Source organism: Stenotrophomonas oahuensis, from assembly GCF_031834595.1.
In the GTDB taxonomy this organism is placed as follows: domain Bacteria; phylum Pseudomonadota; class Gammaproteobacteria; order Xanthomonadales; family Xanthomonadaceae; genus Stenotrophomonas; species Stenotrophomonas oahuensis.
Genome location: NZ_CP115541.1, coordinates 2,443,029 through 2,556,593 on the forward strand (window position 1 = coordinate 2,443,029; position 113,565 = coordinate 2,556,593).

General features: G+C 65.8%; 101 protein-coding genes, 1 other RNA gene, 1 pseudogene and 1 riboswitch (2 of these 104 running past the window's edge). Of the genes and pseudogenes, 54 read left to right on the forward strand and 49 right to left on the reverse strand.

What is annotated here, in order from left to right; genetic code table 11:
• The 4 genes from PDM29_RS10685 to PDM29_RS10700 all read right to left on the reverse strand — a co-directional run.
• On the reverse strand, positions 1–1,405 hold the 5' portion of the coding sequence (locus tag PDM29_RS10685) for an autotransporter family protein (RefSeq protein WP_311190160.1). It extends 1,046 nt beyond the left edge of the window; 1,405 of the gene's 2,451 nt are visible here — the first part of the coding sequence; it begins with the start codon at positions 1,403–1,405; its stop codon lies off the left edge, out of view.
• A 92-nt stretch (positions 1,406–1,497) separates the two neighbouring features.
• Positions 1,498–2,883, reverse strand: a complete 1,386-nt coding sequence (locus PDM29_RS10690) for an FAD-binding oxidoreductase (RefSeq protein WP_311190161.1) — start codon at positions 2,881–2,883, stop codon at positions 1,498–1,500.
• Complete coding sequence (locus PDM29_RS10695) at positions 2,883–3,260, reverse strand: YraN family protein (RefSeq protein WP_311190162.1); 378 nt, start codon at positions 3,258–3,260, stop codon at positions 2,883–2,885. The genes PDM29_RS10690 and PDM29_RS10695 overlap by 1 nt, the downstream gene beginning before the upstream one ends.
• Positions 3,261–3,267: 7 nt before the next feature.
• The gene (locus PDM29_RS10700; RefSeq protein ID WP_311190163.1) at positions 3,268–4,983 is read right to left on the reverse strand and encodes a penicillin-binding protein activator; all 1,716 of its coding nucleotides are present in this window, start codon (positions 4,981–4,983) and stop codon (positions 3,268–3,270) included.
• Positions 4,984–5,059: 76 nt separating this feature from the next.
• Between PDM29_RS10700 and rsmI the strand changes: the two genes are divergently transcribed.
• The gene (rsmI, locus tag PDM29_RS10705) at positions 5,060–5,881 is read left to right on the forward strand and encodes a 16S rRNA (cytidine(1402)-2'-O)-methyltransferase (protein WP_311190164.1); all 822 of its coding nucleotides are present in this window, start codon (positions 5,060–5,062) and stop codon (positions 5,879–5,881) included.
• Here the strand turns inward: rsmI and PDM29_RS10710 are convergent.
• Positions 5,869–6,735 (reverse strand): hypothetical protein, encoded by an 867-nt coding sequence (locus tag PDM29_RS10710; protein WP_311190165.1) that lies wholly within the window; start codon positions 6,733–6,735, stop codon positions 5,869–5,871. The genes rsmI and PDM29_RS10710 overlap by 13 nt on opposite strands.
• Positions 6,736–6,747: 12 nt before the next feature.
• Entirely contained in the window at positions 6,748–7,551 is an 804-nt protein-coding gene (locus tag PDM29_RS10715; RefSeq protein ID WP_311190166.1) for a hypothetical protein, read from the reverse strand.
• A gap of 204 nt (positions 7,552–7,755) precedes the next feature.
• Here PDM29_RS10715 and rnpB point away from each other — a divergent pair.
• An RNA gene (rnpB, locus tag PDM29_RS10720) (RNase P RNA component class A) lies at positions 7,756–8,106 on the forward strand.
• Positions 8,107–8,176: 70 nt separating this feature from the next.
• On the opposite strand, the gene PDM29_RS10725 is transcribed toward rnpB, so the two are convergent.
• Positions 8,177–8,692, reverse strand: a complete 516-nt coding sequence (locus tag PDM29_RS10725; protein WP_311190167.1) for a hypothetical protein — start codon at positions 8,690–8,692, stop codon at positions 8,177–8,179.
• 102 nt (positions 8,693–8,794) lie between these two features.
• Entirely contained in the window at positions 8,795–9,559 is a 765-nt protein-coding gene (locus PDM29_RS10730) for an NRDE family protein (RefSeq protein WP_311190168.1), read from the reverse strand.
• 325 nt (positions 9,560–9,884) lie between these two features.
• On the opposite strand from PDM29_RS10730, the gene mraZ reads away from it, so the two are divergent.
• From mraZ to lpxC, 15 genes and pseudogenes are all read left to right on the forward strand, one after another.
• Positions 9,885–10,331, forward strand: coding sequence for a division/cell wall cluster transcriptional repressor MraZ (gene mraZ, locus PDM29_RS10735; RefSeq protein ID WP_311193763.1), 447 nt, complete (start codon positions 9,885–9,887; stop codon positions 10,329–10,331).
• 14 nt (positions 10,332–10,345) lie between these two features.
• A complete protein-coding gene (rsmH, locus tag PDM29_RS10740; RefSeq protein ID WP_311193764.1) occupies positions 10,346–11,311 on the forward strand; it encodes a 16S rRNA (cytosine(1402)-N(4))-methyltransferase RsmH in 966 nt (321 codons plus the stop codon).
• Positions 11,308–11,571: a cell division protein FtsL gene (gene ftsL / locus PDM29_RS10745; RefSeq protein ID WP_125361894.1), complete on the forward strand. Its 264-nt coding sequence runs from the start codon at positions 11,308–11,310 to the stop codon at positions 11,569–11,571. The genes rsmH and ftsL overlap by 4 nt, the downstream gene beginning before the upstream one ends.
• A complete protein-coding gene (locus PDM29_RS10750) occupies positions 11,568–13,412 on the forward strand; it encodes a peptidoglycan D,D-transpeptidase FtsI family protein (protein ID WP_311190169.1) in 1,845 nt (614 codons plus the stop codon). The genes ftsL and PDM29_RS10750 overlap by 4 nt, the downstream gene beginning before the upstream one ends.
• Positions 13,409–14,911: a UDP-N-acetylmuramoyl-L-alanyl-D-glutamate--2,6-diaminopimelate ligase gene (locus PDM29_RS10755; RefSeq protein WP_311190170.1), complete on the forward strand. Its 1,503-nt coding sequence runs from the start codon at positions 13,409–13,411 to the stop codon at positions 14,909–14,911. Before PDM29_RS10750 ends, PDM29_RS10755 begins: the two co-directional genes overlap by 4 nt.
• Entirely contained in the window at positions 14,908–16,302 is a 1,395-nt protein-coding gene (locus PDM29_RS10760) for a UDP-N-acetylmuramoyl-tripeptide--D-alanyl-D-alanine ligase (protein WP_311190171.1), read from the forward strand. The genes PDM29_RS10755 and PDM29_RS10760 overlap by 4 nt, the downstream gene beginning before the upstream one ends.
• The gene (mraY, locus tag PDM29_RS10765; RefSeq protein ID WP_125361898.1) at positions 16,292–17,377 is read left to right on the forward strand and encodes a phospho-N-acetylmuramoyl-pentapeptide-transferase; all 1,086 of its coding nucleotides are present in this window, start codon (positions 16,292–16,294) and stop codon (positions 17,375–17,377) included. Before PDM29_RS10760 ends, mraY begins: the two co-directional genes overlap by 11 nt.
• Entirely contained in the window at positions 17,377–18,720 is a 1,344-nt protein-coding gene (ftsW, locus tag PDM29_RS10770) for a putative lipid II flippase FtsW (protein WP_311190172.1), read from the forward strand. The genes mraY and ftsW overlap by 1 nt, the downstream gene beginning before the upstream one ends.
• Positions 18,717–19,796, forward strand: coding sequence for an undecaprenyldiphospho-muramoylpentapeptide beta-N-acetylglucosaminyltransferase (gene murG / locus PDM29_RS10775; protein WP_311190173.1), 1,080 nt, complete (start codon positions 18,717–18,719; stop codon positions 19,794–19,796). Before ftsW ends, murG begins: the two co-directional genes overlap by 4 nt.
• 34 nt (positions 19,797–19,830) lie before the next feature.
• Positions 19,831–21,267 (forward strand): UDP-N-acetylmuramate--L-alanine ligase, encoded by a 1,437-nt coding sequence (gene murC, locus PDM29_RS10780; protein ID WP_311190174.1) that lies wholly within the window; start codon positions 19,831–19,833, stop codon positions 21,265–21,267.
• Entirely contained in the window at positions 21,264–22,241 is a 978-nt protein-coding gene (locus tag PDM29_RS10785) for a D-alanine--D-alanine ligase (RefSeq protein ID WP_311190175.1), read from the forward strand. Before murC ends, PDM29_RS10785 begins: the two co-directional genes overlap by 4 nt.
• Positions 22,238–22,915: pseudogene (locus tag PDM29_RS10790) on the forward strand (cell division protein FtsQ/DivIB); the annotation flags it as partial. The gene PDM29_RS10785 and the pseudogene PDM29_RS10790, both read left to right, overlap by 4 nt.
• A gap of 62 nt (positions 22,916–22,977) precedes the next feature.
• Complete coding sequence (gene ftsA, locus PDM29_RS10795) at positions 22,978–24,213, forward strand: cell division protein FtsA (protein WP_125360211.1); 1,236 nt, start codon at positions 22,978–22,980, stop codon at positions 24,211–24,213.
• Between the two features lie 178 nt (positions 24,214–24,391).
• Positions 24,392–25,615 carry a cell division protein FtsZ gene (ftsZ, locus tag PDM29_RS10800; RefSeq protein WP_311190176.1) on the forward strand — a complete coding sequence of 408 codons (1,224 nt, stop codon included), beginning with the start codon at positions 24,392–24,394 and terminating at the stop codon, positions 25,613–25,615.
• Positions 25,616–25,815: 200 nt separating this feature from the next.
• Complete coding sequence (gene lpxC, locus PDM29_RS10805; protein ID WP_311190177.1) at positions 25,816–26,721, forward strand: UDP-3-O-acyl-N-acetylglucosamine deacetylase; 906 nt, start codon at positions 25,816–25,818, stop codon at positions 26,719–26,721.
• Positions 26,722–26,997: 276 nt separating this feature from the next.
• On the opposite strand, the gene PDM29_RS10810 is transcribed toward lpxC, so the two are convergent.
• Complete coding sequence (locus tag PDM29_RS10810) at positions 26,998–27,438, reverse strand: DciA family protein (RefSeq protein WP_311190178.1); 441 nt, start codon at positions 27,436–27,438, stop codon at positions 26,998–27,000.
• A gap of 12 nt (positions 27,439–27,450) precedes the next feature.
• Here PDM29_RS10810 and PDM29_RS10815 point away from each other — a divergent pair, with 12 nt between their 5' ends.
• From PDM29_RS10815 to PDM29_RS10835, 5 genes are all read left to right on the forward strand, one after another.
• A complete protein-coding gene (locus PDM29_RS10815; RefSeq protein WP_311190179.1) occupies positions 27,451–28,401 on the forward strand; it encodes a peptidoglycan DD-metalloendopeptidase family protein in 951 nt (316 codons plus the stop codon).
• Between the two features lie 161 nt (positions 28,402–28,562).
• Positions 28,563–31,292 (forward strand): preprotein translocase subunit SecA, encoded by a 2,730-nt coding sequence (secA, locus tag PDM29_RS10820; protein ID WP_311190180.1) that lies wholly within the window; start codon positions 28,563–28,565, stop codon positions 31,290–31,292.
• 583 nt (positions 31,293–31,875) lie between these two features.
• Positions 31,876–35,484 carry an autotransporter domain-containing protein gene (locus PDM29_RS10825; RefSeq protein ID WP_311190181.1) on the forward strand — a complete coding sequence of 1,203 codons (3,609 nt, stop codon included), beginning with the start codon at positions 31,876–31,878 and terminating at the stop codon, positions 35,482–35,484.
• Positions 35,485–35,744: 260 nt separating this feature from the next.
• Positions 35,745–38,816, forward strand: coding sequence for an autotransporter outer membrane beta-barrel domain-containing protein (locus PDM29_RS10830; RefSeq protein WP_311190182.1), 3,072 nt, complete (start codon positions 35,745–35,747; stop codon positions 38,814–38,816).
• A 125-nt stretch (positions 38,817–38,941) separates the two neighbouring features.
• Positions 38,942–39,901 carry a Nudix family hydrolase gene (locus PDM29_RS10835; protein ID WP_311190183.1) on the forward strand — a complete coding sequence of 320 codons (960 nt, stop codon included), beginning with the start codon at positions 38,942–38,944 and terminating at the stop codon, positions 39,899–39,901.
• Positions 39,902–39,951: 50 nt separating this feature from the next.
• Here PDM29_RS10835 and PDM29_RS10840 read toward each other — a convergent pair whose 3' ends face one another.
• Positions 39,952–40,557: a DUF4124 domain-containing protein gene (locus tag PDM29_RS10840; RefSeq protein WP_311190184.1), complete on the reverse strand. Its 606-nt coding sequence runs from the start codon at positions 40,555–40,557 to the stop codon at positions 39,952–39,954.
• A 54-nt stretch (positions 40,558–40,611) separates the two neighbouring features.
• Positions 40,612–41,439 carry a methylenetetrahydrofolate reductase [NAD(P)H] gene (gene metF, locus PDM29_RS10845; protein ID WP_311190185.1) on the reverse strand — a complete coding sequence of 276 codons (828 nt, stop codon included), beginning with the start codon at positions 41,437–41,439 and terminating at the stop codon, positions 40,612–40,614.
• Between the two features lie 85 nt (positions 41,440–41,524).
• Here metF and PDM29_RS10850 point away from each other — a divergent pair, with 85 nt between their 5' ends.
• A complete protein-coding gene (locus PDM29_RS10850) occupies positions 41,525–42,082 on the forward strand; it encodes a DUF3228 family protein (RefSeq protein WP_311190186.1) in 558 nt (185 codons plus the stop codon).
• Between the two features lie 121 nt (positions 42,083–42,203).
• On the opposite strand, the gene PDM29_RS10855 is transcribed toward PDM29_RS10850, so the two are convergent.
• From PDM29_RS10855 to ahcY, 5 genes are all read right to left on the reverse strand, one after another.
• Positions 42,204–42,482 (reverse strand): hypothetical protein, encoded by a 279-nt coding sequence (locus tag PDM29_RS10855; protein WP_311190187.1) that lies wholly within the window; start codon positions 42,480–42,482, stop codon positions 42,204–42,206.
• A gap of 142 nt (positions 42,483–42,624) precedes the next feature.
• Positions 42,625–43,101, reverse strand: coding sequence for a Cys-tRNA(Pro) deacylase (ybaK, locus tag PDM29_RS10860; RefSeq protein ID WP_311190188.1), 477 nt, complete (start codon positions 43,099–43,101; stop codon positions 42,625–42,627).
• A 395-nt stretch (positions 43,102–43,496) separates the two neighbouring features.
• The gene (locus PDM29_RS10865; RefSeq protein ID WP_311190189.1) at positions 43,497–43,826 is read right to left on the reverse strand and encodes a hypothetical protein; all 330 of its coding nucleotides are present in this window, start codon (positions 43,824–43,826) and stop codon (positions 43,497–43,499) included.
• Positions 43,827–43,994: 168 nt separating this feature from the next.
• The gene (locus tag PDM29_RS10870) at positions 43,995–44,564 is read right to left on the reverse strand and encodes a hypothetical protein (protein ID WP_311190190.1); all 570 of its coding nucleotides are present in this window, start codon (positions 44,562–44,564) and stop codon (positions 43,995–43,997) included.
• Positions 44,565–44,741: 177 nt separating this feature from the next.
• The gene (ahcY, locus tag PDM29_RS10875; RefSeq protein WP_311190191.1) at positions 44,742–46,187 is read right to left on the reverse strand and encodes an adenosylhomocysteinase; all 1,446 of its coding nucleotides are present in this window, start codon (positions 46,185–46,187) and stop codon (positions 44,742–44,744) included.
• Between the two features lie 30 nt (positions 46,188–46,217).
• Positions 46,218–46,303: riboswitch (S-adenosyl-L-homocysteine riboswitch) on the reverse strand.
• 124 nt (positions 46,304–46,427) lie between these two features.
• Between ahcY and PDM29_RS10880 the strand changes: the two genes are divergently transcribed.
• Both PDM29_RS10880 and ppc read left to right on the forward strand, forming a co-directional pair.
• The gene (locus PDM29_RS10880) at positions 46,428–48,950 is read left to right on the forward strand and encodes an alpha/beta hydrolase family protein (RefSeq protein WP_311190192.1); all 2,523 of its coding nucleotides are present in this window, start codon (positions 46,428–46,430) and stop codon (positions 48,948–48,950) included.
• A gap of 135 nt (positions 48,951–49,085) precedes the next feature.
• Complete coding sequence (gene ppc, locus PDM29_RS10885; protein WP_311190193.1) at positions 49,086–51,797, forward strand: phosphoenolpyruvate carboxylase; 2,712 nt, start codon at positions 49,086–49,088, stop codon at positions 51,795–51,797.
• A 110-nt stretch (positions 51,798–51,907) separates the two neighbouring features.
• Here ppc and PDM29_RS10890 read toward each other — a convergent pair whose 3' ends face one another.
• From PDM29_RS10890 to metK, 3 genes are all read right to left on the reverse strand, one after another.
• Positions 51,908–52,414 carry an acyl-CoA thioesterase gene (locus PDM29_RS10890; protein WP_311190194.1) on the reverse strand — a complete coding sequence of 169 codons (507 nt, stop codon included), beginning with the start codon at positions 52,412–52,414 and terminating at the stop codon, positions 51,908–51,910.
• Positions 52,411–53,622 (reverse strand): DUF1444 domain-containing protein, encoded by a 1,212-nt coding sequence (locus tag PDM29_RS10895; protein WP_311190195.1) that lies wholly within the window; start codon positions 53,620–53,622, stop codon positions 52,411–52,413. Before PDM29_RS10895 ends, PDM29_RS10890 begins: the two co-directional genes overlap by 4 nt.
• Before the next feature lie 146 nt (positions 53,623–53,768).
• The gene (metK, locus tag PDM29_RS10900; RefSeq protein WP_282298512.1) at positions 53,769–54,980 is read right to left on the reverse strand and encodes a methionine adenosyltransferase; all 1,212 of its coding nucleotides are present in this window, start codon (positions 54,978–54,980) and stop codon (positions 53,769–53,771) included.
• A gap of 280 nt (positions 54,981–55,260) precedes the next feature.
• Here metK and olsF point away from each other — a divergent pair, with 280 nt between their 5' ends.
• Genes olsF through PDM29_RS10915 form a run of 3 tightly spaced genes read left to right on the forward strand, consistent with a single transcriptional unit; the run spans position 55,261 to position 58,907 of the window.
• Positions 55,261–56,976: a bifunctional ornithine lipid synthase OlsF gene (gene olsF / locus PDM29_RS10905; protein WP_311190196.1), complete on the forward strand. Its 1,716-nt coding sequence runs from the start codon at positions 55,261–55,263 to the stop codon at positions 56,974–56,976.
• Entirely contained in the window at positions 56,973–57,824 is an 852-nt protein-coding gene (locus PDM29_RS10910) for a UDP-2,3-diacylglucosamine diphosphatase (RefSeq protein WP_311190197.1), read from the forward strand. The genes olsF and PDM29_RS10910 overlap by 4 nt, the downstream gene beginning before the upstream one ends.
• A 33-nt stretch (positions 57,825–57,857) precedes the next feature.
• On the forward strand, positions 57,858–58,907 hold the full coding sequence (locus PDM29_RS10915; RefSeq protein ID WP_311190198.1) for a metal-dependent hydrolase: 1,050 nt from the start codon (positions 57,858–57,860) through the stop codon (positions 58,905–58,907).
• A gap of 27 nt (positions 58,908–58,934) precedes the next feature.
• On the opposite strand, the gene PDM29_RS10920 is transcribed toward PDM29_RS10915, so the two are convergent.
• From PDM29_RS10920 to PDM29_RS10935, 4 genes are all read right to left on the reverse strand, one after another.
• Positions 58,935–59,762: a methyltransferase domain-containing protein gene (locus tag PDM29_RS10920; RefSeq protein WP_311190199.1), complete on the reverse strand. Its 828-nt coding sequence runs from the start codon at positions 59,760–59,762 to the stop codon at positions 58,935–58,937.
• Between the two features lie 68 nt (positions 59,763–59,830).
• Positions 59,831–60,823, reverse strand: coding sequence for a tRNA dihydrouridine synthase DusB (dusB, locus tag PDM29_RS10925; protein ID WP_311193765.1), 993 nt, complete (start codon positions 60,821–60,823; stop codon positions 59,831–59,833).
• Between the two features lie 156 nt (positions 60,824–60,979).
• The gene (locus PDM29_RS10930; RefSeq protein ID WP_311190200.1) at positions 60,980–61,936 is read right to left on the reverse strand and encodes a ribokinase; all 957 of its coding nucleotides are present in this window, start codon (positions 61,934–61,936) and stop codon (positions 60,980–60,982) included.
• Between the two features lie 25 nt (positions 61,937–61,961).
• Positions 61,962–63,260 (reverse strand): NupC/NupG family nucleoside CNT transporter, encoded by a 1,299-nt coding sequence (locus tag PDM29_RS10935; protein ID WP_311190201.1) that lies wholly within the window; start codon positions 63,258–63,260, stop codon positions 61,962–61,964.
• 203 nt (positions 63,261–63,463) lie between these two features.
• Between PDM29_RS10935 and PDM29_RS10940 the strand changes: the two genes are divergently transcribed.
• The 7 genes from PDM29_RS10940 to PDM29_RS10970 all read left to right on the forward strand — a co-directional run bounded on the left by PDM29_RS10940 (position 63,464) and on the right by PDM29_RS10970 (position 71,190).
• Complete coding sequence (locus tag PDM29_RS10940) at positions 63,464–64,429, forward strand: aldo/keto reductase (RefSeq protein WP_311190202.1); 966 nt, start codon at positions 63,464–63,466, stop codon at positions 64,427–64,429.
• Between the two features lie 284 nt (positions 64,430–64,713).
• Positions 64,714–64,911, forward strand: a complete 198-nt coding sequence (hemP, locus tag PDM29_RS10945) for a hemin uptake protein HemP (RefSeq protein WP_311190203.1) — start codon at positions 64,714–64,716, stop codon at positions 64,909–64,911.
• 149 nt (positions 64,912–65,060) lie between these two features.
• Positions 65,061–67,298: a TonB-dependent hemoglobin/transferrin/lactoferrin family receptor gene (locus tag PDM29_RS10950; protein WP_311190204.1), complete on the forward strand. Its 2,238-nt coding sequence runs from the start codon at positions 65,061–65,063 to the stop codon at positions 67,296–67,298.
• 5 nt (positions 67,299–67,303) lie between these two features.
• Positions 67,304–67,885, forward strand: a complete 582-nt coding sequence (locus tag PDM29_RS10955) for a Hemin transport protein (RefSeq protein ID WP_311190205.1) — start codon at positions 67,304–67,306, stop codon at positions 67,883–67,885.
• Positions 67,886–68,017: 132 nt separating this feature from the next.
• Entirely contained in the window at positions 68,018–68,911 is an 894-nt protein-coding gene (locus PDM29_RS10960; RefSeq protein ID WP_311193766.1) for a DUF6607 family protein, read from the forward strand.
• Between the two features lie 841 nt (positions 68,912–69,752).
• Complete coding sequence (locus PDM29_RS10965; protein WP_311190206.1) at positions 69,753–70,064, forward strand: hypothetical protein; 312 nt, start codon at positions 69,753–69,755, stop codon at positions 70,062–70,064.
• A gap of 319 nt (positions 70,065–70,383) precedes the next feature.
• The gene (locus tag PDM29_RS10970) at positions 70,384–71,190 is read left to right on the forward strand and encodes a hypothetical protein (RefSeq protein ID WP_311190207.1); all 807 of its coding nucleotides are present in this window, start codon (positions 70,384–70,386) and stop codon (positions 71,188–71,190) included.
• A 91-nt stretch (positions 71,191–71,281) separates the two neighbouring features.
• On the opposite strand, the gene PDM29_RS10975 is transcribed toward PDM29_RS10970, so the two are convergent.
• The 3 genes from PDM29_RS10975 to PDM29_RS10985 all read right to left on the reverse strand — a co-directional run bounded on the left by PDM29_RS10975 (position 71,282) and on the right by PDM29_RS10985 (position 74,880).
• The gene (locus PDM29_RS10975; protein WP_125361891.1) at positions 71,282–71,635 is read right to left on the reverse strand and encodes a DMT family protein; all 354 of its coding nucleotides are present in this window, start codon (positions 71,633–71,635) and stop codon (positions 71,282–71,284) included.
• Between the two features lie 165 nt (positions 71,636–71,800).
• On the reverse strand, positions 71,801–74,284 hold the full coding sequence (locus tag PDM29_RS10980; protein ID WP_311190208.1) for an ABC transporter permease: 2,484 nt from the start codon (positions 74,282–74,284) through the stop codon (positions 71,801–71,803).
• Positions 74,281–74,880 (reverse strand): ABC transporter ATP-binding protein, encoded by a 600-nt coding sequence (locus PDM29_RS10985; protein WP_311190209.1) that lies wholly within the window; start codon positions 74,878–74,880, stop codon positions 74,281–74,283. Before PDM29_RS10985 ends, PDM29_RS10980 begins: the two co-directional genes overlap by 4 nt.
• Before the next feature lie 120 nt (positions 74,881–75,000).
• On the opposite strand from PDM29_RS10985, the gene PDM29_RS10990 reads away from it, so the two are divergent.
• The 3 genes from PDM29_RS10990 to PDM29_RS11000 all read left to right on the forward strand — a co-directional run bounded on the left by PDM29_RS10990 (position 75,001) and on the right by PDM29_RS11000 (position 77,881).
• Entirely contained in the window at positions 75,001–75,651 is a 651-nt protein-coding gene (locus tag PDM29_RS10990) for an arylesterase (protein WP_311190210.1), read from the forward strand.
• 88 nt (positions 75,652–75,739) lie between these two features.
• Positions 75,740–76,453: a response regulator transcription factor gene (locus tag PDM29_RS10995; protein ID WP_311190211.1), complete on the forward strand. Its 714-nt coding sequence runs from the start codon at positions 75,740–75,742 to the stop codon at positions 76,451–76,453.
• A gap of 156 nt (positions 76,454–76,609) precedes the next feature.
• Positions 76,610–77,881: a sensor histidine kinase gene (locus PDM29_RS11000; protein ID WP_311190212.1), complete on the forward strand. Its 1,272-nt coding sequence runs from the start codon at positions 76,610–76,612 to the stop codon at positions 77,879–77,881.
• On the opposite strand, the gene PDM29_RS11005 is transcribed toward PDM29_RS11000, so the two are convergent.
• From PDM29_RS11005 to PDM29_RS11025, 5 genes are all read right to left on the reverse strand, one after another.
• Entirely contained in the window at positions 77,872–78,756 is an 885-nt protein-coding gene (locus tag PDM29_RS11005) for a hypothetical protein (RefSeq protein WP_311190213.1), read from the reverse strand. The genes PDM29_RS11000 and PDM29_RS11005 overlap by 10 nt on opposite strands.
• Positions 78,757–78,768: 12 nt before the next feature.
• Positions 78,769–80,085 (reverse strand): hypothetical protein, encoded by a 1,317-nt coding sequence (locus PDM29_RS11010; protein WP_311190214.1) that lies wholly within the window; start codon positions 80,083–80,085, stop codon positions 78,769–78,771.
• Positions 80,086–80,297: 212 nt separating this feature from the next.
• Positions 80,298–81,941 (reverse strand): hypothetical protein, encoded by a 1,644-nt coding sequence (locus tag PDM29_RS11015; protein WP_311190215.1) that lies wholly within the window; start codon positions 81,939–81,941, stop codon positions 80,298–80,300.
• Positions 81,942–81,988: 47 nt separating this feature from the next.
• Entirely contained in the window at positions 81,989–83,737 is a 1,749-nt protein-coding gene (locus PDM29_RS11020; RefSeq protein ID WP_311190216.1) for a hypothetical protein, read from the reverse strand.
• A gap of 181 nt (positions 83,738–83,918) precedes the next feature.
• Entirely contained in the window at positions 83,919–84,629 is a 711-nt protein-coding gene (locus PDM29_RS11025; protein WP_311190217.1) for an SGNH/GDSL hydrolase family protein, read from the reverse strand.
• 140 nt (positions 84,630–84,769) lie between these two features.
• Between PDM29_RS11025 and PDM29_RS11030 the strand changes: the two genes are divergently transcribed.
• The 9 genes from PDM29_RS11030 (at position 84,770) to PDM29_RS11070 (ending at position 91,084) form a co-directional block, all read left to right on the forward strand.
• The gene (locus PDM29_RS11030; protein WP_311190218.1) at positions 84,770–85,150 is read left to right on the forward strand and encodes a diacylglycerol kinase; all 381 of its coding nucleotides are present in this window, start codon (positions 84,770–84,772) and stop codon (positions 85,148–85,150) included.
• 42 nt (positions 85,151–85,192) lie between these two features.
• On the forward strand, positions 85,193–85,942 hold the full coding sequence (locus PDM29_RS11035) for a TerC family protein (protein ID WP_311190219.1): 750 nt from the start codon (positions 85,193–85,195) through the stop codon (positions 85,940–85,942).
• Positions 85,943–86,150: 208 nt separating this feature from the next.
• Entirely contained in the window at positions 86,151–86,798 is a 648-nt protein-coding gene (locus PDM29_RS11040) for a LemA family protein (protein WP_311190220.1), read from the forward strand.
• Positions 86,799–86,805: 7 nt separating this feature from the next.
• Positions 86,806–87,711, forward strand: a complete 906-nt coding sequence (locus PDM29_RS11045; protein ID WP_311193767.1) for a TPM domain-containing protein — start codon at positions 86,806–86,808, stop codon at positions 87,709–87,711.
• Positions 87,711–88,196 (forward strand): TPM domain-containing protein, encoded by a 486-nt coding sequence (locus tag PDM29_RS11050; protein WP_311190221.1) that lies wholly within the window; start codon positions 87,711–87,713, stop codon positions 88,194–88,196. Before PDM29_RS11045 ends, PDM29_RS11050 begins: the two co-directional genes overlap by 1 nt.
• Positions 88,197–88,261: 65 nt before the next feature.
• Positions 88,262–89,155, forward strand: a complete 894-nt coding sequence (gene lgt, locus PDM29_RS11055; RefSeq protein WP_311190222.1) for a prolipoprotein diacylglyceryl transferase — start codon at positions 88,262–88,264, stop codon at positions 89,153–89,155.
• Complete coding sequence (locus PDM29_RS11060) at positions 89,152–89,946, forward strand: thymidylate synthase (RefSeq protein ID WP_311190223.1); 795 nt, start codon at positions 89,152–89,154, stop codon at positions 89,944–89,946. Before lgt ends, PDM29_RS11060 begins: the two co-directional genes overlap by 4 nt.
• A complete protein-coding gene (locus tag PDM29_RS11065; protein WP_311190225.1) occupies positions 89,943–90,437 on the forward strand; it encodes a dihydrofolate reductase in 495 nt (164 codons plus the stop codon). The genes PDM29_RS11060 and PDM29_RS11065 overlap by 4 nt, the downstream gene beginning before the upstream one ends.
• A gap of 359 nt (positions 90,438–90,796) precedes the next feature.
• Positions 90,797–91,084, forward strand: coding sequence for a hypothetical protein (locus PDM29_RS11070; RefSeq protein WP_311190226.1), 288 nt, complete (start codon positions 90,797–90,799; stop codon positions 91,082–91,084).
• Between the two features lie 59 nt (positions 91,085–91,143).
• Here PDM29_RS11070 and PDM29_RS11075 read toward each other — a convergent pair whose 3' ends face one another.
• The 13 genes from PDM29_RS11075 to PDM29_RS11135 form a co-directional block, all read right to left on the reverse strand.
• The gene (locus PDM29_RS11075) at positions 91,144–92,016 is read right to left on the reverse strand and encodes a nucleotidyl transferase AbiEii/AbiGii toxin family protein (RefSeq protein WP_311190227.1); all 873 of its coding nucleotides are present in this window, start codon (positions 92,014–92,016) and stop codon (positions 91,144–91,146) included.
• Positions 92,004–93,152 (reverse strand): hypothetical protein, encoded by a 1,149-nt coding sequence (locus PDM29_RS11080; protein WP_311190228.1) that lies wholly within the window; start codon positions 93,150–93,152, stop codon positions 92,004–92,006. The genes PDM29_RS11075 and PDM29_RS11080 overlap by 13 nt, the downstream gene beginning before the upstream one ends.
• 63 nt (positions 93,153–93,215) lie before the next feature.
• A complete protein-coding gene (locus tag PDM29_RS11085; RefSeq protein ID WP_311190229.1) occupies positions 93,216–93,506 on the reverse strand; it encodes a hypothetical protein in 291 nt (96 codons plus the stop codon).
• Between the two features lie 754 nt (positions 93,507–94,260).
• Positions 94,261–94,920 carry a DUF1287 domain-containing protein gene (locus tag PDM29_RS11090; protein ID WP_311190230.1) on the reverse strand — a complete coding sequence of 220 codons (660 nt, stop codon included), beginning with the start codon at positions 94,918–94,920 and terminating at the stop codon, positions 94,261–94,263.
• Between the two features lie 18 nt (positions 94,921–94,938).
• Positions 94,939–95,949, reverse strand: coding sequence for a symmetrical bis(5'-nucleosyl)-tetraphosphatase (locus PDM29_RS11095; protein ID WP_311190231.1), 1,011 nt, complete (start codon positions 95,947–95,949; stop codon positions 94,939–94,941).
• Between the two features lie 13 nt (positions 95,950–95,962).
• Positions 95,963–96,349 carry a Co2+/Mg2+ efflux protein ApaG gene (gene apaG / locus PDM29_RS11100; RefSeq protein ID WP_311190232.1) on the reverse strand — a complete coding sequence of 129 codons (387 nt, stop codon included), beginning with the start codon at positions 96,347–96,349 and terminating at the stop codon, positions 95,963–95,965.
• 21 nt (positions 96,350–96,370) lie between these two features.
• Positions 96,371–97,186, reverse strand: a complete 816-nt coding sequence (gene rsmA, locus PDM29_RS11105) for a 16S rRNA (adenine(1518)-N(6)/adenine(1519)-N(6))-dimethyltransferase RsmA (protein ID WP_311190233.1) — start codon at positions 97,184–97,186, stop codon at positions 96,371–96,373.
• Positions 97,183–98,163: a 4-hydroxythreonine-4-phosphate dehydrogenase PdxA gene (gene pdxA / locus PDM29_RS11110; protein ID WP_311190234.1), complete on the reverse strand. Its 981-nt coding sequence runs from the start codon at positions 98,161–98,163 to the stop codon at positions 97,183–97,185. The genes rsmA and pdxA overlap by 4 nt, the downstream gene beginning before the upstream one ends.
• A 10-nt stretch (positions 98,164–98,173) precedes the next feature.
• Positions 98,174–99,517, reverse strand: coding sequence for a peptidylprolyl isomerase (locus PDM29_RS11115; RefSeq protein WP_311190235.1), 1,344 nt, complete (start codon positions 99,515–99,517; stop codon positions 98,174–98,176).
• Complete coding sequence (gene lptD, locus PDM29_RS11120; RefSeq protein WP_311190236.1) at positions 99,514–101,970, reverse strand: LPS-assembly protein LptD; 2,457 nt, start codon at positions 101,968–101,970, stop codon at positions 99,514–99,516. The genes PDM29_RS11115 and lptD overlap by 4 nt, the downstream gene beginning before the upstream one ends.
• 107 nt (positions 101,971–102,077) lie before the next feature.
• Positions 102,078–102,989 carry a histone deacetylase family protein gene (locus PDM29_RS11125; protein ID WP_311190237.1) on the reverse strand — a complete coding sequence of 304 codons (912 nt, stop codon included), beginning with the start codon at positions 102,987–102,989 and terminating at the stop codon, positions 102,078–102,080.
• A 15-nt stretch (positions 102,990–103,004) separates the two neighbouring features.
• Positions 103,005–103,559: a cob(I)yrinic acid a,c-diamide adenosyltransferase gene (locus tag PDM29_RS11130; RefSeq protein ID WP_311190238.1), complete on the reverse strand. Its 555-nt coding sequence runs from the start codon at positions 103,557–103,559 to the stop codon at positions 103,005–103,007.
• A gap of 13 nt (positions 103,560–103,572) precedes the next feature.
• The gene (locus PDM29_RS11135; protein ID WP_311190239.1) at positions 103,573–104,178 is read right to left on the reverse strand and encodes a hypothetical protein; all 606 of its coding nucleotides are present in this window, start codon (positions 104,176–104,178) and stop codon (positions 103,573–103,575) included.
• Positions 104,179–104,232: 54 nt separating this feature from the next.
• Between PDM29_RS11135 and ubiH the strand changes: the two genes are divergently transcribed.
• The 5 genes from ubiH to PDM29_RS11160 all read left to right on the forward strand — a co-directional run bounded on the left by ubiH (position 104,233) and on the right by PDM29_RS11160 (position 108,221).
• The gene (gene ubiH, locus PDM29_RS11140) at positions 104,233–105,438 is read left to right on the forward strand and encodes a 2-octaprenyl-6-methoxyphenyl hydroxylase (RefSeq protein ID WP_311190240.1); all 1,206 of its coding nucleotides are present in this window, start codon (positions 104,233–104,235) and stop codon (positions 105,436–105,438) included.
• Positions 105,435–106,613 (forward strand): UbiH/UbiF family hydroxylase, encoded by a 1,179-nt coding sequence (locus PDM29_RS11145; protein ID WP_311190241.1) that lies wholly within the window; start codon positions 105,435–105,437, stop codon positions 106,611–106,613. Before ubiH ends, PDM29_RS11145 begins: the two co-directional genes overlap by 4 nt.
• Positions 106,614–106,841: 228 nt before the next feature.
• A complete protein-coding gene (locus PDM29_RS11150) occupies positions 106,842–107,288 on the forward strand; it encodes a hypothetical protein (protein WP_311190242.1) in 447 nt (148 codons plus the stop codon).
• Positions 107,289–107,372: 84 nt separating this feature from the next.
• Positions 107,373–107,627: a hypothetical protein gene (locus PDM29_RS11155; protein WP_311190243.1), complete on the forward strand. Its 255-nt coding sequence runs from the start codon at positions 107,373–107,375 to the stop codon at positions 107,625–107,627.
• Positions 107,628–107,813: 186 nt separating this feature from the next.
• The gene (locus PDM29_RS11160; RefSeq protein ID WP_311190244.1) at positions 107,814–108,221 is read left to right on the forward strand and encodes a hypothetical protein; all 408 of its coding nucleotides are present in this window, start codon (positions 107,814–107,816) and stop codon (positions 108,219–108,221) included.
• 89 nt (positions 108,222–108,310) lie between these two features.
• On the opposite strand, the gene PDM29_RS11165 is transcribed toward PDM29_RS11160, so the two are convergent.
• Genes PDM29_RS11165 through PDM29_RS11180 form a run of 4 tightly spaced genes read right to left on the reverse strand, consistent with a single transcriptional unit; the run spans position 108,311 to position 112,093 of the window.
• Positions 108,311–108,685, reverse strand: coding sequence for an EF-hand domain-containing protein (locus PDM29_RS11165; RefSeq protein WP_425508753.1), 375 nt, complete (start codon positions 108,683–108,685; stop codon positions 108,311–108,313).
• Between the two features lie 26 nt (positions 108,686–108,711).
• Positions 108,712–109,749 (reverse strand): 23S rRNA (cytidine(2498)-2'-O)-methyltransferase RlmM, encoded by a 1,038-nt coding sequence (gene rlmM / locus PDM29_RS11170; protein ID WP_311190246.1) that lies wholly within the window; start codon positions 109,747–109,749, stop codon positions 108,712–108,714.
• Between the two features lie 24 nt (positions 109,750–109,773).
• Complete coding sequence (locus tag PDM29_RS11175; protein WP_311190247.1) at positions 109,774–110,334, reverse strand: nucleoside deaminase; 561 nt, start codon at positions 110,332–110,334, stop codon at positions 109,774–109,776.
• A gap of 10 nt (positions 110,335–110,344) precedes the next feature.
• A complete protein-coding gene (locus PDM29_RS11180; RefSeq protein WP_311190248.1) occupies positions 110,345–112,093 on the reverse strand; it encodes a glutamine--tRNA ligase/YqeY domain fusion protein in 1,749 nt (582 codons plus the stop codon).
• A 161-nt stretch (positions 112,094–112,254) separates the two neighbouring features.
• On the opposite strand from PDM29_RS11180, the gene PDM29_RS11185 reads away from it, so the two are divergent.
• Positions 112,255–112,521 carry a putative signal transducing protein gene (locus PDM29_RS11185; RefSeq protein ID WP_311190249.1) on the forward strand — a complete coding sequence of 89 codons (267 nt, stop codon included), beginning with the start codon at positions 112,255–112,257 and terminating at the stop codon, positions 112,519–112,521.
• 27 nt (positions 112,522–112,548) lie between these two features.
• Entirely contained in the window at positions 112,549–113,199 is a 651-nt protein-coding gene (gene msrA, locus PDM29_RS11190) for a peptide-methionine (S)-S-oxide reductase MsrA (RefSeq protein ID WP_311193768.1), read from the forward strand.
• A gap of 316 nt (positions 113,200–113,515) precedes the next feature.
• Here the strand turns inward: msrA and PDM29_RS11195 are convergent, their stop codons facing one another.
• Positions 113,516–113,565, reverse strand: partial view of a transaldolase gene (locus PDM29_RS11195; RefSeq protein WP_311190250.1) — the 3' portion only. Its footprint extends 913 nt past the window's final position; 50 of the gene's 963 nt are visible here — the last part of the coding sequence; its start codon lies beyond the right edge, outside the window; its stop codon occupies positions 113,516–113,518.

Consider the following 113,565-nt stretch of genomic DNA (forward strand, 5'->3'; position numbering starts at 1 on the left):
GCAGATACCAGTTGCCGTCATCGCCCTTGATCAGGAAGTACTCGTATTGCCCGCCGACGGCGCGGCCCAGCAGGTCGAACTGCGCGTTGGACGCACCATCGATGGTGATCAGCTCGATGCCGTTCGCTGTTTGTGCGCCCTGTCCGCCGGCATTGAGTACAACCACGCCGGCGTGACCTTCAGCATCGCCGGTGATGTGCAACTTGTCCGTGGCTGAGCTGTCATCGTCCAGCACGGTCCTGAACATGAAGGTGCCGCCTGCTCCGTGGAAATTCTCCAGCGTCAGCGTGGTCAACTGTGCGGCGTCAACGCGGTCCGACAACCTCACCACTGCGGAGCCATCCAGTGTCAGGTCGCCCACCGTGCTGTCGCCCGTGAGCGTCCAGATGCTGTTGGAGCCAATGCGCGCTGAAGTGACGTTGTCGAACACACCCCTCAATCGTGTCCCTTTTTCAAGAACAACGTTGACACGACCGTTCATCTGGCTGTCGTCGAAGACCACGTTGCCTTGCAGCGAACTGTTCGACACGGTGAAGTTCACCTGGTTGTCGCCATAGGCGACACTGTCTTTGTAGTGGCGGACAAGCAGCAGGTTGCCGTCGGCGGCCTTGATGGTGGAACCATTGGCGGCGATCACGTTGAAGATCGCGTTGGCGTTCCCCGATCCGGCGAACTCGATCCCGGAAGCGCGTCCCGCCTGGATGTGTGAACCATCCAGCTCCAGGTTGATGGGGTGATCCCGCCCCGCCCCGACCACGACAACACCCACATTGGCAGCATCCATCACGGAGTCATTGCGCAAGGTCAGCGTACCGGCCGTGATATAGGCACCGACACCGGAGCTGTAATGGTTCTGGTCGGCGCGGTCGGCCACTGTGATCCGCGAGTTGTCCAGCACTACGCTCGGGTTTGCAATTGCGCCTGTGCCGCCGTCATTGATACTCAGGCCCCAAGCAGGGCGGGCGTTGGTGTCAAACCCCGGGGCGCTGCCGCGCACCTCGATGTGGCTGTCGGTCAGGGTGGCGCTCGAGCGCCCCGCCACCCAGACGCCGCCATCCACAAATCGGCTGTTGGTCGCGATGGCGGTGCCGTTTCCCAGCACCTGTAATGCATACGCCTGCGTTGTCGGGGGGCCGTCATTGCGGATGACCGTGGCACCGGACAGCATCAGCGCGCTGGTGTCGTTGACGCTGATCGTATGCGTGGTGGCACCGCGGACCTGCAGGCTCGCGCCATTGATCAGCCGCCAAGCTTCAACGGCGTGTCCCTCATCGATACTGACGTGTTGGTTGTCCAGTTCGCGTGCGTGTAACGCGCCGAGGGGCGCTGCGACGAGGGCGAACAGAACTCCGCAGGCCAGCGGCCGCAGGGCAGGGCGGTGTGGGGCACCGGAAGAGATAAGCATGGTGGGTTCTTTGCGGACGTCGGAAACGGCCGCCACCATCCCCGACTGACACGCCGGGCACCATGCAACAAATTGCAACGATTCCGAGGCGCTCAGCCCGGCGGCAGCACCTTGCCCGGGTTCAGGATGCCGTCCGGGTCCAGCGCCTGCTTGATCGCCCGCATCGTGGCCAACGTAGCCGGAGTGAACGCCTGCGCCATGAAGTCGCGCTTGGCCAGGCCGATGCCGTGCTCGCCGGACAAGGTGCCACCCAGCGCCAGGGTGAGTTCGAAGATCTTCGGCAGCGCGGCATGCGCGCGTGCGTTTTCGTCGGCGTCATCCGGGTGATACAGGATGTTGACGTGCAGGTTGCCGTTGCCGGCGTGGCCGAAGGTGACGATGACCAGGTGGTACTCGCGCGCCAATGCCTGCACGCCGGCCACCAGGTCGGGAATGCGCGACACCGGCACCACCACGTCCTCGTTGACCTTGCCGGGGGCGATGCTCTTCAGCGCCGGTGACAGCGCCTTGCGTGCCGCCCACAGCGCTTCACGTGCACTGCCTTCCATCGCCACGTCCAGCGCCAGCATGCCGTCGCCCTCGGCGGCATCGGCCAGCGCCTGCAGCAGATAGGGCAGGGTGTCGTGGTCGCCATCGGCCTCGACCAGCAGCATCGCACCGGCCTCGGGCACCTCGGCCCCGTTACGGCGCAGCAGTTCCAGGCTGCGCGCATCCATGAATTCCAGCCGGGCGGGCACCACCGGTTGCGCCATCAGTCGCGAAACCGCGGCCGCGGCGGCATCGGCATCGCGGTACAACACGCGCAGGCCGGCCTGGGTCACTGGCCGCGGCGTGAGCTTCAGGGTGGCTTCCACGATCACCGCCAGCGTGCCTTCGCTGCCTACCAGCAGATGGGTGAGGTCGTAGCCGGTGGCGTCCTTGGTGTAGGCCCCGCCGCATTGAATCAGCTCGCCGGCCCCGGTCACCGCGACCAGACCGAGCACGTTGTCGCGGCTGGTGCCGTACTTCACTGCGCGCGGGCCGCCGGCATTGCAGGCCAGGTTGCCGCCGATGCTGCAGATGTCGGCACTGGACGGATCCGGGGCCCAGAACAGGCCGTGCGGGGCCAGTGCATGCTGCAGGTCGCCGTTCAGCACGCCCGGCTCGACCACCGCGCAGCGGTTGCCCGGCTGGATGTCCAGAATGCGGTTCATGCGTGCCAGCGACAGCACGATGCTGCCGTTCACCGGCACGGCAGCGCCGGTCGTGCCGGTGCCGGCACCGCGTGCCACGATCGGTACACCATGCGCACGGCAGGCGCGCACGATGGCCACCACCTGTTCGCGGTCGGTGGGCAGCGCCACGCCCGCCGGCAAGGCATGCCGCCACGAGTTGTCCTGCGCGTTCGCTTCCAGCGCCGCCGCATCGGTACGCCAGCCGTCCGCGCCCAGCAGCGCACCCAGTTCAACAGAAAAAGCAGCAGGCAAAGAAGCGTTCATCAGGCAAATCCACAATCTTCCAATCGGAACGCTCCGCGCAGCCAGGTCAGCTGCACCGGCATCCCACTTGCATCGACCACATCAAACCGGCACGGTTGTTTCGCCAGCGCCGGATGCCGCTGCAGATACAACTGTGCCGCCAGCACCACTTTGCGTCGCTTGCGCAGATCCACCGAAGCCGCGCCGCCACCAAACCGCGCATCGGCGCGATAGCGCACTTCCACGAACACCGTGGTGTCGCCGTCGCGCATCACCAGATCCAGCTCGCCGCCTTTGAAGCGCACGTTGCGCGCCAGCAGCGTCAGCCCCGCCTCACGCAGGTGCACCAGCGCGGCCGCTTCCACCGCCGCGCCGCGCTGCGCCCGTGCGCTGGTCACGCGCGGCTCAGTTGGCGACCGGCATCGGGCGACCACCGCTGAAGGTGGACCATGCCGGCACGCGCAGCACGTTGCCGTTGCTGTCCAGGAACAGCGTGCCGGTGGCACCGGCCAGACCGCCTTCGTTGGCGACATTGTCCAGATACGCGCTGATCTTCCAGGCGTCGAAGCCGAACGCGAACAGACGGCCGGCCGCGCCACGCGCGGTGGGCAGGATCTGACCGGCGGTGCTGGCCGAGGGCAGCCCGGGCACGCCACGCACGTTCCAGGCTTCGTTCGGATAGACGATGCCGTCCAGCGCCATGTCTTCTTCCGGCTTGCCGGTACCCAGGGTCAGCTGCGAGGTACCGACGCGGCTGGCACCGCCGGCACCCGCCAGGGCCAGCTGCGGAGCCAGCTGACGGGCCTGCGGGGCCTTCACTGCCAGCAGCACGCCGTCGACCGCGCCGGCGGCACGGATCTGCGCGCCGATGTCCCCGACGGTTTCGTTGATGCCGATGGTCGCCACGACCTGCCCGCCGCGTTGGCTGAAGCGTTCGCGGAAGGCGGCAGCGGTACGCCGGCCGTTGTCGTCATTGCTGTGCAGCACCAGCACCTTGCTGCGTTCGCGGCCGCGCAGGTACTCGGCGGCGATGATGCCGTCGTCTTCCGGGGCCAGCGAGAAGCCGGCGCTGCCGGCCGGCGGGCTGCTCTTGCCGCGGTTCAGCGCCAGCACCGGCACCGGCAGTTCGGTGCGCCCGAACACCGCGTCCACTTCGTCGCGGCCCAGTGGCCCGACCACGAAGTCGACACCGGCCACGATGGCTTTGTCATAGGCGGCGATCGCGCCGGCCGGGGTGCCGGCGGTGTCGATGAACTGGATGTCGGGGCGGCGGCGGGTTTCACCGTAGTAGCCGCTGAGCAGGCCGTCACGGACCGGCTGCGCGGCCGTGGCGAGGCGGCCGCTGAGTGGCAGCAGCACCGCCATCTTCACCGGCGGGCGGTAGCCGTCGCTGAGTGCGGGCGGGCGCTTGCTGGTGTCGAACTGGGCCACGCCGTCGCGGTCGAACGGGCGCGGCAGCGGCAGGCCACGGGCAATCAGCGCACGCCCGGCAAAGTTGTACAGCGGCTCGTTGGCCGGCAGCGCCGCAGCGCGGGCGCGCAGGGTGGCGTCGTCCAGCTGGCCGAGCAGGCCGGCAATGGCCTGCTGGTTTTCAGCGCGCGCTGCGCCGCTGAGGGATGCATGCGCGCGGGCGCGTTCGGTCGCCGCACCGATCACGTCGCCGCTGGCCTGCAGGGCATTGGCGCGGGCCAGCTGCCAGCGCGTGCGCAGCGTCGGGGCCACGGTGTCCGACGACTCCTTCAGGGCGGCCAGTGCCTGCACCGGCTGGTTGTCGAGCAGGGCCAGCTCGGCGGTGGTCAGGTGGTAGCGCTGCAGGCTGGCACCGCTCAGGCCACGCGGGGTGACCTGGGCCAGCAGGCTGCGGGCGCGGGCGTTGTCGCCAGCCTCATGCCAGGCGAAAGCGGCGTCGGCCAGCGCCGCGCTGCGGGCGTTGCCGCGCAGGGTGTTGGCCAGGGCCTCCAGCTGCACCGCGGCATCGCGCGGCTTGCCCTGTTCGATCAAGGCCAGGGCCTGGCTCTGCGCCGGCGATTCCGGGGCGCTGGTCACGCTGGTGGTGGCGCAGCCGGCCATCAGCAGCAAAGCAAGCGACAGGGCAGAGATCCGGGCGGCGGGCGTGTTCATGATCAGGTCCATTCGATGGGGCAGCCGTAGGCGGGTACCTGTACGATTCTACCCTTGACCTGTGAGTGCCGTTGCGATGAGTGCTGTCCCTACGCTGTATGTCGTTGCCACCCCGATCGGAAACCTCGCCGACCTGACGCCGCGGGCGCAGGAGGTGCTGCGCTCGGTGGCCGCGATCTGCGCCGAGGACACCCGCCGCAGCGGCCAGCTGCTGGCCCATTTCGGCATCCAGCAACCGCTGGTGGCGCTGCACGACCACAACGAGGACGCGCTGGCCCAGCGCATCGTCGGCCGCCTGCTGGCCGGCGAATCGCTGGCCCTGGTCAGCGACGCCGGCACCCCGCTGGTCAGCGACCCGGGTTACCGGCTGGTCCGCGCCGCGCGCGAAGCCGGCGTCCGGGTCAGCCCGGTTCCCGGAGCCTGCGCGGCGATTGCCGCTCTGAGCGTGGCCGGCCTGCCCAGCGACCGCTTCACCTTTGAAGGCTTCCTGCCGGCCAAGGCCTCGGGTCGCCGGGAACGGCTGCAGGCGCTGGCGGGGGAAACCCGGACCCTGGTGTTCTACGAATCCTCACACCGCATTGCGGAATCGCTGGCCGACATGGCCGACGCGTTCGGCCCGCAGCGCCCGGCGGTGCTGGCCCGCGAGCTGACCAAGCTGTTCGAGACCGTGCTGGATGGCGACCTCGCCAGCCTGCGCGCCCAGGTCGAAGCGGACGAGAACCAGCGCAAGGGCGAGTTCGTGGTGATGGTGCAGGGCGCGGCGGATGACGCCGAAGCCCAGCTGCAGCACGGGCGGCGCGTGTACGCCAAGCTCAGCGAGCACCTGCCGCCGTCCACCGCGGCCAAGCTGGCCGCTGAGCTGACCGGTGCCCCGCGCAAGGCGCTCTACGGCAGCTGAACCTTGATCCCCTCGCGCTGGGCTTCCGGAGCGTTGGCCAGATTCTGGAGCTGTCGCACGCGGCGGTTGCGGCGCGGTACCGACGGATCGAGTGCCGCGAGCTGATTGTCACGATGGCCGAAGCGTCGGTTCACCATGGCAACCCACTGCCAGACATGTGCCCGTTGCTCGCGCATGGCGACGCTGCACGGGCGTTCGAATCCCAGTGAACCCTGCTCCTCGCGCGGCAGCATCAGGTTGAGCAATGCAGTGCTGTAGTCGCCTTGCAGGTCGTCCTCGTTCAAGCCCAGCCAGCCCTGCAGGGCAGCGGGGTTCCCGCCCGCTTCATGCAGCACTTCGCCGATACGCAGGCGCTGCGCATGGGGCATCTCACTGAGCGGCAGCCGGCGCAGCACGTGCGCTAGCCCCGCATACAGCACCTGATATTTCAGCAGTTCGGGGTTGAGGGTGAAGGGTGTGGTCGTCTCCTTCAGCCACGTCTGCAGGTCCTCGGCGACGCGCCTGCCCAGTTGCTCGCGCAGCGGTTCCAGTACGGTAATCAGTGCGCGCGCGTTGCCGGTGCGTTCGGGCACATTGCAGTCCAGGGCGTGCACGAGCTCCTGTACCGGCGTGGCGGGCAGTTCCGAGCCGGGGCAGGGCAGCACGGTGCCAAGCGGAAACGCCATGTGCCGGCGCAATGCGGCATCGCCTTCTTCAATGGCCTCCATGAGCCCGCGAGAACCGTCATCGGCTTCACGTGGTGAGGGTGCATTGAACAGGTCCACCGGAACAGGGCGTGTCCCGGCGCGCTCTGGCTGCAGTACCGGGGAGGGCGCGCGCGGCACGGCAGGGGCGGCGTGAGTGATGGCGTACATGCGGGGCCTCGGTCAGGGCAGCAGCAGGGTGATGCCACGGCGCTTCGCTTCCGGCGTCTTGCTGAGAAGTTCCAGCTGCCCGGCCCGGACCTTGTTCTCCCGGGTCAGGTGCATGTAGTTCCAAGCCGGGTGCGCAACGGTGTAGCCGAAGCGCCGGTTGATCATCGCGGCGCGCTGGTAGGCGAGCGCGCGTTCGGTGCGAAGGGCCCGCCTCTGCGGATCGGTGACTTCACGCGATGCGGTCATCGGGTTGGGTCTAAACGCATCCAGTTGCAATGCAGCCGCCCGTTCCGCGGGGATCAGGCGGTCCAGCAGCGCTTCGGCGCGAACCAGTTCGAGTTCGGGATGGGTCAGGCATAGACCGTCACGCACCGACGCGGTGCGTGCCCCGGCATCGCGCAGGGATTCGCCGATGCGCAGGCGTTGCGCGGGTAGCAACAGGGTGCGCTGAAGTTCGATCAGGATCTGGTCGAGTCCGGCGCACTCGATGCGGTCCTGCAGGTGCTGGCCGAACGGCGGTGCATCGACACTGTCCGACCAGCGCCGCAGGTCCTCGGCGGTTGTCCGCGCCAGCAGCACCCGTCGTCCCGACAGCCCGTCGATGAGCGTCTGCGCGTCTGCGGTCCTGGCCGGGGTCTGCGCATCTCGTCCGTGCGCCATCATCTGGCACAGGGTCAGGTCGTCCGTCTTGATCCGGACCATCAAGGCCCGAGGTGACTCCGGTGCGGCGGTGGCAATGTTTTCAACGGGCAGATTGACCAGATTGCGCAGCGCCAGGGGCGACGGCGTCGGGGCAGTTGCAGGGGCGGCGCGCACTGGCTGGGTGGGCGCGTCGTTGACGGGCGGGTGCGTGGAAACGGGCCTGGGCATGCGGGAACCTCGGTTCGGCAGTCCAGCCGACGCTAGCCTGTCAGCAGGGTGCCGACTTTTGAGAAACGCGCATTCCAGATGAACGCGCCGTGCCACATGCGACAGCCGGGGCTGTCGGTTCGTGCCCGGGTGTGTGAAAATGCACGCGGCGGAGTCGGCTAGACAGTCGCGTCATTCCTTCGGGAATGCCGAGGAAAGTCCGGGCTCCACAGGGCAAGGTGCCAGGTAACGCCTGGGCGGCGCAAGCCGACGGAAAGTGCAACAGAAAGATACCGCCTACGTTCTCCTCGGAGAGCCGGCAAGGGTGAAATGGTGCGGTAAGAGCGCACCGCGAGTCTGGTAACAGACCGGCACGGCAAACCCCACCTGGAGCAAGACCAAATAGGGTCCTATGACGTGGCCCGCGTCGGGACCGGGTAGGTTGCTTGAGCGCCACGGAGACGTGTCGCCTAGAGGAATGACTGTCCACGACAGAACCCGGCTTATCGGCCGGCTCCGCCTTTTTCCTCTACGTGGTTGACGCGCATGGCGCGTCACTACGCCGCCTGTAGTGACGCGCCATGCGCGTCAATCAATCTTCCATCGGTTCGTCATCCCAGGCGGTGCGGTACTGCGTGCTGGAGATCAGATGCTGGTCGGTGTGCGACCACAGCACCACGGTGGTGAATTCGTCCACGTCGATGTCGTGAGGGACATCCAGCAGGAACCGCGATTGCGGGGTGATCTGGCCGACCCGGCGCGCGCGCGGCTGGCTGCGCAGGAAGTCGTCGCGATTGGCGATGCGGTCGCTGGTCAGATAGACGGTGCTGCTGCGGCGGGCAGATGCCGGCACCGACATGCGGCCATCAAAGGCAATCCGGCCATGGCTGACGCCCACCCGCCCGTCCGCCCAGTACAGACGGCTGCTGCCGGGGTGGTCGCGACGGAAATGCACCTGGTAGGGCGCGTCGGTCAATGCGCCCTCCACCTGGGCACCGGGGGCCGCGCCGGCCACACCCTGACCGGCACACAGCAGCAATCCGGCTCCCAACCCGAGGCCCAGGGCCAGGGAATGGGTCAGTACGACACGCTGGGTAACGGAACGCATGCGATCTCACCGGGCAGGGCGCGCCAGTATGTGTACCTGGGGCTGTCGCAGGTGCCCCATCTACAATGATGCACCTCGTTCAGTGCCATTGCCGACAGTCTGTCAGGGCCCATCAATCTGCAGCGCGCTCTCGCCCACACAGGTGCCGGCCGGGTCGAAACGGCGCTCGCGGATGAAGCCGCGCCCCTGCGCATCCAACGCAATGATCGTGCTGGCCCGTGTGCCGTAATCGGCACTGCGGATGAATGCCGACGACAGCCAGCGCTCCCGTTCCAGGCCGATGCCGGTGTCCGGCAACTGCGCGTCGTCGGCCCGTGTGGTGTCCGCCAGCGCCTGCCACAACGGCTCCAGCGACTCGCTGCCACTGTCCAGCCAGGCCTGCATGGCCGCATTGAGGCGCAGGGTCTTGGGCCAGGGGGCGTCGAGCGGTCCGTTGGACAGCCCGTGAATGCCGGGGGTCAGGGTCTGACGGTGCGCGGGGTGATTGCCCAGGAACTCGCAGCTTGCGGTGTCGGCTAGCAGCAGGTTGAACGGCGCGTAGGCCGCCGCTTCCGACGCCAACCAGTCGGCATAGCGCCCTGCCGGTGCGGCATCGCGCAGGTAGTGGGCCACCAGCGCGCCGCGCGAAGGCCCGGTCTGGGCCGCCAGCGGATCGCGCACGTTGGTGACCACCGCCATGCGGCCGGTGCCGGTGATGCCGGCCCAGGTGCCGCCGGAGCGCAGGTCGCGACCGGCGCGCAATGCGCCTTCGGCCGCCGGCCACATCGCCAACGGGGCGGTGGGGCGGGCGTGGAACTCGTCGCGGTTGCCGGCCATCAACAGCTGCCAGCGGGGGTGGACCTTCCAGGCCAGGGTGAGCAGACACATGACCGGAATTGTGGCCGGTTTTGCGCAACCGCGCGCGGGTTGCGTCTGCCTGCGGCATGAATACGAGCGCAGGTTTCACAAGGCCTGCACAGGACTGAACTTCTGTTCAATCTCAAAATTTGAGACGAAACAGCAACTTGTGGATAAGCCTTGAACAAGTCTCTAAACATTGCTGCAAGCCCTTGATGTCCAAGGCGATTTGCCGCTCGCAAAGATGTTGACAACCCGAACGGCACTGCTAAGGTGGGCAACAGAGGGAAAACCGGGTTTTTTGTGGTTTTTCGTGGTTCAATGTTTCACCGGGCGAAGGAAAGGTGCAGGCGTCGTGTTTCAGGGCGAGACGGCCATCACAGTTGACGACAAAGGGCGCATGGCGGTTCCGACCGCGCATCGCGACCTGGTCGCGCGCGTGAGCAACAACCGGCTGGTCCTCACCTACAACCCGTTCGAGTCCGGCTGCCTGTGGCTGTATGCCGAGGAAGAGTGGGAACGGGTGCGCGACGACGTCATGGCCAAGCCCAACACGCAGCGCGTCGTGCGCCTTCTGCAACAGAAGCTGGTCGGTTCGGCCGCGCATCTGGAGCTGGATGGCAACGGCCGCATCAGTATTCCGGCCAGCCACCGTGGTGCCGTTGGCATTGAAAAGAAGGCGGTGTTGCTCGGCATGGGCGACAAGTTCGAATTGTGGAGCGAGCAGGCTCATCGCGCGTTGATCCAGCAGACGTTGTCTGACGAGGATCTGGGCGATGGGCTGCTCGACCTGAAGTTGTGAGCCGGGGTGCCCGGATGCGCGGCGGCGCGCAGGCCGGTCACCCGGTGTCGCAGTCGCCGGCAGGACACCTGCCGGTTCTGTACACCCAGGTCCTGGATGGCCTGAGGGTGATCGAAAACGGACGGTATCTCGATGGCACGTTTGGTCGTGGCGGTCACGCCCGCGGCGTGCTCGAGCAGCTCGGTCCGGGAGGCGCGCTGCTGGTCATGGACAAGGATCCGGAGGCAATTGCGGTAGCCGAGCGCGACTTCGCGCCGGACCCGCGCGTCTCGATCTTCCGTGGCAGCTTCGCTGACCTGCTGCACTGGCCGGCCACCGCCGAGGGACTGGACGGGGTGTTGTTCGACCTGGGCGTGTCGTCGCCGCAGCTGGACGTGGCCGAGCGTGGCTTCAGCTTCGGCAAGGACGGCCCGCTGGACATGCGCATGGATCCGGACAGTGGCCAGAGCGCCGCCGAATGGCTGGGCAGCGCCGAAGAGCGCGAGATCGCCGATGTGCTGTGGACCTACGGCGAAGAACGCCAGAGCCGGCGCATCGCCCGCGCCATCGTGGCCAAGCGCGCCAGCCAGCCGCTCACCCGCACCGCCCAGCTGGCCGAACTGATCGCGTCGGTGATGCCGCGCGGCAAGGACAAGATCCACCCGGCCACGCGCAGCTTCCAGGCGATCCGTATCCATATCAACCGCGAACTGGCCGACCTCGAAGCCGGCCTGGACGCGGCGATGGCCCGGCTCAAGCCCGGTGGTCGGCTGGCGGTGATCAGCTTCCACTCGCTGGAAGACCGTATCGTCAAGCAGTTCATGAACCGCCATGCCAAGGCACCGCCGGCCAACCGCCGGCTGCCCGAGCAGCAGACGTTCGTGCCCACGCTGGACCTGATCGGCGGGGCCATCAAGGCTGAAGACGACGAACTGGCGGTCAACCCGCGTTCGCGCAGCGCCGTGCTGCGCGTGGCCGAAAAGCGCGGGGAGGCTGCATGAGCCGCCTTCTGCTGGTGATTTTGCTGGCCGCCACCATCGCCTCGGCGATCGGTGTCGTGTTCATGCGCCACCGTCACCGGCAGACCTTCGTCGAGCTTTCGCGCGCCGAGCGCGCCCGCGACGAACTGAACATCGAATTCGGCCGCCTGCAGCTGGAACAGGCCACCCTGGCCGAAGCCACCCGCGTCGACCGGGTGGCACGTGAGCGCCTGGGCATGAAGTTCCCGGAAGCCAATGATGTCGTGGTGGTGCGCCCATGAACGGCTCCGGTCGCAACCGCGCACGCAACAGCTTCAACCTGCGCCGCCGCCTGCAGTGGGTGGGCCTGGCGCTGGGGCTGTGCTCGGTGTCGCTGGTCGGCCGCGCCGCCTACGTGCAGATCATCAACAGCGATTTCTACCAGCGCCAGGGCGAAGCCCGTTACCTGCGCGAGCTGCCGATCAACACCTCGCGCGGCATGATCACCGACCGCAACGGCGAGCCGGTGGCGGTGTCGACGCCGGTGGCCTCGATCTGGGTCAACCCGCAGGAACTGCTGCGCGCCCCCGACCGCATTCCGGAACTGGCCACCGCGCTGGGCATGCCGCTGGACGAGCTGAGCTCGAAGCTGTCGCAGAAGTCGGACAAGGAATTCATGTTCCTGCGCCGCCGGATCAACCCCGACGATGCGGAAAAAGTGGTCGCCCTGAAAATTCCGGGCGTGGCCTCGCAGCGCGAGTTCCGTCGCTTCTACCCGCAGGGTGAGGCGATGGCGCACGTGCTCGGCTTCACCAACATCGATGACCGCGGCCAGGAAGGGCTGGAGCTGGCCTTCGACGAGTGGCTGCGCGGCAAGCCTGGTGCCAAGCGGGTGATCCGCAACCGCAAGGGCGAAACGGTGGAAAGCGACCTGCTGCGCGCTGCCGAGCCGGGCAAGGACCTCACCCTCAGCATCGACCGCCGCATCCAGTTCCTGGCGTTCAAGGAGCTGCGTAACGCGCTGATCGAAAACAAGGCCGCCGGCGGCTCGATGGTGATCATGGATGTGGCCACCGGCGAGATTCTGGCCATGGTCAACCTGCCGACCTACAACCCGAACTCGGTCGGAGGCACCGCACCGGATACGCGCCGCAATCGCGCGGTCACCGACCTGGTCGAGCCCGGCTCGACCATGAAGCCGATCACCATCGCCTCGGCGTTGCAGACCGGTGCGGTCACCAAGGACACCATCATCGACACCAACCCGGGCTACATGGCCCTGGGTCGCTACACCATCAAGGACGTGCCGCGTAACAACGGCGTGCTCAACGTGACCGGCGTGATCACCCGCAGCTCGAACATCGGCGCGGCCAAGATCGCCGCGAAGATGCCCGACCAGGCGTTCTACGACTCGGTGCACAGCTTCGGCTATGGCTCGTCGCCCAACAGCGGGTTCCCCGGGGAATCCGCTGGCGTGTTTCCGCGCCCGGCGCGCTGGAGCGGTCCGTCCAAGACCACCATGTCCTATGGGTATGGTCTGAACGTGACTCCGCTGCAGATCGCCACCGCGTACTCGGCGCTGGGCAACGGCGGCAAGCTGATCGCGCCGACCTTCGTCAAGGGCCAGCACAACGAAGGCAAGCAGATCATTGATGAGAAGGTCGCCAAGGAAGTCGTGGCGATGATGGAAACCGTGGTCACCCAGGGCGGTGCCAAGGGCGCTGCCGTGCTCGGCTACCACGTGGCCGGCAAGACTGGCACCGCGCGCAAGGCCGGCCCGGGCGGCTACGAGCCGGGCCACTACAACTCCCTGTTCGCAGGCGTGGTGCCGGCCAGCAATCCGCGCTTTGCCACGGTGATCGTGATCAACGACCCGCAGGCCGGCAAGTACTACGGCGGCCTGGTGTCGGCACCGGTATTCCACAACGTCATGCAGGGCGCACTGCGCCTGATGGATGTGCAGCCGGACGATATCGATGCATGGCTGGCTGCCCAACAGTCCGGAAAGCTGGGGCATGCAGCGTCGTCGCTGCCGACCCCGCCGGCTGAGGCCGTCAACGCGCTCGACGCCGCCGCTGAAATCGATGCCGCGCTGCCCAGCGCGCATGCCACGTTGCCGCCCGCGCAGGGAGGCACGCAATGAGCCAGACGATGTTGCTTTCGCAGTTGATTCCCGACGTGGCGCTGCGCCACGACCCCGCCATTACCGGCCTGGTGCTGGACAGCCGCGCCGTGCGCCCGGGCAATGCCTTCGTGGCCATTGCCGGCTTTGGCGCGCATGGGCTGGGTTTTGTCGAACAGGCCAAGGCCGCTGGCGCGGCTGCCATTCTGTTTGATCCGCCGGCCCCGGCCGAACTGCCGGCTCCGGCCGATGCCATTGCCGTGCCCGGCCTGCGTGGCCGCATGGGCGCGATGGCCGACCAGTTCCACGGTCACCCGTCGCGGGCGATGACCATGGTCGGGGTGACCGGCACCAATGGCAAAACCTCCACCGTGCAGCTGCTGGCCCAGGCCTGGCATCTGCTCGGCACCCGCAGCGGCAGCATCGGCACGCTCGGCGTCGGCCTGTACGGGAATGTGGTGCCGACCGGCTTCACTACCCCGCTGGTGCTGCAGATGCACGAAGTGCTGGCCCAGCTGCGCGACGAAGGCGCGCAGGCCATCGCCATGGAAGTAAGCTCGCACGCGCTGGACCAGGGCCGTGTGGACGCGGTGCACTACGACGTGGCGGTGTTCACCAACCTCACCCGCGACCATCTGGATTACCACGGCGACATGGCCCAGTACGGCGCGGCCAAGGCCAAGCTGTTCCACCGCGCCGGCCTCAAGGCGGCGGTGGTCAATCTGGACGACAGCTTCGGCAGCGAACTGCTGCGCACGGTGGATCCGGGCATTGCCCAGATCGGGCTGAGCTCGCGCGGCGCGCAGCAGGCCACGCTGCGCGCGGACTCGATCACCCTGGATGGCCGCGGCATCGCGTTTGACCTGGTCGTCGACGGCGCGCGCCACCCGGTGCAGTCGCCGCTGCTGGGCCGCTTCAATGTGGACAATCTGCTCGGCGTGGCCGGCGCGCTGTACGCGCTGGGGCATGCCCCGGCCGACATTGCCGCGCTGCTGTCGCAGCTGCAGCCCATCGCCGGGCGCATGAACCGTCTCGGCGGCGAACACGGCCTGCCCACCGTGGTGGTCGACTACGCGCACACCCCGGATGCGCTGGGACAGGCGCTGCAGAGCCTGCACGGACACCTGCAGGGACGGCTGTTCTGCGTGTTCGGCTGCGGTGGCGAGCGCGACACCGGCAAGCGCCCGCAGATGGCCGCCATTGCCGAGCGTCTGGCCCAGCAGGTGATCGTCACCGACGACAACCCGCGTGGCGAAGACGGCGATGTGATCGTGGCTGACATCCTCACCGGATTCACCGCACCCGACACCGTGACCGTGCAGCGCAACCGCGCACGCGCCATCGGTCTGGCGGTGAAGCTGGCCGGTGCCGGCGACATCGTGCTGATTGCAGGAAAGGGCCATGAGCCCTATCAGGAAGTGCGTGGTGTGAAGCATGACTTCGACGACACGCTGGTTGCCGCAGCTGCCCTGAGCGCGAAGGAAGGCCTGTTGAAGCAGAACGCGGAGCAGGCCGAATGAAGCGCACGCCTCTCTCCTTGATCGCACACTGGGCCGGCGGCGAGATCTACGGCGATGACACCGTGATTGATGCGGTGAGCAACGACACCCGTACCCTGGCCCCGGGCAGCCTGTATGTGGCGCTGCGCGGCGAACGCTTCGACGGCCACGATTTCGCCGCAGATGCCTTGGCCCGTGGGGCCAGTGCCATGCTGGTCGAGCGCCTGCTCGACGTGGCCGTGCCGCAGGTGCTGGTGGCCAACACCGAACTGGCGCTGGCGCGCATTGCCGCCGGCATGCAGCGCGACCGCGCCACCCAGGTGTTCGCCATCACCGGCAGCAACGGCAAGACCAGCGTCAAGACGCTGCTGCTGGCGATTCTGCAGCAGGTGGCGCGCGAGGACCGCAAGGTGGTCTACGCCAATCCGGGCAACCGCAACAATGAAATCGGCCTGCCGCTGGCTGTGCTGGATGCGCCGGAAGACGCCGACTTCGCCATCTATGAGATGGGCGCGGGCAAGCCGGGCGACATCGCCTACCTGACCGACATTGCCCGGCCGCAGTACGCGCTGGTCAACAACATCGCGCCGGCGCACCTGGAACGCATGGGCAGCCTGCTTGGCGTGGCCACCACCAAGGGTGCGATCTACGCGGCGCTGCCGGCCGACGGGGTGGCCGTCATCAATGCCGACGATGCCTACGGCGCGTGGTTCGAGCAGCACGTGGTCGGTCATCCGCCGCGCAGCCGTGTGCTGCGCTACGGCCTGGACCACAGCGCGGATATCACCGCGCGCGACATCCGGATGACCGCCACCGGCAGCCAGGTCACCCTCCACACCCCGGTTGGCACCGCCGCGATCACGTTGGCGCTGCCGGGCCGGCACAACATCAGCAACGCACTGGCCGCCGCGAGCCTGGCTTTGGCGGCGGACATTCCGCTGGCCCAGGTGGCGACCGGGCTGGGCAATGCCGAGCCGGTGCCGGGCCGGCAGATCGCGCACACGCTGCCGGGTGGCGCGGTGCTGATCGACGACAGTTACAACGCCAACCCGGGCTCGCTGGCCGCCGCGATTGATGCGCTGGCCGCCGGCAAGGACGAAGGCTGGCTGGTGCTGGGCGACATGCGCGAGCTGGGGCCGGACGGTCCGGCACTGCACGCGCAGGCCGGCCAGCGTGCCCGCGCCGCCGGGCTCAAGCGTCTGTACACGCTGGGCCCGCTCAGTGAAGCAGCATCCACCGCCTTCGGCGAAGGCGGTCGGCATTTTTCCACCCATGACGCCCTGGCTGCTGCACTGGCCGGGGAACTGCACGCCGGCGTGCGCTGCCTGGTGAAAGGTTCGCGCGGCAGCGCGATGGACAAGATCGTAAAAGCGCTGCTGGCGCGAGGAGAGGAAAGCCCCCATGTTGCTTGAACTGGCCCGATGGTTGCAGCAGTTGGAGAGCCTGTTCGGGCTGTTCGGCTACCTGACGTTCCGTGGCATCCTCGCCGCGCTCACCTCGCTGTTCCTGTCGCTGTGGCTGGGCCCGGCGGTGATCCGCAAGCTGGCCCAGTTCAAGGGCGGCCAGCCGATCCGCAAGGACGGCCCGCAGACCCACTTCTCCAAGGCCGGCACGCCGACCATGGGCGGTTCGCTGATCCTGCTCACCGTCACCCTGTCGACCCTGCTGTGGGGCGACCTGCGCAACCACTATGTGTGGCTGGTGCTGGCGGTGATGCTCAGCTTCGGCGTCATCGGCTGGTACGACGACTGGATCAAGATCGTGCGCCGCGACCCGAACGGGCTGGCCTCGCGCTGGAAGTACCTGCTGCAGTCGATCTTCGGCCTGGCCGCGGGCCTGTTCCTGTACTACACCGCGGACGTGCCGGCGCAGCTGACCTTCTATATCCCGATGTTCAAGTCGGTGGCCCTGCCGCTGGCCGGGATCAGCTTCGTGGCCATCGCCTATTTCTGGATTGTCGGCTTCTCCAACGCGGTGAACCTCACCGACGGCCTGGACGGCCTGGCGATCATGCCCACCGTGCTGGTGGCCTGTGGCCTGGGTGTGTTCGCCTATGCCTCGGGCAACGTGGTGTTCGCCAACTACCTGCAGATTCCGCAGATTCCCGGTGCAGGCGAGCTGATCATCATCTGTGCCGCCATTGCCGGTGCCGGCCTCGGCTTCCTGTGGTTCAACACCTATCCGGCCATGGTGTTCATGGGCGACATCGGCGCGCTGGCGCTGGGCGCGGTGCTGGGCACCATCGCGGTGATCACCCGCCAGGAACTGGTGCTGGTGATCATGGGCGGCGTGTTCGTGATTGAAACGCTGTCGGTGATGATCCAGGTCGCCTCGTTCAAGCTGACCGGCAAGCGCGTGTTCAAGATGGCCCCGATCCACCACCACTTCGAACTGAAGGGCTGGCCGGAGCCGCGCGTGATCGTGCGCTTCTGGATCATCTCGGTGGTGCTGGTGCTCATCGGTCTGGCGACGTTGAAGGTCCGCTGATGAATGACCTGTCGCGCCAGGCAACCCGTCTTGAAGCCATCGGAGGCCGCTTCGATCCGTGGCTGCTGGGCGCGATCATCGCGCTGACGGGTGTGGGCGTGGTGATGGTCGCGTCGAGCTCGATCGCGCTGATGAGCAGCCCGTTCTACTACCTCAACCGCCATCTGATCTTCCTGGCGGTGGGCGTCGCTCTGGCCCTGCTGGCCATGCGCACCGAGCTGAAGAGCATCGAGCAGTACAACCAAATGCTGCTGCTGGGCTGCTTCGCGCTGCTGGTGGTGGTGTTCATTCCGGGCCTGGGCAGCAGCGTCAACGGCGCGCGGCGCTGGATCAACCTGGGCATTTCCAAGTTCCAGACCGTGGAAGCGGTCAAGGTGCTCTACATCGTCTGGCTGTCCAGCTACCTGGTCCGCTTCCGCGATGAGGTCAACGCGACCTGGCCGGCGATGTTGAAGCCGCAGGGCGTGGCTGGTGCGCTGGTGGTGCTGTTGCTGCTGCAGCCGGACTTCGGCTCGTCCACCCTGCTGCTTGGCATCACCGCCGGCATGCTGGTGCTGGGCGGGGTGAACATGCTGCGCATGTCGATGCCGGCGGTGATCGGCCTGGCCGCGATGAGCGCGCTGGCCATCTTCGAACCGTACCGCCTGCGCCGCATCACCTCGTTCATGGACCCGTGGGCGGACCAGCAGGGCGACGGCTACCAGCTGACCAACGCGCTGATGGCGGTGGGCCGGGGCGAGTGGACCGGTGTCGGCCTGGGCAATTCGGTGCAGAAGCTGTACTACCTGCCCGAAGCGCATACCGACTTCATCTTCTCGGTGACCGCCGAGGAGTTCGGCTTCCTCGGCACCTGCGTCATCATCGCGCTGTATGCCGTGCTGGTCGGCCGTGCGTTCTGGATTGGCATGCGCTGCGTGGAAATGAAGCGCCACTTCTCCGGCTACATCGCCTTCGGCATCGCGCTGTGGATCAGCATGCAGAGCTTTGTCTCGATCGGCGTGAACCTGGGCATCCTGCCGACCAAGGGACTGACCCTGCCGCTGATCTCGTCGGGCGGCTCCAGCGTGTTGATGACCTGCGTGGCGATGGGCCTGCTGCTGCGGGTGTCGTACGAACTGGAGCGCGCCGAGCGCCGCCAGGCGGTGCGCATGGGCGCGGCCGAAGGTGACGAGCCCGTGCACACCGGACCGAGCGCCAGCGAAGTGGCGGCAGCCGTGCAGGGCAGCCGCCCGGCCAATGCCTACACCGACACCGCGCCGGACAGCAGTGCGCGCAACAGCAGCGCACGCGGCACCAGCCGCATGCAGCAGCGCATTGAACCGACCTTCGGGAGGATGGGATGAGCGCCTCTGAACGTCCGGTCCTGATCATGGCCGGTGGCACCGGCGGTCATATCTTCCCCGGCCTGGCCGTGGCCCGGGTGCTGCGCGCGCGTGGCATTCCGGTGACTTGGCTGGGCAGCGACGGGGGCATGGAAACCCGTCTGGTGCCGCAGCACGACATCCACATCGACACGCTGGCAATCAGTGGCCTGCGTGGCAAGGGCAAGCTGGCGCTGTTGTCCGCGCCGGGCCGCCTGCTGCGCGCCATCCGACGCGCCGGCTTCCTGATCCGCGACCGCCAGCCGCGCGCGGTGATCGCCTTCGGCGGCTTTGCCTCCGGCCCGGGCGGTCTGGCCGCGCGCCTGCATGGCCTGCCGCTGCTGGTGCACGAACAGAACCGTGCGCCGGGGCTGACCAACCGCATTCTGTCGCGCTTCGCGCGGCGCGTGCTGACCGGCTTCCCGGGCAGCTTCGCCACCCGCGAAGAGCCGGTCGGCAACCCGGTGCGTGCCGAAATCGCCGCCATCGCGCCGCCGCAGGAACGTCTGGCCGGTCGCAGTGGTCCGCTGCGCCTGCTGGTGCTGGGCGGCAGCCAGGGTGCGCGCGCATTGAACAACGCCGTGCCCAAGGCGCTGGCCGCGCTCGGCAGCGAGGTCGCCGTGCAGGTCCGCCACCAGAGTGGCGAGAGGCTGCACGCCGAAGCCCTGCAGGCCTACGCCGACAACGGGGTCAGCGCCGACGTGCAGCCGTTCATCGCCGACATGGCCGACGCCTTCAGCTGGGCCGACCTGGTGGTGTGCCGTTCCGGTGCCTCCACCCTGGCCGAGCTGTGTGCGGTGGGCGTGGGCAGCGTGCTGGTGCCGTTCGCCGCCGCCGTCGATGACCACCAGACCCGTAACGCCGAATACCTGGTCGAGCGCGACGCCGCCGTGCTGCTGAAGCAGGACGACACCCTGGCCGCGCGCCTGCCGGACGTCCTGCGTGACCTGTCAGCCGATTCCGGCCGCCGCATGCAGATGGCGCAAGCCGCGCGTGCGCTGGCCAAGGTCGATGCCGCTGAGCGCATCGCCGACATCATTCTTGAGGAAGCCAAATGAACACCGTTACCCGCATGTGCCCGCGAGGCCGCGCATGATCCGTCGCCTGCACGACACCAATGACCTGGTCCGCGCGTTCCCGCGCGTGCACTTCGTCGGCATCGGCGGCACCGGCATGAGCGGTATCGCCGAGGTGATGCTGACCCTGGGCTATGAAGTGTCCGGCTCCGACAACGCCGACAACGCGGCCACCCGCCGTCTGGCCGGGCTGGGCGCGCGCGTCATGCGCGGCCATTCGGCCGCCAACGTCCTCGGCACCGACTGCGTGGTGGTCTCAAGCGCGATCCGTGAAGACAACCCCGAGCTGATGGAAGCGCGCAGCCAGCGCATTCCGATCATGCCGCGCGCGGCCATGCTTGCCGAGCTGATGCGCTTCCGCCGCGGCATCGCCGTGGCCGGCACCCATGGCAAGACCACCACCACCAGCCTGACCGCAGCGGTGCTGAGCGAAGGTGGGTTGGACCCGACCTTCGTGATCGGTGGCCAGTTGCTGGCTGCCGGTGCCAACGCCAAGCTCGGCGGTGGCCAGTGGCTGGTGGCCGAAGCCGATGAAAGCGACGGCAGCTTCCTGCGCCTGAACCCGCTGGTCTCGGTGATCACCAACATCGATGCCGATCACCTGGAAAACTACGGCAACGACTTCGCGCGAGTGCAGGCGGCGTTTGCGGAATTCCTGCAGCGCCTGCCGTTCTACGGCTTGGCGGTGCTGTGCATCGACGACCCGGAAGTGGCCGCGCTGGCCGCGCAGACCCCGCGCCACGTGATGAGCTACGGCATGAGCCCGCAGGCGGACGTGCGCGCTGAAAACGTGGTGCAGGAAGGTTCGCGCATGCGCTTCACCCTGCGCCTGCCGCAGGGCACCAGCCAGGAAGTGGTGCTGGCGCTGCCGGGCAAGCACAACGTGCTCAATGCGCTGGCCGCCGCTGCGGTGGGCTGGCAGCTGGGCGTGGCCCCGGATGCGATCGCGCGCGCGCTGGCCGGCTTCGCCGGTGTCGGCCGCCGCTTCAATGATCTCGGCGAAGTCACCACTGACGCCGGTGCCAAGGTCCGCATCATCGACGACTACGGCCACCACCCCAGCGAACTGGAAGCGGTGTTCGCCGCGGCCCGTGGCGGCTGGCCGGACCAGCGCCTGGTGGTGGCGTTCCAGCCGCACCGTTACAGCCGCACCCGCGACCAGTTCGACAAGTTCGCCGCAGTGCTGTCCAGCGTCGACGCGCTGGTGCTGTGCCAGGTCTACCCGGCCGGCGAGGACCCGATTGCCGGGGCCGACTCGCATGCGCTGGCACGTGCGATCCGCGCGCGTGGCCGCAGCGAACCGGTGGTGGTGGGCAAGCCCGCCGAGCTGGCCAGCGTGCTGCCCGACGTGCTGCAGGACGGCGACCTGCTGCTGATGATGGGCGCGGGCGACATCGGCGCGATGGCCACCCATCTGGCGGTGGAAGGCTTCAAGAGCGAGGGCCAGGCATGAGCATCTTCGACTTCCCCGCGCTGCGCACCCGCAACCCGGCCGACTTCGGTCGCGTGGCCGTGCTGCTCGGTGGCACCTCCAGCGAACGCGAGGTGTCGCTGGACTCCGGCCGCAATGTGATCGAAGCGCTGCGCGCGCGGGGCGTCGACGCCACCGCCGTGGACGGCATTCCGGCGCTGGCCCGGGCGCTGGTGGAAAAGCGCTTCGACCGCGTCTTCAACATCCTGCACGGCCACAACGGTGGTGGTGAGGACGGCATCGTGCAGGGCCTGATGGAAGCCTTCGGCGTGCCGTACACCGGCTCGGACGTGCTCGGCTCGGCGCTGGGCATGGACAAGATCCGCACCAAGCAGGTATGGCTGTCGGTCGGTTTACCCACCCCGCAGTACCGGAAGGTCACTGCTGAAACCGTGCATGCGCAGGCGCGCGAGCTCGGTCTGCCGGTGGTGGTGAAGCCCGCCAACGAAGGCTCCAGCGTCGGCATCAGCCGGGTCATGGACGAGGCCGGTCTGGACGAAGCCGTGGCGCTGGCCTCGCGCTACGACGGCCAGCTGCTGATGGAGCAGATGGTGGTCGGCGACGAACTCACCGTGGGCATCCTCGGTGACGTCGCGCTGCCGTCGATCCGCATCGTGCCCAAGGGCCAGTGGTACGACTACAACGCCAAGTATGTGGCCGACGACACCCAGTACCTGTGCCCGGGCCTGGAAGGCGAGGACGAAGCCGAGATCCGCCGGCTCGCGCTGGCCGCATTCCAGGCCGCCGGTTGCCGTGGCTGGGGCCGCGTGGACGTGATGCGCGACCGCGCAAGCGGCCGCCTGTACCTGCTGGAAGTGAACACCGCGCCGGGCATGACCAGCCATTCGCTGGTGCCCAAGGCGGCGGGGCAGGTCGGCATCGGTTTCGAGGAACTGGTCTGGCGCGTGCTGGAACAGACCCTGCCGCAGCACAACCAGGAGAGCCGCCACGCATGAACGCGGTGCTGCGCATCTTCGTCTGGTTGCTGGCCCTTTCGCTGGTGGCGCTGCCCGTGGTGGCGGTGCTCAACGGCTGGGTCGCGGCCGAGCGTTGGCCGCTGGCCAAGCTGCGCGTGCACGGTGAGTTCAAGCGGGTGCCAGCCGAAAAGCTGCAACAGGTGGTGCTGCCGTATGCGCAGGCCGGGTTCTTCGCGGTCAAGCTGCAGGACGCGCAGGACGCGATCGAGCAGCTGCCGTGGGTGGAAAGCGCGCAGGTGCGCAAGCAGTGGCCTGATGTGCTGGAAATCACCCTGGTCGAGCACAAGCCGTTTGCCCGCTGGGGCAAGGACCGGCTGCTGTCCGAGCAGGGCAAGCTGTTTGCCACGCCCAAGCAGCTGCAGGACCTGAAGCTGCCCAACCTTGACGGTCCGGATACCCAGACCCAGGAAGTGGTGGCGCTGTACAACGAGTCGCGTGCGCTGTTTGCGCCGACCGGGCTGGATGTCACCCGGGTCAGCATGGACGCACGTGGCAGCTGGTCGCTGCAGCTGAGCAACGGCACTGAAGTGGTGGTCGGCCGCGACGACGCCCGCTCGCGCCTGCAGCGCTTCGTGCGCGTGCTGCCGCAGCTGGCCAACCAGAGCGCGCCGATCGAGCGCGCCGACCTTCGCTATACCAATGGTTTCACGCTGAGCTGGGGTACCCCGGTTCCGGCCGCGCCGGCCAATGCGGCGCAGAACACGCAGGACAGGACATGAATCGCAAGGGTGACAAATCGCTGATCGTCGGGCTCGATATCGGCACCTCCAAGGTGGTGGCGCTGGTGGGCGAGTATTCGCCCGGCAATCCCATCGAGGTGATCGGCATCGGCTCGCACGAGTCGCGCGGACTCAAGCGCGGTGTGGTGGTGGACATCGAATCGACCGTGCAGTCGATCCAGCGCGCGGTCGAAGAGGCCGAGCTGATGGCCGGCTGCGAGATCCGCTCGGTGTACGCATCCATCTCCGGCAACCACGTGCAGTGCAAGAACTCGCCGGGGATCGTGCCGATCCGCGACGGCGAAGTGACCTGGGGCGACCTCGATCGCGTACTGGACGCAGCCAAGGCCGTGGCCATCCCGGCAGACCAGAAAATCCTGCATGCCATCCCGCGCGAATATGTGCTGGATGACTCGCAGGAAGGCATCCGCAACCCGGTCGGCATGACCGGCGTGCGCCTGGAAGTGCACGCCCACCTGGTGGTGTGCGCGCAGTCGGCCGCGGCCAACATCAGCAAGTGCGTGCAGCGCTGCGGCCTGCAGGTGGACGACCTGGTGCTGTCCTCGCTGGCCTCCAGCGTGGCTGTGCTGACCGCCGACGAGCGCGAGCTGGGCGTGGTGCTGGTCGACATGGGCGCGGGCACCACCGACCTGGCGGTGTTCGTGCAGGGCGCGATCTGCCACACGGCGTCGCTGCCGATCGCCGGTGACCACGTCACCAACGACATCGCGCACATGCTGCGCACGCCGACCCCGGAAGCCGAGCAGATCAAGGTGCGCTACGCCTGCGCCCTGGCCCAGCTGGCCACCGCCGAGGAAAGCATCCAGGTGCCCAGCGTCGGCGACCGTCCGCCGCGCCGCATGCCGCGCCATTCGCTGGCGCAGGCGGTGCAGGGGCGCTACGAGGAAATTTTTGAAATGGTCCAGGCCGAGCTGCGTCGCTCCGGCTTCGAGGAACTGGTGCGTGCAGGCATGGTGCTCACCGGCGGTGCCTCGAAGATGGAAGGCGTGGTCGAGCTGGCCGAGGAAATGCTGCAGATGCCGGTTCGCGTCGGTATTCCGCAGCACGTCACCGGACTGGGTGAAGTGGTCGGTAACCCGGTTCATGCCACGGGCGTGGGGCTGCTGCTGATGGGCAGCCAGATTGAACATCCGCGTCGCCCATCGCTGCCGACCGGTCGTGCCGGCAGTCTCTTCAACAAAGTCAAAACCTGGTTCCGCGGCGAATTCTGATTCCAGCTGACAGCCGCATCACTGCAACACCGGCAACATCGCTTCATCGCAACTCACCTGATGAGCCCCCGCTCTGAAGGACATACCTAAAACTACCGCCGCAATGGCGGCGTGGCACGAAGGGCAGGACGCCCATGAAGACCACGCCAATAGAAGCGGTTACAACGAGGACACGGACATGGCGCACTTCGAATTGATTGAAAAGATGGCACCCAATGCGGTGATCAAGGTGATCGGCGTGGGCGGCGGCGGCGGCAACGCCGTGGCGCACATGGTCAGCACCAGCGTGGACGGCGTGGAATTCATCACCGCCAACACCGACTCGCAGGCCATCAAGAATTGCGGTGCCAAGCTGCAGCTGCAGCTGGGTACCAACGTCACCAAGGGCCTGGGCGCAGGCGCGAACCCGGAAGTGGGTCGCCAGGCCGCCCTGGAAGACCGTGAGCGCATCATGGACGCCCTGCAGGGTGCGGACATGGTGTTCATCACCGCCGGCATGGGCGGCGGCACCGGCACCGGCGCGGCTCCGGTGGTGGCACAGCTGGCCAAGGAAATGGGCATCCTGACCGTGGCCGTGGTCACCAAGCCGTTCCCGTTCGAAGGCCGTCGCCGCATGCAGGTGGCGCTGAAGGGCATCGAGGAACTGAGCCAGCACTGCGACTCGCTGATCACCATTCCGAACGAAAAGCTGATCACCGTACTGGGCCGCAACGCCACCATGATCCAGGCCTTCCGTGCTGCCAACGACGTGCTGCAGGGCGCCGTGCAGGGCATCGCCGACCTGATCGTGCGTCCGGGCCTGATCAACGTCGACTTCGCCGACGTGCGCACCGTCATGTCCGAAATGGGCCTGGCAATGATGGGTACCGGCACCGCCCGCGGCGATGACCGCGCCCAGGCCGCCGCCGAAGCCGCCATCCAGAACCCGCTGCTGGACGACGTGAACCTGGCCGGTGCCAACGGCATCCTGGTCAACATCACCGCCGGTGCCGACTTCACCATGGCCGAGTTCGACGAGATCGGCCGCACCATCGACGGCTTCGCTTCGGAAGACGCCACCGTGGTGGTGGGTACCGTGCTCGACCCGGACATGCAGGACGAAGTGCGCGTGACCGTGGTGGCCACCGGCCTGAACCGTGCCGTTGCCTCCAAGACCCAGCGTCCGGGCGAGCGCGCCCCGATCAAGCTGGTCCGCAACGCCACCACCGGCCAGCCGGAGTTCGGCGACTTCGACAACGGCGGCGACGCCGTGTCCAAGGCCGTCGGCGGCATGGGCCTGGGCCTGCGCCGTCCGAGCGCCGACACCGTGGCTCCGTCGGCTCCGGCCGCCGGCCCGGCCGCGGCCGAGCTGCCCAACGATTACCTGGATATCCCGGCGTTCCTGCGCCGCCAGGCGGACTAAGCGTTGCACGCCGGGGACTTGTCCGCCCCGGTAAGCATCGCCATGTCCCTGACTGCCGGGCCTGGATGGGCCCGGCAGTTCGCAGTTCCGTCGTTCTGACCCCGGGTCGGAGCGCACCCCGTTCAGAAAGGGGTGGCGGTACTGCGTGTTATTCTTGTTTGTCATTGTCGCGCTGACAGCGCGCTACCCGGTCGACCCCCATGATTCCGCAACGCACTCTCAAGAACACGATCCGCGCCACCGGCGTTGGCCTGCACAGCGGTGACAAGGTCTACATGACCCTGCGCCCGGCTCCGGTCAACCATGGCATCGTGTTCCGTCGCGTGGACCTGGACCCGGTCGTCGAAGTCCCGGCCCGTGCCGACCTGGTCACCGAAGTGACCCTGTGCACCGGCCTGACCTGCAACAACGCCAAGATCCAGACCGTGGAACACCTGATGTCGGCGCTGGCCGGCCTGGGTGTCGACAACATCATCGTGGAGCTGTCCTCGGCCGAACTGCCGATCATGGACGGTTCCTCCGGTCCGTTCGTGTTCCTGCTGCAGTCCGCCGGCATCGCCGAGCAGGATGCGCCCAAGCGCTTCATCCGCGTGCTCAAGCCGGTGGAAGTCACCGAAGGCGACAAGGTCGCCCGCTTCACCCCGTATGAAGGCTACAAGCTGGGCTTCACCATCCAGTTTGACCACCCGATGATTCCGGCCAAGCAGTCGCGCGCGGAGATCGATTTCTCCACCGCCGCCTATACCAAGGAAATCTCGCGCGCCCGTACCTTCGGTTTCATGCGCGACCTGGAATACATGCGCGAGCGCAATCTGGGCCTGGGCGGTTCGATGGACAACGCCATCGTGCTGGACGAGTTCCGCGTGCTCAACGAAGACGGCCTGCGTTACGCCGACGAATTCGTGCGCCACAAGATTCTTGATGCGATCGGCGATCTTTACCTCGCCGGTGCGCAGGTGCTGGGTGCGTATGAGGGCTTCAAGTCCGGCCATGCGCTCAACAACAAGCTGGTGCGTGCCCTGCTGGCCGACGTCACCGCCTGGGAGTGGGTCAACGCCGCGGCCGATCCGGCCCCGGTGGTGTACGGTGTTCCGGCCTACGCCTGACGCCAAACCATTGATTTGACAGGTAAACGAACGGCGCTCACTGCGCCGTTCCGCGTTTCTGGGCCGCGCGCGCCGTGAAGCTCACGTCAATGAACCGTGACCGGACCGTCGTCACTTTTTTGTGAACCCGATCCAGTTGCGGGGTAAAAATAACGCAAATTTAATAAAAGACTAACGACTGGGCAGCCAAGCGCGGCTACGATGGCCGCCGGCTCCTCGAAATGTTTCACGGCTTCGTGACACGGATCGGGGAAGGAGCGGGATGCTCCGATGCAGTCAGGACTTCGATCCCTTGGGGTCCTGGAAGCAAGCCAAAGCGTCGCGTAGCCCTTGGTGCGTGGCGGCTGAAACTGCGTGGGGGCCATTCCTGTTGTCGATCGCTGGGGAGCGTGGAGGAGGGGCAAGCGCAGTCTTGATGGTCACCTTGGTGACTTTCAGCCCGATGGAACGGGCCGCGTCGATCAACTCGCGTTCGGCAAGCCGCAGCTTGGCATGCCAGACCGGGGACTCGACGAGAAAAACGAGGTGCTCGCCGTTCACATTCGCCAGCCGGCAACGGGTGGCCAGGGTGGGCGGCAAATGGGGGCGCAACTGACGGTCCAGCGCGTCGAGCCAGAGGGCACGACGCAGCGGGTTGCCGGTTTTGTCTTCCATGACCGCTTCCAGCGCCGGTTTGGGCGCAGAAGGGGAACGGGCACTGGATTTCGGCTCAGACATGAAAACTCACTGATGGCATTCAAAAAGATCGTAATCAAAACGCGTGAAGGACAGGCCAAAACGCCCATCGCGCGTCTGCGGTTCTACTTCGAGGACCGCCCCCGTGCCCTGCTTGGCAGCGTGCTCGGGCTGGGCTGCCTGATCGGCTTCGGTGCCGGTCTGGGCGGCAGCATGTTCAATGATTCGCGCCTGCACGCCAAGGTGGCGCAGCAGGAGCTGGAACTGGCACAGGCCCGCAAGGACGCCCAGACCCAGGTCAATGCGCTGGCCGCCCGCATGGGCGAGCTGCAGGCGCAGGCCACCCGGCTCAATGCGCTCGGCGAACGCCTCACCCAGATGGGCAAGCTGGAAGACGGCGAATTCGACTTCAACGAGACCCCCGGCCTCGGTGAAGGTGAACCCGGTCCGACCCAGGACATCCCGGCCAGCGCGGTCAACAGCGACTTACAGGTGCTGGAGCAGCGTTTCGCTGCTTCAGGCCGCCAGTTGTCGGTGATGGAATCGCTGATGTTCGACCACCAGGTGCAGCAGGATGCCGTGCCGGGCCGCATGCCGATCCGCAACAGCTACATCACCTCCGGCTTCGGCGGCCGCAACGACCCGTTCGGTCGCGGTCGCGGCAACCATAAGGGCATCGACTTCCATGCCAAGGTCGGCGACCCGGTCATGGCCGTGGCCGATGGCGTGGTCAGCTTCTCCGGGGTCAAGGGCGGCTACGGCAACGTGGTCGACGTCGACCACGGCAACGGCTATGTGACCCGCTACGCGCACAACTCGCGTCTGGTGGTGAAGGCCGGTGACCTGGTCCGTGCCGGCCAGGAAGTGGCCAAGGCCGGTTCCACCGGTCGTTCCACCGGTGCCCACGTCCACTTTGAAGTGTGGGAGCGTGGCAACGTGGTCAATCCGCGCAAGTTCCTGGGTGATGGCGGCAACACCCCGGTCGGCCGGGTGTCGCGCGGCTGAGTGCGACGAACGGGCCGGGGGAGGTTGAAACGCGACACCCCCGTCCCAAGCTACAATAAGTGTTGCCATAGACAGGGCGCAGTGCGCCCTGTTTCGTTTGCGGTGTGCAGCTTCTGCGGAAGCGCCGCCGTTGGGGCGTCTCATTCCAACCGGTTCCTTCAATGATCAACAGCCTGCTTACCCGCGTTTTCGGCAGTCGTAATGAACGACAGCTGCGCCAGCTCAACCGCATCGTCGCCAAGATCAACGCCCTGGAACCGGAGATCGAAAAGCTCTCCGACGAGCAGCTCAAGGCCAAGACCCGCGAGTTCAAGCAGCGCATCGCCGACGGCGAAGCCCTGGACAAGGTCCTGCCGGAGGCCTTCGCGGTCTGCCGCGAAGCCAGCCGCCGCGTGCTGGGCATGCGCCACTATGACGTGCAGCTGATCGGCGGCATGGTGCTGCACCTGGGCAAGATCGCGGAAATGCGCACCGGTGAAGGCAAGACCCTGGTGGCGACCCTGCCGGTGTACCTGAACGCGCTGGAAGGCAAGGGCGTGCACGTGGTCACCGTGAACGACTACCTGGCCCGCCGCGACGCCGGCCAGATGGGCAAGCTGTACAACTGGCTGGGCCTGAGCGTGGGCGTGGTGTACCCGGGCATGCCGCACGGCGACAAGCGCGAGGCCTACAACAGCGACATCACCTACGGCACCAACAACGAATTCGGTTTCGACTACCTGCGCGACAACATGGCGCTGTCGCGTGCCGACCGCTACCAGCGCGGCCTGCACTACGCCATCGTCGACGAAGTCGACTCGATCCTGATCGACGAAGCGCGTACCCCGCTGATCATCTCCGGCCCGGCCGACGATTCCCCGGAGCTGTACATCCGCGTCAACCGCGTGGTGCCCAGCCTGATCCGCCAGGAAAACGAAGAAGCCGAAGGCGATTTCTGGGTCGACGAGAAGGGCAAGCAGGTTCACCTGTCCGAAGCGGGCATGGAGCACGCCGAGCAGCTGCTGGTCGACGCCGGCATCCTCAGCGCGGAAACCGAAGGCCTGTACGCCGCGCAGAACCTGACCGTGGTGCATCACCTCAATGCCGCGCTGCGCGCGCATGCCATCTACCAGCGCGACGTGGACTACATCGTCCGCGACGGTGAGGTGGTGATCGTGGACGAATTCACCGGCCGTACCCTGGCCGGCCGCCGCTGGTCCGATGGCCTGCACCAGGCGGTGGAAGCAAAGGAAGGCGTGCCGGTCCAGCGCGAGAACCAGACCCTGGCCAGCATCACCTTCCAGAACCTGTTCCGCATGTACAAGAAGCTGTCCGGCATGACCGGTACGGCCGACACCGAAGCCTACGAATTCCAGAGCATCTATGGCCTGGAAGTGGTTGTCATTCCGACCAACCGCCCGACCGTCCGCAAGGACTCCCCGGACCAGGTGTTCCTCAACCGCAACGGCAAGTTCAATGCGGTGCTGGCGGACATCCAGGAATGCAACAAGAACGGCCAGCCGGTGCTGGTCGGTACCACTTCGATCGAAACCTCGGAAATGCTGTCCGAGCACCTGCGCAAGGCCGGCGTGCACCACGAAGTGCTGAACGCCAAGCAGCATGATCGCGAAGCGACCATCATCGCCAACGCCGGCATGCCGGGTGCCGTGACCATCGCCACCAACATGGCCGGTCGCGGTACCGACATCGTGCTGGGCGGTTCGCTGGAAGCACAGCTGCACGCGCTGGGCGAAGACGCCAGTGCCGACGACAAGTTCAAGGTCAAGAACGAATGGCAGCGCCGCCACGACCAGGTCAAGGCGGCCGGCGGCCTGCACATCGTGGGCACCGAGCGCCACGAATCGCGCCGTATCGACAACCAGTTGCGCGGCCGTTCGGGCCGTCAGGGTGACCCGGGTTCGTCCCGCTTCTACCTGTCGCTGGAAGACAACCTGATGCGCATCTTTGCCTCGGACTGGGTGCAGAAGGCGATGCGTCTGATGGGCATGAAGGAAGACGATGTGATCGAAGATCGCATGGTCAGCCGTCAGATCGAGAAGGCGCAGCGCAAGGTGGAAGCGCACAACTTCGACATCCGCAAGAACCTGCTGGACTTCGACGACGTCAACAACGACCAGCGCAAGGTGATCTACGCCCAGCGCGACGAACTGCTGGACGCCGAGTCGGTGAAGGACAACGTCGACGGTATCCGCGGCGACGTGATCTTCGACGTGGTGGCGCGTTTCGTGCCGCCGAACTCGATCGACGAACAGTGGGACCTGCCCGGTCTGCAGGCCACTCTGGCGTCTGACCTTGGCGTGGAGATGGACGTGGTTGGCCTGGTGCATCAGCACGAGGAACTGGACGCCGAAGCCATTGCCAACAAGGTGCAGGAACAGGTGGACGCGCACTTCGCGGCGAAGGAAACCGGCGTCGGCGAAGAAACCATGCGCGCGCTGGAGAAGCACGTGATGCTGACCGTGCTGGACCAGAGTTGGAAGGAGCATCTGGCGCGCATGGATTACCTGCGCCAGGGCATCTACCTGCGTGGTTACGCGCAGAAGCAGCCGAAGCAGGAATACAAGAAGGAAGCGTTCGAGCTGTTCTCGGAGATGCTGGAGAACGTGAAGCGCGAAGTGGTCACTCTGCTGTCGCGCGTGCGCATCCGCAGCGAAGAAGAAGTGGCGGCGCTGGAAGCAGCGGAGCGCCAGCAGGCCGAAGCGCGCATGCTGGCCTCGCAGTTCCAGCACCAGAACGCCGGCGGCTACGGTGCCGACGAGGAAGTGGCGGAAATGCAGGCGGCGCAGGGCGTTGGCCAGGTCACCCGCGACGAACCCAAGGTCGGCCGCAACGACCCGTGCCCGTGCGGCAGCGGCAAGAAATACAAGCACTGCCACGGTCAGCTGACCTGATCAAAAAAACCCCGCTTCGGCGGGGTTTTTTGTGCGCTGGTGTTGGATTCATGCGAACAGCCCTCGGTTTACGGCCTTCGTGGTTTGGCGGGTCGGGGTGGGTTTGCGGGACACGCCGTAAACCCATCCATGGGGGCTCGTAGAAAACATCCATGTTTTCTACGGTCCCGCAAACCCACCCCGACCCACCTTCGACAGGTGGTCGGTGGCCACGGAAAAATCAACATCAAGATGGCCACGCTCGAAATGGTGGCGCTGGTAGCGTCGGTCGACAGACGACGGCCGTGAACGGCTCAACGTTCCATAACGCATGGAACCCAAATCGCAGCCGCTTCTCCAATCTGCACTGAAATGTGACCGGCAGCACATTTCAGCGCCCCTCACCCTTTCCCCACACCCAATCCAGAATTTCCCGACCCCGATCACACATCGCATCACCACCCCCAAGGTGGCAGCATCGCCACCGAGGCGGTACGCTTGCATTCCCTGCACCCGGACCGGGGGTCCGTTGCGGGTGTTGCCGCGCCGGAGGCACCACGGGGAGTGGGCACCGCGCCTTTCGAGTCGCAAAACAAGGAGTTTCATGAACAGGATTTATCGCCTGGTGTTCAACCACGCCACCGGCCAAACGCAAGTCGCCTCCGAGCTCACGTCCAACCATGTTTCGTGCGCAGGTGTTTCCGGCAGCCCACGCCGGCGTACAGCGCTCAGCGTTGCGCTGCTGGCTGCTCTGGCATCCACTGCGGCGGTGCCTTCTGCATTCGCGCAGGTGGTCAACTACGACGTTGATGAAACCATCCCCGTCAGCATCAACCATACGAGCGGCTTCACCGTCGGTCGCTTGACCAACGCGACTGTAGTGGTTGGTCCGGGCATTGTCCTCGGATCGCAGATCGGTGCCACGCTTGGAGAGAACGCAGGCGGCAACGGCATCCTGCAGGTGAATGGCGCGGGCGCGCAGTTGAACATCAATGGCAACCTGGGCGTTGGCGTTCGCGGCACCGGCAAGCTTGAGCTTGGGAACGGCAGCGAGACCAGCATCGGTGGAACGCTTGTGGTGGGCGACGTGGCCGGTAGTAACGGCACGGTCGTGGCCACGGGCAACACCACGAAGTTGACGGCAGGCGCTATCGACGTCGGGCGGGCGGGTACGGGCACGCTGAACATCAGCGCCGGTGCCGAGGTGGTGACCACCGGCAACGGCGGCTATGGCGTGCGCGCCGGCGGCGTGTCGTCCGGTCAGGATCAGGCAACCGGCACGATCAACGTCAGCAACAGCGGCAAGTTGACCATCAACAACAACAGTCTGCTGCTGGGCGATCAAGGGCGCGCAGTGGTGACCGTGGCCGACGCGGGCGAGATCAACGTCATTGGCGGCAATGTGGTGATGGGCGGTAGTGCCGCGGGCACCGCTGAAGCTACCGTCTCCGCAGGCGGCAAGCTCACGGTGGGGGGAAGTCTGGTGCTGGGTTCCGCTCAGAACTCCGCCGGCCAGCTCACCATTACCGGCGCCGGTGCTGTAGTGACCGCGAGCAACGTCGAGGTCGGTGCCGCAGGCACGGGCGTGCTGCTGGTGCAGAACGGCGGCGCGCTCAACGTCAGCGGCACGCTCGCCAACGAGACCGTGGCGGGTCAGCCCAATCGCATGGGCTCCATCAACGTGACCGGTGCGAATTCGAAGATCACCGCGGGGACCCTGAACGCCTCCGGTGTGCGCGTCGATACCGGTGCCTCCATCGTCACCGGCACGGCCACCATCAAGGATTCGGAAAGCCCGTTCGCGCTGGCATCCAGTGTCCAGGGCGCTGGCACCCTGTGGGACAACACCGGCGCAATGACCGTGCGGGGCAGCTTCGACGTCAGCGGCGCAGGCCGTCTGCAGAGCGCCAGCCTGGCCGTCAGCGGTGGTGTCAACTCGGCGACCGGCAGCCCGACCCCGGTCGATGACCGCGTGCGCGTCGCCGGTGCCAACTCGGTGATCGCCGTCAGCGGCGACATTACCGTCGGTGCAGACGGGACCGAACCCTACGGCGTGCTCACCGCCGCCAACGAAGGCCGCATCGAAGCCGCCACCTTCAAGCTGGCCAAGAATGGCTTCCTGGTGCTGGGCGGCGACGCGCTGTCGTGGACCTCGGCCACGCAGGACTTCTCCTGGAAGGCCGCCGAAACCGCCGGCGCGCTCTCCGGCTCGGCGATTGAAATGCAAAGCGATTCAGGCGGCGTGGTGTTCAACCACACCGGCAGCATCACCTTGGCCAACACCTTCACCAGCGTGCAGAACGGTACCGACTGGACCGGCGGCCGCCTGCGCAACGTGGCGGGAAATACCACGCTCACCGGTGACCTCAGCGCCTTTGGTGGCGACATCGACGTGCGTTCCGGCACCTTGGTGATCAACTCCAACCTGTATACCGGCCAGGGTTACACCGACAGCTCGCAGGCCCTGCCGCAGGTGATCGACATCTCCGGCGGCAAGCTGGTGCTCAATGGCAGCTCCGGCTTCCAGCAGACCATTGGCGGCACCACCACGCGCAGCTCGATCGTCACCGTGCGCAACGGGGGCATCCTTGCCGGCAATGCCACCGTGGGCCAGACCACGGTAAGCAACGGCGGTGTGCTGTCGCCGGGTAACAGCCCCGGCACCCTCACCATCGACGGCGACCTGTTCTTCAACGCCGGTGCGTCCTCGGCGGCCGAGGTGGCGTCGGCTGCGTATTACGACGTCGAGCTGCTCGGCAACGGCCAGTCCGACCTGGTGCAGGTGAGCGGCCGCGCCATCATTGGCCGCAGTTCCAACTTCGGCTGGACCGGCGACGCCGCCATGCGCATCACCGGCCTGGACCCGGCCACCAGCTACCAGAACGGCCGCACCTACAATGTGCTCAGCGCCGGTGGCGGTGTGGTCGGTGGGTTCGACAGCGTGACCTCGAACTCAGCTTTCATCACCCCCACACTGACGCAGAACGGCGACCAGCTGGTGCTGACCATCGCGGTCAACGGCGGCGGTACCAATCCCGGCGATCCGGGTACCCCGGGCAACCCCGGTACGCCGGGTACGCCAGGCAATCCGGGCACGCCCGGCAACCCCGGCACCACCCCGCCGCCGCCGGAAGTGTTCAACCCGGTCGCCACCAATCCGAACCAGGAAAACGTGGCCAACGGGCTCAACAGCCTCCAGCAGTCCGGCGACTCGCTGGCCTTGTACAACGCGCTGCTGATGCTGGATGCGGAACAGGCGCAGCAGGCGTTCAACGAACTGTCCGGTGAAAGCCATGCCAGCAACCGCGCCATGCTGCTGGATGACCGCTTCCTGCGCGACGGCATTGCCCAGCGCCTGCGTCCGGATCCGACAATGGCCGAGTATGGCCCGTCGCTGTGGCTGGCCGGCAGCAGCACCTCGCGCCGGCAGGACGCCAGCGAGATGGCCGCGCGCACCCGCGACGAGCGCCACGGCGCGATCGTGGGCATGGACTGGAGCTTCGGTGAAGGCTGGAAGTGGGGCGTGGCCGTGGGTCCGGAAAAGCTGCGCCAGCGCGTCAGCGACCGCAACAGCACCACCGATGTCGACGCCATCCACGGCGGTCTGTACCTGGGCTGGCAGGGCGCCGAGTTCTCGTTCCATGCCGGTACCAGCTACGCCGACTATGACGTGGATACCGAACGCAGTGTCGGTGCCGGTTACAGCTGGGCCCAGCGCCTGGACAGCAGCTACAGCGCCAACGCGGTATCGGCGTTCGCCGAGGGTGGCTGGAACATCGATCTGGACCCGCTGATCCTGACCCCGTACCTCGGCCTGTCCTACACCCGCCTGGATACCGACGCGGTGCAGGAAACCGGCGGTGCCGCTGCGCTGGTCGTGGAAGCACGCAAGGATGATGCGTGGACCGCTACGGCCGGCGTGCGCGCCGGTTGGCAGCTGGGTGACGACCGTGGCATTGCCACCCGTCTGGAAGCCGGGCTGGCGTGGCAGCACAGTGGTGGCGATCTGCCGGAAACGCGCGGCCGCTTTGTGGCCGGCACCAGCAGCTTCAACGTGCAGGGCCTGCCGCTGGCGCGCAATGTGGGCGTGGCCGAGCTGGGTGTTTCGATCAAGCCGACCGACAACAGTCGCCTGGCGCTGATGGCGCAGGGGCGTAGCGGTGATGGCCAGAGCGAGTTCGGCGGGCAGCTGAGCTTCAATCTGATGTTCTGATTGCCGTTACTGCCACACGATGCATCGAAGGGCCCCGCAAGGGGCCCTTCTTTTTTGTGCCTGTGTAGGGAAGTTCCGGCGATTACGTAGCAACGCGGGCATTCCCTACGCGGCGTTCGTAATAGTTTCAAAGGCCAACGTTCACTGGAAATTTAACGTTTGCACTCTGCCCTGCACGTCGTGCAGCGAAGGCAGATGCCACGCGCAGCACCGGTTGCAGATCACGGACGCGCTGCGCTTCAACGTTACCAGGGAGCACCATGAACCACCGCCATCACCCCCGTTCCATCACGCCGCTGTGTGCGGCCGTGCTGGTCGCACTCGGCCTCACCACCACACCGCACACGGTGAGTGCTGCTTCGCACAAGTACACCGCCGATGAGACCATTACCGAAGAGCGTAACCACCAGCAGGGCTTCGATGCGGGCATCGACACCGCGGTGGTGCTGGACATCACCGGCAGCGGTCATCTAACAAACGGTGGATCGGTCAATCTGGGCGTCAACCAGGACGGCCACGGCACGGTGCGTGTCATCGGCCCCGATGCGCGATTCACCGGCCCAGGCTCCTACAGCACCGATGTGGGCGTGTCCGGCAAGGGCACCTTCGTCGTGCAGGAGGGGGGCGGGGCATGGGCAAACACATTGCGCGTAGGCGTCAACAAAGGGTCATTCGGCAGCGTTCACGTCACCGGTGCGGGTTCCCGCCTGAAGGCGCGCTATCTGTATCTGGGCCACGATGGTGAAGGGCTGCTGCGCATTGATGGCGGCGCGAAGGTCGATGTAGAGGCCGACGTACTTGGGGATGGTCGGTCGCCGGGCTCGTTCTCCACGCATCGGCGCAGCACCCGGATCGAGATCTCCGGCAAGGACTCGCAACTGAAGGCCAACAATGTACGGATCGGGGGGCAACTGCTGATCGAGGACGGCGCGCAGCTGCACTCCAACAAGGGTGGGGTCTACACCGCGAGCAGCGGCGCGGGCGCTGCGGTGATCACCGGTACCGGCAGCCGCTGGGTCAATGAAACAGAGCTGGACGTGCACACCGGTCTGGATATCCGCAACGGTGCCGCCCTGGAGACTGAAACACTGGAGATCAAGGGCACCCGCACCATCAACAGCACCACCACCGACCTCACCCGCGAGCAGCTGCGGGTCACAGGCACCGGCTCAAAGATCAAGGCGGCCAACGGCATACGAATCGGTGAACTGAGCACGAGCGGCGGTACTCTCACAATCAGCGAAGGCGGCCGCGTCGAGGCGGGCGGCAAACTGCACATCGGCGGGGGCAGCTACCTGGTGCTTGGCGGTGCCATTGGCGGTACGTTCACCGAACCGACCTGGCAACCTGCCGTGGCCGCCGGTGAGCTCGACGACTCGGTCATTACCTTTCACACGGTGTCCTTGGGTCTGGCGTTCAATCACACGGGTGCCATCACGCTCGACAACACGCTGCGCAGCGAGAATGACGCGCTGCATCGCAACGGCGGTGCCCTGATCAACGTGGCCGGCACCACCGCGCTGACCGGTGACCTGAGCAAGTTCGGCGGTCGCGTGAACGTACACGGCGGCACGCTGGTGATCGACACGGACACCTACACCGATGCCAAGGGCTACGACACCATCGGTGACGCAAAGCCCAGGCAGTACATGTTCGTGGACGGCGGCACGCTGGTGCTCAACGGCGAGTCGGGCTTCCGCTGGGAAGAGCGCGAAGGCGACGCCATCACCTCGTTCCGCACCGCCTGGGCCACCGCCAGTGGCAGCGGCGTGCTGGCAGGCACCGGCACCGTGGGTGACACGCGCATCCACGACGGCGGCACGCTCTCGCCCGGCCACAACAGCGTCGGCACGTTCAACGTGGATGGCGACCTGTACTTCAACGCCGGTGGCGTAGGCCGCGAACACGTCGACACCAAGTCCTGGCTGGCCGTGGACCTGCGTGCGGACGGCGAAGCGGACAAGGTCAAGGTCAGCGGCGCGGCCTTCATCGGTCATGGTGCCTCCACAGAAGGCGAGCAGGGCGACACCGGCGTACGCGTGAACACGCTGGACCCGCACACCAGCTACCAGATCGGGCAGCGCTACACGGTGCTGGAAGCCGAAGGTGGCATCACCGGTGGCTTCAACGACGTGGAGTCGAACTCGGCGTTCATCACCGGCGCGCTGGTGCAGACCGACAACGCGGTGCATCTGGATATCGCGTTGATCGAGGAAGAATCCGCCGAGGCGGAAGGAGCAGAGAACAATGCGCCGCCGATCGTGTTCGGTCGCGTTGCGCGCTCCTCCAACCAGCGCGCCGTGGCAGCCGCACTGGACTCTCTGCCGCAGTCCGGCGACGCGCTGGTGCTGTACAACCAGTTGCTGATGCAGGACGAAGAAAGTGCTGTCCGGGCCTTTGACGAACTCTCCGGCGAACTGCACGCCAGCACCCGCGCCATGCTGCTGCGTGACGACTTCCTGCGTGCGGGCGTGCTGAGCCATCTCCGCACGGGTCCGGCAGATGAAGGCTATGGGTCCCGTGCATGGATCACCGGCAACGGGCAATCGCGCTCGCAGCGCAGTGATGGCAATGCTGCCACGCGTCGTGATCACAGCGAAGGGCTGCTGCTGGGCTACGACTTCAGCTTCGGTGAGGGCTGGACCGTCGGCGCGGCGGGCGGTCGCCAGTCGCTGCGGCAGAACGTGCGCGACCGCACTTCACGCAGCGAGGTCGATGCGTTGCACGGCGGCATGTACGCGGCCTTCCGCCGCGACGCGCTGTGGCTGCGCGGTGGTGTCAGCTACACCGACTACGACGTAGACACCGAGCGCACCCTGGGTGAAGGCCAGCCGTGGGAGCAGACCCTGACCGCCCGCTACAAGGCGCATGCAGTGTCGACCTTCACCGAGGCAGGCTTCGACCTGGAGTTGCAGTCGCTGACGCTCACTCCCTATCTGGGAATTGCGCAGACCACGCTGTCCACTGGGCAGGCCACCGAGGCCGCCGGCAGCGCGGCGCTGGCGCTGCTGCCCACTCGCGACCAGGTCTGGACCACCACCGCCGGCGTGCGGTCGGCGTGGGACCTGCGTGACCGTGCGCGCGTGGAGGGCGGGCTGGCCTGGCAGAACACCTCCGGTGATCGCCGCACCTCAACCACGCAGATCTTCGCGACAGGCAGTGACCTGTTCACCGTGCATGCGGTGCCGTTGGCGCGCAACGTGGCACTGGCCGAACTGGGCGTGGTGCTGAGTCCCACCACCAACAGCCGCGTCAACCTGTTCATGCAGGGGCATCGCGGTGGTGGAGAACGCGGGTTTGCCGCACAAGCCAGCTGGAATGTGATGTTCTAGCTGTATACGTAGTGCCGGGCCATGCCCGGCAACGAAGGGCCCCGCAAGGGGCCCTTCGCCTTTCCCGGGGCCCATTCATCCCCCCGCCATTGCGCTTGTCACAACCGATTGGGCATGCTGGGACCATGTCATCCCCCACACGTTCCATCCATGTGGTCGCGGCCGTCATCACCGACGCCCGTGGCCGTGTTCTGCTCAACCGTCGCACCGAGAACCGCGACATGGCCGGGCTCTGGGAGTTTCCCGGCGGCAAGCGCGAGGCCGGCGAGACCTCCGAGCAGGCGCTGGTGCGTGAACTGCGCGAAGAACTGGGCATCGAGGCCCAGGTTGGCGACTGGTTGATGGACGTGCCGCAGCTGTACCCGGACAAGCACCTGCGCCTGGAAGTGCGCCACGTGCGCAGCTGGAAGGGCACCCCGCGTGGCCGCGAGGGCCAGGCCATCACCTGGGTGGCCCCGGACAAGCTGCCGCGCTATTCCATGCCACCGGCCGACCTGCCCGTGGTGGCCGCGCTGCGCCACCCGGACCGCTACCTCATCACCCCGGAGCCGGAGGCCGACGACGAGGCCGCGCACCAGCTCTGGTACACGCGGCTGGTGCAGGCGCTGGAGGCCGGGGCACGTCGTGTGCAGCTACGCACCCCGGCCAGTGCCGCGCGGGTCGCCTTGGCCGAGCAGGCCATCGGCCAGCATCGGAACGGCGTGCAATGGCTGTTGAACCGCGACATAGAACTGGCCCTGCGGCTGGGCGTGGGCGTGCACCTCGGCGGCGAGCAGCTGGCGCAGTTGCAGGAACGCCCATTGCCGGAAGGCCGGCTGGTGGCCGCGTCCTGCCACGACCTGGCCCAGCTGCAGGCCGCGCAGCGGCTTGGCTGTGACTTCGCGGTGCTGGGCCCGGTACAGGCCACCGCCAGCCACCCGCAGGCCACCCCGCTGGGCTGGGAGGCCTTCGAGGCCCTACGCGCGCAGGTGTCGTTACCGATCTATGCGCTGGGTGGATTGGGCGCGGACGACATCGTCCAGGCGCGCCGGCATGGGGCGCAGGGCATTGCTGCGATCCGGGGATTCTGGCCTGACGTCTCGTAGAGCGGGGCTTGCCCCGCTTGCCGGGCATGGCCCGGCACTACGGTGCGGCGTTACAACGTGATCCAGAAACACCCATACTGCCGCCGCAGCCCGAACACCGTGCGCGAGGGCGTAGCGCCGTTCCCGAGCGTCTGCTCCAGCCGCAGCCCTACCGGTCGCGGCCGGCTCGGTGCAACCGGCACCTGCTGCGGCAGGGCAACTCCCGTCCCCGCCAGCGCATCCGGATCCGGCGGCAGCATCACCGGCTCCACCGGCTCGGCCACTGTGGGATACACCGGCGCGATATCCACCAGCGGCCGCCGCACCACCGACTCCAGCTGTCCGATGATGCGGTTGGCACTGGCATTGGACACATTGCCCCACAGGTAGATCGACGACAGCCGATTGACGTCCTGCAGGCTCACCGCCTGCCGGATCTGCTCGGTCAGTTCACTCAGGCGACGGGCGCAACCGGCCCGGTAGATGCCGGTATTGCCCACTGATGGTTCCCCGCGTGGCGTGCGGGCAGTAGCCCCCATCGCGTCGCAACTGCGGTCAGTGAACACGGTCTGCCCCTGTGCATTGGTACAGCGGTTCACGCGCTGCGCCTGGGCGTCGGCCACGAGGGGCACGCTCGACAGGGCAACGGACAGCAGCAACAGGGCAGGCACTTTCATCGCAGCAGGGTAGCGGTGATCGTGTGATCTGCAAGCTTTTGCGGCACGCCGTGTTCAGCGACCCAGCAGTTTCAGTACCTGCTGGGTCGGGCGGGCCAGGTTGAGCGTGTAGAAATGCAGCCCCGGCGCGCCGCCGTCGACCAGCCGCTGGCAAAGCTGCGCCACCACCTCGGCCCCGAACGCGCGCACGGCATCGGCGTCATCGCCATAGGCCTGCATCTTCTTGCCGATCCAGCGCGGAATCTCCGCGCCGCACTGCTCGGAGAAGCGGCGCAGCTGGCTGAAGTTCGAGATGGGCATGATGCCCGGCACGATCGGCACCTGTACCCCCAGCTTCTGCACGGCGTCCACGAAGTGGAAATAGGCGTCGGCGTTGAAGAAGTACTGGGTGATGGCCGCATCGGCCCCTGCCTCGACCTTTTCCTTGAAGTAGCGCAGGTCGCGCAGGGCATTGTCGGACTGCGGGTGGGTTTCCGGGTAAGCCCCCACTTCGATATGGAAGTGATCGCCGTGTTCGGCGCGGATGAAGGCGATCAGCTCGGACGCGTAGCGCAGGTCGCCCGGGTGGCCCATGCCGGAAGGCAGGTCGCCGCGCAGCGCCACGATGCGGCGGCAGCCAATGGCCCGGTACAGCTTGAGCAGTTCGCGGATCTCCTCGCGGGTACCGCCCACGCACGACAGGTGCGGAGCCGCATCAAAGCCGTGGTGCTGCTTGAGGTGGCGTACCGTCTCGGAGGTATAGCTGAGGGTCGAGCCGCCCGCACCGAAGGTGCAGGACACATACTGCGGGTCGTAGGCCTTCAGCTTGGCCGCGGTGCGGTCCAGCTGCGCGCGCTGGTCATCGGTCTTGGGCGGATAGAACTCGAAGCTGATGGCGGTCATGGGCGGCAGCGATGACGGGTGTATGGGTAGTATATCGCTTCATCGCGATGAATGTTTATTGAGATCGCTCGGTTACCCTGTGCGGATGTCTATTGTCCTCACCGAATTCGCCCGCCCCCGCCTGTTCCCGCGCGTGCCGCGCGGCAACACCATCCAGGATTGCACTGCCGAACAGTTCCAGGCCCATCTCAACGCGCACCCGCCGTTCAAGGTACTGGATGGCTACGCGCCGTTCTGCAAGCTGTACGTGTATGAGAACTGGACCAGCACCCGCTGCCTGACCGTGCCCATTACTGATGCCAACCGTCATCAGCTGCGCAGCGCCTACGAGGCCCGCAACCGCGAGGAGCTGCCGGTGCTGGTGCGCTGGTTCGAAGGCGTGGAGAGTCCGCGTGCGAACTACCTCGTGGTGATTCTGTACAGCGCCGAGCAGCTGGCCAAGGAAGGTTCGCCGATTGACGCCGACTGGGGCATCGTCGGCTGCATCTACACCGCCGAGCCGGAAGAAGTGCCGATGGCCCCGATCACCATGATGCGCAACGCGCTGGGCGTGGAGGAGGGCGGCTCCGGCGTGCCGCTGGACCGCGCCGCCTACCAGCGCGCCGTGCAGTTCTGGGACAACAACGCCAACTGGCGCCCCTGACCCGCCGATGTGTGCTTGGGCACACCGGTAGCGCCGGCCGTTGGCCGGCCCTCGCTGATGCATGGGCCGGCCCACCGCCGACGCTACTGGAATACGCGCTGGATCTGCCCTGCTGCCTTAGCTAAAACTTCTTGAGCGTGAACTCCGATGAGCCGCCTGCACACTCCGCTGACGCCGCGCGGCCTCCATGCTGCTTGTTGGCAGCCGCCAGAGCTTTGACTTCGGCATCGGCTTGATTCGTTGCAGAAACTTCGTACCGCTGTGAAGTTCCATTCATCAGGACGACGTCCTCCTTGTCATAAACGGTGCAGAAGTATTTGCTTTCGCCCGTTTGCGCTTGGGTCTGTGGCGTCACCATGCACAGGTACAGCATAGGAACTGCGAACCATTTGACGTTCATGGGAATCACTCCGGAAACATCCAGAAATTCCCCCGCCCGCGCATCATCCGCCTCGCATTGTTATTCCCCCGTAGAGCCACGCCCCGCGTGGCTTCGACCATGCCAGGCCACCGCAATGACTACAGCCACGCAGGGCGTGGCTCTACGGCTTCGGGCGTCCGATCGGTGCGTAAGTCGCGTTGGTCAGCGCCACCAGATCCACCGGAGCCAGCGCCACCTCCAGCCCCCGCCGTCCGGCGCTGACATGCACGTCCGCCAGCGCCCGCGCGCTGTCATCCACAAAGGTACGGTGCTTTTTCTTCTGCCCCAGCGGACTGATGCCACCCACCAGATACCCGGTGGCCCTCTGCGCCGCCGCCGGGTCGGCCATCTCGCACTTCCGGCACCCCGCGGCTTCGGCTAGTGCTTTAAGGTCCAACGATCCGCTCACCGGCACGATCCCTACCAGCAGTTCGTGCTTTTCCGTGGAGGCCACCAAGGTCTTGAATACCTGGGTCGGATCAAGCCCAAGCGCTGCCGCTGCCTCGCCGCCGTACGAATCGACATCAGCGGAGTGGGTATAGGACAACACGCGATGAGCAATGCCGCGTTGCTTGAGCAGGTTGATGGCAGGGGTCATGCCTGCATGGTATCTGCGCTGGAGTCTTGATGCATCGAGCGGGCACCGGGGTGCCCGCTCTCGTCCAGCACTGCGTAATGTCGCCGACTCTGACATTTGTGGACAGGAACCTCCCGGCACTTTGCGCTGGTGGCGAACGGATACTCAGCCTTTATGCCGGTCATGACCTTGGCCTTTGCCCCGTCGACGATGGTTGAGAAAATCGGGATCGCAACAGGAATCTGTCAACCGGTGCCAACATCATAAGTAATGGGTTTCCCTTCTTTGTCCAGAGGAGCGCATTGATAAGGCATCTCTGCCTCAGCTGCGGGCATGTCTAGGCAGCGAAATGACGCGCCCGCTGCCTCACCATCGAGTGTTCGGATGTGCGCAGCTACGCAGTCCAGCGTGACACGTCAGTAATCTGCATCACTTTTCAGAGTCCTGCTTTTGAGTATCTGCAAGGACACCGGAGACAGTTCGACAGCTCTACATTTCGCACTGCTTGCTGGTACGGAGTCGATTTTCGCGCTCTTCATTGCTTCCGTAACCGCCTCCGCTTCACTGCTTACCTCAATGTAATAAACAGTCGGTATGACCAAACCAGGTCCAATGTCCTTGTCAATTGGCTTGCCATCTGTGCCATGAATGATGCATTCGTAGTATTGGGCCGCGGCAGAAGCGGTCAGCGTGTTTGAGGCTGCCCAGATCGCCAGCAACGTCATCAGCAGGTTCTTGAGGTTCATTTTTGATTTCTCCAATAAAGAGCCATTCGCTCAGTCGCACGCCGTAGAGCCACGCCCTGCGTGGCTTCGACCCTGCCTGGGCAGCGCGATGACGCGCATGGCGCGTCACTACGGGGGCGTCCGACATCGCGCAGCCACGCAGGGCGTGGCTCTACGGTGGGAATGCCATCAGCCTTCGTCGATGCCCAGCAGGATCTTGATGCTGCTTTCGCAGACGGCGCTGGTCGGATTCTCATTGGTCAGGGACTTGGCAAAGGCCATGGCTTTGTCCTCGAGCTCCATCGGCGTGGTGTCCAGTTGAATCTTCCAGATGCTCTGCCCGGCATCATGCGCTGCCGTGGGTTCGACAGATTCATTGCCGTTCTTGTAGATATTGCAGTAGTAGGTCTTGCCCCCGGTCGTGGTGGTAGACGGCGCGGGTGTCGGCGCAGCTGCCGGTATAGGTGCTGTTGCCGTCGCGGGAGCTGTGGGTGGATTGGCCAACGCAGCCTGGCTGGTTTCACAGCGCGCACGGGTCAGCGTTACGGTTTTCTTGATTCCCGTAACCTTCTTCAGCACCGCCTGCTCGGCCTCGGCCACATTGGCACCGGTGGACTTGTAATGACCGTCTTTGGCGGTCGACGGTTGCAGGGTGTCGCCAGAATGCACATGGCAGAAGTAGTCAGCCGCCTGGGCCGAGGACGCGAAGCTGGCACCGCACAGCGCCAGCAGCACGGGCACGATGAGCTTGATGATCATGGAAATTCTCCGGATGAGATCCAGGTATTTCCCCCGCGCGCCGATCATCCGGGCGCTGGTGTAATCGCGGCGTGCAGGTCCGGTAGCCGGTTTTTCACCCCGGACAAATGAAAACGGGCACCCGAAGGTGCCCGTTGCGTTACCCGGTTGCCGGCCAGCGGCCGGCACTACCGCGGATCAGTAGCGGTAATGATCCGGCTTGAACGGACCTTCCACCGGCACGCCGATGTAGTCGGCCTGTTCCTGGGTCAGGGTGGTCAGCTTCACGCCGATCTTCTCCAGGTGCAGTCGGGCCACTTCTTCGTCCAGCTTCTTCGGCAGCAGGTACACCGACTTTTCGTAGGTGTCCTTGTTCGCCCACAGGTCGATCTGGGCCAGGGTCTGGTTGGCAAAGCTGTTGGACATCACGAAGCTCGGGTGGCCGGTGGCGCAGCCGAGGTTGACCAGGCGGCCTTCGGCCAGCAGGAAGATCGCGTTGCCGTTCGGGAACACGTACTTGTCCACCTGCGGCTTGATGTTGATCTGCTGCACGCCCGGGTAGGCGACCAGCGCATCGACCTGGATTTCATTGTCGAAGTGGCCGATGTTGCAGACGATGGCCTGGTCCTTCATCGCGCTCAGGTGCTCGATGCGGATGATGTCCTTGTTGCCGGTGGTGGTGACGTACAGGTCGGCACGGCCCAGGGTCGATTCGATGGTGTTGACTTCAAAGCCTTCCATCGCCGCCTGCAGTGCGCAGATCGGATCGATTTCGGTGACTACTACGCGCGCGCCATAGGCACGCAGCGAAGCAGCGCAGCCCTTGCCCACATCGCCGTAACCGCAGACCACGGCCAGCTTGCCGGCCAGCATCACGTCCATCGCGCGCTTCAGGCCGTCGGCCAGCGACTCGCGGCAGCCGTACAGGTTGTCGAACTTGCTCTTGGTGACCGAGTCGTTGACGTTGATCGCCGGAATCAGCAGGGTGCCGGCCTGGGCCAGCTGGTACAGGCGGTGCACGCCGGTGGTGGTTTCCTCGGAAACGCCCTTCCAGTCCTTGACCACGCGACCCCAGTAACCCGGGCGTTCAACTGCCACGCGCTTGAGCAGGTTCTTGATCACCTGTTCTTCGTGCGAACCCGACGGGGTGTTGACCCAGTCGCTGCCGTTTTCCAGCTCATAGCCCTTGTGGATCAGCAGGGTGACGTCGCCGCCGTCGTCGACCACCAGCTCCGGACCGGTCAGGGTGCCGTCGGCCAGGGTGAAGGTCAGCGCGTCCAGGGTGCAGTCCCAGTACTCTTCCAGGGTTTCGCCCTTCCACGCGAACACAGGGGTGCCGGTGGCAGCGATGGCCGCAGCGGCGTGGTCCTGGGTCGAGAAGATGTTGCACGAGGCCCAGCGCACGTCGGCACCGATGTCCTTCAGGGTTTCAATCAGGACGGCGGTCTGGATGGTCATGTGCAGCGAGCCGGTCACGCGCACGCCCTTCAGCGGCAGGCTGGCGGCGTGCTTGCGGCGGATCGACATCAGGCCCGGCATTTCGTGCTCGGCGATGTCCAGCTCCTTGCGGCCCCAGTCGGCCAGGGAGATGTCGGCAATCTTGTAATCACCTTCGGTGGAGAAGGTCTTGGCAACAGCGTTCATGTAAAGCTCCGGTAAGTGACGTGGGTACGTCTTCGCCGGGCGCCGTTGGAACCATCCAGGCCACCGAGCCTGGCCGTCCAGGCAGAGCCGGTCCGGTCGCAGCGCCCCTCGGTGAAGGAGGCGGCCATTATATCCCGCCACGCTGCAATGGCATGAAACACCGCGTTCCCCAACCATCGGCAGGGGGCCGGGCGGCGGCCCCCTGTTAAGGTCCAAGGTTTACCGGAACAGGAATGCACGATGGCACGCAGTGAACGTGGGCGCAGAGCGCGCTGGAACCGCCTGATCATGGGCGCGGCGCTGCTGGCGGTGGCACCGCTGGGGCTGGCCGCCGGCGCGGGCAAGGCGAGCGCCCCGCAGACCACCGCCAGCGCGCCGCTGGCCGGTTACCAGCTGCCGTCGGCGCGCCTGCAGGCGGTGGTGGATGCCCCGCGTGCGCCTACCCTGAGCCTGTCGCCGCGTCGCGACCTGGCCGCACTGCTGCAGACACCGTCGCTGGCCGCAATTGGCTACGTGGCCCAGCCTGAGCTGAAGCTTGCCGGCGTGCGCATCCATCCGGCCACGCGTTCAGCCAGTCGTTTCAGCTTCGGCAACAAGCTGTGGCTGATGAACATCGCCGACGGCAAGGAGCGCCAGATCAGCGGCCTGCCGCAGCCGCTGTCGATTGCGTCGATGGCATGGTCGCCCGACCAGAAGTACCTGGCCTTCAACCAGGTGCAGCCGGCCACAGGCACCAATGAGCTGTGGCTGGTGGATATCGCAAGCAACAGCGCACGCAAGCTCGTTGGGCAGCTCAACACCGTATTCGGTGATGGGTATCAATGGCTGCCGGACAGCCGCGGCCTGCTCGCCACCGTACAGCCGGGCGGGCAGGGCAGTGCACCTGCCGCCGATGGCGTTCCGACCGGGCCGGCCATCCAGCAGACCGAGCCCGCCGCCGGCGTGCGCTCGCTGCGCACCTACCAGGATCTGCTGAAGAACGAAGCCGACGCGCGTCAGTTCGACTATTACGCCAGCGCCCAGCCGGTGCGTGTTGCGCTCAACGGCAACACCACCGCGCTGTCCAGCGTTGGCATCTACCTGGACCTGGACGTGTCGCCGGACGGAAGCTACCTGCTGGCCGAGCGCGTGCTGCGTCCGTATTCCTACCAGGTGCCGGCCGACGATTTCCCGCGCCGCATCGAAGTGCTGTCTGCCGCCGACGGCTCGCTGCAGCACACCCTGGCCGAACTGCCGCTGGTGGAGGGGTTGCCCACCGGCAACGATGCCGTACCCACCGGCGTGCGCCGGGTCAGCTGGCGCGCCGATGTCCCGGCGACGCTGGTCTGGGCTGAAGCCCAGGACGGCGGCGACCCCGCCCGTGAGACGCAGGTGCGTGATGCCGTGCTGACCCAGGCCGCGCCGTTCGACCGCCCGCCGCAGACCCTGGCCCAGCTGGGCAGCCGCTACGCCGGCATCCAGTGGGGGCGCGGCGACCTCGCCCTGCTCAACGAATCGTGGTGGAAGAGCCGCACGGTGAAGCAGTGGCGCATCGCCCCGGATCACCCGGAGACCGAGCCGCAGCTGCTGGTGGAGCGTTCCTCGCAGGACCGCTACAACGACCCCGGTCGTCCGGGCATGGTCCGCGACGTCAACGGCCGCAGCCGCCTGCAGACCAGCGCCGACGGCCGCAGCATCTTCCTGTACGGCCAGGGAGCCTCGCCGGAAGGCGACCGTCCGTTCGTGGACCGCTTCGACCTGGACAGCCGCCAGACCACCCGCCTGTTCCATTCGCAGGCTCCGAGCTATGCGGCACCCCAGGCGCTGCTGGACCAGGAAGGCACCTCGCTGCTGCTGACCCGCGAGTCGCCGGACGAGCCGGCCAACTACTACGTACAGTCCCTGACCGACGCTACGGCCGCACCGCGCGCGTTGACCGCGTTCACCCACCCGCTGCCGCAGTTGCGTGGGGTGAGCAAGGAGCAGATCCGCTACAAGCGCAACGACGGCGTGGACCTCACCGCCACGCTGATGCTGCCGCCGGGCTACAACGCGAAGAAGGACGGCCCGCTGCCGCTGCTGATGTGGGCGTATCCGGGTGAGTTCAAAACCGCTGCCGCCGCCAGCCAGGTCACCGACTCGCCGTACCGCTTCAACGCAGTGGGCTACTGGGGCCCGCAGGCGTTCCTGGCCACGGGTTATGCGGTGCTGGTCAGCCCGTCGATGCCGATCATCGGTGAAGGCGACAAGGAGCCCAACGACACCTACCTGCCGCAGCTGATCGCCAATGCCGAAGCGGCCGTGGACGAAGTGGTGCGCCGGGGCGTGACCGACCGCGAGCACATCGCCATTGGCGGGCATTCCTACGGTGCGTTCATGACCGCCAACCTGCTGGCGCACACGCGCCTGTTCAAGGCCGGCATCGCGCGCAGCGGCGCGTATAACCGGTCGCTGACCCCGTTTGGTTTCCAGGCCGAGGAGCGCAGTTACTGGCAGGCGCAGGACGTGTACCAGAAGATGTCTCCGTTCAACTACGCCGGCGATATCAAGGATCCGATCCTCTTCATCCATGGTCTGGACGACAACAACTCCGGCACCTTCCCGATGCAGAGCGAGCGCATGTTCTCGGCGGTGAAGGGGCTGGGCGGTACGTCGCGTCTGGTGATGCTGCCCAACGAATCGCACCACTACCGCGCCCGTGAGTCGATCATGACCATGCTGGCTGAAAGCGAACGTTGGCTCGAGAACACCATCGGCCCCGGCCAGCCGATCAAGAAGAAATGATCCATGCGCCGGTCACCCCGTACGGGGTGACCGGCATGGAACACATGCAAATGAAACTTTTTGCATGCCGATATGCGGCCCACAATCTGCGTTACGCTTGACCGGATTCCGTTCCTTCAGGCCCATGCGTCGCAGATGAACGAATACCGCAGCAGCATCGTGTTTGCCACCCCGGACATTCCCCTGCGTGACGACGTGCGCCGGCTCGGCGCGCTGGTCGGCGACCTGCTGGTCGAGCAGGTATCCGAAGACTTCTTCGAGCACATTGAACAGATCCGCACCCGCGCCATCGCACGGCGTGAGAGTGGTGCGCCGCTGAGCGACCTCAGCGCGGCATTGCATGACCTGGCACCGGCCGAAGCAGAAGCCACCGTGCGCGCCTTCAGTACCTATTTCCAGGTGGTCAACATCGCCGAGCGCGTGCACCGCATCCGCCGTCGTCGTGACTACCAGCGCGCCGGCACCGCCGCGCCGCAGCCGGACAGCCTGCAGGACGCCCTGCAGCATCTGAAAAACCAGGGCGTCACCCTCGACGAACTGGCGCAGTGGCTGCCACGCATCGACATCGAACCGGTGTTCACCGCGCACCCCACCGAAGCGGTGCGCCGCGCGCTGCTGGAAAAAGAGCAGCTGATGGTGGCCAGCCTGGTGGATGCACTGGACGGTCAGCGCACCCCGGGTGAAGCGGCGGCCGATGCCGCCCGCTTCCGCATGGCGCTTACCGCTTCCTGGCAGACCACCGACTCCTCGCCGGTGCGGCCGACCGTGGATGACGAACGCGAACACGTCGGCTTCTACCTGGTGCAGGTGCTGTACCGGGTGATGCCGGTGCTGTACGAATCGCTGCAACAGGCGCTGCTCGATACCTATGGTGAGACGCTGCCGCTACCGCGCCTGCTGCGCTTCGGCACCTGGGTCGGCGGTGACATGGATGGCAACCCGAATGTCGATGCCCGCACCATTCGCAACACGCTGGATGCGCAGCGCCAGGCGGTGTTGGGGCGCTATCAGAAAGACCTGCTGCAGCTGGCCAGCCTGCTCAGCCAGAGCACCGAGCGGGTCGGGGTCAGTGATGCGCTGCAGGCGCAGGTCGCGCACTACCAGCAGCTGCTGCCGAACGTGACCTCGCGCCCGCGCCACGCTGACATGCCGTACCGCCTGCTCAACGACCGCATGCGCGCGCGCGTGCAGGCGACACTGGATGACGCCGACGGTGCCTACGCCGGCCCGCACGAGCTGGAACACGACCTGCAGCTGATCCTGGACAGCCTGCACGCCAACAAGGGTGATCACGCCGGCGGCTTTGCCGTGCGTCGCCTGCTGTGGCGCGTGCGCACGTTCGGCTTCCATCTGGCGCGGCTGGACGTGCGCCAGGAATCCAGCGTGCACGGTCGCGCGCTGGCCAGCGTGCTGGACGGACAGGAGGTCTGGGACAACGCCGACGCGCTGGCTCGTGCCGAACGTCTGGCCCCGTTCGCCAGTGGCGAGCAGACGCTGCCGCCCAGCACGGAAGAAGGTGGGCAGCGCCTGGACGCGGTGTTCGCCGCGCTGGCCGATGCGCGCCAGCGCCACGGCACCGACGCGCTGGGCAGCTACATCATTTCCATGGCCCACGACCGCAGCGACGTGCTGGCAGTGTTGGCGTTGGCACGGCGTGGCGGGCTGGTCAACGACGAAGGTGCTGTCCCGCTGGATATCGCGCCATTGTTCGAAACCGTTGACGACCTCAAGCGCGGCACCGACACGCTGCGCGACCTGCTCGCCGACCCGGTATACCGCGCCCACCTGCGCGCGCGCGACGACGTGCAGATGGTGATGCTGGGCTATTCGGACAGCGGCAAGGATGGCGGCATCGCCGCTTCGCGCTGGGGCCTGCAGCGGGCACAGGTGGAACTGCTGGAGGTCGCGGCAGAAACCGGCATCCGGTTGACCTTCTTCCACGGTCGCGGCGGTTCGATCAGCCGCGGTGGCGGCAAGACCACCCACGCGGTGGACGCCTCGCCGCGTGGCAGCATCGACGGACGCCTGCGCGTCACCGAGCAGGGCGAGGTGATCCACCGCAAGTACGGCATCCGCGCACTGGCGCTGCGTTCGCTGGAGCAGGCCACCGGGGCGGTGCTGCGCTCCAGCCTGCGCCCGCGTGCGCCCGAGCCGCGCGAAGACCAATGGCGTCCGGTGATGGACCTGATCGCCGAGCGCAGCGCGGCGGCCTATCGCGCCTTTGTCGGCCAACCGGATTTCATGCAGTACTTCCGTTTGGCCACGCCGATTGATGTAATCGAGCGCATGACCCTGGGCTCGCGCCCGTCGCGACGGCTCGGCCAGGATGCGGCGCTGGGCAACCTACGTGCGATTCCGTGGGTGTTCGCCTGGAGCCAGGCGCGCGCGGTGATCCCCGGCTGGTACGGGGTGGGCAGTGGCCTGCAGGCGGCGCTCGATGCGGGCCATGAAGAAACCCTGCACGAGATGGCGCGTGACTGGCCGTTCTTCAGCACCTTCCTGGACGACATCGCGATGGTGCTGTCCAAGGGCGACATCACCATTGCCGAGCAGTTCTCGCAGTTGTCTGGTCCGCTGCATAAGCGTTTCTTCCCGCAGATCGAGCAGGAACTGGCACTGACCGGGAAGCTGATCCTGGCGCTGACCGGGCAGAGCTCCCTGCTGCAGCACGATCAGCGACTGGCGTTGTCGATCCGGCTGCGGAATCCGTACGTGGACCCGATCAGTGTGCTGCAGGTGGACCTGCTCAAGCGCTGGCGTGAAAGCGGTGGTGAAGATGACGAGGTGCTGCGTGCGTTGGTGGCCTGCGTGAATGGCGTGTCGCAGGGTGTGCAGAATACGGGTTGAGTCCGGTCACGACCAACGGTCGTGACCTACCGATCGTCACTCCATCCGATACATCGATCATCGCCGCCGTCGGATACACCCGGTAGATCACGACCGTTGGTCGTGATCGCTCACCCCTCGGCCGACGGCGGATTCGACGCCAGCAACTCCCGCTGGCGCTGCTCCATTTCCGCCCGCAGCTGCCGGCGGATCAGCGCGGCCGCATGCCGGCGGCGCTGGTTGCTGCTGTCCAGTTCCAGCGGCGGCACCGGCGTGGGCTTGCCGTCGTCATCCACGGCGACCATCGTGAAGAAGCAGCTGTTGGCGTGGCGCACGCTGCGCTTCATGATGTCCTCGGCGACCACCTTCACCCCGATCTCCATCGACGAGGTGCCGGTGTAGTTCACCGAGGCCAGGAAGGTCACCAGTTCGCCCACGTGGATCGGCTCGCGGAAGGTGACCTGGTCGACCGACAGGGTCACCACGTAACGGCCGGCATAGCGGCTGGCGCAGGCGTAGGCGACCTGGTCGAGCAGGCGCAGCACCGCGCCGCCGTGGACCTTGCCGGAGAAGTTGGCCATGTCCGGCGTCATCAGCACGGTCATGGACAGCTGGTGGGATTTGAGTTCAGTGGTCATGCGCTCAACAGTGCCAGTTGCGCTTCCGATGGGAAACCCCGGGTCAGGTAGCGTGGCGGGTGCAGGTGGCGCGGGTCGCGCTCCAGCAGATCTCCCACAATCGCCATCGCCTTGTTCCAAGGCACCCGGATGATGGGGGGCTCGTCCTCCGCCGGGATCACCAGCGCCAGGTAGTCCGTCTGCGGAATCGAGGCATCCACGCCCTCGGTCCAGCTGGCAATCGAGATCCACTCTTCGCCAGCGGCAAACGCCATGTACGTCGCTACAAAGATGTCCACGCCATGGGCCTCATGCACGCGCTCAAGCAACTGCTTCTGCACGTGGTAAGCATCCTGGTTCAACGTCACGCGAAGCTGGCTCTGCTTCTGTCGCAGCGCCTCGGTGCTGGGTTCCTTTACGACAATGCGGCCGTCGTCATCGTGGCGCAGAAGTTCCCACGAGATCGCGCGGCCGGCCTTCACCTCTTCCAGTGCGATGTCGAACATCGCGAGCTGTGCGGCCTCGTCGTTCTCACCGGCGACCATCATCAGGTCGCGGGTCGCGAGCAGGACGACCGGTCGTCCTGAAACGGGGACCCGGTTCACCAGTTCGGGCAGCAGGGCACGGCTGCTGTCATAGCAGTCCTGCCAGTTGGCGCGGAACAGGCCGGGGGCGATGGGCTCGAAGGGTTCCTGCTCCTGCTCGCGCAGATTGCCACGCGCGATGTCGAGGGCTTCGTGCAGCGAGACGCCCCAGTCCGCAACCGGGCCGTCCGTCTTGGTCATCATGTGCTCGGGGTGATCGATGGCGATCAGCTCCACGCACTCTTCGGTGAGCTGGCGGTACTGAAGGGTGTTGGGTACGTCCCAGCCCTTCTGCACAATTTCTCCCAGCCGGACCTGCTCCAACTGCGAGGCGCTGCGGATGATGGGACGCAGCAATGGCCGGATCTCGTCCCAGGCCAGCTCGGTGTCATTGCTGGCGTGCATGGCGCGCACAAACTGGTCCAGCGCCTGCTGCTGCTTGCCGCGCTTGGCGCTGAGGTAGGCGTGATGGGCGTTGTGCAGGTTGAAATAAGCACCCTTGCCGACCTGCACGCGGAACAGTTCAGCGTCGTAGCTCAACGGCTGGGTGATGCCACTGCGGCGGGCGGTGCTCATGAAGCGTTCGGCGAACGCGTCGTTGTCCGGGGTGTGTTTGAACAGCTTGTCCAGCAGGCGGGATAACATGAGCGAGCATCCTTGATCGATGCTGCAAGTGTATCCGCGTAGTGACGCGCCATGCGCGTCTCGGGGGACATTCGGGCATCGCGATGACGCGCATGGCGCGTCACTACGCCAAAGAGAAGGGCCGCTTGCGCGGCCCTTCGTCTTTCTTACTTCAGCTTCGCGTCGGCGCGGAGGGCGGCGGCGCGGTCGGTCTTCTCCCAGGAGAAGGCCGTGGCGTTGACCGTTTCGCCAGCACCGTTGAGGTAGCTGAACTCCTTCGGCTTGCGGCCGAAGTGGCCGTAGGCGGCGGTCTGCTGGTACATCGGGTGGATCAGGTCCAGCATCTTGATGATGCCGTACGGACGCAGATCGAAGTGCTTGCGGATCAGCTTTTCGATCTTGTCATCGCTGATCTTGCCGGTGCCGAAGGTGGTGACCGAGATCGAGGTCGGCTCGGCCACGCCGATGGCGTAGGAGACCTGCACTTCGCAACGGTCGGCCAGGCCGGCAGCCACGACGTTCTTGGCGACGTAACGGGCGGCGTAGGCAGCCGAACGGTCGACCTTCGACGGATCCTTGCCCGAGAACGCGCCACCACCGTGACGGGCCCAGCCGCCGTAGGTGTCGACGATGATCTTGCGGCCGGTCAGGCCGCAATCGCCCACCGGGCCACCGATCTCGAACTTGCCGGTCGGGTTGATGTGGAACTTGGTGCCCTTGTGCAGCCACTTGGCCGGCAGCACCGGCTTGATGATCTCTTCGCGGACGGCCTCGATCAGGTCCTTCTGCTTGATGCCCGGGGCGTGCTGGGTCGACAGCACCACCGCGTCGATGGCCGCCACTTCGCCGTTTTCATAGCGCAGGGTGACCTGGCTCTTGGCATCCGGGCGCAGCCACGACAGCGGCGAGTTCTTCTTCTTGCGGATCTTGGCCTGCTGCTCGACCAGACGGTGCGACAGGTGGATCGCGGCCGGCATGTAGCTGTCGGTTTCGTTGGTGGCATAGCCGAACATCAGGCCCTGGTCGCCCGCGCCCATTTCTTCCGGCTTCTTGCGGTCAACGCCCTGGGCGATGTGCGGGGACTGCTTGCCGATCAGGTTCAGCACGCCGCAGGTGGCGCCGTCGAAGCCGACGTCGGAGCTGTCGTAGCCGATGTCCACGATGACCTTGCGGGTCAGCGCTTCCAGGTCGATCCACGCCGAGGTGGTGATTTCACCGGCGACGATGGCAACGCCGGTCTTGACCATGGTCTCGCAGGCCACGCGGGCGCGCTGGTCCTGGGTCAGGATCGCGTCCAGCACCGCATCGGAGATCTGGTCGGCAACCTTGTCCGGATGGCCTTCAGAGACCGACTCGGAGGTGAAGAGGTAGCTGGACATCAGGCTTAATATCCTTTGATTCGGATGGAAAGATGGGCGCGAATGATACACGGCCAGTCGCGCCATTGCATTGTGGCCCAGCGGGGGTTGCCCGTGGTTAAGCCGGCGTGCCCGCCCGGAAAGCCCGCTGTTACGGCATTAGGGCCCAGCATCGGGGGCCAGTGTTCCATCCGCGTGACGGCCGCCGGGCCCGCCGTGTCATCAATCTGCCGCCAAACCGCCACCTGACTGCCGCCTCCCGGGTTCAGGCTTCGCCCAGCCAACCGTCCGTGGGGCCGCCGTGCAGGAACTCGAACAGCGTCTGCAGCAACGTTTTCCCGATTGGTTCCGCGGCCGTCGCGGGCACCTGGCCCGCCCGCTGCTGCGCGGGGTGGGGCGCTGGTCCCGGCTTGACCGGGTCGACGCCTTCCTGCGTCAGCACGCGGGAGTGCGCGGTTTCGACTTCGTCGCTGCGGGTCTGGATTTCCTCGACAGCCGCTACCAGGTGGACCCCGCCGAACTGGCCCGCATCCCGTCCACCGGCCGGCTGCTGATCGTGGCCAACCACCCGTCGGGGGCGCTGGATGCGCTCGCGCTGCTGGATGCGGTGGGCCGGGTGCGGCGCGACGTGCGGATCGTGGCCAACGACCTGCTGGGGGCCATCGGCCCGCTGCAGGACCTGCTGCTGCCGGTGCGGATGCTGGGCGGCAAGATCCAGCGGGCCAGCCTGCAGGCAGTGGAGCAGGCGCTGGCGGCCGAGCAGTGCGTGATCGTGTTCCCGGCCGGGGAGGTCTCGCGCCTGTCATTGCAGGGCATCCGCGACGGGCGCTGGCAGCGCGGCTTTGTCCGTTTCGCCCGTGCAGCCGGTGCCCCGGTGCTGCCGGTACGGGTGCAGGCACGCAACTCGGCGCTGTTCTATGGGGCGTCCACCTTCTTCAAACCGGCCGGTACGGCCCTGCTCGCGCGGGAGATGTTCGCCCGCCGTGGGAGGCCACTGCGGTTGCGCATCGGCACGCCGATGACGCTGGGCCAGGGCGATCCCGGGCAGCAGCTGAAAGCGGTACGGCAGGCGCTCTATGCCCTGGGGCGCGGCGCACAGGCCGCCCCGCTTGCGACGCCGGCTTGCGGCCCGGAGCCGCTGGCGGCCCCGATCGCCCCCGCGCAGGTCGCCTGCGCCATCGCCGCCGCCAGCGTGCTCGGCCAGACCGGCGACGGCAAACACATCCTGTTGGCACGCTGCGCGGCCGACTGTCCGCTGCTGCTGGAACTGGGAAGGCTGCGCGAACTGACCTTCCGCCAGGTGGGCGAAGGTACCGGCCGCAGCCGCGACCTGGACGCCTTCGACCTGCGCTACGAGCACATCGTGATCTGGGACGGTGCCGCCCAGCGTGTGGCCGGTGCCTACCGCATCATGCGCGGCGCGCAGGCACTGGCCCGCGATGGGCTGGCCGGTCTCTACAGCGCCGCGCTGTTCCGCTACGCCGATGACGCCATTCCGCGCATTGCCGAAGGCCTGGAGCTGGGGCGCAGCTTTGTCGTGCCGGATTACTGGGGCAGCCGCAGCCTGGACTACCTGTGGCAGGGCATCGGCGCCTATCTGCAATGTCGCCCGGGCATCCGCTATCTGTTCGGCGCGGTGTCGATCAGCGCCGCACTGCCGCGCGAGGCCCGCGAGCAGCTGGTGGCGTATTACCAGCGCTACTTCGGGGCGGGCGTCGGGCTGGCCGAGTCCAACCAGCCGTTCCAGTACTTCGCTGCGCCGCCGAGCTTCGGTGAGCTGGACGCGGGAGCAGCGTTCGATGTGCTCAAGGCCAACCTGGCGGCGCTGGGTACCGGCGTGCCCACCCTGTACCGGCAATACACCGACCTGTGCGAACCCGGCGGCGCGCGCTTCCTCGCGTTCGGGGTGGACCCGGACTTCAGCGATTCCATCGACGGGCTGATCGAAGTGGACCTGCAGGCGATACGCCCGAACAAGCGCAAACGCTACCTGCGCCCGGCGGCGGTGTCGGCATGAAGCCGGTGACACTGCTGCCGCCGCACCGTCGCGCGGTGTTCCTGTCGGACGTACACCTGGGCTCGCGCCACTGCCATGCGGCCGAGCTGGCGCAGTTCCTGCGCGGACTGCGCTGCACCCAGTTGTACCTGGTCGGCGACATCATTGATCTGTGGTGGCTGGCGCACCGTCGCGCCGCCTGGCGGCCTTCGCACAGCGCGGTGATTGAAGCGCTGCATGCGCTGCGCCGTGCCGGCACCGAGATCATCTACATTCCCGGCAACCACGATGCGTCGCTGCGACAGATGTGCGGGTTGATGCTGCCCGCCATGCAGGTGCGGCGTCGCGCCATCCACACCACCGCTGACGGTCGCCGCCTGCTGGTGGTGCATGGGGATGACTACGATGGCGTGACCCATTTCGGTGGGCTGCAGGAAAAGTTCGGTGACTGGCTGTATTACCGCATTCTCACCGGCAATCACCTGCTCAATGCCGCGCGCCGACGGCTGGGCATGCGCTACTGGTCGTTGTCCGAATTCCTGAAGCGGCAGAGCAGTGCCGCCGAGCGCTACATCGAGCGCTTCGTGCAGGCCGGGTTGGACGACGTGCGCCGGCGCGGGTTGGATGGGATCGTGTGCGGGCATATCCATCGCGCGGCATTGGTTGAACGCGACGGGCTGGTGTATGCCAATGACGGGGATTGGGTGGAAAGCCTGACCGCCTTGGCCGAAGACCCGGATGGCACGTTGCGGCTGCTGGATCACCACGGCCAGCCGCGTAGTGACACGCCATGCGTGTCTCCACGCGACATCTGGCACCGCGATGACACGCATGGCGTGTCACTACGACCGGGGCGCGCGATTGCGTGACACGACACCACGCGGAATGATTACCATCGGCAGATGGATTCCCTCTCCCAGATCGTTCTTGGCGGTGCCATCGCTGCCGCCATCGCTCCCGCCGGCCACCGCCGCGCGGCCCTGCTAGCCGGTGCCGCCCTCGGCACCCTGCCGGACCTCGACGCCCTGGTGCTCGCGTTCACCGCCACCGACCCGGTTGCGGTGATGACCGAACACCGCAGCTACAGCCATTCGCTGCTGGTGCTGCCGTGGGTCGCCGCGTTGATCTGGTGGGGCTTCAAACGCTTCGGCAAAGGTCGTGTCGCGGAGTCACCCGTGCGCTGGTTCTGGGCAATCCTGCTCGCGCTGGTCACCCACCCGGTGCTGGATGCGTTCACCGTCTACGGCACCCAGCTGTGGTGGCCGTTCACCCCGCCGCCCACGATGTGGTCCAGTGTCTTCATCATCGACCCGCTGTACACGGTGTGGCTGCTGCTGGCCTGCATCGTGGCGTGGTTCGCACGCGCGCGCCCGCTGGCCCAGCGTGCACTGGTCGCAGGGCTGGTACTGAGCACCGGCTACCTGGGCTGGTCGCTGCTGGCCAAACACCAGGTTGAGCGCGAAGCCGACCGCGCGCTGGCCGCCATGGGCCTGGGCAATGCCCCGCGTTTCTCCGTCGCCACCCCGTTCAACACGGTGCTATGGCAGGTGGTCGCGATGACCCCGAGTGGCTATGTGATCGGCGAACGTTCGGTGATCGCGGACAAGGGGCCGATGACGTTCCGGGGGTATCCGTCGAATGTGCAGGCATTGCGCCAAGCCGCCGACATCCCGGCCGTGGCTCGGCTGAACTGGTTCAACCGCGGCTTCATGCGTGCGCAGGTGGTGGACGGCCAGTTGCAGCTCAGCGACCTGCGCATGGGGCTGGAGCCGGATTACACCTTTACCTTCGCGGTGGCGAAGCAGCAGGGCGAGGGCTGGGAAGCGATCACCCCGCAACAGCTGCGCCCCGCGTATGAGGGGGATGAAGGACGCGAACGCGCCAAGCGGCGTTTCGGCACGCTGTGGCAGCGCATGTGGCATCAAGCCCCGGCCGACGGCGTGGCGCGCTGACTATCTGGGGGCGTGGCTCTACGGCGGTCAATAAACCGTCGCGCGCGCCTGCACGAACGAGAAGAAAAACACCGCGTTCGGATCGTTCTGCACCAGCCCGAACTCCTGGCGCATGCCGTCCACTGTGGCCTGATCCACCAGCCCGGCTTCCAGCAGCGGCTCGGCCGCCGACAGCAGCAACTGCTCCCAGAACGCAATCATGGTCTTGCGCCGCGCCGGTTCGCGGTTGTCCAGGTGAATGGTCTTGATCTCGGTGTGCACGTCGCGGAAACCACCGGCCAGCAGCAGGTTGCCGAGCTTGGCCCCGACAAACGGGTCGCCGCCGTGGTCGTACTGGAAGTCATTGAACGCCATCCAGTAGCGCCAGATGTGCGGCGAATACGGGTCGAGCAGGAACGAAGCGTTCATCACCTCGGTCACATACACCGGCGAACCCGGCACCAGCACACGACGCACTTCACCGAGCACGCGCGCGGGCGAGGGCACATGCTCCAGCATCCAGCACAGGAAGGCCGAATCGAACTCGCGCGGGCCGAACGGAAGGTTGCCGGCGTCGGCCTGCTGCAGGGTGTAGCGCTCGCTGCACCACGGGGTCTTTTCCAGATTCTGGCGCGCAGTGGCCAGCTGGGCCTCGCTCAGATCCACGCCGGTGACATGCAGTTCCGGGAAACGGCGCAGCAGGATCTCGGTCTGCGCGCCCACGCCGCTGCCGACTTCCAGCAGCTTGCGCGCGCCGGTGTAGTCGATGCTGTTGAAGATGGTCGACTCGAGCAGACGGGACTGAACGACCAGGCGATGCTGTTCGGTATCAGAGAAGCCGTGCAGATAGGTGGGGGAGGCGATGGGAGGCGTCATGGCAATCACACAGATCTCGGGGGTCTGTGACCCCGGTAGCGTCGAGCACTGCTCGACGAATGTCGGATTCAGGCAGCAAATGACAACGGCTGTCCCGCTGCCAAGGCATCAAAGTAGTCCCGCGTCAGCGCAACCTGCTGCGCGGCATCTTCAGCCCGGTTGACCACCGCACGGAACGCGGCATTCTCCGGCCGATCCTTGGCGTACCAGCCCAGATGCTTGCGCGCGATGCGCACGCCCTGGGCCTCGCCGTAGAAGTCGTGCAGCGCGTGCAGATGTCCGAGCAGGATGTCGCGCACCTCGACCAACGTCGGCGGCGGCAGTTCTTCGCCGGTAGCCAGGTAATGCGCCACTTCGCGGAAGATCCACGGCCGGCCCTGGGCGGCGCGGCCGATCATCACCGCATCCACGCCGGTCTGGGCGAGCACCTGGGCGGCCTTCTGCGGCGAATCAATGTCGCCGTTGGCGAGCACCGGAATGCGCAGGGCGTCCTTGATGGCGGCGATGGTCTCGTACTCGGCGCTGCCGGTGTAATGCTGGTCGCGGGTGCGGCCATGCACGGCCAGCGCGGCAATGCCGCTGTCTTCGGCGATGTGCGCGATGCGCGGGCCATTGCGATGGTCGCAGTCCCAGCCGGTGCGGATCTTCAGGGTGACCGGCACGGGCACGGCGTTGACCACGGCGGTGAGGATGCGGGCCACCAGGTCCTCATCGCGCATCAGGGCGGAGCCGGCCCAGGCATTGCACACCTTCTTGGCGGGGCAGCCCATGTTGATGTCGATGATCTGCGCGCCGTGGTCGACGTTGTAGCGGGCCGCGTCGGCGAGCTGGGCCGGTTCGGTGCCGGCGATCTGCACGCTGATCGGGGCGGGTTCGCCGGCGTGGTCCATGCGGTGGATGGACTTGCGGGTGTTCCAGAAACGGGGGTCGGAGATGGTCATCTCCGAGGCAGCCAGTCCCGCGCCGAGCCGTTTGCACAGCAGGCGGAAGGGCTTGTCGGTGACGCCGGCCATGGGCGCAAGCACCACGTTGGGCTGGATGGAATAGGGGCCGATCTGCATGGTCGGCATTGTAGTGCGCCGGGCGTTGGCCGGGCGTGCCGGTCATGGAACGCTGGGGTGACCGACGCCGCGGAAAAGAAAAACGGCGCTTCCGCGCCGTTTTTCAGTTGGTCTCAACCACCTTCCGGTAGGTCTCGACCGTTGGTCGAGACGCTCTTAGACGTCCGCCGGGGTGAAGTGCGGCATGGCCACAGCCGCGCCTTCCTTCTCGGTCGAACGGCCGGCGAACTGATTGGCGAAACGCACATGGCGGGCGAACGCGGCACCGGGGTCCTGGGCCATAGAGGCCACCAGGGCACCGTTGAAGGCGTCGCCGGCACCGGTGGTGTCGGCCACCTGCACCTGTTCGGCACCCACGCGGTAGTACGGCTGGGTGTCGCCGCGCAGGGTGTCTTCGTCGTGCGAGACGAACACGCCCACCGCGCCCAGGGTGACCACCACGGTGCCGTTGCCGACCAGCTTGCGGCACAGCGCGTGCAGGCTGGCACCGTCGAGCGCGGCCACGTTGTCGGCGTCGATGCGCTCGCCCACGTGGCGGCCGAGCAGGGCGGCGAACTCGGTTTCGTTGGGGGTGAGCACGTCGGCCAGCTTGAGCAGGCCGATGCTGGACGGAGCGTCGGCCGGGGCCGCATTGAGCACGGTGGTGGCACCGCCTTCACGGGCGATGGCCAGGGCCGCTTCAATGGTTTCCACCGGTGATTCCAGCTGCGCCAGGACAACCTTGGCACCGGCCAGCAGCGGGCGCTGCTGTTCGATGAAGGCGGTGCTGAGGGCGGCGTTGGCACCGGGGCCGATCACGATGGTGTTGCGGCCACGGGCGTCCACATAGATGCCGCCGGTACCGGTGGGCTCGGCGCTGGCTTCAGCGGTCAGCTCGAAGCCGTCCTGGGCAGCCAGGCCACGCGCCATGGCACCGCCGGCGTCGTCGCCGAGGGCGCACAGGAAGGTGGTGGCGGCACCGGCGCGGCGGGCCGCGACGGCCTGGTTGAAGCCCTTGCCGCCGGGGCCGGTGCTGTAGCGGCCGGCAATGGTCGCACCCGGGGCGGGAAGCGACTCGCAACGCCAGACATGATCCACGTTGAAGGAACCGACTACGACGACACTGCTACTCATAAAGATTGTTTCTCTAAAACGGATATCAGCTGAAATGCGTCAGCACGCCGGCAATGGTCGCCGTCATGAAGGTGGCGATGGTGCCGCCCAGCACCGCCCGCAGACCGAACTTGGCCAGGTCATGGCGGCGCTCCGGGGCCAGACCACCAATACCACCAATCTGGATCGCAATGGAGCTGAAATTCGCGAAACCGCACAGGGCGTACGTTGCGATCAGCCGGCCTTCATCCGAAAGGGTCATTCCCGGCACCTGGCCGTTGACGATTTTGGACAGTTCCGAGTACGCGACGAACTCGTTCAGCACCACTTTCTGGCCGATCAGCGAGCCCACGGTGGTGGCATCGGCCCACGGCGTACCGATCACCCAGGCAATCGGGGCCAGCAGGTAGCCGAACAGGGTGGCCAGGTCGGTCGGGCGGCCGAGCAGGTCCTGCAGGCCGGTCACCTGGCCGAACCAGGTCAGCGGGGCGTTGAGCAGGGCGATCAGGGCGATGAAGGCCAGCAGCATGGCACCGATGTTCAGCGCCAGCTTCAGGCCATCGCCGGCACCGGCCGCGGCGGCGTCGATGATGTTGCTGGAGGTCTTCTCCACTTCCATCTTGACCGTGCCGCGGGTCAGCGGGGTGCCGGTTTCCGGCACCAGCAGCTTGGCCACGACCAGGGGGGCCGGGGCGGCCATGATGCTGGCGGCCAGCAGGTGCTTGGCGTAGAACGCCTGCTGCACCGGGTCGCTGCCGCCCAGCATGCCCACGTACGCGGCCAGCACGCCGCCGGCGATGTGGGCCATGCCGCCGATCATCATGGTGATCAGCTCGGACTGGGTCATCTTGGCGATGTACGGGCGCACCGTCAGCGGCGCTTCGGTCTGGCCGATGAACACACTGGCGCAGACGCTGGTGGTTTCCGCACCGGACACGCGCATGATCTTGGTGATCGCCCAGGCCATGGCGCGCACGATCGCCTGCATGACGTTGAGGTGGTACATCACCCCCATCAGTGCAGAGAAGAAGATGATGGTGGGCAGCACCTGGAAGGCGAAGATGAAACCGTACTGTTCGGTGTTCATCAGGCTGCCGAAGATGAAGCTGGAGCCTTCATTGACGAAGCTCAGCACCTTCACGAAGCCCTTGCCCAGCCAATCGAACACGTCACGGCCACCCGGGATCAGCAGCACCACGGCGGCGAAGGCGATCTGCAGGCCGATGCCGGTGGCGACCAGCCGCCAGTCGACCGCACGCTTGTTGTTGGAGAACAACCAGGCGATACCGATCAGCACCACCAGACCAAACAGGCCGAAGCCGATCCTGCCCAAACCTTCGACCATGAGAAGCCCCCCTGGGGCACCGCGAAAAACGGGAAGCCTATAGTGGTGGCCGGGGCGGGGCAAGAAAAAGCGCCGGGCCAAGGGCGAACGGCCGCGATCGGGCAAGCATCCGCAAGGGTTTGCGCCCGTTTGGAGGCTAAACTGGTTCACATCGTTCAGGTTCGCCGCGCGGCCTGGCTTCCCGTTTTCCGCAGGAGACACACATGCATTACCGCCGCCTGGGCTCGACCGGCCTGAAGCTTTCCGCCCTGTCCTTCGGGGCCTGGGTGACCTTTGGCGACCAGATCGGCCGCGACGAGGCACGCAACCTGATCGCCACCGCCTGGGACAACGGCATCAACTTCTTCGACAACGCCGAGGGCTATGCGCGCGGCCGCGCCGAACAGGTGATGGGTGACGTGATTGCCGACCTACGCCTGCCGCGCGATGGTTACTGCGTGTCCAGCAAGGTGTTCTTCGGCTCCGTGGACGACCCGCGCCCGACCCAGCACGGGTTGTCGCGCAAGCACGTCACCGACGCCTGCCACGCCGCGCTCAAGCGCCTGCGGGTGGACTACCTGGACCTTTATTACTGCCACCGCCCGGACGCGGACACCCCGATTGCCGAGACCGTGCTGGCGATGGACACCCTGATCCGCCAGGGCAAGGTGCTGTACTGGGGCACCTCGGAGTGGTCGGCCGCGCAGATCCAGGAGGCGGTGGACTTTGCCCGTTCCCAGCACCTGCACCTGCCGTCGATGGAGCAGCCGCAGTACAACCTGCTGCACCGCCAGCGGGTAGAAGAGGAATATGCCCCGCTGTACGCCGACCCAGGCATCGGCACCACCATCTTCTCGCCGCTGGCCTCGGGCCTGCTGACCGGCAAGCACAACGCCGGCATGGAACCAGGCTCGCGCCTGGGCCAGCAGGACATGGGCTGGCTGCGCGACCTGGTGCTGGGCGATGCGGCCGAGCAACGCCTGCAGCAGGTGCGCCGCTACACCGAGCTGGCCGCCGAGCTGGGCTATTCCCCGGCCGAGCTGGCCATTGCCTGGTGCCTGCGCAACCCGAACGTGTCCAGCGTGATCCTCGGGGCCAGCCGGGTGGGGCAGCTGGAGCAGAACCTGCGCGCGCTGGAGGTGCAGCTGGATGAGGCCGCGTGGAAGCAGGTGGAGGCAGTGTTTACCTGAGGCGGATGTAGGGTTCGATTCGCTGAGAAACGCGGGTGTGGGATTCGTAGAGCCGGGCTTGCCCGGCTGCTTTTTGCGCGGACCTTCAGCCGGGCAAGCCCGGCTCTACAACGGCGTGCCCCCAGACATCTCGTCGATAGCCCCCATTCACCCATTCCAATAGGCTCCATCTATCGAAATCCTCGAACTCGATAGGCAAAATCTTCAACGAAGTTGAGAATGGGTGTTGATTGTCAACTGAGAATCATTATCATTTAACTCGTCCCACGCACGAGTCCAGACTAATGACCACTCAAGCCGCTGTACTGCTGCGCCCCGAAACCCTGACCCTGCGCGACCGTCCGGTCCGTGCGGTCCCGGCCGAAGATGTGATCGACAGCGAAGCCCTGCTCAAGGGCCGCCGCGAAATCCTGATCCAGCATGGCGATCGCTTCTATCGCCTGCGTCATACCAGCAACGACAAGCTGATCCTGACCAAATGACGTCGGCGGCGGGGCCGGCATCCCTCCCACCGGTCCCGCGCGCCGCGCACGGCTCTCTCCCCCTCGACGCTTCGCCTGCGCGCCGCGATGTGCGGTCGTGGGTGTCGGTCGAGGGCCCTCCTTCTGTGTCCAGCTGAATTCTGCCAACCATGACCCGTTCCGATCTGCCGGCCTGCGGCCGCGGTATCCGTTTGCCGGCAAGCGGCCGGCACTACCTGGCTGCGGCTGTTGCCGTGGCACTGTTGCCGTTGACCGCCCATGCCGCGCCTGACGGTGCCGCCGATGCGCGCGAATTCGACCGCGTGCAGGTCACCGCCACGCGCACCGAGCGCGCGCTGAGCGACGTGGCCGCCACGGTTGATGTGATCGACCGCGAGCAGCTGGACAATCATCTGGTCAACAACATCAAGGACCTGGTGCGCTACGAACCCGGCGTGTCGGTCACCGGCAGTCCGGCGCGCTTCGGCCTGGGTGGCTTCCGCATCCGCGGGCTGGACGGCAACCGCGTGCTGATCCAGACCGACGGCATCGCCATGCCCAAGGCATTCAGCATCGGCAGCTTCTCCGACGCCAACCGCAACTTCACCGACCTGGAAACGCTCAAGCGCGTGGAAATCGTGCGCGGCCCGGCCAGCGCGCTGTACGGCTCGGATGCCCTTGGCGGCGTGGTGGCCTTCGTCACCAAGGACCCGAACGATTACCTGACGGACGACAAGAACAGCTACGTCGGCCTGAAGTTCGGCTACGACGGCGAATGGAAGGGCCTGCTCGGCAGCGTCACCACCGCGTTCGGCGGCGACCATTGGAGCGGCATGGTGAACTTCAATCACCGCCAGGGTCAGGAAACCGAAAGCATGGGCGAGGTGCGCAGCAATGACCGCACGCGCACGGCGGCGAACCCGCAGGACCGCGACGGCCGCAGCGTGCTCAGCAAGCTGGTTTACGCGCCCAACGAGGACCAGCGCTTCAAGCTGACCGTGGAAGGCAACGAAGACAGCGTCGACACCGACGTGCTGTCGTCGGTTGACCGCACCACCACCACCGGCATGCAGGCGCGCGACCACCAGACCCGCGCGCGGGTGTCGTTCGCGCATGAGATGGACAATGTGGGTGCAGGCTTTGCCGACAGCCTTTCCTGGCAGCTGTACCGCCAGGACAGCGAGACCACCCAGCGCACCGACGAAACCCGTTCCAACCGCACCTCGCGCCACCGCGAATTCAACTTCGACCAGCGCGTGTACGGCCTGCAGGCGGTGTTCCACAAGGGCCTGGAAACCGGCAGCGTCAGCCATGAACTGACGTACGGCCTGGAAGGCACCTGGACCGAAACGCGGCAGAAGCGCGACGGCTACCAGGTGCTGGCCAACGGCCAGATCAGCACCACCATCCTGCCGGATGCGTTCCCGGTGCGCGACTTCCCGATCAGCAAGACCACCGAGCTGGGCCTGTACGTGCAGGACGAAATGCGCTTCGCCGACGGCCGTCTGTCGCTGGTGCCGGGCGTGCGCGTGGATCACTACGAACTGCGCCCGGACGTGGATGCGATCTTTGCCGCGGACAACCCGGGCATGGCGGTGTCCGACCTGACCAAGACCAGCGTGTCGCCGAAGCTGGGCATGGTGTGGCGCTTCGCTACTGACTGGTCGCTGTTCGCCGGCTACTCGCACGGCTTCCGCTCGCCGCCGTACAACGACGTCAACCTGGGCTTCACCAACGTGATGTTCGGGTACACCGCCATCCCGAACCCGGATCTGAAGCCGGAAACCAGTGACGGTTTCGAGCTGGGTGTGCGCTATCTGACGCCGGCTGCCTATGTCAGCGTCAGCGGCTACTACAACGACTACAAGGACTTCATCGAGTCGCAGCGCCAGGTCGGCATCAACGACCAGGGCCTGATCGTGTTCCAGTCGCAGAATGTGGCCGATGCGGAGATCTACGGTGCTGAGGTGAAAGCTGGCGTGGATTTCGGCGAGCTGAGCGCTGCCCTGGCAGGCTGGTCGTTGAACGGTGCGGTGGCCTGGTCGCGTGGCCAGAACAAGACCGAAGACGTACCGCTGGCCTCGATTGATCCGCTGCGCGGCACCCTGGGCCTGGCCTACGACCGCGACAGCTGGGGCGTGGAGCTGGCCGGCACCTTTGCCCGCCGCAAGGACCGCCTGCCCAGCGCCACCACCTTTGCCCCGGCCGGTTACGGCGTGCTGGATCTGATGGCGCACTGGGAGTTCGCGCCCGGCGCGAAGTTCAACGTCGGGGTGTTCAACCTGGGCGACCGCACGTACATCGATTACTCGGCGATCACCACCGCGCTGGCGACCAACAGCACGGTGATCGACCGCTACACCAATCCCGGCCGGAATGTTTCGGCCAGTCTCTCCGTCAGCTGGTAGCCGCCATGAGCCGAGCCCTGTCCGCCCTGCGTTCTTCCGATCGGTACCTGCGCCCCGCCCAGCTGCCTTCTCCGGCGCAGCTGGCGGCCTTGGGCACCGTCCTTTGCCTGTATCGCCCCGAAAGCAGCGAGCTGGGCGGTTGGCAGCATGCGGTTTCTGCCCACGCCTGCCAGGGCGTGGACAGCGAGGGCATCCGCGAAAGCCTGTGCTTCGCCGATGCGCGCGGCCGCTGCTGCTGGCGGCTGTACCTGCTGCCCGACAGTGACTTCCTGGCCTGGGACCGACTGGTGTCGGCCTACCCGGCGCGCCCGGAACAGGCGTTTGAGGGCGGCGTAGCCGAGCGCCTGTGGCGGCGGCTGGCGACCAAGCTCGGCAACGAGACGTGGCGGATGTGTGCGCTGCGGTTGCAGGTGGGCGAGGGCAATCGTCTGGCGGCCAGCCTGGCGTCGTTGTCGTCGCTGGGTGCGGCGACCGCGCGCCGTATTGCCGATGTGGAAGGAGCCGAAGGCGAGCTATGGACGGACACGGCCGGTTTTTCCGCAGCGGCCACACCGCTGCTACACCTTTCGTCACTCCGCCCTTCCTGAGACATATCCATGAACTTCAAGATGCCGGCACACGACCAACGGTCGTGCGCTACCGTAAAGGCACATCCGGCGACCACAGGTAGGTCCCGACCGTTGGTCGGGACGGCGCTGGCGCTGCTTGCCGCCAGCGGCATGGCCCACGCCCAGCCCTCCGACATCAAGCGCGACCACGACAGCATCCTGGCGATGCAGGGCGAGTACATCGTGGACTTCGCCTTCGATGAGACCGTGCTGCTGAAGCCGGGCTACGAGCGCGCACCGGCGGTGCGCAGCGGTGGCAATGAAGTGGTGATCGTGGTGGAAGACACGCCGCAGCGGATCGTGCTGCAGCACATTCTGGTGGACGGCAAGAGCGGCCACGTGACCAAGCACTGGCGTCAGGACTGGGTGTATGAAGCGCCGAACCGTTTCGAGTTCAGCGCCGACCAGACCTGGCAGGTGCGGACGATTCCGGCAGCGGTGAATGCGGGCGCGTGGACGCAGTGCGTGTACGAAGTGAGCGATGCCCCGCGCTATTGCGGTACGGGCAAGTGGGACTACAGCAACGGTGTGGCGACCTGGACCAGCGACCTGAGCTGGCGTCCGCTGCCGCGCCGCGAGTACACGCGCCGCAGTGACTACAACGCACTGGCGGTGATCAACCGGCACACGCTGACGCCGAATGGCTGGACCCACGAGCAGTTCAACACGAAGATCCTGCGCGGCGCGGATGGCAGCCAGCAGGAGATCGCGCGCGAGTTCGGCTTCAACGATTACAACAAGACCACGGACGTGGACTTCAAGCCGGCCTACGATTACTGGAAGGCGACGGCCGATTACTGGGGCAAGGTGCGCCAGCGCTGGGACGGTTTCCTCGGCCAAGCCCCGGGCGTGCATCTGAAGACCAAGCTGGACGGCATGGCAATGATCATCCCGCTGTTCACCCAGGCCCAGGAGCTGCAGGACGGCAAGAAAGTCAAGGACGCGCAGATCGACGCCGTGTTCAAGCAGTGGGTAGAAAAAGCCCCGGCCGACTCCGCGCGCTGACTCGCCCCGGGCTGGGACACCGGGGCTTGGGGGACTGCGGTGTGGGACTGGCTGTGTGGGATGGGGTGTGGGATCGGGGGCGTTGGACTGCGGGGAAAGCGGGGCGGTCTGCTTCTTGCTTTGGTGGGATCGGTCGAAAGACCATCGCACGGACTCTCTCCACGACCGGTAACGACATGAAATCACCGACACCGAAGGCACCGGGCATAGCCCGGTGCCTTCATGCATTTGAGCGAACAGCCCTCAGTTCACTGATCCCCTGGCTGGGCGGGTCAAGGCGGGCGTTCCGGGGGACGGCGTGAATCCGTCCATGGAGCCTCGATCGCCGCATCCATGCGGCTCACGCCCCCTCCAGCCCACCCCGACCCACCTTCGACATGGATCGGTGGCCGCAGGAAATCAAACGCAAACGCACTCGCGGTCCAATTACGACGCACACTCCATCGCGCTACCTCCCGAAAAACCAAACCCACATCACAAATCCGCGCATCCATCCCACGCTGCCGATCACCCAAATCCGTGCCAACCCCGTCATGTCCCCGGTGTCATGCGCCGAACGCGACACGCAAATTGCATCGGCATATCGAAAACGCAAAAATCGATAGACAACATCAATCGTTGATCGATGTTCGTTTGCTGCAGGCTTGTCCTCAAGGAGCGTAGTAACTCCGAATCAAACGATCGTTGTCCTGCGTTGGATCAATCGTCCCGCGTCGTGAGGATGGCTAATACAACACCCCCATTGGGGAAATACGCCTTGCCGTTTCGTTTGGTTCACGGTTACTAACCTCCCGACCTCCTCGCCACCCCGGCGAGGAGGCACATCGAAGAGGATATTGTCGTGATCGAAGATCCAGTCTGGGTGCGTGCGAAGACGAGCGCTGAGTTGCGCAGTAGTTTCAAACAGGTGCTGAAGCACACGAAGTACAGCCCGTCAGAGGCGATTCGTCTGTTCATGAGGAAGACGATTGAGCTGGGCCCGAAGGACGTCCGTAAGGCCTGTGTGGATGTCGCCAGAAATCTCGGCAAACCGGGGAGTTCAGGCATTCCTGACAAATCTGGTCATCCGGACAATTCGATCAATTCCGGCACTTTGGGCAGTTCGGGCAACTCGGACAACCCGGGCAACTCGCGCGATCCTGACGCACGGTAGGGTCGCACGACAGTCGACCGCCGATAACGTCCATCGCTGCTGTAGGGCATGACCTGCGAACGGAGAAGCGCGCCTCCGTACAAGGTCACTCGTTACCGTGCGGATCACCGATATCGGCCGTCGTCTATCGACCGACGCTACCAAAGCGAGCATTCCCCCGAATCCCGCGATCCAGCCGATCCAGCCGAACGCGTCGCGCGTGAGCGGCATGTCAGACATGGCGCACACATCCCGCAGCGGAAGCGAATGATCGATTCTCGGTAGCGCGCGGTGTGGTCGTGTCCGCTACTGCGTCTTTCCCAGCATGGAGTAGTTCTGCATGAAGATCTCCGGCATGTTCACCACGTTCGTTGGGGTCATCGCTGCGTTTCAAGGTGCAAGAGGGGCACCCACTCCAACACCAGACCGCAGCACCAGCACCGATATCACTCTCACCGGCATATCGAACGGCCCCATCCCGCCCGATATACAAGCCGCCGTGCAGCGCAACTACGGTGCCTGCCAACAGCGGCTGGACCAGAATCCGCGCATCACCGGTGCCATGACCGAGACAGCAAGGCGTGCGGTATGCGTGGCAGAGGCGGGGGTTGGTACTGCCTTCGAGGAATCGCTGAAGAGCAGAATGCCGGGCAATACGCCTGAAATCCGCACCATGCTGCATCGTCAGCTGGAAGCGCGGTCCGAAAACCCGTTCGGGGATATCGAATCTGCTGGGTACGCCCCGGAGAAGTTGCTGGGGCTCAATTTCAATGATTACAAGGAAAGCCAGACGTCGTACTACGCCAACAATCTGGCCGAGCAGGTTGAGTTCCTCGCCCGCTACATCCCTGAGCAGGAACGCAGCTCATTGGTCGATGCACGGCGGGCATTCCATCAGCCCGCATGCCGGAAGGCCTGGGCGGCGACGAGCGGCAAGTGGGTCCGCGCGGAAATCAGCAAGCGCCTGGTGTTTGCCGACATGCGAGGCGTGCTCAAGCCCGAATCGATGGACCGCATACAGATCCAGGATTTGAAGGGTGACCTGGAAGACATGCAGTTCGGCAACTCCGCGCTGAAACGGCGCATGCTCAATGATGCGTTGACCGAGCTGGTGCGGCAGCATCAGGCGGCGGTTGTTCCAGCTTAGCGCCGGGCTTCGCCCGGCCACCCGACCAACGGTCGGGTGCTACCGGATGGGCCGTCGCCCGTGAGGTGCCCCGATCAGGTCTGGCCGGCCGTTATTCCTTGAACATCAAAAACGCCGCAATCACGATCAGCCCGAACGCGGCGTAATGGTTCCACTTCAACGGCTGGTCCAGGTAGAACGCGCTGAACACCGCGAACACCACCAGGGTGATCACCTCCTGCATGCCCTTCAGCTGCGGCGCGGAATACACCGCGCTGCCGAGCCGGTTGCCGGGCACCTGCAGGCAGTACTCGAAGAAGGCGATGCCCCAGCTGACCAGAATCACCGTCATCAACGGCGCGCTCTTGTACTTCAGGTGCCCGTACCAGGCGAAGGTCATGAAGATGTTGCTGCCAACCAGCAGCAGCACCGGGTAGAGGTAGGAGGCGAAAGAGGTGCCGGGCATTGCGGGAACTCGGTGTGCGAAGGCGCAGAGCATAGCAACGCCGATGCGTCGCTTTTGTAGTGCCGGGCTCCGCCCGGTCACCCGACCAACGGTCGGGTGCTACCAATGCCCGATGAGCCCGCGGACCCGGTAGCACCCGACCGTTGGTCGGGTGGCCGATCAACCTTACGCCTCGCGCAACGCCAGCGCGGGCGGTGTGCGCAGAATGCGCCGGGTACCCCACCAGCCGGCCAGCATGCTCAAACCCATGCCCAGCGCACCACCCAGCAACAAGGGGCCCCAGGGCGGAGTCAGCTGCAGCTCGAACACCTGCTGGGCGACCACGGTGCCCAGCAGGGCCGCCGCCCCGACCGCCAGCCCGGAGGCCAACAGTCCCAGCGCGCCGAACTCCACCAGCACCGCGCCACGCAGCTGGCTGCGGGTGGCCCCCAGCGTGCGCAGCACGGCGCTGTCGTAGCGGCGCTCGCCTGCGGTGGCCTGCAGCGCAGCCAGCAGCACCAGCACGCCGGCCAGCAGGCTGAAGCCCATCACCAGCTGCACCGCCTGGGTCACCCGATCCACCACCTCGCGCACCCGCTGCAGAATGCCGTCGATGTCCAGCAGCGAGATGTTCGGGTACTCGCGGGTCAGCCCGGCCAGCGCCGGGGCCTGCGCACGCGGCAGATGGAAGGCGGTGATCAGGTTGTACGGCGCATCGCCGACCGCGCCTTCGTTGAGCAGCAGGAAGAAGTTGACCCGGAACGAATCCCAGTCGGCCTTGCGGATGCTGGTGATGGTGAAGGTGCGCTGCTGCTCGCCCATCTGCAGGGTGACGGTGTCACCCAGCTTCATGCCGTAGCGTTCGGCCCAGCCTTCCTCGATCGAGGCTTCCGGTTCGGTGCTGCCGGTTTCCCAGAATTTCCCGCTGACCAGCGTATTGGCAGCGGGGAAGTCACGCCGCCAGCTGAAGTTGACCGGGCGGTTGGCGTCGTCGTCCTCGTTGCTGTTGTCCTCACGCTCGGCCCGCTGCGGCGGGCGGTTGTTCAAGGCCAGCAGCCGGCCGGTGCTGAACGGCTCGACGCTGGCATCGCCCACGCCCAGCCCCTTCAAGGTATCCAGCACCGCCTGGCGCTGTTCCGGCTGGATGTTCATCAGGAAATAGTTCGGCGTATCCGCCGGCAGACGATCACGCCACTGCGCCAGCAGGCCCGGGCCGATCACCGACAACAGCAGCAGCGCACACAGCGACAGCGACAGGCCTACCAGCTGCATCACCGCCAGCCCGCGCCGACGCGTCAGCGCGGCCAGGCCCAGCTTCCAGCGCCCACGCAGGCGCGCCTGCACGCCGCGCACCGCCCACAGCAGCAATGCGCCAATGCCGGCCGCCAGCAGCGCCAGCGCGGCCAGTCCGCCCAGCACCCAGGCGGCCAGCTTCACATCGCCGGTGGCCTGCACGGTCAGTGCCACGGTGGCCAGCAGGGCAGCGGCATACACCAGCAGCGAACTCGGCGGCAGGGTGGCGAAGCTGCGGTTGAGCACGCGCATCGGCGGCACCCGGCGCAGGCGCAGCAGCGGCGGCAGGCCGAAGCCGAGCAGCAGCACCAGGCAGATGCCGGCCCCGGTCAGCGCCGGGGTGGCCTGCGGTAGCGGCAGGCGGTTCGGAATCAGCCCGCCCAGCGCCTGCACCAGCCCGGCCTGCGCGGCCATGCCCAGGCCGATCCCGACCAGACAGGCCGGCACCGCCAGCAGCACCAGCTGCAGCGCCATCGCGGTGAGGATGTCGCGCTGGCGGGCACCCAGGCAGCGCAGCACAGCCACCTGGTCGATGCGGCGCAGGGCGAAGCGGTTGGCTGCCAGCGCGGTCGCCACACCGGCCAGCAGCACCGCCAGCAGCGCGGCCAGCGACAGGAAGCGCCCGGCCAGATCGAACGCGCCACGCACGCCGCGCTGCGCGTCCTCAATGCCAACCACGCGGAAGCCCTTGGCCTGCGGCTTCAGCCATTCGCGGAAATCGGCAATCGCGCCGGTATCGCCGGCGAACATCATCCGATACGAGGCACGGCTGCCCGGGCCGAGCAGGCCGGCACTGTCCACGTCGGCCCGGTTCACCAGCAGGGGCGGGGAGAGCTGCATCAGCTCACCGGAAGTGTCCGGCTCGGCCTGCAGCACGCGGCTGATGGTCAGGTTGCCCGCGCCGAACTCCAGCGCGTCGCCGACCTTCAGCCCCAGCGCCTGCATCAGCCGTGGGTCGGCATAGGCCTCGCCAAGTGGCGGAGTACCCGCGCTTTCCACTGGCCCACCGGCGCTGCGGCTGACCTGCAGCTGCCCGCGCAGGGGATAACCCGCGCTGACCGCTTTGATGTTGGCCATCTGGCTGGCGTCGCCGTTGAACAGCACGCTCGGGAAGCTGACCATCCGCGTGGTCTTCAGCCCGCGCTGCCGTGCTTCCTCGGCGAAGGTCTCCGGCGCGTCCTGGCGCGCGCCCAGGCCGAGGTCGCCGCCGAGCATCTCCGCCGCGCTGCTGGTCAGCGCCAGGGTCACCCGGTTGACCAGGGTGCCCACCGCGGTCATCACCGCCACGCCCAGCACCAGCGCGGCGAATACGGTCAGCAGGTCACCGGCGAGGAACTCGCGACGCAGGGCGCGCCCGGCATGTCGCAGTACGTTCATGCGTGCAGTCCGTCGGCGTCGACCAGACGCCCCTGGTCCAGCCGGAAGATGTGTTCGCAGCGCTGTGCCAGGCGCAGGTCGTGGGTGACCAGCACCAGGGTGGTGTCGCTGGTGGCATTGAGCGCGAACAGCAGGTCGCTGATCTGCTGGCCGGTGCTCTGGTCCAGGCTGCCGGTGGGTTCATCGGCGAACAGAATGCGCGGTCGCGCCACAAAGGCACGCGCCAGCGCCACGCGCTGCTGCTCGCCGCCGGACAGCTGGCGCGGGTAATGGCGGGCACGGTGGCTCAGGCCAACCTGCTCCAGCACCTCGCGCACCCGCGCCGGGTCTTCGCGGCCGGCCAGTTCCAGCGGCAGGGCGATGTTCTCTTCGGCGGTGAGCGCCGGCAGCAGGTGGAAGCTCTGGAACACAAAGCCCACCTCGCGCGCGCGCAACTGCGCCCGGGCTTCCTCATCGAGTTCACTCAGGCTGGCACCGGCCAGGGTGATCTCGCCCCGGCTGGGCAGGTCCAGCCCGGCCAGCAGGCCGAGCAGGGTGGTCTTGCCTGAACCAGACGCACCGACAATGGCCACGCTCTGGCCTTCATGCACGGTCATGTCTATGTTGTCCAGGATGTGGACTTCACCTTCTGGGCCACGGGCGGACTTGCCGACGTTGTGGGCGGTAATGGCAACCGGCGCGCTGCGGGGGGACAGGCTGTCGATGAGGATTCTCCGATGTACGAAGCAATGAACAAGGGCCGGACGGCCGCGATGATGTGGCTGCTGGCATGGTTGCTGTTGCTGCCGGCGCTGGCCTGTGCCAAAGGTCCGGCACCGGCCAATGTGGTGCTGGTGGTCGGCGACAGCCTCAGTGCTGCCCACAATATCCCGGCCGCGTCGGGCTGGGTGAACCTGCTTCAGCAGCGGGTCAACCAGCAGATCAAACCGCCGCCGACCATCGTCAACGCCAGCATCAGCGGCGAAACCACCGCCGGGGCGCTGACCCGCCTGCCGGGGCTGTTGAGCAAGCACCGCCCCAGGGTGGTGGTGATCGAACTGGGCGGCAATGACGCCCTGCGCGGGCTGACCCCGGCGCAGCTGCGCGGCAACCTGGAGAAGATGATCACCGCCAGCCAGGCGGCCGGGGCCAAGGTGGTGCTGCTGGGTATCGACGTGCCGCCCAACTACGGCCCGGCCTACCGCGACCGCCTGCGCAAGACCTATGCGGACCTCGCCAGCCAGTACAAAGTGCCGCTGCTGCCGTTCCTGCTGGAGGGCGTGGCCCTGCAGCCGAGCCTGATGCAGTCCGACGGACTGCACCCCACCGCCGCCGCCCAGCTCAAGGTGCTGGACAACGTCTGGCCCGTGCTCAAGCCCCTGCTGTAGCCCCTGTCATCCCCCTTGCCGAAAAACTTCACACCGCGTCTACTGGCGATGCGGCATGTTTCACAAAGCTGAAGAAAGAGGGAAGCCCATGCGTCAGACAAAGGAAACCTCCGGCCTGGTGCTGGTGGTCGAAGACAACCGCAATATCTCCGAGATGATCGGGGAGTACCTGGAAGGCCGTGGGTTCGAGGTCGACTATGCCCAAGACGGGCTGGACGGCTACCGGCTTGCGGCAGAAAACAGTTATGACGTGGTGGTGCTGGACTTGATGCTGCCGCGACTGGACGGCATTGAAGTCTGCCGCCGGCTGCGCAACGACGCCCGCAAGTCGACCCCGGTGCTGATGCTGACCGCGCGCGACACGCTGGACGACAAGCTCACCGGCCTGGGTTTCGGGGCCGATGACTACCTCACCAAGCCGTTCGCCATCCAGGAACTGGAAGCACGCCTGCGTGCCCTGATCCGCCGCGAACGTCGCCAGGTGGGTTCGGAAGTGCTCAAGGTCGCCGATCTTGTGCTCGACCCGGTCAGCATGCGTGCCACCCGTGCCGGTACCGAGCTGCAGCTTTCGCCGATCGGTCTGCGTCTGCTGACCATCCTGATGCGCGAATCGCCCCGCGTGGTGACCCGCCAGGAAATCGAGCGCGAGATCTGGGGCAACGGCCTGCCGGACTCGGACACGCTGCGCAGCCATCTGTACAACCTGCGCAAGATCATCGACAAGCCGTTTGACCGTCCGCTGCTGCACACCGTGCAGAGTGCCGGTTATCGCATTGCCGATATCCAGCAGCCGATGAGCTGAGCTGCGCATCAACGCAGTGCAGTGGATGAAGGTACGGGCCCGGCAGGGCCCGCAGCACGCCCAGGGCCCGGCCAACGCCGGGCCTTGTGTGCTGCCTGCACGACCGAATCACGACCGGCTTTCCTATAATCGCGGTGAGCCGCCCTGGACCCTGTAATGCCGCACGGCCTGCCGCGCAAGATCCGTATCGCTTTCATCCTGCAGGCAGTGCTGGCCAGCCTGGGCATTCTGCTGGGCGCGTGGCTGGTGTCACTGGTGATCAAGCACAGCCTGGTCAGCGGCGCGCTGCAGGAAGAAGCTACCTATTTCTGGGACCTGCACGCCGCCTCGGCGGCGCAGCCGCCACCCAACACCCGCAATATCCGCGGCTATCTGCTGGAAACCGGGCGATCGCCGCTGACCCTGCCGGCCAACCTGCGCGCGCTGGCACCCGGCTTCCACGAACTGAAGGCCGATGACCAGCTGGTGTGGGTGGATGCGCGCCCGGAAGGTCGTCTTTATCTGGTGTTCCTGCGCTCGCGCGCGGAAATGCTGGCGTTCTGGTTCGGCATCGTGCCGGTGCTGCTCACGCTGCTGGCGGTGTATGGGGCGAGCTGGGTGACCTACCGTGCCAGCAGCCGGCTGGTATCGCCGGTGAACTGGCTGGCCCGGCGCGTCTCGCGCTGGGACCCGGGTCATCCGGATGCCACCGATCTCGACCCGGACAAGCTGCCGGCCGACATGCAGGGCGAAACCCGCCAGTTGGCGGCGGCGCTGCATTCGCTAGCGACCAAGGTCACCGCGCACGTGGCGCGCGAGCGCAACTTCACCCGCGATGCCAGCCACGAGCTGCGCACGCCGCTGACGGTGATCCGCGTGGCCAGCGACATGGCCCTGGGTGACCAGGAGATCAATCCGCGCCTGAAGCGCAGCCTGCACCGTATCCAGCGCGCCGGCCGTGACATGGAAGCGGTGATCGACGCCTTCCTGATTCTGGCCCGCGAAGCAGACGTGGAGCCGCAGGTCGAGCTGTTCGATGTCAACGAGATCGTGCGCTACGAAGTGGAAAACGCGCGCGAGCTGATTGCCGGCCGGCCGGTGCATATCCACCTGCACAGCGACGGCCCGGTGGAACTGCACGCGCCGCCGCGCGTGCTGCAGGTGGTGGTGAGCAACCTGCTGCGCAATGCCTGCAATTACACCGACGAAGGCCGCATCGACGTGGACGTGCACCCGGACCGGGTGGTGGTACGCGATACCGGCATCGGCATGTCGCCGGAGGCGCTGTCACGCGCGTTCGAGCCGTTCTACCGCGCTGAACCCAGCCGGCCACAGGGGACCGGGCTGGGGTTGTCGATCGTGCGCCGGCTGTGCGACCGGTTTGGCTGGAAGGTCAGTCTGACCAGTGAGCCTGGGGTGGGGACGCAGGCGACGATTGGTTATCGGTGAGACCGATCAGTCGATAGCGACCAGGTAGATGACCTGGTATCGCTGTCGCTGCTGTCACTGGAAAACTGCTCCAGAAGCTCTGGGCGATAGTGCTTGACCAATTGTGTCGTGGTGGACGTGCTGCCCAATATGCGCGTGCCCAATAGAGCCACCTCATGGGGTTGAGCGCCAGCATACGCAGCATGCGTCATGCCCCTCCAATGCTTCGCATCGTCTTCGATCTCAGATTTGATTTCGTCCAGAACGAGCTTCAGAGGCCAGTAGGCCTGCTTGGTAGATACTTCGTCCAGCTCGCCCATCGCCTGACCCAACTCGCGTTCCGCCACATCGAGGCCCGGACAGTCGTTCTGTTCGCGATACTTGACGTCGGCCCGTGCCGCGGCCGTGTTGGCAGGTCGATCGAACATGAGGTAGCGCATCCGCGCGAAGTTGACGATGCCATCGCCGATCTCGCGGGTAATCTCGGCATCATGGTACTGGCGAATGGCATCAGCCAGCGTGCCTTGGTGCGGTGCCAGTGCGATGATCTGCTTGTTCAACGCATCCTGTGCCGTGGTGGTGCGTTCGGCCATTACTTTGGCAATGGCGAAGAGAGAATGCTTGGCCTTTGACGCATCCATTTCATTCACGGATTTCATCGCGCTATCAAGCTGCTTTCGAGTCGTGTCTATGCGAGCCTGGGTGGTCCTGCACTGCGATGTCTCAAACAGCGTGGCATTGAATACGCTGAGCAGCTTCGATTCTGTTCGAGGTGAGATCCTGTCGTGGTGCAGCTTCGTTGCGAACGCCTGGGATAGCGTCATCTTTCCCGGACGGTCATCAATGCGCTGGAAGCACTGGTTGTACAGCTTGGTAGCGGCGCTGAGCAAGTTCATCGGGACACTACCTCAGAAAGGGGGGGTGCCGTAAAGGCCACGAACAAAGGCAAGAAGTGGTGCGCGACGGAGTTTGAGTTCGTCGCGGAGCCGCTCTACCGAGGGGTCTTGCGGGATCTGGTAGGCCGGCGACTCTGTTTCCGCGTGCATGAGGACGGCCGCAGCTGGAGGTGGGTCAAATTCCTCGGCGTCTGCGTCTGTGATCAGAGGCTCCGCCTCCTCCCACGTCGTCTCGACCTCGGAAATCACGGATTCGCAGGTCTGCTGTGCGGTGTGCAGAGGGCTGGAAGAAGACGAGGCGGAACTGACCAGGTTGCTCCACTCCACTGCGCCTGGCGGCAGAGGGCTGTGTGCGGGAGCGCGACCGGCGGACGCTCTGAAAGCGATCACCGCCAGGTCATCTTCGCCCAGCCACGAGCAGGCCATCTCGGCAAGGCCTGGAGACTGCTCCAGTCCGCGCCGGGAAAGTACGGATTGCCAATACGCAATCGCGGCGGGAATCGCCTCCTGCATTCTGGAAAGCATGGGTTGCGTGACCACGCGGGTCGCCGGGTCCTTCAAGCCGGACACGTACTGATGGGCCAGCGTGATATCCCTGAGGGCCAGGGAGAGCGGGGCGAATGCTCCGGCCAGCCGGTCGCGTACGGCATCTTCTGTCACCGGCTGCGTGCTTTCCAGCTGATCGAGCTGGTAGTTCGTATTGCAGATGGCGTGCAGCGTTGCAAAGCTCTGCATGTGCTTGACGGCTTGCAGAACGGGCAGGTGGCGATCCTTCCCCGCGAGAGGGTCGTGCGTCGAAGGCATGGATAAATGAGGATGCTCAGCTGGATCTCGCAGATGCGCCACTGCAGGATGGTGTTCTCCAAGAATGGTCGTTGCCAATGCGACGGTGTCATGGTCGTTCGCGCCGTGCGCAGTTATCAGGCGTCGTACCCAGTGGGCTTCGGCAGTGTGTCCGTCGGAAAGTGCAACCCCAAGTTCGTGCTTGAGCACGCTCTTCAGCTCGCCATCCTTCCGATTAGCCAGATACAGCAGTGCTTCATGGGTATCCTGGCGAAGGCAATTCAACCCCGCTGACGGATCCATACGTCGAGCGAGGCTCTGCTGTGAGACGTGGCGCGCGGGAACAATCCAATCCTGGACCGGGAAGGCATTCACCGCAGACCTCAGCGCAGCCGCAGCCATTTTGGGTGACATGCGATTCTCATAGGCCTGCCGAACCACGTTGGATAGACTGGTTGGTGCGGTGTTGCGCACTGCGCTCGGGAAGATGTTGGATAGCTTTCCGCCTATGAATGGGGCGAAGGAAGCAAAGGGTAACTTGGGCATATCTGTTTCAGTCAGATGGTAGGTGCAGCTTGGGGAGGCAGATGCCGCCGAGCTTGGCGAAGGGCTGGCGGCACAGCGATAAGATTGAAGACACTGTCGCTTCTGGTTGAGGCGCTGTAGAGCCACGCCCTGCGTGGCTGGGGGCGAGCAGGGTCGAAGCCACGCAGGGCGTGGCTCTACAGGGTTGAGATACTTGGCGCTGGATTAAGCGTTTACTGCAAGGAGGGGCGTGCGCCCTTGATCAGAGCAATACGCTCATCAAGCCAGGTGCTGACTGCTTCCTTGAGATCGCCTTCCTTCCAGTACTGGTCCACCCATAGTTCGATCTTCAGAATGCTCCGGAAGGCATGCCCCAAGGCGGCGTCATGAGGTGCCGGCGTCCTGATCGCGTCGATATCGAAGGTAATGCCGTACGTGTGGATGAACGCCCGGTACAGGCGCGTCCAGACCTCGTCCTCGTCAAAGGATGCATGCTTGTCGAGTAGAAGCTCCTGAAGAACGCCGGTCAGATGCCCATCTGGTGTAAGAAGCGCGTCCTGCAGCGCCTCTCCCCGATCCATACGAAGCCACTGGTCAGCGACGCGAAGCTCTTCCCATATGCCCACTGAAAGGCCATTCGCGAGATAGTCGTCCCATGCGCTGTTCGATCGGCTCATCCAGTAGTCCCGTGCAGCGCGGATATCGGCCTGGTAGTCATTCACCACTTCAGCGACGCGTGCTTCTGGCTCGCCCGTTTCGGGATCGCTCAGCGCATGCCAAAGCAACTCCATGCCCAACTCCGCATCCGCCAGGTCTCTGAACCCAGCCGTCATGAACGAATCGGGGAATTCCGGGGTCGCATTCGCAGCGTCCTGAATGTCAGTCGGAATGTGGTAAAGCCGGGCGAACTCGGCATTGGCTTCATCGTATTGCCCATCACGCAGCATGGCCTCCAGCCGCGAATCCAGCTGCCCGATGCCCAGCCATGACTCTGCCGTCCTCTGCACGGCAATGCTGCGCGCATCTGCAGGAATCTCCCTCAACGCCTCCCGCCTTTCCTTCTGGAAGTGGAGCATCGCTGCGTCAATCCGGGCATCGAACGCATCCAGCTTTGCCATGAGCTGGCCTTTGATGGTCGGGCTCTGGACCGTTCCCAACAGCTCGTGGATTTCGGCGATCACACGACTGGTGTGCGGCAGGCTGAAATAGTTGTTTCCATCATGACAGATAGGTTGGATTTCGCTCGCGATTCCTGCTCCATCAACGTCGGATGGTACGCCGTAGATGCGCAGGAACGCGGCGTCCAGCGCGCTCAATGCGGTGTCCGGAAGTTTCGCCATACCGCTGCCCGCCATGCGCGCGAACGCCTGGAGAACTGAGGATTCCCCGGTGATGTCGACACACTGCGTGCCGGGGTCGGGTGCCCCGCCCAGCGCATCCAGTGCGTGGCCGGAGATGCCGGTCTGGGCGTCCGGTGACTCATCGGGGTTGTAGTTGTTCCAATAGACACGGGTAAGCGCGTCCTGCTCGATAGTGACTTCCGTGCAGAACCGGGAAAGATGCTGGTTCAGGCTGCTGACCACGGAGTCGCTCAGTGTGCTGGCTCTTGCCTCGTTGCGCAGCACCTCAATCGCGAATGAGGCAGAGGAGATCGGTATGCCCCCAACCTGCGAGCTGGCCTCGCGCACACCAAGCTGGGCCAGATCTTTCCTGACCCGTTCCTCATTGGCGATGTGGAGCAGCTTGATGACCGACTTCACGGAGAGGGTCTGCTGTTGGCTCTTCTTGAACAGAGCGTCAGACAGCGTGTCCTTGCGGCTGATCATGTTGGGACGCAGCCAATGAACAATGGCGCGGGGGATGATGGATGGGGACACTGACGTTTACCTTGAATAGGGAAGGGGAGTGAGCACGGCCGCGGCGACTAGGCGTCGCCATGTCCAAGCCACGCCATCGCGACGTCCAGCTTGAGTGCATGCATCTCCAGTAGATCCGTCCGCACCGCAGGTGGCGGGTTCTCCGCCAGTCTTTTGGCCTCGGCGCGCCACCAGTTGCCCGCCTCCGTCAGATGCGTCTGATAGAGAGCGAGCGCCTGCTTCAGGTCGTCCTGCGCTTGACTCGGTCGCATCTGGTCCAGCCGGCGCGAGATGGCGGCGAGATCGTCAAGCCCCTCGTGCGGGCGTCGCAGCCCTTCCCTGAAGGGGTTGGCAAAGCTTGACAGCTCGAATCGAGGCATGCCGGAAGTGGTCAGGGTGATTCCGTAGCGACGCTCGAAGATGATGTCCAGCTTGTCGATCGTGGTGGTGGACACGCTCTCATTCAGAAGCTTGGTGGCAAAGGCTTCCTCCAGCGTCATCTTCCGCGTGTTGATGATCCTGCCGGAGTCGCCGAAGTAGACGCCGCCGGCCGTCGGCAGCTTCGTGAATGGAAGGTCGAAGCCAGCGAGAGAGCTTTGGTCGTACCTCGCGGATTCGGAGCCGGTATCCGATTCCCAGAAGATGCTGGAGCTCGAGTCGAACAGGTCGTCGACGTCGCCGGTGCTTTCGTCGTCGAGGAGATTGATGCTGCTCTTGCGCCTCGGTGGCTCGGTGCCGAAGCTGTCTACGGAGCTGTACGAAACGTCTGAGCCGGCCTCGGACACGTCATCAAGATCGGTACCCCTGCTCGTCGCGCCGATCAAGTTTTCGATCCGTTCGATCTCGGCTGCGCGCTCCAGGGTCGGTACTCGTTCCTGTTCTTTGGCCAGCTGGTCACGCTGGTTGCTCCAGTGTATCAACGTGTCGCTGACACGTGATTGCAGGTCGGCAAGCAGGCACAGCAGCGGAGCATCCGCAGGCTTGGCTGGGGGCGCGGCAACAGCATTCAGTACTTCTGAGAGCTCAGATTGTGCGAGCAGAAGTTTCGTTCCTTCCGTTGCTGGGCTCAGGGGCGGGAACTTTCCGTCTACGTAGATGGCATGTTTAGACGCGGATCGCTCAGGCAGCGCAAGCGTTGCAACGGCCCAGTCTTCAAGTTCCTTGAGCTGCGAGTCCTTAAGGCCATGGGTGTCGGCGGCTGCCTTGAATGCTTCCGTGATCTTCATCCGCGGCGTTTCGAGTGGCGTTGTCTGGGAATCGACGCCGGACGGGCCCCAGGCATGCATTTTCGGGGGCGTTTCAGCGGAGACTGCCAATTCAGCCAGCACGTTTCGAAGTGTCATGCCGCCAAGCCAGGTCGCGGCAAGTTCCATTTCGGTGCGATTGCCGTCGCTCTTTGCTTGCTCCAATCGTGACTGCCAGTAGCCGACGCCGCTGGCGGCTTGTCTCTGGAAATCAGTGATCAGCCATTGAAGTTCTGCGCGTGCGTGCTTCCCTCGTGTTTGCAAGGCGAGGTTTTCCACGTACTCAAGTTCACGTCCTGCGGATTGGAACCCTTTGAACCCGCTGCTGCGAAGGGCGGTCAACTGCTGCGCCGCCGTGCCATCACTCTTGTTGTACGTTGACAGCTTGAACTGGGCATTGGCGATACGCTGCAGTTCGCCAATCGAGTTGCTCGACAAAAAGGTGTTGTAGCGTTTCTTCGCGACAGCCGTTTCGAGACTGTCGTCCGTCTTGATACGGCCCTGCATCAGGGCCCGTAATCCGTCGATCGGGTGGAGATGCTGAATTCGTACAGCAATGCGGAGCAGGTCCATGGGGATCTTGAGCCTTCACGTGGGGTGCGAAGTGTCAAGCGAATGGCCGCCCAAGACTTTCAGTTTTCAACTATTCCTATGGGAGTTGCGTCACCCCGTAGAGCCACGCCCTGCGTGGCTGCGCAACGCCCGCACGCGTTCAGCCGCGCTGGGCGTGGCTCTACGTTGCGGGGTGGAAGCGTCAGCTTCTGTCGCACTTCACCTTGGGGGCGAGGGCCTTGCGCCAGATCGCATAGCCCTCGGGCTTCATGTGCAGCATGTCTTCGCGGAACAGGCTGGCCTTGGGTTGGCCGTCCTTGCCCAGCATCGGGGTGTAGATGTCGGTGAAGCCGGCATGCGGCTGGCCCTTCAGCGCCTCGCGCACCAGTGCGTTGGCTTCCTGCACGGCCGGCAGCAGGTTGGCGCGTGACGGGCTGGGCTTGATCGAGATCACTTCCACCGTGGTCTGCGGCAGGTCCTGGTGTACGCGCTTGACGAAGGCCACGGTGTCATCGCGCACCTGCTGCGGGCTGCGGCCGCTGTTGAGGTCGTTGTCGCCGGCGTAGAAGAACACCTTGCAGGGGGCGTACGGGGTCACGATGCGGTCGGCGTACCAGGTGCTGTCGCGCACTTCCGAGCCGCCAAAGCCGCGGTTGAGCAGGTTTTTGCCGGGGAAATCTTTGGCCAGAGTGTCCCAGAAACGGATCGAGGAGCTGCCGATGAACAGGATGCCGTGCTTCGGCGGCGGGTTGGCCAGGTCGGCTTCGGCGAAGTTCGCCATGTCCTGGGCCCAGGCCACATTGGAGACCTGCTCGGGGATCTGCGGCTGTGTGCGCGGGCTGAGCGCGGCGACGGGCAGGGCGGCAGTGAGGGCCAGGGCGAGCAGCAGGGGGCGGGTGCGGCGGTGGTTCATGAACATCTCCGGTTTTCAGGCACCCCCATGGTACGTCGGGAGGCCATCCCGTCCTTGTGGCAAAATGGACGATTCATTGTCGCTTCCCGCCTCACCCATGACCCTTACCCGCCGCAACCCCACGGATGGAGCTGTTTCGCATGCCTGACGCCTTCGGTCATATGCCGCGCGGCCCCAAGCGCATCTTCAAGGCAGCGGTGTGGTCCTGGCAGGGCCTGCGGGCGGCCTGGCTGCACGAGTCCTCGTTCCGGCTGGAGGTCTACCTGCTGGTGGTGCTGGCCCCGGTCGCACTGTGGCTGGGCCAGACCCCGGTGGAACGGGCGCTGATGATCGGCTCGATGCTGCTGGTGCTGGCGATGGAGCTGGCCAACTCGGCGATTGAGGCGGTGATCGAGCGCTATGGTCCGGAGATCCACGAGCTGGCCGGCCGCGCCAAGGACATGGGCTCGGCGGCGGTGTTCGTGCTGATGATGAACGTATTGCTGTGCTGGGGCCTGGTACTGGCTCCGCGCCTTTTCTGACGCGCCCCCAGGCGTCATTCCCCTTTGTAAGGATGTGTGTCCATGTTTGTTGAGCTGCTGTCCGATCCCAACGTCTGGTTGACCCTGCTGACCCTGAGCGCGCTGGAAATCGTGCTCGGCATCGACAACCTGGTGTTCATCTCCATCGCGGTGAGCAAGCTGCCGGAGCATCGCCGCCCGTTCGCGCGCAAGCTGGGCATCGCGGTGGCCTGCATCACCCGTATCGCCCTGCTGGTGTCGCTGGCGTACCTGGCGCACATGGAAGCCAACCTGTTCACCGTGGCCGGCATGGGCATCTCCATCCGCGACCTGGTGCTGATCCTCGGCGGCCTGTTCCTGATCATCAAGGGCGGCATGGAAATCCGCGAGCTGATCACCGGCGGTGAAGACGAAGACCCCACCACCACCAAGGCCTCGGCGGTGTTCGGCATGGTGATCGCGCAGATCGCCGTCATCGACATCGTGTTCTCGCTGGACTCGGTGATCACCGCGGTCGGCATTGCCGACCACATCCCGGTGATGGTCGCGGCCATCCTGCTGTCGGTGGCAGTGATGCTGCTGGCGGCCAACCCGCTGGGCCGCTTCATCGACGCCAACCCGACCGTGAAGATGCTGGCCTTGGCTTTCATCCTGCTGATCGGTGCGGTGCTGATCCTGGACGGTCTGGACGTGCACGTGCCCAAGCCCTACATCTACGCCGCGATGGGCTTCTCGGTGCTGGTGGAATGGCTGAACCTGCTGATGCGCCGTCGCGCGGTGGCGCACAACGTGCCGGGTGCGGGTAACTGGTGACCTGACCCATGTGCCGACCAACGGTCGGCACCTACCGACGGGTTGGACCGTCCGCCGGGTTGGACCGTCCGCCGGGTAGGTACCGACCGTTGGTCGGTACCCGCGACACAACAAAGGGCCGCCCACTGGGCGGCCCTTTGCCATTACGGGGAATTAACCCCATTCATGGAATCCTCCGGCCCGCAAACCCCTGAATCCGGAGCCGGTCATGCAATCGTTCACCCGAATGATGTTCCTGGCCACCCTTGCCGTGTTGTTGTCCGGCTGTGGCTACAACTCCATCCAGCAGAAAGATGAACAGGTAAAGGCGGGCTGGGCCGAAGTGCTCAACCAGTACAAGCGCCGCGCCGACCTGATCCCCAACCTGGTGCAGACCGTGGAAGGCTATGCCAACCAGGAACGACAGGTGCTGACCGACGTCACCAACGCCCGTGCCCGCGTGGGGCAGATGAACGTCAACGCCAACGATGCCGAGTCGCTGAAGCAGTTCCAGGCCGCCCAGGGCGAGCTGAGCGGGGCGCTGTCGCGGCTGCTGGTGGTGACCGAGAACTACCCGAACCTGAAATCCGACCAAGGTTTCCGCGACCTTCAGGCGCAGCTGGAAGGCACCGAGAACCGCATCACCGTGGCGCGCGGCCGCTACATTCAGCTGGTGCAGGATTACAACACCTACATCCGCTCGTTCCCGCAGCTGATCACCGCCAAGATCTTCGGCTATGACACCAAGCCGAACTTCACGGTGGAAAACGAGGCGCAGATTTCGCAGCCGCCGGCAGTGAAGTTCGGCAATCAAGCGCCGGCACCCGCTCCTGCTCCGGCCCCGCAGCAGCAGGCCCCGCCGCAACCGGCGAACTAAGTCGATGATGGCGCTCCGGCTGCGTGCACCGACGGGGTGGCTGGCACTGTGCCTGGCCCTGCTGTGGCCGGTCGCCGCAGCGTGGGCGCAGAATCCGGCCGCCATTCCAGCGATGGACTCGCCGGTGGTCGACACCACCGGCACCCTGGATGCGGCCAGCAAGCAGGCGCTGATCGACCAGGCGCTGGCCCTGCAGCAGCGCAAGGGCAGCCAGCTGCAGATCCTGATGGTGCCCAGCACCGCGCCGGAAGACATCGCCCAGTACACCCAGCGGGTGTTCGAGCAATGGCAGATCGGCCGCAAGGGCGTGGATGACGGCGTGCTGCTGGTGGTGGCCAAGGATGACCGCCGGGTACGCATCGAACCGGGCTATGGGCTGGAAGGGGCGATCCCGGACGCCATTGCCAACCGGGTGATCCAGGAATACCTCGCCCCCAAGTTCCGCAACAACGACTATGCCGGCGGCCTGACCGACGCCACTGGCGCGCTGGTCAAGCTGATCGACGGCGAGGAGCTGCCTGCGCCAGTCAGCGACCACCGCACGCGTGGAGAAAGCAGCGGAGATATCTGGCCGGTCGCGCTGATGATCGGCTTCTTCGTCGGTACCTTCCTGCGCACCCTGCTGGGCGGTCTGCCACGCCCGCTGCGGGCCCTGCTCGGTGGCGGCGGAGCGGCAGTGGCCGCATTCCTGTTCACCTCGCTGTGGCTGGCCAGTGGCGTGGCCGGGGTGATCGGTCTGCTGATCAGCCTGTCCTCGGGCCGGGCCGGCCGCTTTGCCCGCAACACCGGCTGGGGCGGTGGTGGCTGGGGTGGGGGCGGTGGGTTTGGCGGCGGTGGGGGCTTCGGCGGCGGAGGCGGCTGGGGCGGTGGCGGTGGGCGATCGGGAGGCGGTGGTGCCTCGGGGGGCTGGTGATGCGCGCATGGCGGCACTTCTGGGCTCCGTCGGTACACCGGGCCTTCCCGGGCGAGCGCCTGCAGGCGATCACCGAGGCGATCACCGCCGGCGAGCAGCACCACGGCGGACAGGTGATGTTCGCCGTGGAGGCCGACCTGCCGTGGTCGGCGCTGTGGCAAGGGGTGACCCCGCGTGAGCGCGCCGAACATGCGTTTGCCCAGCTGCGCACCTGGGACACCGAGCACAACAACGGCGTGCTGATCTACCTGCTGCTGGCCGACCACGCCATCGAGCTGGTGGCCGACCGTGGCCTGCGCGGCAAGGTCGGCGAAGACCAGTGGCAGGCGGTGTGCGAACACATGCAGCAGCAGCTGCGCGAAGGGGCCGTGCAGGATGCTGTGTTGCGGGCGGTGGGCGAGGTCTCGGACCTGTTGGCGCGGCACTATCCGCCCGGCAGCGGGTCCAAGGATGACGGGCTGCCGAATACGCCCCAGCTGTTGTAGCCCGCGGGCGGACAGCGGGGCGGCGGGCGGCCGTAGAATACCCGCTGACCTGCAAGGCGCTGCCCATGATCTATTTCCACGACATCGACCCCATTGCCATCTCGCTTGGGCCGGTCCAGGTGCACTGGTACGGCATCATGTACCTGCTGGGCTTCATTGCCGCCTGGTGGCTGGGCCGCAAGCGCATCGCCGCCGGCCGCCTGCCCGGGGTGGATGCGAACGGGTTCTCCGACCTGCTGTTCTACGCGATGCTGGGCGTCGTGCTGGGCGGGCGCATCGGCTACATGCTGTTCTACGCGCTGGGCGATTTCCTGCACAACCCGCTGCTGCTGTTCAAGGTCTGGGACGGCGGCATGAGCTTCCACGGTGGCCTGTTGGGCGTGCTGTTTGCGTGCTGGTACTGGTCACGCAAGCATCGCCTGCACCTGTTCGATACGCTGGACTTCATGTCGCCGCTGGTTCCGCTGGGCCTGGGCTTTGGCCGGCTGGGCAACTTCATCGGGGCCGAGCTGTGGGGCAAGTACACCGACGGCACCTGGGGCGTGGTGTTTCCCAGTGGCCTGCCGGCCCCGTTCAACCAGATGGATCTGGCCACGTTGAAGGCGGAGTACGCCACGGGCGCGCTGAATCAATACGCGCGGCACCCGTCGCAGCTGTATGAAGCGCTGCTGGAAGGGCTGGTGATGTTTGCGGTGCTGTGGGCGGTGTCGGCCAAGCCGCGCCAGCGTTACCTGGTGTCGGGCCTGTTTGCGTTGCTGTATGGCGTGTTCCGTTTCGCGGTGGAGTTCGTGCGCATGCCCGACAACGGCGTGTACCTGGCGTTCGACTGGTTCACCCGCGGGCAGCTGCTGAGCCTGCCGCTGGTAGCGTTCGGCCTGGTGCTGCTGGTGCTGTCGCGCCGCGCACCCGTGCTGCAGCCGGTGGCCCCGCCGGCGTCTGCTGAGGGAAGCAAGGCATGAAGGCGTATCTGGATCTGCTGGAGCACGTGCTGGAGCACGGCAGCGAGAAGTCCGACCGCACCGGCACCGGCACGCGCAGCGTGTTCGGCTGGCAGATGCGCTTCAACTTGAATGATGGTTTCCCGCTGGTCACCACCAAGAAGCTGCACCTGCGTTCGATCATCCACGAGCTGCTGTGGTTCCTGAAGGGCGACACCAACATCGGGTACCTGAAGGACAACCAGGTTCGCATCTGGGACGAGTGGGCCGATGAGAACGGCGACCTGGGCCCGGTGTACGGCAAGCAGTGGCGCAGCTGGGCAACCGCCGATGGCGGCAGCATCGACCAGATGCAGTGGCTGGTGGAAGAAATCAAGCGCAACCCGGATTCGCGCCGGCTGGTGGTGAGTGCGTGGAACGTGGGCGAGCTTTCACAGATGGCGCTGATGCCGTGCCACAACCTGTTCCAGTTCTACGTGGTGGACGGCAAGCTGAGCTGCCAGCTGTACCAGCGCAGCGGCGACATTTTCCTGGGTGTGCCGTTCAACATTGCCAGCTATGCGCTGCTGACCCACATGGTGGCGCAGGCCACTGGGCTGGGCGTGGGCGACTTCGTGCATACGCTGGGTGATGCGCATCTGTATTCGAACCATTACGATCAGGCGCGCGAACAGCTGGGTCGCGAGCCGCGCGCGCTGCCGAAGTTGTGGTTGAACCCGGAAGTGAAAGACCTGTTCGGGTTCCAGTTCGACGACATCCGCATTGACGGCTACGATCCGCACCCGGCAATCAAGGCACCGGTGGCAGTGTGAAGCTGTCGATGATCGTGGCGCTGGATCGCCAGCGAGGCATTGGCCGTGACAACGACCTGCCGTGGCGCTTGCCGGACGACCTGCAGCACTTCAAGGCGTTGACGCTGGGCAAGCCGGTGCTGATGGGCCGCAAGACCGCACTGTCACTGGGCCGGGCGCTGCCGGGGCGTACCAACCTGGTGCTGACCCGCAGCGGCCAGGTGCCGTTCGCCGGCATGCGTGCGGTGGCGTCTTTGCAGGAAGCGCAGGCGATTGCGGAAGGCGAGGGTGCGGAGGAGCTGTGCGTGATCGGCGGCGGCGAGATCTTCGCGCAGCTGCTGGATCAGGCGGATGCACTGCACCTGACCTGGGTGGACGCGGAGGTGCACGCCGACGTGCATTTCCCGGAGATTGATCCGGCGCAGTGGACCGAAGTCTCGCGCAAGCACCACCCCGCCGATGCGCGCCATGAGTACGCATTCGACTTCGTCGATTACGTTAAAGCATCGTAGGACCAGGCCCTGCGTGGCTGCTGCTGGATTCACGCGAACAACCCCGGTTCACTGCATCCCTGGTCTGGTGGGCCGGGGTAGGTTTGCGGGACAGGCCGTAAACCCTTCCATGGTCTTCCACCCGCAATTCGGCCATGTCATTGGAATGGGGTCTTTCAGCATGTGCTGAAAGCATGCGCCCCAGTGAAACCCCGCTCGGCAGTAGCGAGATCCGGAACATCGCGCTGCGAATCGAAGGCGAAGATGCGAGCCGCGCGACGTGCAGGTTTGCCTTCTGAGACTGTCGCTTCAGTCCCTTCCATTTTTACTGTGGCCGCGCAACGATTTAAGGACGTCCACATTCTTGAGAGGTTTTCAGCATGAGTCTTGGCAAGTCCAGAAAGTCCAGGGAGAAGCTTGCAGATACGCCGATGACCATGTCGGGGGCGCTTGCCGTCGCGTGTGCAACAGCGACGTTTCTTGCCCCCATGGGGATTGTCATCAATCAGCATCTGAAGGGCGAGCCGATAGATGTATTCGCCTTGTTTCCGGTAGCCCCCAGTACAGCAGCGTTGTTTGTTGTCCTCTACACGGCGGCGTGTGTGCTCATCATGTGGTCGCGAAGAGCGGCCTTCAAGATCTACGATTCGCTCTATCCAGAGCAATAGGGAAGGTCAACAAACGATTGGAGAGTCGAGCCGGGCAGTGTCCGGCTCGACTCCGAACCCTATACTCGGAGGCCTATGGCCCGCAGAAGCGTGTCGACCTGCAGAAAGGCGTCTTGTTGCCACTGCTCGGGCGTGTTGTCGCCCAGTGCATGGGTCTGTTCGATAAACTGCCTTACGCAGGTAGGTCCATGTCCGTCGGGCGTGTCGAATTTTTCCGCAATGTGTCGAAATCCGCCGGCACCGCTTACCTGTTCGAGGACTGCTAGGCACTCTTTTGCAAGGGATTCCATCCCATCAGGGTAGTTTCGCACGCAGTAATAGATGTCGTACGCATCCTTGTGCTTGTATCGACCTGCCAATGCATGGCCCTTCATGGCCAGCAGCGCCGGGATGGAGCAAACGGCGACTTCCACTCGATTTGTACCACCATCGGGCATCGGACCCGTGACTGCGACCAGCTGGTAGTAGCGCATTGCCAGGTCGGCTCCATCCGCTCTCTGTACGGCAAAGTCTGATATCAGCGGTGGGTTGTTCCTGACGATGTTTGCGTCGCGCGGCATCAGGAAGTCCACGACAACCTGAATTGGTTTCTCAGCATCGGGTGCCGGCACGTCGCGGACCAACTGGAAGCGCCGGAGACTCTGACGCTGGGCGTAACCATGGCTTTGCAGAGCGCCGATCAATGTCGCGTACTCGCCGTCCCCGAGTGCTTCGGCGTTCAGTCCTATGTCCAGGTCGGTTGTGCCCACATGCGGCATCTCATCGTTTGCGATCAGCAGCCAAGGAACCGCGCCGCCAATGACAACAAATCTGCCTTTGAAGCTGCCGAGTACCTGTCCCATCTCAACAAGCACCGACTGGATGGCCTCGGTTGTTCTGCGGTTGTAGTCAGACGTTGATTGGGCTTCATTCAATGATGTTATCTGGTCCACGACAGTCGCTCCTGTCGGAGGAAGTCAGCTGCCTCCGCCCCGCGTTCTCCGCCAATGGAGAGGTCCAGGTAGGTTTGGATGAGATTGGTGCAGATGGCGCCAGGCACCGGCTCAATACTCTCCGTGAGCAGGCTCGGGTCTTTCGGCATGGTGACGATGACGTTCTCGCCTTTGGCCGTAGACGTGAGTTTCAATGCGGACTGGAGACGTCGCAGGCCCGACTCATCTGCGAAGAAGAAGTTCATGCCAATTCGTGCGTATGGACAGATCCAGTTGGCAGCCGAATACGAAGCAAGGACGGCGTGGCCAACTGGGTTCGCAACACCCAATGCACTTCTGACCGCGTCTTCGAATGCACGTCCGTGCAGAATGGTGTGGAAACGCAGCTTCTGACCAGCGGGAGCGGTGTAGCTGTCACGCCACGTATCCAGCAATGCGTCGGGGTCCCTCAACGCAAAGCCCTGATTCGAGGCGCGCGCCAGCTCACGATCCAATAGGGCCGCGCGCACGTTGCTCACGTGACCAAGGCTGACGCCGGAATGCGCAGATAGCTCGGCGACCCGCCACACCCGCGAAGGCTCGCGAAGCATGGCACGGAGCACCTGGCCGGATTTTGGCTTGAACAGCGACTTCAGTCCGCGGGTCTCTGCCACGGCTTGGTGTGGCTCATGTCGTTCGATGAAAATGCCGCGAAATGCGAGGTGGGTATTTCCCTCCAGATCCATGTAGTTGACGCCGCTCTCCAGACACTGCTGCTGTACCGCCGGCGAAATGTAGGGCGCAATGAAAATCGCAGTAGCGTCTGCACTCTGCTGCGTCAGGTAATAGCGAAGCTTATGCAGCGCAGCTCGCGCATAGCGTGGCTGCCCGTTCGCGACGCGCTCGCAGATAAGGCGGTGCGCGTGGCCGTCTACCCGAAGCTCGACGACAAGGTCGGCCGCGTCGGCCGCGCGATTGGGGTGGCTGACGGCACTCAGCACTTGAACGAACGGAATTCTTTCCAGCAGCGTGCGGAGAGCAGCCAAGCTCCGGTGTTCTGTCGTTTTCACTGGAAGGGCCTCTTTCAGCGTTTGCTGAAAGTACCATGGTTGGTGAAACTGACGTGTGGAAGCGTCGGTTTCTATTTGATTCAACAACTTACAAGCCTCCTTTTCAGCGGTCCCACGATGCCCGCCCGAGGGCGGGCAGGGGTGCCTAGCTCACGGGCGTGGTGTGTGCCTGGTATTTCCAATGCAGCGTTTCTGTTCTTCCGTGGGCTCATCGATCGTCAGCAGGATTGCCCGGGGTCCATCGGTAATGAAGTACTCCGCACCCACGTTGCCACCCGATTTGCACATCCACATCCCTTTGAGTTTCGTGCAGGGGATCAACGGATCATCGGGGTGTTGTTCGTCACGCAGGTGGGTGAGCGCCTCTACGCGCACACGGCGCGGTTTGCGGCAGTGGTAGACGATGCGGGGGCGGGCGGGGGCTTTGTTGTTGGATGTCATACGTAGGCTCCAAGGTGCACCTCCCCCGCCAGGATGGCGGGGGAGCCGGGAGGTTGAAAGCCGGTACGAAACGAACAAACAGAGTTCCGGTACAGCGTATTCCCACGAGGGTGTTGTATTCCGCCACCCTCCCGGCGCTGGACGCATCTTGTTCGTTTCGTAGAGCTTTCAAACTCTGGTGCCCACCATGCGGACAAACGCACGATAGCGGAATTCGATTTTCTCTATCGCGCAGATTGAAGTGACGCGTTCGACCAGGCGAAACGACGCATTGGGCACGGAGTGGGTGGAATTCGTTGCGGGGCAAGGGATTCAATAGTGTGATGCGCGTCGCGGTTTGTGCGGGGTGGGTTTTTCAGTGCGGTGCAGTGACCGTTTGTGATTCGTCGTTTTTGACATGCGGTGCGCGTGGTGAGGGTGTGCGCGGTTTCGATGGGTGCATGTCGGTACCGGATGTGGGAAGTGTGCGTGCGGTCGTCTTGCGACCAACCCTACCGGTCAGAGATTTTGCAGAAGACAGAATCGCGTGGTCGCATGCGGAGACGACGCATTTGATTTCCCATGGCCACCGACCATCTGTCGAAGGTGGGGCGGGGTGGGTTTGCGGGACCGTAGAAAACATGGATGTTTTCTACGAGCCCCCATGGATGGGTTTACGGCGTGTCCCGCAAACCCACCCCGGCCCGCCCAAACACGGGAACCGATGACCAAAGGCTGTTTGCCCAGAGCCAACAGCAGCCGGGCAAGCCCGGCTCTACGTGGTCTGCAAGCTGGGCCGGTAATGGCCGATGATGGTGTGCGCGAACAGCAGGTTCTCTTCGCGGGTGCCGCGTGCGATGTTGTGCAGGATCAATGGCGTGCCATCGCTGGCGCGGCGGTCGGAGACGATGCCGACGTGCAGCAGGCCGCTGCCGCTCAGCTTCCACGCCACGATGTCGCCGGCAGCGAAATCACTTGCCTCGGCCGACGTTGACTGCTCCCAGCCCTGGCGCTCGAACCAGCGCATCAGGTTCGGCACACGGCGGTGGTCAATGTTCCGGTCCGGGCGGGTCAGGCCCCACAGCGACGGATAACTGCTGAAATCCGCGCGCATGTCGTCATGGATGCGTGCCTGCAGGTCCAGACCCTGCTCGCGCAACGCACGCACGATCACATCCGTGCATACACCGCGATCTTCCGGCACGTCGCCGCCCGGATAACCCAGCACCACGTAGGCCGGGTCGTACAGCACGGTGCGCCCGATCTGCGCGCGGGCCGCCGCTACCAGTGGCGGTGATGCCACCACTGGCGATGCCGTGATTGAAGGTGCGGCGTCCGTGGAGGCATCTGCCGCGTCCGGTGCAGGACTGCGTTGGCAGCCCCCCACCAGCACCATCCAGATGCCCATCACCAGTGCAACGTCCCTATTGCCCATCTGAAGCTCCCTTTTGATTTATGCCGTGGCCGGTGGCGTGCCGCCGTCGTTGCCGCCCGATTCGCGCGGCGGACGTTGCTGCTGGCCTTGTTGCTCGCGACGGGGGCCACGGCGGCGTTGTCCGCGCGGACGCCCCTGCGGCTGCCCGTTGCCACCGCCACCGCCTTCGCGGCGCGGCTGCGGCGGACGCGGCGGTGCTTCCGGCTTCGGCACGTCGCGGCCCGGTACCTGCACCACGCGCAGTTCGTCGGTGTCCAGCTGCAGTGCGGTCAGCTTGCCGCCCCACACCGCGCCGGTATCAATGGCGTGCACGCCCTGGGTGATTGTCAAACCCAGCGCCGACCAATGGCCGCAGACGACCTTCAGGTCGCGCTCGACCCGGCCCGGTACCTCGAACCACGGGTATAAGCCCTGCTCCTGGGTGCCCGGCGTGCCCTTGTCTTCAATGCCGATCCGCCCGCGCGGCGTGCAGTAACGCATGCGCGTGAGGATGTTGATGATCGCCCGCGAACGGTCGTAGCCGGTCAGGCCCGGTGACCAGATCGGCTTGTCGCCGTACATGTTGCGGAACAGCTTGCGGTAGCCATTGCCGTGCAGCTGCGCTTCCACTTCACGCGCATGCTTCTCGGCCAGCTGCGTGGTCCACTTCGGGGCCAGCCCCGCGTGCACCATCATCCAGCCCAGCTCGCGGTCCACGTGCACCAGCTTCTGCAGACGCAGCCAGTCCAGCAGCACGTCGCGGTCTTCCGCCTGCACCACCCGCAGCAGGTCCGGGTTGACCTTGCGTTGCTCTTCTTCGGTGCGTGCACCGACAGCGAGCAGCGACAGGTCGTGGTTGCCCAGCACCACCACGCTGCTCTCGCGCAGCGAATGCACCAGCCGCAGCGTTTCCAGGGATTGCCCGCCGCGATTCACCAGGTCGCCGCAGAACCACAGCTTGTCCACCGCCGGGTCGAAGCGGATCTTCTCCAGCAACCGCTGGGTGACCTCATAGCAGCCCTGCAGGTCGCCGATGGCCCAGACACTCATGCGTGCGCCTCCGTCAGTGCAGTGTGCGTGGAATGGCCAGAACGAACGGCTCGATGGTGGCCGCGAACTCGGTGCCATCGTCGGCCACCATGTCGTAATGGCCCTGCATCGTGCCGTGCTCGGTTTCCAGCATGACACCGGAGGTGTAACGGAACTCTTCACCCGGGCGCAGCCGCGGCTGCTCGCCCACCACGCCTTCCCCGTCCACCTGTTCCACCCGGCCGTTGCCGTCGGTAATGCGCCAGTGGCGCGCGACCAGACGCGCGGGCACCTGGCCTTCGTTGTGGATGCGGATGCTGTAGGCGAACGCGTAGCGTCCGTCCTCCGGCGTGGACTGGTCATCGAGAAAGCGGGGGGCCACCTCCACCGAGATGGCGTGTTTTTTTGCTGCGTCAGTCATACGGGCAGTGTAGAGGGTGTTTCAGGCTTCCGCGCGCGGCACGTTGGCCAAGGCGATGAATTGCGCCACTTCCAGCTGTTCGGCACGGGCATCGCTGCGCACGCCGGCGGCTTCAAACTGCTCGGGCGTGACCACGCCATTGAGCGCGTTGCGCAGCGTCTTGCGGCGCTGACCGAAGGCGGATCTGACCACTTCGGCGAAGCGCTTGCGGTCAATGATGCCCACCGTGGCCGGGTCGCGCGGCACCAGCCGCACCACCGCCGAGTCCACCTTCGGCGGCGGCCGGAACGCACCCGGCGGCACCACGAACAGCGAGCTCACCTTGCACCACGCCTGCAGCATCACGCTCAAGCGGCCATAGACCTTGCTGCCGGGGTCGGCGGCCATGCGGTCCACCACTTCCTTCTGCAGCATGAAGTGCATGTCGCGGATCACCGCCGCATGCTCCATGGCATGGAACAGGATCGGCGAGGAAATGTTGTAGGGCAGGTTGCCGACCAGGCGGATCTGGCCACCGGCGGCGAGCTCGGTGAAGTTCACCTGCAGCACGTCGCGGTGCACGATGGTCAGCTCGCCCAGCGGTTCGGCGGCGGCAGTCAGCGGTGCGATCAGGTCGCGGTCGAACTCGATCACGGTCAGGCGCGGGTGGCGGCGCAGCAGCGGCAGGGTGATCGCACCCTGGCCCGGGCCGATCTCGACCAGACGGTCGTCGTCCTTCGGGTTGACGGCCAGCACGATCTTGTCGATATAGCTGCGGTCGGCCAGGAAGTGCTGGCCGAGCTGCTTTTTGGCCGGGGCGGTGAAACCCGGGGCCGAGGGGGAATGCGAAGAAGTCATACGCCCATTTTACGTTGAGCGGCCAGCCGGGCGCACAGCGCGGTGGCGGCCAGCAGGCTGGAAGGGTCGGCAATGCCACGCCCGGCCAGATCCAGCGCGGTGCCGTGGTCCACGGCCACACGCGGGTAGGGCAGGCCCAAGGTGATGTTGACGGCCTGCTCGAAGCCGCTGTACTTCAGCACCGGCAGGCCCTGGTCGTGGTACATCGCCAGCACGGTGTCGAAACCGGCCAGCTTCTGCGGCAGGAAGGCGGTATCGGCCGGCAGCGGGCCGATCAGATCCATTCCCTCGGCGCGCAGGCGCTGCATGAGCGGGATGATGACGTCCAGTTCCTCGCGTCCCAGATGCCCGTCCTCGCCGGCGTGCGGGTTCAGTCCCAGCACCGCGATGCGGGGTGCTGCCAGGCCGAAATCGCGGCGCAGCGCGGTGTGCACGGTGCGCAGGGTCGCGGCCAGGGCGTCGGCGCTGATGGCGTCGGCGACGTCCCGCAGCGGCAGGTGGGTGGTGGCCAGCGCCACCCGCACGATGTCGTTGGCCAGCATCATCACCACCTTCACGCCGGCCTGGTCGGCCAGCAGTTCGGTGGTACCGCTGTAGGCAATGCCGCCCTGGTTGATCACCGCCTTGTGCACCGGGCCGGTGACCACCCCGTCCAAGCTGCCGTCCAGGCAGGCCTGGCCGGCCTGGTGAAGGGCACTGATCACTGCCGAGGCGTTGCTCGGATCGGCCTGGCCGAAGCGCGAAGCGGTGGCATTGGGCACGGCCCGCAAACGCAGATCGCCCGGCTGGCGGGCGATGGCGTGTTCAGGCAGCAACTGCAGGGGCAGATCCAGCGCGGCGGCGGCAGCGCGCAGGGTGTCCGGATCGGCGAACGCCAGCAGCTGGCAGTCGGTGCGCGGCAGTTGGATCAGCCGCAGGCAGAGTTCAGGACCGATGCCAGCGGGCTCGCCCGGTACCAGCGCGAGCTGCGGCAGCATCGGGGTGCCCTCAGGACTGCGGCGGGGTCGCCGCTGCGGCGGCGTCGCCCTGGCGCAGGTCGACGAAGGCTTCGCCACGAAGTTCCTGCAGGAAGCGGTTGTACTCTTCTTCCAGCTTGCGGCGGCCGATGGTTTCGCGGATCTGGGCGCGCTTGTTGTCAGCGCTGGCGTCGGTCTGGCGGGTTTCCACACGCTGCACGATGTGCCAGCCAGCGTCGGTGCGGAACGGCTGGCTGACGCCGCCGTCGCTGACGCCGGTGATCTGCTTGCCGAAGTCCGGGCCGAACGCATCGGCCGGGAACCAGCCGAGATCGCCGCCCTGGCCCTTGCTGTTGCTGTCTTCGCTGGACTCACGGGCCACGGCCTGGAAGTCCGCACCACCGGCAATGCGGGCCCGCAGGGTGTCGATCTTGGCCTTGGCGGCGGCGCTGTCCTGCTGGTCGCTGACCCGGATCAGGATGTGGCGGCCGTGGTATTCGGTGATGGTCTGGCCACCGCCGGCACTGGCGTTGGCGTCGCGCACTTCCACCAGCTTCAGCAGCTGGAAGCCGCTCGGGCCACGCAGCGGACCGACCACGTCGCCGGCCTTCATCTGGGTCATCATCTGCGCGAAGGCATTGGGAATTTCGTCCAGGGTGCGCCAGCCCAGGTCGCCGCCTTCCAGCGCGTTCGGGCTGTCGGAATAGCGCACGGCGGCCGCGTTGAAGTCCAGCTCACCCTTGTCCAGCAGGGCTTTGACGCCGTCGGCCTTCTTCTGGCCGGTGGCGATCTGGTCGGCGCTGGCCGCTTCGGGCAGGGCGATCAGGATGTGCGCCAGGTGGTACTGGGTGCCGGTGGTGGCTTCCTGCTTCAGCGCGGCGTCCACTTCGCCTTCGCTGACGCTGATGCGGCTCTGCGCGAAGCTCTGGCGCAGGCGCTGCACGGTGATTTCGTCGCGGACCGAGGCGCGGAAGTCATTGAAATCCACGCCGTCGCCGGCCAGCCGCTGGCGCAGCGCGTCGACGCTGGTGCCGTTCTGCTGGGCAATCGCGCTGATCGCCTGGTTCAGTTCCTGGTCGCCGACCTTGATGCCGCTGCTTTCGGCGCGGGCCACCTGCAGCTTGACCAGGACCAGACGCTCCAGCACCTGGCGGCGCAGCACGTCGTCCGGCGGCAGCTGGTTCTCACGCCCCGCGTACTGGGACTTGATGTTGGTGACGGCGCGGTCCAGCTCGCTCTGCAGCACCACGTCTTCATCGACGATGGCGGCAATCCGGTCCAGCGACTGGGTCTGCTGGGCCAGCACCTGCAACGGGGCGCTGACCGTGGTGACTGCCATCAGCGAAGCGAGAAGAACGGGAAGGGTCTTGGTCATGGGATCTGGTTCGGATCGTAGTCGTCGCGGGCTGCACCGGTATTGCTGGGCGGCACGAGATAGAGGTCGTCGCGGTAATAGCCGAGAATAGCACGGCGCAAGGTGCGGTCCGTGTTCTGGCCGATGGAGCTCAGGCCCTTGAGCACGAACTCGATCTGGAACGAGTTGTTCATCTCGCCCTCACGATTGCGCACGTAGCGGCGGGCCAGGGCGCGCACGGCCAGGCAGCAGCTGTCCCACTGCACGCCGCCGATGATTTCCAGCGGTTCCTTGTCGGCAATGGAGTAGTAGTAGCGGCCGACCAGGCTCCAGCGCTCGTTGATCGGGTACAGGAACGACAGGTCGGCCTGTTCCAGCAGGGTGCGATCTGCCTTGGAGGCATTGGCAGATGCGCCCGGATTGACGCGGTAGCGGTAGGTCAGGTTGACGATGCCGTCGTTGGACATCAGGTAGCGCGCACGCACGCTGGCCAGGTCCTCACGCTTGAGCTTGGGGTCCCACTGGTAGGTGGCCCCCAGGTTCCAGCGGTCGTTGATGGCGTAGTTGGCGTCGGCAATCCAGGCCGACTTGCCCTGTTCGACCACGGCGGCCTGGCCGGGCAGGGTCACCCGCGAGTCGTCGAAGTACAGAATCTGGCCGATGCTGCCGGAGAAGCGCTCGCGACCGGTGTCCTGGTCGATGAAGCGGGTGCTCAGCGCCATGGTCAGCTGGTTGGCGTCGTTCTGCCGGTCCGCGCCGGTGTAGCGCGAGTCGCGGAACAGCTGGCCCCAGCTGAAGGTGAAGTCACGGGTGTCGAAGATCGGCAGGTCGCTCTGGTCGCGGTACGGCGTGCGCAGGTAGAACAGGCGCGGCTCCAGCGTGTGCAGGAACGACTTGCCATTGATCTCGGTTTCGCGGTCGAAGAACATGCCGGCATCAAGGCTGACGATCGGCATGCTGCGGTGAGGCGAGGTGTCGCCCAGCAACTGCTCGGGCGTTGCGGTGGCGGGGTCGATGCCGGCGTCGATCAGGGCCTGACGCCGGGTCTGCTGGGCCAGCCCGCGGTCCAGCTCATACCCGGTGTAGCGGTAGGCCAGAGTGGGGGTGACGTACCAGGCTGCACCTGCGAAGGGCATGGTCACGTACGGCTTGACGTCCAGGCGCGAACCATTGAAATAAGGGCTGACCACGCCATTGCGCACGTACTCGCCGTCGGCGTCGATGATCTTCTGGTCCACATCATCATGGGTGAAGCGCACCGCTTCGGCGTACACCCCGGTCTCCAGCCACGACAGCACTGGCTTGTCCCAGGTGAAGAACGCACGCGGCTGGCGCGCGTAGGGCAGCGAGGCCTCGGTCAGGGTGTAGTCGGTCAGCTGCCAGCGGTCGGCCATCAGGCCGGCGGTCCAGGTTTCGCCGGTGCCGTAGATGCCGATCTGGCTCTGCAGGGTGGAGGTGGTGACGCCGATCAGCTTGCTGGAGAAGTCCTCCATGTAGCGCTCGTCGCTCACCCACGCCAGATTGGCGCGCGCCTGCCAATGCGTGTTGATGTTGTGGTAGCCCTCGTACTGCACCTGCCCGCGGTCCTTGTCGCGCAGTTTGTCGTTGGGCAGGTAGGCGGTCTGCAGTTCGCCGCGGCCGCCGTCGTACAGATAGCGGAACTCGTTGTCCAGCATGAAACCGCGCTTGCTCATGTAGCGCGGGGTCAGGGTGTCGTCGTAGTTCGGGGCGAGGTTGAAGTAGATCGGCTGGGCGTAGTCGAAGCCGTTGCGTCCGGACAGGCCGACCTCCGGGTACAGCAGGCCGGTCTGGCGGCGGTCGTCGATCGGGAACTTGAAGTACGGGGCCCACAGCACCGGCACCTTGCCGATGCGCAACACGGCGTTGCGTGCGGTGCCGAAGCCTTCGTCGTTGTCCACTTCAATCTGCGGGGCGGACAGCTTCCAGATCGGTTGCGAGGGGTCGCAGGTGGTGTAGGTGGAGCGGTGCATCTGGCCGACCGCGCCCTGCAGGTCGACCGATTCGGCCCCGCCGTGACCGCGACGATCGACCAGCTGGTACTGGATGTCGCTGATCTTGTGGGTGTCCGATTCCTGGTTGCCCTCGGCGCGCTGGGCGACCATGCGGAACGAGGAGTCCTGGTAGCGGACATTGCCCTCGGCAATGTAGTTGCCGCTTTCGGTATCGAAGCTCAGGTGGTCGGTGCCCAGGAACTGGTCGCCGCGCTTGAGGGTGACGTTGCCCTGGTACTGCGGCACGGTGGCGGTGCCGAACAGCTGGTTGCCTTCGATGTCGGTGGGCTGCTGGTCGCGCGTGGCGGCCGCTTCCTTGTCGGCCTTGGGGGCCTCTTCGAACACTGGCAGGACATCGGCGACCGGGCACAGGCCCCAGTTCAATGGCTTCTCATCGGCCATGGCAGGCAGGCAGATGGCGATGCTCAGGGGGAGGGGCAGCAGGCGGAGGGCTCGGCGCACGCGGGCTTCGGATTCGGGGGAAAACGGAGGGTAGCTTGCCCCATCGCTTGCATAGGGGCAATGAAGGGCGGTGGCGAAGCGGGGTTCAGGTTCATCCGGACCCCGGTTTACAACATCGCCTTTACATGCGCGACCGAGCATTCGGCCAATGCCTGCAGGTCGTAACCGCCCTCCAGCATCGACACCACCCGCCCGGCCGCATGTCGCCGCGCCAGCGCATGCAGCTCGCGGGTGATCCACGCGAAGTCGTCGGTCTCCAGCATCAGGTCCGCCTGCGGATCGCGCAGGTGAGCATCGAACCCGGCCGAGATCAGCAGCAGCTGCGGACGGAAGTCGTCAATGGCCGGCAGCATTTCTTCGGCCCAGACGTTCTGGAACTTGAAGCCGCCGCTGCCAGGCGGCAGCAGGATGTTGAGCAGGTTGCCCGCACCGCGGTCGCGGCGCAGGCCGGAGTTCGGAAACAGCCCAGCCTGGTGCGTGCTGTAGTACGCCACGCGCGGGTCGGCGATGAAGATGTCCTGGGTGCCGTTGCCGTGGTGCACGTCGAAATCCACCACCGCAATGCGCTCCAGCCCATGCCGGTCGCGCGCGTGGGCGGCGGCAATGGCAATGTTGTTGAACAGACAGAAGCCCATCGCGGTCGTGGCGGTGGCATGGTGGCCGGGCGGGCGCACCGCGCAGAAGGCCACCGGGTCTTCCCCCAGCATCACCGCATCCACCGCCGCCACGCCGGCACCGGCCGCGTGTACGGCGGCGGCGGCTGAGCCGGGCGAGGTCATGGTGTCCATGTCGATCAATCGCAGCGGCTCGGTCTGCGGTTGCAGCACCAGATCGATCAGCTCGCTGTCGTGCACCCGCGCCAGATCACCGCGCTTGGCCGCCGGCGCTTCCCGCCAATCCAGCCGGCCCGGAAAGGCCGCGTGCAGCGCGTCCAGCACGACCTGCAGGCGTTGCGGAGACTCGGGATGGCCGGGGCCGGGATCGTGCTGCAGACAGGCGGGGTGGGTAAAGACCAGCATGCGGCTCCGTTTCCGTTAACCGTGGCGGCGGCTGTGCTGCCAGAGGACTTCGCCCTGGCCGTCGACGCGGGCCAGCACCCGGGCCAGCACGAACAAGAGGTCCGAAAGGCGGTTGAGATACTGCAGCGCTTCACTGCGCACTGGCTCCAGGCGGGCCAGGGTGACCGTCTCGCGCTCGGCGCGGCGCACGATGGTGCGGGCCAGATGGCAGCGGGCGGCGGCTTCGCCCCCGGCCGGCAGGATGAACTCCTGCAGCGCCGGCAGGCTGGCGTTGTAATGATCCAGCTGCTGTTCCAGTGCGGTCACGTCGCCCTGCTGGATCGCGGCGTGGCCGGGAATGCACAGCTCCCCGCCCAGGTCGAACAGCTGATGCTGGATGCGGGTCAGGAGTGGGCGGATGTCCTCCGGCAAGGCCACAGCCAAGAGCACGCCCAGTGCCGAGTTGGCCTCGTCGACGGTGCCGAAGGCATTGACCCGCGCATCGTCCTTGGCCACGCGGCTTCCATCACCCAGCCCGGTACTTCCGTCGTCGCCGGTGCGGGTGTAGATGCGCGAAAGCCGGTTGCCCACGAGGTGTGCGGACTCAGCGCAGAACGTCGCGGCGGGCCTGCAGCACCTTGCCGACCTGTTCGGTGGCCAGCTGCAGCGCCGCCGCCAGGCCGACATAGGTCGCGGTGGTGCGCAGGTACGGCAGGAACCACTGGGCATAGTTCTGCGCCCAGCCGGACAGGGTGGGGTCGGCTACCACGTCGCTGGTCCAGTAGAACCCGCCCTGCGCGAACAGGTGGCACACCGAAACCGCTGCCAGCAGCAGGGCGACGCCCTTGCCCAGCACGGCCCAGTTGGCGCTGCGGTAGCCCTGGCGCAGCAGCGCGCCGCCGGCCCACATCGCAAAGTAGGCGGGTATCAGCAGGGCGGTGCCCGGCGACACGCAGTAGTGCTGCCAGTAGCCGATGCCGCTGGCACGGATCACCAGCACGTCGATCACCAGCGCCAGCACCATCAGCAGCGGGAAGGCCCAGCGCGTCCACGCGCGCAGGTGGAAGCCGGCAATGAAGAACACCGCCCACGAGGCATCCGGGATCGCCGCGAAGTGATTCACGCGGGTGGCGATCATCAGCAGGGCCAGCACCGCAAGAATGAACGCGCGGGGGGCAATGGACGGCGGGGACGCGGGTTGGGTGGTCATGGCATTCATTCTAGCGCCTGCCGCGCGCTGCGGGCTGGCTCTATCATGGTGGGCATGAGTGAACATCATGATGTAGTGATCGTCGGCGGCGGCCTGGTCGGGGCCAGCCTGGCCATTGCCCTGGACCGCGCCGGGCGCAGGGTGGGGCTGGTCGAGGCCACGCCGGCCGGCAGCCTGCCGCCGGTGTTCGACCAGCGCAACCTCAGTTTTGCCGCCGCCACCGTCAACGCGCTGACCGCGCTGGGGGTGATGCCGCTGCTGGGCAGCGCGGTGGGGCCGATCACCCGTATCCATGTCAGCCGCGCCGGCGACTTCGGCCGGGTGCAGATGAATGCCGCCGACTATCAGCGGCCGTGGTTCGGCCAGGTGGTGGTGGCGCGCGACTTCGGACAGGCACTGGAAACCCGCCTCGGCCAGTTGCAGCACCTCACCCGCTACCGGCCGGCGCGCTTCGTGCGGCTGGGCGAGGTGGTGGACGGCCATCGCGCGGTGGTGGTGGCCGACGACAGCGGCGAACGCACGCTGTGGGCGCGGCTGGTGGTCGGGGCGGATGGCACCCGCAGCGGCGTGCGCGAAGGGTTGGGCATCGGCGTGGACGAGCACGATTTCGACCAGACCCTCTTTGTGGCACGGCTGCGCGCGGCGCGCGCGCCCGATGGCACCGCCTACGAGCGCTTTACCGACACCGGCCCGACCGCGCTGCTGCCGCGTGGCGACCGGCATTTCGGCGTGGTGCACGGGGTGGCGCGCGAGCAGGCCGAGGCGGTGATGGCCCTGGACGAGACCGCCTGGCTGCAGCGCCTGCAGAACGCCATTGGCTGGCGCGCCGGACGGCTGCTGGAAAGCGGTCCGCGCAGCGCCTACCCGTTGATCCAGGTGCTGGCGCGCGCGCTGGTCGGCGAACGCACGGTGCTGCTGGGCAATGCTGCCCAGACCATCCATCCGCTGGGCGCGCAGGGCTTCAACCTCGGTCTGCGTGATGCGCTGACCCTGGCCGAGCTGCTGCCCGAGGTCGGCGACCCGGGTAGCGATGCCCTGCTGCAGCAGTACGTGGCGCGCCGTGAAGAGGACCGCCGCCAGACCATCGCCTTCTCGGGCGGGCTGGCGCGGGTGACCAGCAATCCGGCCCCGCTGCTGCGCCCGCTGCGCAGCCTGGGGCTGCTGGCCGCGCAGGCCAGCGACGTGCAGTCGATGCTGGTCGGCGGAGCCATGGGCTTCCGCGGCGAGGTGCCGGCGTTGTGTCGGGGAGCAACCCCATGAACCGGCGCATGCGCGATGTGATCGTGGTTGGTGGTGGCGTTGTGGGGGCGGCGTGCGCGCTGGCTCTGGCCGATGCCGGGTTGGACGTCACCCTGGTAGAAGGCCGCGAGCCGGCCCACTGGCAGGCCGCGCAACCGGACCTGCGGGTATACGCGTTCGCCCCCGACAATGCGCAGCTGCTGCAGGCGCTGGGGGTCTGGCCGGCGGTGCTGTCCGCGCGTGCCTGTGCCTACCGGCGCATGCGGGTGTGGGATGCCGCTGGAGGTGAGGAACTGTGCTTCGATGCCGACCGCCTGGGCCGCGAGCAGCTGGGCTGGATCGTCGAAAACGATCTGCTGGTTGACCGTCTGTGGGCGGCGCTGCCGGCCGCCGGTGTGCAGCTGTGCTGTCCGGCCCGGGTGGAAGCCCTGGAACAGGATGAGGACGGCGTGCGCCTTCGCCTGGACGACGGCCGTCGACTCGAGGCGCGGCTGGCGGTGGCGGCCGATGGGGCCGAATCCACCCTGCGCCAGCTGGCCGGCCTGCAGGTCACCCGCGAGGACTATGGCCAGCGCGGCGTGGTCGCTTACATCGACACCGAACACGACAACGAAGCCACCGCCTGGCAGCGCTTCCTGACCACCGGGCCGCTGGCGGTGCTGCCGGCCGGTACGCGGCGCAGCTCCATCGTCTGGACCCTTCCTGATGCCGAAGCCGAGCGCGTGTTGGCGCTGGACGACGTCGCATTCGGGCAGGAGTTGACCCGCGCGTTTGGCGCGCGTCTGGGGGCGATGACGCTGGCCAGTCGTCGCGCCGCGTTCCCGCTGCGGCGGCAGCTCGCCACCGCCTATGTGGCCGGTCGCGTGGTGGCCTTGGGCGATGCCGCGCACGTGGTGCATCCGCTGGCCGGGCAGGGCGTGAATCTGGGCCTGCGCGACGTGGCCGCGCTGCGCGAACGTGTACTGCAGGCCCAGCAGCGCCGCCAGGACTGGTCCAGCCCGGACCGGCTGCAGCGCTGGGCGCGCGAGCGCCGCAGCGACAACACCGTGTCGGCGTACGGGTTTGATGCGATCAACAAGGTGTTCTCGAATGACGAGATGCACCTGACCCTCGCGCGCGGTCGCGCGCTGGGTTGCGTGGGCAAGTGGCCACCGCTGGTGTCGGCGTTCTGGAAGCGGGCGGCGGGGTTGGGGTGAGGGACGTTCTGGCCTCCCGTTGACGCGCATGGCGCGTCACCACGCGGGCTTGATCGAAATCCCGTGTAGGGACACGCCATGCGTGTCCACGATGAAATGATCGATATCCCTCGTAGAGCCACGCCCTGCGTGGCTTCGCAACAATGATCGAAATCCGGTAGAGCCGGGCCTTGCCCGGCTGCAGGATAGGGCGCTTCGCACTGCGCGTTCCCCCTCCGTGAGCCGATCATGACCATCACCAGCATCCTCACCCAGATATTCAAACCAGCCACCTACGCCGCCCAGAAGGCGGTAGCCCACCCTGAGGAGTTCAAGCGTGGGATAGCTGCGCTGCTGAAGAACATCAAAAACCTGAACCCCAGCCCGGAAGACTCATCGAACGTCTGTGTCCGCAGCAATCTTGCCTTCTCGAACCTGTGGAAACTCGAAACGTTCAACCAGTCTCCGCACGACGGCGGGACGCCCCTTGATGTAGCAACTGCAAAAGAGCAGTTGAGCTACGTCAAGTCCTTGAAGAGAGACTTCAAGTCACAGTTCGAGGACGTACTGAAGTCCAACGGGCGACGTGATTGCTGGTACAGGGACCAGGTCACGCCATTGAAAGAGCTTTACGGGGAGGCGAGCAAGCTCCAGCACTTCAACCATCGGGACTACGGGCAGCAGAAAAGCCAGTAGCCGTAAAAGATGATTGGATTTTGAAAGTGCCCAAGGCGGAAGGTGTCCAGAATCGCCGGTTGACCTAACCAGAACACACCCGCCATGACCGCGCCGATTGCTTCCGTCTCCCCGAAATCGACCGCCCCCGCTTCGTTAGGGCGGTCCGAGAAATCGCAGAACGGGGTAAAACCGACAAAAGTCTCAAACGAGTCACCCGTTAAGGTGCCGCACCAGAGCCAACAGCAGCGACTTCTTAATGAGGCCTTTGGTGCCTTTTTGAGCAACGTCAAGAAAGCCTCAGCGGTCGATTCGTTGCCGCTGCAGCATGTCTGTTCAACGGACAACCGCTTGCGCTGACGGCCTGACGCGCATGGCGCGTCACTACGGGATGTCCCAAATGACGCGATTCCCGTAGCGACACACCATGCGTGTCGTCGCGGTGCATGACACGCCGTGATGTCGCAATCGGCCCGAAATGATCGATTTCGACAAGTGGCTCACCGCCACGCCCCGCACACTGACGCAAACCACTCGCGCAGGTGCATGATGGCCCTATCCGGAATCTCCACTGTACTGAACGTGCTTCGCTCGCAGGACGTCCAGAAGGAGCAGAAGGCGGCTGCCGACGCCGAGCCCCTGTGTCCGGTCGAAGTCGTATCCGGGTTGCGCGGGATGCTGCAGGAGATCAGGAACGGCCAGCCCGCAGGCGTGGGCTTCAGCGGCGGCAACGGGGTGGCGGCTTACGCGGAACTTAATGCCCTCGTCGAACGCGCCCCGGACGGCGAAAGCGTTCCGCTCTCACCTGAGGGTTTCGCTTCCATGCTGTTGCATGTATCCCAGCTGGAAGCGGATCTCGCTCGACAGCTAAAAAATGCCCATTCAGAGCCGGCGCGGCAGGCGCTGCAGCGGGCTATCGGCGCAGCAGAAAACGTGAAGCATCTTTCCCGGTAGTGACGCGCCATGCGCGTCAATGCGGTGGTCTGGCGCGGTGGTCTGGCAGGGTCGAAGCCACGCAGGGCGTGGCTCTACGTTGCGACGGTTCAGGGTACTAGCCAGCCCTGCAGTTGGGTGCGATCCAACCGTCCCCGCCGCGCGGTATCCAGCGACTGGAACTCATCCGCCAGCGCGGGATTGGCCTGCGCTTCCTCACGGCTGATGAAGCCATCGCCGTCCACATCCAGCGCTTCAAACCGGAACCGGTACTGCCCGACCACGCTGTCCGGCTGCACCGAACGCACCGTCACCGTCGATTCGCCCGCCACCGGCGGCAGGGTCACCGCATGGGTGACCGCCCCACTGGACAAGGACTGCGTACGCACCCCGGCCGGAACATCCCGCAGCGGTGCAGTGGTCGCCGGCACCTGCGCCAAGGCCACACCGACAAACCCCGCGTAGAGACACGCCACGCGTGTCATCGCCACAACGACGCCCCGCGAACCCGTCACCACGCCAGCACCGTGATCTCTTCACGGTCGTGATACAGCTGTTTGGCGCGCACATTCAACGGCCGCCCGGCCTGCTCCTGGAACAGATCCAGGCACAGCCGGGTCTCATCCCAGCGCTTCTTCATCGGCAGCTTCAGATTGAAAATCGCATGCCGGCACCAGCCCTCGCGGAACCAGGTGGCCATGCGTTCGGCCACGCGTCGCGGCTGTTCGACCATGTCGCAGACCATCCAGTCCAGCGGCGCTTCCGGCTGCCAATGGAAACCATCGGCGCGCAGGTGCTCGACCAGGCCGGTCTGCAGCACGTGCTCGCGCAGCGGGCCGTTGTCCACGCTGATTACGTGCATGTGCTGGCGGGTCAACACCCAGGTCCAGCCGCCGGGCGCGGCACCGAGGTCGGCCGCGCGCATGCCAGGCTTGACCAGCTGCTCGCGTTCTTCCGGGCGCATCAGGGTCAGCAGCGCTTCGTCCAGCTTCAGCGCCGAGCGCGACGGCGCTTCCGGCAGCAGCTTCAGGCGCGGAATGCCCAGCGCCCACGGCGCGCTGTCACGCGTGTCGGCCACGCATACGAAGGCATGCCGGCCATCGACAAAGACCACGTGCAGTCGCGGCAGGCCGGTGTTGGCCCTGTCGGTCAGCAGGCCGGCCTTGCGCAGCGCCGGGCGCAGCGCATTGCCGAAGGCACGCGCCAGACCGGCCAGCGGTTTGCCGGCGTCCGAATCGGGGTGTTCGACCCACATGTCGCCGAACCGGGCCTGGCCTTCCAGCGCGGCCAGAATCGGGGTGATGCGGTCGGCCGGGTCCAGCTCGCGCAGCTCGGCCAGCACCACCAGCTTCTGGCGGGCAAAGATCAGCGAGCGCCACGGCAGGGCCTGCGACAGCTTGGCCCCTTCGTCGGTGGCGAACAGCACATAGCCGTCGTTGCGCTGGGTGCGCGCGTAGCCGGCCACGCCGGCGTAGGCCGCGCGCTCGCTCAGCTCACCCGCCAGCTCGGGCTCGAAGCCCTGGCGGCACAGACACAGCAGGCCGCTCACAGGCGCGCACCTGTGGCAGCGCGATCAGTAATGCGCGCCATTGGTTTCCCCATAGGTGCGCAGCACCGCGCGCGCAGCGTCGCGGTTGATGCCGCGCACCACCTCGATACCGCGCTTATTGAGCTCGCCGACCCAGTCGGCAGGCAGCGGACCTTCGTCGAACGGGGTCAGTTCTTCCACGTCCTGTGCGCTGGCCCCGATCAGCAGGCGGTCGATGCCGGCCCAGATGGTCGCACCGAAGCACTGGCAGCACGGCTGCGACGAAGTGGCCAAGGTGATGGGCGTAAGCACATCGTTCAGGCGCGGGGTCTGCAGGCGCTGCTGGGCCAGCATGTAGGCCATGTTTTCAGCATGCGCCAGCGAAGTGTTGTGCGGCACCACGCGGTTCACGCCGGCGGCGATCACGGTGTCGCCGGGGCCAAACACCACCGCGCCGAACGGACCGCCACTGGCGTGTTCAACATTCAGGCGCGACAGCTCGATGGCCAGGGCGACCTTGGCCTCATCGCCAGGATAGGCACGGGCCAGGTCAATCTGGTCGTGGATCCAGGCGGGCAGGGTCAGGTGGACTTGTGCGTACAGCATGGCAGTTCTCTCAGGCCGACCAGGTGTCGCGCAGGGTCACGCTGCGGTTGAACACCGGGGCGGCGGCAGTGTGGTCACGGCGGTCGGCGACGAAGTAGCCGGTGCGCTCGAACTGGAACGACTGCTCCGGCGCGGCATCGGCGGCAGCGGGTTCGACGTAGCCGGTGACGGTGCGGCGCGATTCCGGGTTGAGGTAGTCGCGGTAGGTCTTGCCTTCGGATTCGTCGTCCGGGTTCGGCACGGAGAACAGGCGGTCGTACAGACGGATTTCCGCCGGCACGCCGTGCGCGGCGCTGACCCAGTGGATGGTGCCCTTGACCTTGCGGTTGGCCCCTTCCATGCCGGGACGCGATTCCGGGTCCAGCCAGCCGCGCAGTTCGGTGATGGTGCCGTCGGCATCCTTGATCACTTCATCGCAGCGGATGATGCCGGCCCCGCGCAGGCGCACTTCGCCGCCCGGCACCAGGCGCTTCCAGCCCTTCGGCGGTACTTCGGCGAAGTCTTCGCGGTCGATCCACACCTCACGCGCGAACGGCACCGAACGGCTGCCGAAGGCCTCGTCCTTGGGGTGGTTGCTGAAAGTGAGCTGTTCTTCAAAGCCTTCCGGCAGGTTGGACAGCACCAGCTTGACCGGGTCGATCACCGCCATACGGCGTGCGGCGGCACTGTCCAGGTTTTCGCGCAGCGCGCCTTCGAGCACGCTGAAGTCAATCAGCGAGTTCTGCTTGCTGATGCCGACGCGTTCGGCGAACAGGCGCATGGCGGCCGGGGTGTAGCCGCGGCGACGCAGGCCCTGCAGGGTCGGCATGCGCGGGTCGTCCCAGCCGTCCACCAGCTGTTCGGTGACCAGCGCCATCAGCTTGCGCTTGCTCATCACGGTGTAGTTGATGTTCAGGCGCGAGAATTCGATCTGGCGCGGTTTGGCGGCTTCGCGCGGCAGGCCGCGGTCGACCAGCGGCTGGGTCAGGTCCGGGCTGTGGGCGAAATCGACGTTGTCCACGCACCAGTCGTACAGCGGGCGGTGGTCTTCGAACTCCAGCGTGCACAGCGAATGGGTGATGCCTTCGATGGAATCGCCCAGCGCGTGGGCGAAGTCGTACATCGGGTAGATCGGCCAGGCGTTGCCGGTGTTCTGGTGTTCCACATGCTTGATGCGGTAGATGGCCGGGTCGCGCAGGTTGATGTTGCCGCTGGCCATGTCGATCTTCGCGCGCACGGTGCGGGCACCGTCGGCGAACTCACCGGCGCGCATGCGCGCGAACAGGTCGAGGTTTTCTTCCACGCTGCGGTCGCGCCACGGCGACGGGCGGCCGGGTTCGGTCAGGGTGCCGCGGTAGGCGCGCACTTCCTCGGCCGACAGGTCGCAGACATAGGCCTTGCCGTCGCGGATCAGCTTCTGCGCGGCCAGATAGTAGGCGTCGAAGTAGTCCGAGGCGTGGCGCAGTTCGTTCCACTCAAAGCCCAGCCAGCGCACGTCGTCCTGGATGGCGGCGACGTATTCCGGGTCTTCCTTGGCCGGATTGGTGTCGTCGAAGCGCAGGTTGCACACGCCGCTGAACTCGCCGGCGATGCCGAAGTTCAGGCAGATCGACTTGGCATGGCCGATGTGCAGGTAGCCGTTCGGCTCGGGCGGGAAGCGGGTCTTGATCGCCTGGTGCTTGCCGCTGGCCAGGTCCTCACGCACGATCTGGCGGATGAAATCGCGCTTTTCGTGGGTTTCCGGAAGGGCGTCGGTGGGGGCGGCAGTAGGCTCGGACATGGTGCGCTGGGCAGTAGACAGAAAGAATGACAGTCTATCGTGTCCGGCTGTGCCGGGCACGATAGACGGGTAGGTACCGACCGTTGGTCGGTACGCGCTTTCCCGGCCCGCGTTCACATCCCGGGCGTATGCTGGACTGAACCCGTCATCGAGGCCCGCCCATGCACGTCATCTACAAGGCCGACAACCTGTTCGACGCCCATCTGGTCAAGCACGCGCTGGAAGATGCCGGCATTCCGGCCTTCGTCTTCGGTGAACAGCTGCTGGGCGGCATGGGCGAGCTGCCCTTGTTCGGCGTGCTGCGGGTCTGTGTGCCGGATCTGGCAGCCCCGGAGGCAGCACAGATCGTTGCAGGGCTCGACTTGGCCGGCCCGTCGGACGACCCCATATGGGATGGAGACGAAAGCGCCGGCCTGTTGCCGGCCTAGGAGAACGCCATGTTGGGAGTGTCCAGACTGCTCGGAATCGGCGCGTTCAAGCAGCGCCTGCCGCGCCCGGAAGAGGCCCTGCCGGGCCGCGAACACCCGCTGCCGCTGCACAACCAGCACTTCGTGAACAGCCATCCGCTGAAGGACAGCTTTGCCGGCAAGGAGCGGATCCGCTTTGCGATGGGCTGCTTCTGGGGTGCGGAACGCAAGTTCTGGACGCTGCCGGGGGTGTACAGCACGTCGGTGGGCTACGCCGGTGGGCTGACCCCGAACCCGACCTATGAAGAGGTCTGCTCGGGCGAGACCGGGCATACCGAGATCGTGGAAGTGGTGTTCGACCCGTCGGTGATCAGCCTGACCGAGCTGTTGCAGGTGTTCTGGGAAAATCATGACCCCACCCAGGGCATGCGCCAGGGCAACGACACCGGCACCCAGTACCGGTCGGCGATCCACGCCACCAGCCAGGCCCAGTTCGACGCCGCCGTTGCCAGCCGCGATGCCTACCAGCAGCGGCTGAGCGACGCCGGTTACGGCCCGATCACCACCGAAATCGAGTTCCCGGCGCCGGAGTACTACTACGCCGAGGACTACCACCAGCAGTACCTGGCCAAGAACCCGAACGGCTACTGCGGCATCGGCGGCACCGGCGTCAGCTGTCCGATCGGGGTGGGGGCGTAACCGCGTGCCATCAACAGCGTGTCGGTGATTGCGGGAAACGCCGAATCAACGGCGGTGTTGATCTGGGGTCACTCGTTACCGGATGTTGGATGTTTCACGGCCGTCGTCTGTCGACCGACGCTACCGGCATCGTGCGCGGATAAGCTTTTGCTGGCCGCATCGCGCGATCCATCGGGGGAGGCCCACAGGTAGCCCCCGGAGGGACACTCCACGGCATGGATGCCCGTAGTGACACGCCATGCGTGTCATGAGCCCCCGGGGTCTGCAAGGACACGCATGGCGTGTCCCTACATAGGGCCCCTGCGCGTGCGGAAACTTACAAACGCTCGCGAATCGTCTGACGCAGCGCTTCCAGATCCTTCGCGA

What these genes read in the sequence shown, in the direction of transcription:
- PDM29_RS10690 (WP_311190161.1), bottom strand. Translation starts at nt 2,883, where the DNA reads ATGAACGCTTCTTTGCCTGCTGCTTTTTCTGTTGAACTGGGTGCGCTG.
- PDM29_RS10700 (WP_311190163.1), bottom strand. Translation starts at nt 4,983, where the DNA reads ATGAACACGCCCGCCGCCCGGATCTCTGCCCTGTCGCTTGCTTTGCTG.
- rsmI (WP_311190164.1), top strand. Translation starts at nt 5,060, where the DNA reads ATGAGTGCTGTCCCTACGCTGTATGTCGTTGCCACCCCGATCGGAAAC.
- PDM29_RS10710 (WP_311190165.1), bottom strand. Translation starts at nt 6,735, where the DNA reads ATGTACGCCATCACTCACGCCGCCCCTGCCGTGCCGCGCGCGCCCTCC.
- PDM29_RS10725 (WP_311190167.1), bottom strand. Translation starts at nt 8,692, where the DNA reads ATGCGTTCCGTTACCCAGCGTGTCGTACTGACCCATTCCCTGGCCCTG.
- PDM29_RS10730 (WP_311190168.1), bottom strand. Translation starts at nt 9,559, where the DNA reads ATGTGTCTGCTCACCCTGGCCTGGAAGGTCCACCCCCGCTGGCAGCTG.
- rsmH (WP_311193764.1), top strand. Translation starts at nt 10,346, where the DNA reads ATGCGCGGCGGCGCGCAGGCCGGTCACCCGGTGTCGCAGTCGCCGGCA.
- ftsL (WP_125361894.1), top strand. Translation starts at nt 11,308, where the DNA reads ATGAGCCGCCTTCTGCTGGTGATTTTGCTGGCCGCCACCATCGCCTCG.
- PDM29_RS10750 (WP_311190169.1), top strand. Translation starts at nt 11,568, where the DNA reads ATGAACGGCTCCGGTCGCAACCGCGCACGCAACAGCTTCAACCTGCGC.
- PDM29_RS10755 (WP_311190170.1), top strand. Translation starts at nt 13,409, where the DNA reads ATGAGCCAGACGATGTTGCTTTCGCAGTTGATTCCCGACGTGGCGCTG.
- PDM29_RS10760 (WP_311190171.1), top strand. Translation starts at nt 14,908, where the DNA reads ATGAAGCGCACGCCTCTCTCCTTGATCGCACACTGGGCCGGCGGCGAG.
- mraY (WP_125361898.1), top strand. Translation starts at nt 16,292, where the DNA reads ATGTTGCTTGAACTGGCCCGATGGTTGCAGCAGTTGGAGAGCCTGTTC.
- ftsW (WP_311190172.1), top strand. Translation starts at nt 17,377, where the DNA reads ATGAATGACCTGTCGCGCCAGGCAACCCGTCTTGAAGCCATCGGAGGC.
- murG (WP_311190173.1), top strand. Translation starts at nt 18,717, where the DNA reads ATGAGCGCCTCTGAACGTCCGGTCCTGATCATGGCCGGTGGCACCGGC.
- murC (WP_311190174.1), top strand. Translation starts at nt 19,831, where the DNA reads ATGATCCGTCGCCTGCACGACACCAATGACCTGGTCCGCGCGTTCCCG.
- PDM29_RS10785 (WP_311190175.1), top strand. Translation starts at nt 21,264, where the DNA reads ATGAGCATCTTCGACTTCCCCGCGCTGCGCACCCGCAACCCGGCCGAC.
- ftsA (WP_125360211.1), top strand. Translation starts at nt 22,978, where the DNA reads ATGAATCGCAAGGGTGACAAATCGCTGATCGTCGGGCTCGATATCGGC.
- ftsZ (WP_311190176.1), top strand. Translation starts at nt 24,392, where the DNA reads ATGGCGCACTTCGAATTGATTGAAAAGATGGCACCCAATGCGGTGATC.
- lpxC (WP_311190177.1), top strand. Translation starts at nt 25,816, where the DNA reads ATGATTCCGCAACGCACTCTCAAGAACACGATCCGCGCCACCGGCGTT.
- PDM29_RS10810 (WP_311190178.1), bottom strand. Translation starts at nt 27,438, where the DNA reads ATGTCTGAGCCGAAATCCAGTGCCCGTTCCCCTTCTGCGCCCAAACCG.
- PDM29_RS10815 (WP_311190179.1), top strand. Translation starts at nt 27,451, where the DNA reads ATGGCATTCAAAAAGATCGTAATCAAAACGCGTGAAGGACAGGCCAAA.
- secA (WP_311190180.1), top strand. Translation starts at nt 28,563, where the DNA reads ATGATCAACAGCCTGCTTACCCGCGTTTTCGGCAGTCGTAATGAACGA.
- PDM29_RS10825 (WP_311190181.1), top strand. Translation starts at nt 31,876, where the DNA reads ATGAACAGGATTTATCGCCTGGTGTTCAACCACGCCACCGGCCAAACG.
- PDM29_RS10830 (WP_311190182.1), top strand. Translation starts at nt 35,745, where the DNA reads ATGAACCACCGCCATCACCCCCGTTCCATCACGCCGCTGTGTGCGGCC.
- PDM29_RS10835 (WP_311190183.1), top strand. Translation starts at nt 38,942, where the DNA reads ATGTCATCCCCCACACGTTCCATCCATGTGGTCGCGGCCGTCATCACC.
- PDM29_RS10840 (WP_311190184.1), bottom strand. Translation starts at nt 40,557, where the DNA reads ATGAAAGTGCCTGCCCTGTTGCTGCTGTCCGTTGCCCTGTCGAGCGTG.
- metF (WP_311190185.1), bottom strand. Translation starts at nt 41,439, where the DNA reads ATGACCGCCATCAGCTTCGAGTTCTATCCGCCCAAGACCGATGACCAG.
- PDM29_RS10850 (WP_311190186.1), top strand. Translation starts at nt 41,525, where the DNA reads ATGTCTATTGTCCTCACCGAATTCGCCCGCCCCCGCCTGTTCCCGCGC.
- PDM29_RS10855 (WP_311190187.1), bottom strand. Translation starts at nt 42,482, where the DNA reads ATGAACGTCAAATGGTTCGCAGTTCCTATGCTGTACCTGTGCATGGTG.
- ybaK (WP_311190188.1), bottom strand. Translation starts at nt 43,101, where the DNA reads ATGACCCCTGCCATCAACCTGCTCAAGCAACGCGGCATTGCTCATCGC.
- PDM29_RS10865 (WP_311190189.1), bottom strand. Translation starts at nt 43,826, where the DNA reads ATGAACCTCAAGAACCTGCTGATGACGTTGCTGGCGATCTGGGCAGCC.
- PDM29_RS10870 (WP_311190190.1), bottom strand. Translation starts at nt 44,564, where the DNA reads ATGATCATCAAGCTCATCGTGCCCGTGCTGCTGGCGCTGTGCGGTGCC.
- ahcY (WP_311190191.1), bottom strand. Translation starts at nt 46,187, where the DNA reads ATGAACGCTGTTGCCAAGACCTTCTCCACCGAAGGTGATTACAAGATT.
- PDM29_RS10880 (WP_311190192.1), top strand. Translation starts at nt 46,428, where the DNA reads ATGGCACGCAGTGAACGTGGGCGCAGAGCGCGCTGGAACCGCCTGATC.
- ppc (WP_311190193.1), top strand. Translation starts at nt 49,086, where the DNA reads ATGAACGAATACCGCAGCAGCATCGTGTTTGCCACCCCGGACATTCCC.
- PDM29_RS10890 (WP_311190194.1), bottom strand. Translation starts at nt 52,414, where the DNA reads ATGACCACTGAACTCAAATCCCACCAGCTGTCCATGACCGTGCTGATG.
- PDM29_RS10895 (WP_311190195.1), bottom strand. Translation starts at nt 53,622, where the DNA reads ATGTTATCCCGCCTGCTGGACAAGCTGTTCAAACACACCCCGGACAAC.
- metK (WP_282298512.1), bottom strand. Translation starts at nt 54,980, where the DNA reads ATGTCCAGCTACCTCTTCACCTCCGAGTCGGTCTCTGAAGGCCATCCG.
- PDM29_RS10910 (WP_311190197.1), top strand. Translation starts at nt 56,973, where the DNA reads ATGAAGCCGGTGACACTGCTGCCGCCGCACCGTCGCGCGGTGTTCCTG.
- PDM29_RS10915 (WP_311190198.1), top strand. Translation starts at nt 57,858, where the DNA reads ATGGATTCCCTCTCCCAGATCGTTCTTGGCGGTGCCATCGCTGCCGCC.
- PDM29_RS10920 (WP_311190199.1), bottom strand. Translation starts at nt 59,762, where the DNA reads ATGACGCCTCCCATCGCCTCCCCCACCTATCTGCACGGCTTCTCTGAT.
- dusB (WP_311193765.1), bottom strand. Translation starts at nt 60,823, where the DNA reads ATGCAGATCGGCCCCTATTCCATCCAGCCCAACGTGGTGCTTGCGCCC.
- PDM29_RS10930 (WP_311190200.1), bottom strand. Translation starts at nt 61,936, where the DNA reads ATGAGTAGCAGTGTCGTCGTAGTCGGTTCCTTCAACGTGGATCATGTC.
- PDM29_RS10935 (WP_311190201.1), bottom strand. Translation starts at nt 63,260, where the DNA reads ATGGTCGAAGGTTTGGGCAGGATCGGCTTCGGCCTGTTTGGTCTGGTG.
- PDM29_RS10940 (WP_311190202.1), top strand. Translation starts at nt 63,464, where the DNA reads ATGCATTACCGCCGCCTGGGCTCGACCGGCCTGAAGCTTTCCGCCCTG.
- hemP (WP_311190203.1), top strand. Translation starts at nt 64,714, where the DNA reads ATGACCACTCAAGCCGCTGTACTGCTGCGCCCCGAAACCCTGACCCTG.
- PDM29_RS10950 (WP_311190204.1), top strand. Translation starts at nt 65,061, where the DNA reads ATGACCCGTTCCGATCTGCCGGCCTGCGGCCGCGGTATCCGTTTGCCG.
- PDM29_RS10955 (WP_311190205.1), top strand. Translation starts at nt 67,304, where the DNA reads ATGAGCCGAGCCCTGTCCGCCCTGCGTTCTTCCGATCGGTACCTGCGC.
- PDM29_RS10960 (WP_311193766.1), top strand. Translation starts at nt 68,018, where the DNA reads ATGGCCCACGCCCAGCCCTCCGACATCAAGCGCGACCACGACAGCATC.
- PDM29_RS10970 (WP_311190207.1), top strand. Translation starts at nt 70,384, where the DNA reads ATGAAGATCTCCGGCATGTTCACCACGTTCGTTGGGGTCATCGCTGCG.
- PDM29_RS10975 (WP_125361891.1), bottom strand. Translation starts at nt 71,635, where the DNA reads ATGCCCGGCACCTCTTTCGCCTCCTACCTCTACCCGGTGCTGCTGCTG.
- PDM29_RS10980 (WP_311190208.1), bottom strand. Translation starts at nt 74,284, where the DNA reads ATGAACGTACTGCGACATGCCGGGCGCGCCCTGCGTCGCGAGTTCCTC.
- PDM29_RS10985 (WP_311190209.1), bottom strand. Translation starts at nt 74,880, where the DNA reads ATGACCGTGCATGAAGGCCAGAGCGTGGCCATTGTCGGTGCGTCTGGT.
- PDM29_RS10990 (WP_311190210.1), top strand. Translation starts at nt 75,001, where the DNA reads ATGTACGAAGCAATGAACAAGGGCCGGACGGCCGCGATGATGTGGCTG.
- PDM29_RS10995 (WP_311190211.1), top strand. Translation starts at nt 75,740, where the DNA reads ATGCGTCAGACAAAGGAAACCTCCGGCCTGGTGCTGGTGGTCGAAGAC.
- PDM29_RS11000 (WP_311190212.1), top strand. Translation starts at nt 76,610, where the DNA reads ATGCCGCACGGCCTGCCGCGCAAGATCCGTATCGCTTTCATCCTGCAG.
- PDM29_RS11005 (WP_311190213.1), bottom strand. Translation starts at nt 78,756, where the DNA reads ATGAACTTGCTCAGCGCCGCTACCAAGCTGTACAACCAGTGCTTCCAG.
- PDM29_RS11010 (WP_311190214.1), bottom strand. Translation starts at nt 80,085, where the DNA reads ATGCCCAAGTTACCCTTTGCTTCCTTCGCCCCATTCATAGGCGGAAAG.
- PDM29_RS11020 (WP_311190216.1), bottom strand. Translation starts at nt 83,737, where the DNA reads ATGGACCTGCTCCGCATTGCTGTACGAATTCAGCATCTCCACCCGATC.
- PDM29_RS11025 (WP_311190217.1), bottom strand. Translation starts at nt 84,629, where the DNA reads ATGAACCACCGCCGCACCCGCCCCCTGCTGCTCGCCCTGGCCCTCACT.
- PDM29_RS11030 (WP_311190218.1), top strand. Translation starts at nt 84,770, where the DNA reads ATGCCTGACGCCTTCGGTCATATGCCGCGCGGCCCCAAGCGCATCTTC.
- PDM29_RS11035 (WP_311190219.1), top strand. Translation starts at nt 85,193, where the DNA reads ATGTTTGTTGAGCTGCTGTCCGATCCCAACGTCTGGTTGACCCTGCTG.
- PDM29_RS11040 (WP_311190220.1), top strand. Translation starts at nt 86,151, where the DNA reads ATGCAATCGTTCACCCGAATGATGTTCCTGGCCACCCTTGCCGTGTTG.
- PDM29_RS11045 (WP_311193767.1), top strand. Translation starts at nt 86,806, where the DNA reads ATGGCGCTCCGGCTGCGTGCACCGACGGGGTGGCTGGCACTGTGCCTG.
- PDM29_RS11050 (WP_311190221.1), top strand. Translation starts at nt 87,711, where the DNA reads ATGCGCGCATGGCGGCACTTCTGGGCTCCGTCGGTACACCGGGCCTTC.
- lgt (WP_311190222.1), top strand. Translation starts at nt 88,262, where the DNA reads ATGATCTATTTCCACGACATCGACCCCATTGCCATCTCGCTTGGGCCG.
- PDM29_RS11060 (WP_311190223.1), top strand. Translation starts at nt 89,152, where the DNA reads ATGAAGGCGTATCTGGATCTGCTGGAGCACGTGCTGGAGCACGGCAGC.
- PDM29_RS11070 (WP_311190226.1), top strand. Translation starts at nt 90,797, where the DNA reads ATGAGTCTTGGCAAGTCCAGAAAGTCCAGGGAGAAGCTTGCAGATACG.
- PDM29_RS11085 (WP_311190229.1), bottom strand. Translation starts at nt 93,506, where the DNA reads ATGACATCCAACAACAAAGCCCCCGCCCGCCCCCGCATCGTCTACCAC.
- PDM29_RS11090 (WP_311190230.1), bottom strand. Translation starts at nt 94,920, where the DNA reads ATGGGCAATAGGGACGTTGCACTGGTGATGGGCATCTGGATGGTGCTG.
- PDM29_RS11095 (WP_311190231.1), bottom strand. Translation starts at nt 95,949, where the DNA reads ATGAGTGTCTGGGCCATCGGCGACCTGCAGGGCTGCTATGAGGTCACC.
- apaG (WP_311190232.1), bottom strand. Translation starts at nt 96,349, where the DNA reads ATGACTGACGCAGCAAAAAAACACGCCATCTCGGTGGAGGTGGCCCCC.
- rsmA (WP_311190233.1), bottom strand. Translation starts at nt 97,186, where the DNA reads ATGACTTCTTCGCATTCCCCCTCGGCCCCGGGTTTCACCGCCCCGGCC.
- pdxA (WP_311190234.1), bottom strand. Translation starts at nt 98,163, where the DNA reads ATGCTGCCGCAGCTCGCGCTGGTACCGGGCGAGCCCGCTGGCATCGGT.
- PDM29_RS11115 (WP_311190235.1), bottom strand. Translation starts at nt 99,517, where the DNA reads ATGACCAAGACCCTTCCCGTTCTTCTCGCTTCGCTGATGGCAGTCACC.
- PDM29_RS11125 (WP_311190237.1), bottom strand. Translation starts at nt 102,989, where the DNA reads ATGCTGGTCTTTACCCACCCCGCCTGTCTGCAGCACGATCCCGGCCCC.
- PDM29_RS11135 (WP_311190239.1), bottom strand. Translation starts at nt 104,178, where the DNA reads ATGACCACCCAACCCGCGTCCCCGCCGTCCATTGCCCCCCGCGCGTTC.
- ubiH (WP_311190240.1), top strand. Translation starts at nt 104,233, where the DNA reads ATGAGTGAACATCATGATGTAGTGATCGTCGGCGGCGGCCTGGTCGGG.
- PDM29_RS11145 (WP_311190241.1), top strand. Translation starts at nt 105,435, where the DNA reads ATGAACCGGCGCATGCGCGATGTGATCGTGGTTGGTGGTGGCGTTGTG.
- PDM29_RS11150 (WP_311190242.1), top strand. Translation starts at nt 106,842, where the DNA reads ATGACCATCACCAGCATCCTCACCCAGATATTCAAACCAGCCACCTAC.
- PDM29_RS11155 (WP_311190243.1), top strand. Translation starts at nt 107,373, where the DNA reads ATGACCGCGCCGATTGCTTCCGTCTCCCCGAAATCGACCGCCCCCGCT.
- PDM29_RS11160 (WP_311190244.1), top strand. Translation starts at nt 107,814, where the DNA reads ATGATGGCCCTATCCGGAATCTCCACTGTACTGAACGTGCTTCGCTCG.
- PDM29_RS11165 (WP_425508753.1), bottom strand. Translation starts at nt 108,685, where the DNA reads ATGACACGCGTGGCGTGTCTCTACGCGGGGTTTGTCGGTGTGGCCTTG.
- PDM29_RS11175 (WP_311190247.1), bottom strand. Translation starts at nt 110,334, where the DNA reads ATGCTGTACGCACAAGTCCACCTGACCCTGCCCGCCTGGATCCACGAC.
- PDM29_RS11180 (WP_311190248.1), bottom strand. Translation starts at nt 112,093, where the DNA reads ATGTCCGAGCCTACTGCCGCCCCCACCGACGCCCTTCCGGAAACCCAC.
- PDM29_RS11185 (WP_311190249.1), top strand. Translation starts at nt 112,255, where the DNA reads ATGCACGTCATCTACAAGGCCGACAACCTGTTCGACGCCCATCTGGTC.